Here is a 111,586-nt window from a genome sequence, read left to right on the forward strand (position 1 = left end):
GGGGGGGGGGGGGGGTGGCGGAGTTGGGAGACACAGGGGCACCGATCTCAAGCGATCCCTACGCAAGCAAATCAGAGAAGGCATCAGCCACAGAATCGGCTTTGTCTCGGCGGACGTCCTTCTTGTGTTGTGCAAGCAGCTTCGCGGACATTGCCCGACACCACTTCTGACTCTTCAAGTCATTTTTGTAGTCAAAGTACTCATCCTCCTCCGGCGCGATCTCCGCGTTTAGGTCGATCGCCGCGTTTACCGCCAAGCTCGAAAAGCCTCTCGCCAGTTCATCGAGCCTACCATCTTTTGCGATTTCATCTAGGGACGCTAGAATTGACGCGCCATCTTTGCTATCCTTCACAATCTCTATGACTGCAAAGAACAAAAAGTACCGAGTAAGAGCATAGTTCGCAAATGACTTATTCTCCAGCTCCTCTAGCGGCTCTGACATTGTTTGAAAACACTTCCAGAGTGCAATAACTCTTGCACCTGTCACGCTAGGTCGCCCGAAGATCTCTGAATGCAAGTCATCCATGATCTTGTATTTCTGATGGCAGCTCCAAGGTTGCTCAAGGTCAGCCGCTAGCAGCACTAAGCCCGCGGCCTCGTTTGAGATTACCTCCTTGCCTCTGTTATTCTCGCCCTGCTTTATTTCGTAAGCAATTTTTCCACCACTCACCGTATCGACCTCCGCTTTGAGGCGCTGCTGCAAGTTGTGGTTCGACTTCATGTCCCTAGCTTTTATCGCATTCTGGTTATTGCTGTTTCTCGTGATTTTCTGTGAGAGGGTAATGTCACCCTTGACCTCGATAAGCTTCACTAGAATCTTCAGATCGTCGGTTATTTTCGCCCTTTCCGAAAGCAGCGATGTAAGGCTCTGCGCACCATTAACCACTACATAGTCCTGAACGGAGATGGCTTGATCATCTTCGTTGATTATTTCGCGGCATAGAACATTGATTCCATTATGGTAAAGTGGAAAGTTCACATGCTCCGCTTTTTCACGAATGCTAGACTTGATACTTTTGTTTACCTTGGTATTTCCGAGGGAAAGGCGAACATTCTGCTCGAAGAGAGCTCCATCTGATATCCCCTCCATTTTTGTAAGATTCAATGCCGGAGCGAGGAAGATTCGGGCAGAAGCCCCTCCCGCGTCATATTCAATTACGTCGCTGTCAGAGACGTCAAACACAAAACTATCACTGATGCCGCCGTCGACGTTAAGGTCCACATAATTGGCCGCAATCTCTTCGGAGTCATACAGATCGATAATCTCGGCCTTTTCAATATACTGATCCGCATCTTTGTTCGCTGGAACATTAGTGATAAAAACGCCCTGAACATCGTACCCAGCCGCTACTTTCTCTGAAATCTCGTTTCTCAATATTGCCTGCTTGAGGCGCTCGTTCTTGGTCTCGCCGGCGAGCTTTTCAATCTTCTCTTGGCTGCCAAATTGAACCAAAGTTCCGTAGAAATCCTTCAGCTCTGTATCCCCAAGCGTCGCTTTGTCAGTGGTTTTTGTTTTGGATTGGACAATATACACGACCTCAGAGACATCATCTACGTACACTGCATCGACGCCTTTGTCGTGCTTTGCGTCCACACAAGCGTCATCTGCCGCGAATTCGTCTAGCCTAAAGATATTCTCCAAGAACCATTTGAGGAACCTCTTAGAGAAGTCCGGCGCGCGATTGGAGTAATGCTTTTCCAACTCGTCCGAAAATTTTCCGTGTCGGAGATCAGCTGCTTTCATTTCCAGTGCCCACTCAGTCAGGGGTATCTTTGTTGAACCTCCACACGATCGCCATCGATTGTCGCCTTGTCAAAAGTTATCGCTCGGTTTCGGCCGACAATTTAAACGCTGTCATCTTATTATGGCTTCTGGCGCTTGCTCCTTTGGGCACCCTGAGGGGAACCCGATGCCTGGGCGGCTTCTCCTCACCCCCTCTTCCCCTCCCCTGACCCGCTCAACCGCTCCATCGCCCAGCCCACGCTGAACCCGTGCAGCAGCGTCGAGAACAGGATGGCCAGCGCCACGAGCGCCCAGAGGCTCCCCTCGTCGATGAACTCCATGTGCCCGCCCGCGTAGCAGAGGTAGTAGATCGAGCCGATGCCCCGCACCCCGTAGACGGACATCACCGCCCGGTCCGCGCGCGGCACGCCGCTGCCCGCGAAGCTGATCCAGCCCGCCAGCGGGCGGATGACGAGGAGGAGGAGCACGGCGATGACGACATGCGTCCACACCAGATCCTCCAAGAGCGACGGCAGCATCAGTCCCAGCCCGACCAGCAGCACCGCGGTCAGCGCGTGCTCGATCGATTCGCTGAAGTCGTGCAGCCGGCGGTGGAAGGCGTGATCCTTCTCCACCCTCCGCAGCGTCAGCCCCATGACGGCCACGGCGATGAAGCCGTAGCCCTCCACCAGCTCCGTCGAGCCGTAGCAGAGCAGCACGCCGGCGAAGGCGACGACGCCGGAGGCCGTCTGCGCCAGCACCGCCTTGCGGGGGATGACGAAGAGCACGTAGCCCAGCGCCCGCCCGCCCAGCCAGCCGGCGGCGGCGCCCACGGCGATGCGGTAGAGCACGTCGCGCATCAGCCACTCCATCGCCCAGGCGGAGGGGTTGAGCCCTTCCGCCGCGAGGATCAGGCCGAGGTAGACGAAGGGGAAGGCGAGCCCGTCGTTCAGCGCCGCCTCCGTCGTCAGGGCGAAGCGCACCGGGTGCTCGGTGCCTTCCTGCGGTGGCTCGACCTGCACATCGGCGGCCAGCACCGGGTCGGTCGGCGCCAGCACGGCGCCGAGGAGGACGGCGCCCGCCACCGTCATCCCGGCGATCCACACGCCGAGCAGGGCGACGGCGAAGATGGTCAGCGGCATGGTGATGGCGAGGAGCCGCGCGGTCATCCGCCACCGGCGCCACGGGCGCAGCCGGTCGAGCCGCATGCCGGCGCCGAAGAGCGCGATGATCACCGCCATCTCGCTGAGCAGCGTCCACGGCATCGGCATCACCCGCGGGTCCGGCACCGACGGCAGCCCGGGGAGGAACAGCGCGGCGCCCGCCCCGAGGAGGATCATCAGCGGCGGCGCCGTTGGCTCCCGGTTTGAGAGGAAGCGCGGCAGCCAGAAGGCGATGATGACGATGGCGCCGATCACCGCCAGCGCCACGTGATACCCGCTGAGTTCGTACATCCTCACCTCTCACTGCACTGCGATCCCGGGCGCCGCGGCCCGCCGCTCCGCCCCCGGCAAGCCTAGCGCATGTGGCTCCCCGCTGCGCCAGCGCAAACTGGCGCGGATGCCCGACGTCGGGTCGCCCGTGCAACGCGGCGTCACTGCGGGGGCCACGCCCGGGGGCCTCTCCACCTTGCGCCTCAGGGTTGCGTTTTCACCCCCCCATCGCATACTCGGGCATGTCTTTTCATGGGTCCCTGTTGGTGGGCCAGGTCGGGAGCGCCACAGGTGAGTGACCCCTTGAATTCAGTCTCCGAAGCCGTCCGGCAGGCACCCGTTTCCATCGTGATCACCGACCCTCGTGTCGAGGACAACCCGATCACCTTCGTCAACGAGGCCTTCCAGCAGTTGACCCTCTACAGCCGCGACTTCGCCATCGGCCGCAACTGCCGCTTCCTGCAGGGCGAGAAGACGGAGCCGGAGGCATTGGAGGCGCTGCGCGTCGGGATCAGCTCGGGGGAGGAATTCCAGGTCATCCTCACCAACCACCGGGCCGACGGCACCACCTTCCGCAACCAGCTCGTCATTGCGCCGGTGCGGGACGAATCCGGGGCCATCTCCGCCTTCTTCGGCGTCCAGCGGGAGATTCAGGAGGAAGAGCCGGTCACCTCCCAGGTCGACCTGCTGCGCGAGTTGCAGCACCGGGTGAAGAACCACCTGGCGATGGTCGTCAGCATGATCCGCATGCAGGCCTCGCGGCAGGTCACCCCCGATTCGCTGCGCGCCGTGGGGCGCCGGGTCGAGGCGCTGGCGCTGCTCTACGAGGAGCTCTTCGCCGTCAGCAGCAGCGCCCGGGTGGGGGAGACGCTGTGCACCGGCGCCTATCTCAGCCGGATCGCCTCGGCCATTGCCGGGCTGGAGGGGCGCACCGCCATCCGCGTCAACATCGACTGTGACGAGGTGGAGCTGTCCGTCGACAAGGCGGCCCGGCTCGGCCTGCTCCTGTCGGAGCTGATGACCAACGCGCTGGAACATGCCTTCGAGGGGCGCGAGAGCGGCTGCGTGCGCGTGCGCTTCGAGAAGGTCAGCGGCGGTGGCGTGCGCCTGTCGGTGGAGGATGACGGTGTCGGCCTGCCGGAGGACAGCAACTGGCCGTGGGAGGCGCCCTCACTCGAGAAGCAGCGTGACCGGGCGGAGCACGAGAGCGGCGAGCTCGACACGACGGGCCATGACGGCCGGTCGGGCGTCGGCGGCACGATCATCGTCTCGCTGACGAAGACGCTGGGCGCGACGCTCGACGTGCGGCGCCTGGAGCAGGGCACCATCGTCTGCGTCGATTTCGACGTCGACCAGTAGCGCCGGCGCCGCCCTCCGCGCCCCTTCAGCCCACCGGCAGGATGAGCGTGAAGGTCGTCCCCACGCCCTCCTCGCTCTGCACCCTCAGCCGGCCGCGGTGGCGGTTGACGATGTGCTTGACGATGGCAAGGCCCAGCCCCGTCCCCCCCACCTCGCGCGAGCGGTGGGAATCGACGCGGTAGAAGCGCTCCGTCAGCCGCGGGATGTGATGGGCGGCGATACCCTCTCCCTCGTCCCTCACGAAGAGGCGCAGCCCCTCGCTGCGCAGGCTCGGCTCGGGCGCGGGGCCGGTGAGGCCGATCTCCACCACGCCGCGGGCGCCGCCGTATTTCAGCGCGTTCTCGACGAGGTTGTTGAGCACCTGCCTCAGCTGGTCGGCATCGCCGGGCACACTCGGCGCGCCCTCGGCCAGCGACAGGCGCAGCGGCACGCCGGCGGCGGACGCCTGCGGCTCGAAGGCGGCGGCCACCGATTCGGCCAGCGCTTTGAGGTCCACCGGCTGCATCGGCCGCACCCGCTCCTCCTCCTCGACGCGGGAGAGCGAGAGCAGGTCGGCCACCAGCTGCGCCATCCGCCCCGCCTCCCTTGCCATGATGGAGAGGAAGCGCTCCCGCGCCGCCGGGTCATCCTTCGCCGGGCCGCGCAGCGTCTCGACGAAACCGAGCAGCGCGGTCAGCGGCGTGCGCAGCTCGTGGCTGACATTGGCGACGAAATCGCGCCGGATCTGCCCGGCCTCCTCGACGGCGGTGATGTCCTCGAAGGAGAGCAGCACCCCCCGCCCCTCCTGCGTCTCCACGGCGGCGACCTGCACCCGCCAGGTGGCGTCGCGGCTGCCGTGCTGGGCGAGGTAGCGGCTCTGCCGGGCCTCGCCGTCGCGGAAGACCTGCTCGACGGCATCGAGCAGCACCGGCTGGCGCAGGGCGGTGATGTAATGCCGCCCCGCCCCGTCCCAGCCAAAGAGCCTGCCGGCGGCGCCATTGGCGGCCAGCACCCGTTCCGCCGGCCCGATCAGCAGGGCGGGCATCGGCAGGGCATCGAGAAGGGCAGCGGCAAAGGCACGATCCATGCCGCCACATAACGGCCCCCACGCGCCAACCGCAATCGCCCGCGCGCCCTGCAGTCCGCTGAAGGCAACAGCACAGACCCGTCCGCCCTCTCCGCCCACCACAACCGGGGCCACCGAGGCCCGCCTCGGCGTCTCGCTTTTCTCGAAATATTCCTCGGGGGGGCTGGCGCAGCCAGCGGGGGGCAGACAGCCCCCCTCCTCCACCAGCCACCATTCCCAAGCGCCCGCCACAGCGCCCACCGGGGATCTCCCGGGCGGGCGGGCGCACGCCGCAGGCGAGGCCGCCCCGTCCGGGGCTAGCCCTTCGGCCGCCCCTTGAGGTGCTTGGTCAGCGAGGTGGTGTTCGGCTTCTTGCGCCCCTTGTAGGGGTTGCGGTCGCCCTGCCCGCGCAGGTGCAGGCGGATCGGCGTGCCCGGCATGTCGAAGTCCTCGCGGAGCCCGTTGACGAGGTAGCGCTCGTAGCTCTCCGGCAGCGCGTCGGGGTGCGAGCACATGATGACGAAGCCCGGCGGCCGCGTCTTCACCTGCGTCATGTAGCGCAGCTTGATCCGCCGCCCGCCCGGTGCCGGCGGCGGGTGGGCGGAGAGCATGCCCTCCAGCCAGCGGTTCAGCCGCGCGGTGGAGATGCGGCGATTCCACGTCGCATGCGCCGTCAGCACCGCCTCGCGCAGCCGCTCCAGCCCTCGCCCCGTCTTGGCGGAAAGCGTGATCAGCGGCGCGCCCCGAAGCTTCGGCAGCAGGCGTTCGAAATCGAGCTTCAGTTCCTTCAGCCGCGCCTGCTTGTCGTCCTCCAGATCCCACTTGTTGAGGCCGACGACGACGGCCCGCCCCTCGCGCTCGGCGAGATCTGCGAGCCGCAGGTCCTGCTGCTCGAAGGGGATCTGCGCATCCAGCAGCACCACGATCACCTCGGCGAACTTCACCGCGCGCAGGCCGTCGGAGACGCTCATCTTCTCCAGCTTGTCGTCGATCTTGGCTTTCTTGCGCATGCCCGCAGTATCGAAGAGCCGCACCGGCACGCCGCCCCAGCCGAGGTTGAGCGCGATGGAATCGCGGGTGATTCCCGCCTCCGGCCCGGTCAGCAGGCGGTCCTCGCCGAGGATGGCGTTGATCAGCGTCGACTTGCCGGCGTTCGGGCGGCCGACGACGGCGACCTTCAGCGGCCGCGCCTCCGACGGTGCCCAGGCGGCCTCCTCGGCCTCCTCCTCGCCCTCGGCGATATCGACGTCGCCGATCTCCACGTCGGCTTCGGCTGCCTCGGCTTCGGCCCGCTCGGCGAAGCGCTCGGCCAAGGGCTCCAGCACCGAGCGCAGCTCGTCCATGCCCTGCCCGTGCTCGGCCGAGAGCGCCACGGGCTCGCCGAGGCCGAGGGCATAGGCCTCCAGCAGGCCGCCCTCGGCGGCGCGCCCCTCGGCCTTGTTGGCGCCGAGGATGACGTGGCCGCCCTTGCGGCGCAGGATGTCGGCGAAGATCTCGTCGGCCGGCAGCACGCCGGCGCGGGCATCGATGAGGAAGAGGCAGATATCGGCCTGCTCCACCGCCCGCTCGGTCAGCCGGCGCATCCGGCCCGGCAGGCTCTCATCCGTCGCCTCTTCCAGCCCGGCAGTGTCGATCACCGTGAAGCGCAGGTGGCCGAGCCGCGCCTCGCCTTCGCGCAGATCGCGCGTAACACCGGGTTGATCGTCGACCAGCGCGAGCCGGCGGCCGACGAGGCGGTTGAACAGCGTCGACTTGCCCACGTTGGGGCGGCCGACGATGGCGAGGGAGAAGGTCATGGGGCCACTCTAGCGGATGAAGAGGCCCCGATATAGCAGCCGTCAGCGGAAAGCCAGAAGCTCCCCGTCGGCGTTGACGACATAAAGCGTCCCGCCCGCCACCGCGGGGTGGCTCGCCGCGCCGCCCGGCAGCGCCACCTCGCCGAGGAGCGCGCCCGACACCGGGTCGAACTGGCGCAGCACCCCGCCGGAGGAGGCGACGATCAGCCGCCCTCCCGCCAGCACCGGACCGTAATGCACGAAGCGGCGGTTGCGGTTCTTGCCGTCGGAGGTGAACTGCGGCAGCCCAACGCGCCAGATGACGGAGCCGTCGGAGGCATCGAGCCGCACCAGCTCTCCCAGATCATTGACGAGGAAGACCGAGCCGCCGGCGACTTCCACCGGGCTCGTCGCCCCTTCCGTCGCCGTCCAGAGCCGCTCGCCCGTCTGCAGCCCCAGCGCCGCGAGCCGGCCGGTTACGTTGCCGACATAGACGACATCGCCCACGATCACCGGGTCGGCGCCGATATCCACCGTCGCCACCGCCAGCGCCTCCCCGGCGCGGCCGCCGCCGACGACGCTCGACCAGCGGTTGAGCCCGCCCTGCGGGAAGAGCCCCATCACCTCGCCGGAGGGGAAGGGCATCACCAGCACGTCGCCTGAGATGGCCGGCCCGGCGCCGCCGGCGAAGTTGGCGGCCGATTGCGTGCCCGTCCGCTGCCAGACGATGCGCCCCGACACCCGGTCGAGCGCCATGGCGAGGGAGCCGCGGGCGGAGACATAGACGAGATCGCCCGAGACCAGCGGCGCCGAGCCGCCGGGCACGCCGAGGTCCTGCCGCCATTGCACGGTGCCGGTCGCGGCATCCATGGCGACGAGCTGGCCGAAGCCGGTCGCGGCGAAGAGCTGCCCGCCATCGGCGGCGAGCCCGCCGCCCGAGGCGTCGGAGCTGTTCTCGCCGACCGGCGTCAGGTCCCGCTGCCAGAGCGCCGCGCCGGAGGGCGCCACCGCGGTGACATGGCTGGAGACATCCATGGCGAAGACCCGCCCGCCGGAGACCACCGGATCGGCGGTGATCCGGCGCCGGCGCGTATTGCCCTCGCCGATGTCGGTGCGGAAGGCCAGCGACAGCACACCGGGCAGCGCCGGATGCGTCAGGTCATGAGTGGCGGAGCCGCCCCGATGCGTCCACTCGGAGTTCTGCTGCACCGGCGGCAGCGCGATCGGCGCGGCGCGGCTCATCTCCACCGGCTGCGGGCGGATGTCGCTCCGCTCTCCGGGCAGGATCGTGTCCGGCGCGTCGCAGGCGGCGAGGGCGAGGAGCAGGGCGGCAGTGGCAGTCAGGCGCGACATGAGGTCAGTCCGCCTCGTCCACGGCCACATCCGCGCCGTCGGCCCCGCCGTCGGGCTCGGTCAGCAGCTCGGGCTCGCTCTCGGGGGTGATGACGATGACGTCGGTGTCAGTTTCGGCGTCCGCCTCGTCTTCAACGGGCGCCACCTCGACGGCGGACGCCTCGGCGGGCACGTCCGTTGCGGGCGCTTCGGTCACGGGCTCCTCCGTCACGGGCGCATCCTCAACCGGCGTCTCCGTCACGGTCACGTCCTCGGCCGGGGCGTCCTCAACCGGAGCTTCCTCGACAACGGTCGCGTCCGGCGCCGCATCCTCGGCGAGCGGCACGTCCGCATCGGCGGCGGGCGCCTCCTCGAGCGTGGCCTCGGTCACCGGTTCTTCCACCGGCGGCAGCTCCACGATGTCGGAGTCGTCCACGGCCGGGGCGGCCTCGTCCTCGACGATCAGCTCACCGGCCGGGGCGTCGGCGGCGAGCTCCTCGGACAGGGCCTCCCCCGCCGTCTCGGCTTCGGGGGCGCTGCCGGCGCCGAGCGCCACCAGAAGCGCGTCGATGCGGTTCTGCTGCGCCGAGGTCGCCTCGGCATCCTCGCCGATGCGGCTCAGGCGGGCGACGGCATCGTCGCGCTGGTCGTCGCGCAGCTCGGAGAGGGCGATCTGCTCCTCCGCCAGCAGGCGGAAGGGCGAGCCCGGCGTCGCCAGCCCCTCGAAGCGCTGGCGCAGCTCATGCTCCGGCAATTCGCCGACGCGCAGCATCGCCGCCTTGAAGGCGGCCAGGTCGCCGTAGGGGGCGGGCATGTCGGGGGAGGCGGCAATTGCCTCCAGCCGCGCGGCGGCCTCGTCCGGGGCATCGGCGGCCAGCTCTTCCGCCGCCGCCAGCATCTCCACCACCGCCGCGGCCGGCCCGGAGGGGGTGAGCCCTTCCAGCGCCGAGACGCGGGCGGCCGGATCCGGCTCGTCCATCGCCGTCAGCATCGCGGCGCCGAGCGCCTCCGCCTCGGCGCGGTCACGGCTAGCACGCCATTCGTAGATCGCGGCGCCGCCGACGATCACGACCACGACAAGCGCCCCGACCCACCACCAGCGGCGGAGGGCGCGGGTCATCTGGTCGCGACGCAGCGCCTCGCTCACCTCGTCGATGAAGCTGTCCGGATTGCTCAATGCCCACTCCCATGGCGCCGGGCGCCTTTTGTTGCGCCTCCTTAGCCCGAAGGCCGGCGGGGCGGCAAGTCCGCGACTTCCGCACCGGCGGATCGGCGGCGCTCTGCTTCCGCCTCCGGCGGCGAGAGGCCGCCGACGCCGCCCGCTTGACATGCCTGACCTAATTACTCAGGAATAGCCGAGCCCGCCCAGAGGAGCCCGCCCATGCCCCATCCCGCCCCCACGCCCCGCGGCGCCGCGCCCGTCGGCCAGCTTGCCGAGCTCGGCGCTCTGGAATCCGGCGCCGTCCTCGCCCTGCGCCTGTGGTGCGAGGGCGCGCGGGAGGAGATCGGCCTCGCCGGGCCGGGGCTGGAGGCGCTGACCGGCGCCATGCGCCTGCTGCTCGATCACGGCCGCCGGCGGCTGATGCGCCACGGCACGACCTGCTCCTGCCTCGGCGGCGACGAGGCCTGCTTCGCGCAGCTCGTCGCCCTCGCCGCCACCGGCGAGGAGGAGGAGGCGCTGATGCTGGCGATGCTCATGGTGCGCGGTGACATGGCGCCGGCGCTCATCCACCACGCGGGCGACCTCGGCCGGGCGCTCGCCCTCTCCTGCGCCCAGCTGGAGCGGCTCGAGCAGATGGACCGCCCGCCGGCCAGCCACGCCATCCATTAAGGGCCCGCGCGATGGGCCTGCGTCATCGGGGCCTCACGGGCGGGATTGCTGCTGCCGCGAAAGCGCCTATCTTAACGCTTCCACGACATGTCCGTGCGAAGACAAGCCCGCCCATGATCCGCTACGCCCTCTCCTGCGCCGACGGCCATACGTTCGACAGCTGGTTCGCCAGCGCCGACGCCTATGACAGCCTCGCCGCCGCCGGCCACCTCTCCTGCGCCATCTGCGGCAGCCCGGACGTGTCGAAGCGCCTGATGGCCCCCGCCGTCGGGACCGAGGCCCCGAGAGAGAGCGCGGCGGACGCACCCCCGCGCCTCGGCACCCCCCGCAGCGAGATGGAAGCGGCCCTCGCCGAGCTCCGCCGCAAGGTAGAGACGCAGAGCGACTACGTCGGCCTCTCCTTCGCCGCCGAGGCCCGCGCCATGCATGACGGCATCAAGCCCCGGCGCCCCATCTACGGCGAGGCGAAGCTTGAGGACGCGCGCAGCCTCCTCGAAGACGGCATCCCCGTCGCCCCCCTGCCCTTCCGCCCGAAGGCGAAGAGCAACTAGGGCAAGGCGATCAGGGATGCCGGAGGGATCACTGCTCCCCGGTTACGAAGACCAGATCCATCTCGACCGTCTCGCCGGTATATAGCGACGTCCCGGTCATCTCCGAGATAGAGGAGAGGATGGAGCCTTCGTCATCTTCGGTAAAATAGGCCTCCACGGCCTCATCGATTGCGAGTTCATGGCCCAATGGGCTTGCCAGCGTGCCGTTCAGATCAGTCACGACATGGGTATCTAGGAAATACGGATCCGAGATGAAGCCCTGCCCGGCTATCATAACGGTTCCCGCGATCTGGCGATCCTCGTCATCGATGAAGTTGCCGGCCTCCCCGGTCAGCGACTGATCGGCGAAATCGACATCGAGTCCAACGTCGCCGCCGACGTAGCGATTCCCATCCGTCTCGTAGTGGCGGATGAAGAAATACCCCTCGTAGTCTGCCGTGCCGGATGTCGGCAGGTCCTCAATGAAAACAGAGTCACTTTCGCCAACGCGGTCGCCGAGATCGTCATTGAATGCGCTCCACTCGTCGTACGTTTCGAACCGCGGCTCAGAAGCTCCGGACGAGCCCGAGGAACAAGCGCTCAGAGTGCCGAAAAGGCCAACAGACAAAACAACAATTATATGCTTTTGCATTTCATTCCCCAGTTCCTTGAATCAGTCCGGGAAGGCTAGGACCGAACCGGCAATTTGAAAATCCTCTATTCCGGCATTCGCGTCCAAAGACCGCTGCCGGGAGGACTGGCGGGGAGGCTGCCCCCGCGGCCCCCACGGCCATTGCACCCTGCGTCACCGCGCATTAAGAGCCGCACCGGACGTTCCCGGGGACCCTACATGCCCATTCTGGTGATGAAATTCGGCGGCACCTCCGTCGCCACGATCGACCGCATCCAGCGGGCCGCCAAGCGCGTGGCGCTGGAGGTGGCGAAGGGCTACGACGTCATCGTCATCGTCTCCGCCATGGCCGGCAAGACCAACGAGCTTGTCGGCTGGGTGAACGAGACCTCCCCCCTCTACGACGCGCGCGAATACGACGCCGTCGTCTCCTCGGGGGAGAATGTCACCGCCGGGCTCATGGCGCTCCGCCTGCAGGAGATGGAGGTGCCCGCCCGCTCCTGGCAGGGATGGCAGGTGCCGGTGCAGACGACCTCCGCGCATGGCTCGGCGCGGATCGAGGCAATCCCGCCGGAGAATATCCTCAAGAAGTTCGCCGAGGGCATGAAGGTCGCCGTCGTAGCCGGCTTCCAGGGCGTCAGCCCGGAGGGGCGGATCACCACGCTGGGCCGCGGCGGCTCCGACACCACCGCCGTCGCCTTCGCCGCCGCCTTCGACGCCGAGCGCTGCGACATCTTCACCGATGTCGACGGCGTCTACACGACCGACCCGCGCATCTGCGACAAGGCGCGCAAGCTTGACCGGATCGCCTTCGAGGAGATGCTGGAGTTGGCCTCGCTCGGCGCCAAGGTGCTGCAGACCCGCTCCGTCGAGCTTGCGATGCGCTACAAGGTGAAGCTGCGGGTTCTCTCCAGCTTCGAGGAACCCAGCGACGACGCCGGCACGCTCGTCTGCGACGAGGAGGATATCGTGGAAAGCAACGTGATCTCGGGCATCGCCCATTCCCGCGACGAGGCGAAGATGACGCTCATCTCCGTCGCCGACCGCCCCGGCATCGCCGCCGCCATCTTCGGCCCACTGGCCGAGGCCGGCGTGAACGTCGACATGATCGTGCAGAACATCTCCGAGGATGGCCGGACGGACATGACCTTCTCATGCCCCACCGATCAGGTGCTGCGGGCGCAGACGGCGCTGAACGCGGCGCGCGAGGTCGGCTCGATCAACTTCCACGATCTCGATTGCGACAACGGCGTCGCCAAGGTCTCCGCCGTCGGCATCGGCATGCGCAGCCACACGGGCGTCGCCGCCAAGATGTTCAAGGTGCTGGCCGACGAGGGGATCAACATCAAGGTCATCACCACGTCGGAGATCAAGATCTCCGTCCTCATCGACCGCAAGTACATGGAGCTGGCCGTGCAGGCGCTCCATGACGCCTTCGGGCTCGACAAGGCGGCCTGAGCGCCGGCGAGAGCCTGCGCGGGGCGCTGCCCCGGACCCGAGGTATCTGCGCCGGATGAAACGCCGAGCTTGCCCGGCGGCGCCGTCGGCGCGAGGCTGGGGCATGATCCGGCGCCCCGCCCCTCTCGCCTGCCTCCTCGCGAGCCTTCTCGTCCGGCCGGCGCTGGCCTGCGACACGGCGCTCGTCCTCGCCATAGACGTCTCGAACTCCGTCGACGCGGCCGAGTACCGGTTGCAGGTCGACGGCATGGCCGACGCGCTGGCCGATCCGGAGATCCTGCAGGCGGCGGTCGACGGGCAGGTGGCCATCGCCGTGCTGCAATGGTCGGGCGTGGGGCGACAGGAGGTCTCCATCCCCTGGCGGCGGATCGGGGTGGCGGCGGATGCGCTGGCGCTCTCGGCCGAGGCGCGCGCCCTGCCCCGCGCCTTCACCCTCTCCGACACCGCGCCGGCGGAGGCGGTGATGGCGGGCCTCGCGCTCTTCGGCGAGGTGCCCGATTGCCGGCGCCGGATCATCGACGTATCCGGCGACGGCACGCCCAATGCCGGCGGCAGCGTGCCGGCTGCACGGACGGCGGCCGAGCAGGCGGGGGTGACGATCAACGGCCTCGCCATAGAGAGCCTCGGCCGCGGCCAGCCGATCACCTCCTTCTTCGCCCGCCGCCTCGTCACCGGCGACGGCTTCGTCATCACGGCGCGCGGCCACCGCGATTACCCCGAGGCCATCCGCCGCAAGATCCTGCGCGAGATCTCGCGGGTGTTCGGGTAGCTCCATCCGGCGCGAGATTCCGCACGCGATGGCCAACGCTCGTAGGGTGGGTTTTCAACCCACCGCCCGGCCCACCACTCGCGCACCACCTGCAGGCGCAGGGCGCGCGCCGGCCCGTGGGGTGGCGCTCCGACATTCCCGCTGCGCGATTTATGCCTGCCAAGGCCCTCCCCCGCTCCGAACTCCGCGCCAAGCCTCACCGGAGCGCCAGCCCGCGGGACGGGCCGGCGCTCGCCCTGCGCCTTCGGCGCGGACCGGGCGGGGGAAGAGCTCCGGGCCGGGGGACAAGGTGGGTTGGAAACCCACCCTACGGGGACGCCTTGCCCGCCTCAGTCCCATGAAGCTTTCATGACACCCCGCCTCCGCCCTTGCCTCGCCGCCGCCTCCCTGTCTCATGCCGCCCATGACCCTTCGCGCCCTCACGCTTGTCTTCCTGCGCATCGGCTGCCTCTCCTTCGGCGGGCCGGCGGCGCAGATCGCGCTGATGCAGCGGGAGCTGGTGGAGCGGCGGCCGTGGCTGACGGAGGCGGAGTTCCTGCGGGCCCTCTCCTTCTGCATGCTCCTGCCGGGGCCGGAGGCGATGCAGCTGGCGACCTATGCCGGATGGCGGCTGCGGGGCACGCTCGGCGGCCTCGTCGCCGGCAGCCTCTTCGTGCTCCCCGGCGCCGCCGTCATCGCCGCCCTCGCCCTCGCCTATGCCGCGCATGGCGACCTGCCGGCGGTGCGCGCGGCCTTCACCGGCATCCAGGCGGCGGTCATTGCCATCGTCGTCCTCGCCATCCTGCGCCTGGGGTCCAAGGCGCTGAAGACATGGCCGCATCGGGCCATCGCCCTCCTCGCCTTCCTCGCGCTCTACGCGGCGCACCTGCCCTTCCCGCTCGTCATCCTCGCCGCCGGCGCATTCGGCTTCCTCACCACGCCCGCCGGCCCCGCCGCCCCGCGCCAATCCGCCGCGACGCCCTGGGCGCTCTGCGCGGCGCTCCTCGCGCTCTGGGCGGCGCCGCTCATCGCCGCCTGGGGGACCGGCGCCGACCTCCTCCTCGCGCTGGGGCTCTTCTTCTCCAAGCTGGCGCTCGTCACCTTCGGCGGCGCCTATGCCGTCCTCGCCTGGATGACGGACGAGGTGGTGCGCCAGCAGGGCTGGCTCACGGCGGCGCAGATGCTCGACGCGCTGGGGCTGGCGGAGACGACGCCGGGGCCGCTGATCCTCGTCACCGAATTCGTCGGCATCCTCGCGGGCCAGGCGGAGGGGATCGGCCTCCTCGCCGGGGGCATGGTGCTCTGGGTGACCTTCGTGCCCTGCTTCCTGTGGATCTTCGCCTTCGCGCCGCACATCGAGGCGCTGACCCACGCCCCGCGCCTCTCGGCGGCGCTGGCGGCGATCTCCGCCGCCGTCGTCGGCGTCATCGCCAACCTGTCGCTCTGGTTCGCCCTGCAGGTGCTCTTCGGAGGGACGGTCTCTCCCGCCCTCGGCCCGCTCTCGCCGCTCCTGCCCGTCCCGGGCACGCTGCAACCCGGCCCCCTGGTGCTCGCCATCGCCGCCGGGCTGGCGCTGCGGGCGGGGCTGGCGCTGCCACTGGTGCTGGCGCTCTCGGCCCTCGGCGGGCTGGGGCTGGCGGCGCTCACGGGAGCCTGACGCATCCGCCCTTTCCTCCGCGCGCGAATCCCCTATGCTTTCAGAGGTATTCCCGAAGCAAGAATGAGCGCACCCCCCGTGTCCCAATCGATCGACTACGGCAAGCTGATGCACAAGGCCATGCGCGGCCTGATCCTCGAGGTGCTGACCCGCGTCTCGGACGAGGGGCTGCCGGGCGCGCACCATTTCTTCATCACCTTCGACACGCGCCACCCCGGTGTCGCCATCGCCGACTGGCTGATGCAGCGCTACCCCGAGGAGATGACCGTCGTGCTGCAGCACTGGTTCGACGATCTGGAGGTGGGTGAGGACGGCTTCGGCGTCACGCTCAACTTCGGCGACAAGCCCGAGCCGCTCTACATTCCCTTCGATGCCATCCGCACCTTCGTTGACCCCTCAGTGGAGTTCGGCCTGCGCTTCGAGACGCAGGAAGAGGACGACGAGGAGGAAGAGGCGCGGGCCGACATCGCCCACGAGAACGACGAGGACGAGGACGAGCGCCCGCAGAAGGACGCCGAGATCGTCAGCCTCGACAGCTTCCGCAAGGGCTGAGCGCCGCACCCCGTTCGCGACGTCCGCCCCCGGGGCCCACGGAAATCGCGCGATGTCCGGGCCGATTTCCGCGCAGAAATCGGCCCGGTTGCAGCGGAGCGCCTAGGGCCCGAGGCCGGGCAGGAGCAGGCGGCTCTTGACCAGCCAGGCCACACCGAAGCTCGCCAGCGCCGCGGCCTCGCCGAGATACATCGGCCTCTCGAACCAGCCCGCCTCGCGCAGCCAGTCCTGCCCGCCCACCAGCGCGAAGCCCGCGAGGATGCCGAGGCTGCACAGGACGTAGATGCCGTTGCGCACCTTCTTCGCCGTCCCCACCGGTGCGCCGGGGGCGCCGTCCTTCCGGTCGACAGTGCGGACCCGCGTGAAGGACCAGGCGGAGAAGTAGAGCAGGATGGCGAAGAGCACGATCGCGGCGATACTGTGGATGACGGCGGAGGTGTTGCTCGCCAGCATGTCCGCCAGATCGACGTAGCCGAGGTAGGTCCCGCCGTCGAACTCCGCCGGCACCAGCTCCCCCGCCTCCAGCGTCAGCACCATGGCGGGGCGGAAGTCGATCTCGCTGCTGGCGAGGCAGCCGATGTTGGTTGTCGGGAAGAGCGCCACGAGGATCGCCGCCACCCCCGCCACGCTTGCCAGCGCCCCGTCGAGCCGCGTCTCGCCCCGGTAGCGCAGCAGGAAGGCCCCGGTGAAGGCCAGCGCGGCGACGAAGAAGCCGCCGGCCAGGGGCTCGTAGTAGTAATGGCTGATGGAGATGCGCCGGCAGGTGTAGTCGTTGAGCCCGTCGATCAGCGCCACCCCGAAGGCGAGGAAGAGCGCGATGGCGCCGATGATCAGGGCCGTCGCCCTCTCCTTGTGCAGCGCCTCGCGGGCATCCATCGCCATGTAGGCGGCGTCGGGCGCCATCATCCGGTCGCGTGTGCGCAGAAGCTCCATGCCATCTCCCCCCGGTCCGCTCCGCCGCCATCATGCCTGCCCCGGCGGCAGCCGCCATAGTCGGGAAATCCCGCCCCGCGCCCGGCGCGGCCCGCGGCCTCCCGCCGCCATCCCTGCCGATTGTCTTGATCATTCCGGGGGGATAGACATCCGCGCAAGCATGCGAGGGAGAGAGAGATGACCGACACCCGCAAGGACGCCACGCGCCGCGAAACCGACAGCTTCGGCCCGCTCGAGGTGCAGGCCGACCGCTACTGGGGCGCACAGACGCAGCGCAGCCTGCAGAACTTCCCCATCGGCTGGGAGCGGCAGCCCGTCGCCATCGTCCGCGCGCTCGGCGTCATCAAGCAGGCCTGCGCCGAGGCAAACCGCGACCGCGGCAAGATCGAGGGCGAGATGGCCGAGGCGATGATCGCCGCCGCCGCCGAGGTCGTGGCGGGCAAGCTCGACGATCACTTCCCGCTGGTCGTCTGGCAGACGGGCTCCGGCACGCAGAGCAACATGAACGCCAACGAGGTCATCTCCAACCGCGCCATCGAGATGCTGGGCGGGGTCATGGGCTCCAAGGACCCGGTGCACCCGAACGATCACGTCAACATGGGGCAGAGCTCCAACGACACCTTCCCCACCGCCATGCACATCGCCGTCGCCATGACGGCGCGGGACGTGACCATCCCGGGCCTGCGCAAGCTGCTGGATGCGCTGGAGGCGAAGGTCAAGGAATTCGACGGCATCATCAAGATCGGCCGCACCCACACGATGGATGCCACGCCCCTGACGCTGGCGCAGGAATTCTCCGGCTACGCGCACCAGGTCCGCATGGGGATCGAGCGGGTGGAGAGCGCCCTGCCCCGCATCTACGAGCTGGCGCAGGGCGGCACCGCCGTCGGCACCGGGCTCAACACGCCGAAGGGCTGGGGCGAGACGGTCGCCGCCAACATGTCGAAGATCACCGGCCTGCCCTTCGTCACCGCGCCCAACAAGTTCGAGGCGCTGGCCGCCCATGACGCCATGGTCGAGATGTCGGGCCAGCTGAAGGTCGTCGCCACCTCGCTCTTCAAGATCGCCAACGACATCCGCCTGCTCGGCTCCGGCCCGCGCTGCGGCCTCGGCGAACTGATGCTGCCGGAGAACGAGCCCGGCTCCTCCATCATGCCCGGCAAGGTGAACCCGACGCAGTGCGAGGCGCTCACCCAGGTCTGCGCCCATGTCCTCGGCAACGACGCCGCCGTCGGCTTCGCCGGCACGCAGGGGCATTTCGAGCTCAACGTCTACAAGCCGATGATGGCCTATAACGTGCTGCAATCCATGCAGCTTCTGGGCGACGCCGCCTCGGCCTTCACCGACAATTGCGTCGTCGGCATCAGGGCCAACACCGACCGCATCGAGAAGCTCATGCGCGAGAGCCTGATGCTGGTGACGGCGCTGGCGCCCACCATCGGCTACGACAACGCCACGACCGTCGCCAAGACGGCGCACAAGAACGGCACGACGCTCAAGGAAGAGGCCGTCAACCTCGGCTTCGTCGACGAGGAGACCTTCGAGAAGGTCGTGCGCCCCGAAGAGATGATCGGCCCGAAGTGAGCGAGCCGGTCAACCTCGGCAAGGTGCGCAAGGCGCGGGCGAAGGCGGAGAAGCGCGCCCGCGCCGATGCCAACGCCCTCAAGTTCGGCCGCCCCAAGGCCGAACGCCGCGCCGAGGAGGCCCGCGCCGCGAAGGAGGCGGAGCGGCTGGAGGGGCACCGGCTGACGGGGGACCGGCGGACGGGGGACCGAGAGCCCTCGGAGGGCTCGTGAGCGCCCGCCCCGTCAAACGCTCGCTGACGCTGCGGGGCCACCGCACCTCCGTCTCGCTGGAGGACGAGTTCTGGGCCGAGTTCCGCCGCCTCGCCACCGCGCGGGGTGCCGGCATCAGCACCCTCGCCGCCGAGATCGACGAGACCCGCGGCGAGGTCGGCCTCGCCAGCGCGCTGCGCGTCTGGGTGCTGCGGGAGGTGAAGGCGGGCCGCTAGCTCAGGCGCACCAGCCGGCGCGGCGCCCGCCGTCATAGGCGCGCGCCAGCCCGGCCGAGATCATGGTGCGCGAGACGGGGGTGCCGTCCACCGCCATGTCGATCAGCAGCCGGTCGTAGCGATCCCGCCCCTCCGTCCGCCAGCTCACCTGCCCCTGCCCGAGGAGCCGCGCCAGCGCCACCTTGGCCTCCTCCGCCCGCGCCCGCTCGCTTTCGCACTTCGGGGAGAAGAGCTCCGGCGTGTCGAAGCCGACGAGCCGCGCCCGCTCCTCCCGGCCCGCGCAGGTGAGGGCGATGGTGTCGCCGTCGACGATGCGGGTGATCCGGCAGCCGGCCGCCGTGCCGGTCTGGCCGATCTGCGGCAGGCGGATGGCCGCGCCCGCCCCGTCCGGCGGAACCAGCGCGTAGAGGAGGAGGACGGACAGGCCCGCGAGCCCGGCCACCTTCAGGCGCGCCAAGAGGGTCACCTTGTAGCCGCGCCGGCGGCGTCGGCGGCCGGTAAAGGGGATGACGGAGGAGCTGCGGGGCGACATGAGCGGCACCCTGCGCCGCCAGCCGCGCCGCATCGGGCCGGCCGCATGTCACGATTGGGGCGCTTGCCTCAAATGCCGCGGGTGCGCCTCAGGCGGCGCCCTGCTGGTAGAGCGCCCCCACCTCGGCGCGGATGATCCGGGCGATGGTGGCGACATCCTCGCGGCTGAAAGTCAGCGGCAGGCGCAGGTCGACGAGGCCGGAGAGCGCCGCGTCCGTCTTCGGCAACTGGGGCGGCGCCGCGTAGCCCCAGTGGACATAGCGGGAGGTGAAGCCCACCGCCTCCTCGGCGCCGAACCACTTCAGCTCCACGCCCCGCGCGGCGCAGCGGGCGACGAGATCGGCACAGGCCTCCCCCCGCCAGCCGTCGAGCTGGAACTGGAAGGAGGAGCCGACGTAGCCCTCCGCCTCCGCCCGGGGGATCAGGCGCAGGCCGGGGGTGGAGGCCAGCCCCGCCTCCATCTCACCGTAGAGCCGGTTCCAGCGGGCCACCTGCGCGGGCAGCGCCGCCAGCTGCGGGCGCAGGATCGCGGCGCGCAGGTTATCCATCCGGCCGGAGATGTTGGGCACCTCGGCGCGCAGGCGGCGGAACGCCTCCGCCGGGGGCCGCGCCCGGTGCCGCTCGTAGAGCATGTAGGAGCCGGAGAGCAAAATGGCGCGGGCCATGGCCTCGTCATCGTCGGAGGTGAGGAGGCCCCCTTCGCCGGAATTCATGTGCTTGTAGGTCTGCGTCGAGTAGCAGGCCATCGCCCCGTGCCGGCCGGAGGGCACGCCCCCCCAGCTGCCGCCCATCGTGTGCGCGCAATCCTCGATCACCGTCAGCCCGGCGGCCTCCGCCACCTCCATCAGCCGGTCCATGTCGACCATGTGGCCGCGCATGTGGGAGAGGAGGAGCACCTTCGCCTGGGCCCCCTTCTCCGCGAGGTCCTCCAGGTCGATCACCAGATCCCCCGTGACCTCCACGAAGACCGGCCGCGCGCCGACGGCCGCGATGGCGCCGGGCACGGGGGCGAGGGTGAAGGCGTTGGTGAGAACGGGATCGCCGGGGCGCACGCCGACGGCCCGCAGCCCCGTGGTAATGGCGACACCGCCCGAGGCGAGCGCGAGGCAGTAATGCGCGCCGGTGAAGGCGGCGAATTCCTCCTCGAGGAGTGCCACTTCGCCGGCCTCTCCGGGGGCCGTGTTGTAACGGTGCAGACGGCCGTGCCGCATCACCGCCAGCGCTGCCTCGATGGCCGCCTCGGGGATGGGCTCCTGCTGTGTGAAACTGCCCGTGAACCGCTCAACCATGGCGCCAGCCTCGCCCTCCGCCGGGGCACCGTCAAGCGTGCTCAAAGTCGCAGGCCGTTCACGATCCCGGGCAGCTCCGCGTAGGAGGGGACGAGCGCCGCCGGCTCCAGCGCCGCCATCTCGCCCCCCGCCGGCCCGAAGCTGACCAGCAGCGAGGGCGCCCCGGCGGCGCGGGCCGTCTCCCTGTCCGTCACGGTGTCGCCGACGAGGCAGGCGCGCCCTGCCGTGCCGCCGGCGCGGGCCACCGCCTCATGGAAGGGCGCCGGGTCGGGCTTGCGAACGGCGAGCGTGTCGGCGCCGATGATGGGGCCGAAGGTCTCCAGCTCGCCCAGCGCCGTCATCAGCTTCACGGCCAGCCCCTCGGGCTTGTTGGTGCAGATGGCGAGCGCGTAGCCCTCGCGCCGCAGCGCCTCCGCCGCCTCGAGGGTGCCGGGATAGAGCCGCGTATGGACGGCGATGGCTTCGCCATACGCCTCCAGCAGCAGCGGGTATTCCCGCTCCACCGCCTCGTCGCCGTAGCCCTCGACGCGGGAGAAGCCGAGCCGCAGCATGGCCTTGCCGCCGCGCAGCGCCGTCTTCGCGTCCCCCACCGGGTCGAGCAGTTCGCCGAGCCCCAGCCCGACGAAGCAGTGATTTGCGGCGGCGACGAGGTCTGCCGCGGTGTCGGCGAGCGTGCCGTCGAGATCGAAGATGACTGAGCGCATGGGAGCGACGTGTAACGATTGGTAAGGGGATGTGAAGCCCGCCCGTCTTGTGCGAGGATCACGGGGCGGTAAAAGCGCCGGAAAGAGGCAGGAGGCGCCGGCAAACGGCGCGAGAGCAGCAAATGGGCAACCACGTCATCATCCTGGCCGCCGGCCAGGGCAGCCGCATGGCCTCGGACACGGCCAAGGTCCTCCACGAGGTCGCCGGCTTCCCCCTCATCGCCCACGCCCTGCGCGCGGCGGAGGCGCTGGCGCCCGAGCGCGTCATCGTGGTCACCGGCCACGAGGCGGCGGCCGTCGAGGCCGCGGTGGCCGAGCATGCGCCGGAGGCGACCTGCGTGCGCCAGACCGAGCAGCTCGGCACCGGCCACGCCGTCCTTCAGGCGGAGGGCGCGCTCGCCGGCGCCGAGGGGCAGGCTTTCGTCCTCTACGGCGACACGCCCTTCATCCGGGCGGAGACGCTGGAGGCGATGGCGGAGGCACCGGCGGACTTCGCCGTCCTCGGCTTCGAGGGCGACCCCGCCGCCCGCTACGGCCGCCTCGTCACGAGCGGCGACGTGCTGGAGCGGATCGTCGAGTGGAAAGATGCCGACGAGACCACCCGCGCCGGAACTCTCATGAATTCCGGTGTATTGCGCGGCGATGTTCAGGCGATGCTTCAACTCCTCCGGGAGGTCGGCAACGACAATGCCGCCGGGGAATACTACCTCACCGACCTCCCCGCCCTCGCCGCCTCGCGCGGCCTCACCACCCACGTCGTGCGCTGCGACGAGGCGGAGACGCTGGGCATCAACACCCGCGCCGAGCTCGCCCGCGCCGAGGCCGCCTTCCAGGCCCGCGCCCGCGCCGAGGCGCTGGAGACCGGCGTCACCCTCGTCGCCCCGGACACGGTGCACTTCGCGCTCGACACCCACATCGGCCGCGACGCGCTGATCGAGCAGCACGTCGTCTTCGGCCCCGGTGTCACCGTGGAATCCGGCGCCCGCATCCGTGCCTTCTCCCACCTCGAGGGCGCCCATGTCTCCCGCGGCGCGACCGTCGGCCCCTATGCGCGGCTGCGGCCCGGGGCCGAGCTCTCCGAGGATGTCCATGTCGGCAACTTCGTGGAGGTGAAGAACGCGCTGATCGCCGAGGGGGCCAAGGTGAACCACCTCTCCTACATCGGCGATGCGGATATCGGCGAGCGGACGAACATCGGCGCCGGGACGATCACCTGCAATTACGACGGCGTCTTCAAGCACCGCACCGTGGTCGGCGCCCGGGCCTTCATCGGCTCCAACACCATGCTGGTGGCGCCGGTGAATGTGGGCGACGAGGCGGTGACGGGCTCCGGCTCCGTGATCACAGCCGACGTGGCGGCGGGGGACCTCGCCCTCGGGCGGGCGCGGCAGGTGGCCAAGCCCGGCCTCGGGCGGAAGATGATGGAGCGCCTGCGCGCGCTGAAAGCCAAGGGCTAGCGCGCGGACACGCGCTGAAAGCGAAAGGATACCCCCATGTGCGGGATCGTCGGCGTTCTGGGCAGCCACGAGGTGGCGCCGCTCATCCTCGAAAGCCTCAAGCGGCTGGAATATCGCGGCTATGACAGCGCCGGCATCGCCACCGTCTCCTCCGGCCAGCTCGGCCGGCGCCGGGCGGTGGGCAAGCTGGTCAACCTCTCCGACCTTCTCGTCCATGACCCGCTCGCCGGCCACAGCGGCATCGGCCACACCCGCTGGGCGACCCATGGCGCCGCGACGGAAGGCAACGCCCACCCGCACCGCGCCGGCCGCGTCGCCGTCGTCCACAACGGCATCATCGAGAACTTCCGCGAGCTGCGCGAGGAGCTCAGCCACAAGGGCCTGACCCCGCAGACGGAGACGGACACCGAGACCGTCGCCATGTTCGCCGAGAGCCTGCTGGCCGAGGGGATGAGCCCCGAGGAGGCGGTGCGCGCCACGCTCTCCCGCCTGACCGGCGCCTATGCCCTGCTCTTCCTCTTCGACGGCGAGGAGGATCTGATGATCGCCGCCCGCAAGGGCTCCCCCCTCGCCATCGGCCACGGGGACGGCGAGATGTTCGTCGGCTCCGACGCCATCGCCCTGGCCCCGATGACGGAGCGGATCACCTATCTCGAGGAGGGCGACTGGGCCGTCATCCGCCGCGGCGGGGCGGAGATCTTCGATGCGGCGGGCCGCCGGGCGAACCGGCCGGAGAAGCGCATCCATGCCGAGATGGCCGAGGTCTCCAAAGCCGGCCACAAGCACTTCATGATGAAGGAGATCGCCGAGCAGCCGCAGGTGCTGGCCGAGGCGCTGGATCACCATGCGCCGGGCGGCGAGATCACCTTCGGCGGGCAGCAGATCGACTTCTCCGGCATCGAGCGGGTGACGATGGTCGCCTGCGGCACCGCCTCCTACGCCACGCATGTCGCCCGCTACTGGATCGAGCAGCTCGCCGGCATCCCCTGCGAGGTCGACGTTGCCTCCGAGTACCGCTACCGCGAGCCGCCGGTGCCGAAGGGCACGCTGGCGATCTTCGTCAGCCAGTCGGGGGAGACGGCGGACACGCTGGCCGCCCTGCGCTACGCCTCCGGCAAGGCGGAGACGATCCTCTCCATCGTCAACGTCGCCGAGAGCACCATCGCGCGGGAGAGCGACATCGCCCTGCCGATCCTCGCGGGCCGCGAGATCGGCGTCGCCTCCACCAAGGCCTTCTCCTGCCAACTCATCGTCCTCGCCCTCCTCGCTCTCCGGGCGGCGGAGGCGAAGGGCCGGCTGAGCGCAGAGCAGGTGGCCGAGCGGCTGGCGGAGCTGCGGCAGATGCCGGGGCTCTTCAATCACGCGATGGCCAAGGCCGGGGCGGCAGCGCGCATCGCCGGGGAGCTGGCGGAGGCGCGCGACATCCTCTTCCTCGGGCGCGGCCGGATGTATCCGCTGGCGATGGAAGGGGCGCTGAAACTCAAGGAGATCAGCTACATCCACGCCGAGGCCTATGCCTCCGGAGAGCTCAAGCACGGCCCCATCGCGCTGGTCGACCCGGCGGTGCCGGTGATCGTCATGGCGCCGCATGACGAGCTCTTCGACAAGACCGTCTCCAACATGCAGGAGGTGATGGCGCGCGGCGGGCGGGTGCTGCTGATCACCGACGCCGCGGGCGCCAGGGCGGCGGCTGAGGGCTGCTGGCGGGTGCTGGAGATGCCGGATGTCGCGGCGCTCTGGGCGCCGATCCTCTACGCCCTGCCCGCGCAGCTGCTGGCCTATCACACGGCGGCGGCGAAGGGCACGGATGTGGACCAGCCGCGCAACCTCGCAAAGTCCGTCACTGTCGAATAGCGCGGGGGCAGCAGGCCCCGGGGAGAGGAGCGCCCGGGCGGGGGACCGCCCGGGGCTGCTGTCCTACTCGGCCGGCTCCTCGGCCGCCTCGGTGGCCGGCTCTTCGGCCGTGTCCGCCTCGGCGTCGGCCCCGGTGGAGGCGGCGGCGCCACCTTCCATCCCGAGCTCCGCACGGATGTCCCGCAGCGCCAGCGCGAGGCGGGCGAGGCTCTGCTCTTCGGCGGCGGCGGAGATCGCCTCCTCCAGCTGGGCCTTCTGCTCCTCGCTGAGGTCGGCCTCGAGGACCATCAGGCGCGCGCCCTCCGGATCGAAGCCCTGCAGAGTCAGGACAGTGGTGTCGGCGCCGGCGCTGGACTGAGCCTCCTCTGCCTCGGCGGCGTCGGCTTCGGGCGCCTCGTCCGCCTCGGAGGCCTCGTCTGCCTCGGGGGCCTCGACTGCCTCCGAAGCATCCGACTCGGGCGCATCCGCCTCGGCAGGCGCGGCGTCCTCTTCGGGCGCCTCGTCGGCCTCGGGGCTCACGACCTCCTCAGGCGGCGTCACGGCCTCGTCCGGGGTCATGACCTCCTCGTCGGTCATGCCCTCGGCCTCGGGCTGCGCCTCGGCATCCGCGGGCTCCTCGCCCTCGGCCGGAGCCTCCGCGTCGGCGCTGTCCGCCGACGGGGCCGTCTCATCACCGGCCGCGGGCTCGGTGCCCTCTTCGCTGGTGGCGGTCTCGCCGGTCGCGTCCGCTTCCGTCTCGACGACGACGATGGCGCTGGTGCCCGTATCCGTCTCCTCGGCACCGGCATCCGCGTCCGGCGCGTCCGCGTCGACTTCCTCGGACGCCGTCTCCTCGGAGTCAGCACCCTCGGTCGGCTCTTCGGCAGCGGGCGCTTCGGCGTCAGCCTCGTCGCCGGTCACCTCGTCAGCCACCGGCTCTTCGGTCGGCGTCTCTTCGGTCGCCGCTTCGTCAGCCACCGGCTCTTCAGTCGTGGCCTCTTCAGTGGCCGTCTCTTCCGTCACGGCCTCGTCGCCCGTCTCCTCGGCCATCGCCTCGTCGGCCGTCTCTTCAACGGCCGGGGCCTCGGTGCCCTCCGGCGCGTCCTCGGACCCTTCCGCCGCAGCGTCAGCCTCAGCCATATCGGCCTCGCCTTCCGCCGGGGCCTCGCCCTCGGCGGCGGCAGCGTCGCCCTCCGTCTCGGAGCCCGTCAGGCTCTCCAGCGTCGGCGCCTCAGGGGCCTCGCCCATCTCCTCTTCAGCGAGGGCCTCCATCTCCTCGGTGGCACTCTGCGCCTCCTCGGAGAGCTCGGCGGCGGCCTCGGCCCTCTCCTCGGCGGCGGCGGCGGCCTCTTCGGCCTCCTGCGCCATCTCCTGCGCGGCCTGGGAGGTCTCGGCGGCCAGTTCGCCCTCGCCCTCGGCGGCGGCTTCGGCCGCCTCGTCGGCGAGCGACGCGGCCTCGCCCGCCATCTGCTCGGCCTCGTCGGCCATCTCCTCGGCCATCTCGGCCGTCTCTTCCGCGGCGGCGGCGGCGGCCTGCGGGGCCTCCTCGACCAGCTCGGCGGCCTCGTCCGCGACATCCTCGACGACGTCGGCCGCGGCGTCGGCCACGTCCTCGACCGTGTCGGTGAACTCGTCGACCGCATCCTCGACGGCCTCGGCCGCCGATTCCACGACGCCCTCCTCGGCCGCGCCGGCGATATCGCCGGCCTCGGCAGCGGCCTCCTCGGCGGCCTCGGCCGCGGCGGTGGCCTCGGTGGCCGCCTGCTGCGCCGCCTCCTCGGCGATCGCTGCCTGCTCCTCCGCGGCCTGCTGGGCGTTCTGCTCGGTGACGTACCAGTAGCCGGCCCCGGCCAGCGCAACGATCACGACGATGATGGCGATCGATCTCATGTGTTCTCGTCCTCTCGAAAGTGCGTTCGGCCCGGGGGCCCTTGAAACGAAGATGGCAGAGGCGGAAAAGTTTTCATAGCCGCGCCGGCCTTGCCGGGCGTTATTCCTCCCCGCACGCAGAACGGGGCGCCATTCCCGGCCGTGCAGCCCCCCGCCTGCCCCTTTCTCCACCGCCCGCGGGACGGCGCGCCCCATTTGCGGTTGAATGGTGGCTCGCCCGGGCTTACTTTGCGCTACCTAGGATGTGAACGACCGAAAGGACACCGCCATAGCCCGCAGACCCCACAACGCGCCGCCCGTCCGCGACACCGGCCCCCGAGTGAACGACCGTATCCGCGCGCCGGAGATCCGTCTCATCGGCCCGGAAGGCGAGAACGTCGGCGTCGTCTCGCCGCACCGCGCCCTCGCCATGGCCGAGGAAGCCGGGCTCGACCTCGTGGAAATCTCGCCCAACGCCACGCCTCCCGTCTGCAAGATCATGGACTTCGGCAAGTTCAAGTACGAGACGCAGAAGAAAGAGGCCGAGGCGAAGAAGAAGCAGAAGATCATCGAGATCAAGGAAGTCAAATTCCGCCCGAACACGGATGTGCATGACTACGAGGTCAAGATGCGCAACGTGGTCAAGTTTCTCGAGAACGGCGACAAGGTGAAGGTCACGCTGCGCTTCCGCGGCCGCGAGATGGCTCACCAGGAGCTCGGCCGTGATCTGCTGCAGCGCGTGGCGGAGGACACCAAGGAGCTGGGCAAGGTCGAGAACATGCCCAAGATGGAAGGCCGCCAGATGGTCATGATGATCGGGCCGCTGAAGTAGGCGCTGCTCATCACACCGAAACGACGAAGGCCGCCCCGGAGGGCGGCCTTTTTGTTGTGCCGTGGTGCTGGCGGCGTCAGATGTTGCCGCGCAGCAGCTCGGTGATGTTGCGCACCGCCGCGCGGCGGTTGAGGCGCTCGGCCTCCTGCGTCTCCACCTTCAGGTCCGCCTCGCCGTAGCCTTGCGTGACGAGGTTCTCCGGCGGGATGTCGAAGTACTCGGCAAGCGCCAGCGCCACCGTCTCGGCCCGGCGGTCGGAGAGGGCGAGGTTGTAGGCGGCGTCGCCCACCGCATCCGTGTGGCCCTCGATCAGGAAGACCTGGCCGGGATCCTCGTCGAGGATGCCCGCGATGGCGAGGCCGAGGTCGGTCAACTCCTCCGCCTGGCTCGCGTCGATGGCGGCGGAGCCGGTGGTGAAGGTCACCGCGTCGAGCTCGACCTGCGGCGCCAGCGCGCGGACGGCGCGGATGTCACGCACCTGGCGAAGCGAGAAGCTGCGGCCGAGGTCGGAGGCGACACGGGCCGTCAGAGCCGCACGGAGCGCCTCCTGGTCGGCACCGGTGGAGACGATGCTCCGCTCCTGCTCGGGCGCGGGCAGCGAGGCCTCGTCGACCGCCACGACCTCTTCGGTATCGTCGAAGAGCACCGTGCGGGTGCCATCGGGGCGGATCAGCGTGCGGCGCAGCGCCATGCCGTCGGCGGCACGGATGGTGACCACCTGGCTTCCATCCTCGCGAACGACGGTGGTCCGGGTGGAGCCGTCATCGAACGTCTCGGTCCGCACCTCGGAGCCGGCCGTGCGCAGCAGCGCGTCGTCGTTCTTGAGAACGCGCAGGTTGCCGTCCGACGTGCTGACGACCACGCGGTCGCCGGAGTTGGAGACGACCTCGTCGCCACTGCTGAGGATCGAGCCGACCGTGGCGGCGCCGAGCCCGAGCAGGATGGCGCGCTGGAAGTTGGTGAGGCCTTCGTCCTCCTCCTCTTCCTCGGCGACCATCTCCTCGCCTTCGGGGGCCGGAGCGTCCGTGGCGTCGCCATCGATCTCTTCGGCCGTGTCGGGGGCGAGGGAGCTTTCCTCCGTCGGGGCCGTGTCGAATTCCTCGTCGGCGTTGCGGACGTCTTCGTCCTCCACCGTTTCGGTCGTCACCTCGGCCTCGCTGGAGCCCTCGTCGTCGCTGGCCGCGGCGGCGGCAGCGGCGGGCGGGGCGGCAGGCTCAGCGGGTTCGGCGGCTTCGGGCGGCTCGGCAGCTTCGGCGGGCTCGGCAGCTTCGGCCGGTTCCGCGGCTTCGGCGGCGACGTCGTCGTCCTCGCCGGCCGCGGTGGCGTCGGCGGCAGCTTCGGCGGCGTCGTCATCGGCGATGGCGGCGCCGGCCGTCATCTCGTCGGGCATCTCCGCCTCGCTCTCGGGCGTGGCGTCCTCCAGCGGGTCGGTGCCCTCCTCTGCCGTCGCGTCGGCGTCATCCTCCTGCGCGGCGGCGTCGGAGGTGACGGTGTCGTCGCCCTCGACCTCGGCGCCGACCTCGGAATTGTCGCCCGGCTCGGCGTCGAGCATCAGGTCTTCGGCGACCTCCTCGGCGGTCATGTCGTCGCCCGGCGCGTTCTCGTCGCCCTCGGCGGCGGTCGCGGCGGCGGCGTCTTCGGCGGCCTCGTCATCGGCCACGGCGGCGCCGGCGGTCACCTCGTCGGGCATCTCCGCCTCGCTCTCGGGCGTGGCATCCTCCAGCGGATCGGTGCCGGCCTCGGCCGTCGCGGCAGCGTCATCCTGCTGCGCGGCGGCTTCGGAGGTGACGGTGTCGTCGCCTTCGACCTCGGCGCCAACGTCGGAATTATCGCCCGGCTCCTCGTCGAGCATCAGGTCGTCGGCGACCTCCTCGGCCTCGCCTTCGGTCTCCGGCGCCATGTCGGCGGCGGTCTGCGCCGCGGCGTCTTCGGCGGCCTCGTCATCGGCGACAGCGACACCGGCGGTCACGTCGGGCTGCATGCCCATCGCGTCGTCGGCGTTGCCTTCCTCGAGACCGAGGTCCTCGGCCACATCGGCGGCGGCACCGGCGCCCTCGCCCGGCATCCCTTCGGCCGGCTCGCCCGGCATGTCCTCACCGGTGGAGACCTCCGGATCCTCGAAGCGGGACATGATGGCGTCGATGTCGTTGATGCCCAGCTGCTCGAGCCCGGCGCGGAATTCCTCCTGCGTCGCCACGACGGCGCCGTCGGGGCCGATGCAGGGCAGCTCCGGCGCCTCCACGGTGCAGTCTTCCGGCGCCTGGGCCGTCTCCTGCGCAAGGAGGGGGACCGGCGCGCCGGTCAGCGTGAGGGCCAGCGCGGTGCTGGTCTTGAGGAGTACATGTCGCATGACGTCCATCCTGTTGTCTTGGCGTCTTGTTATATGTCGCCGCCATCTCGGGGCGCGGCGAGAGTGGCCCATGATGGGCGCGTGCTGACGGCAAACGGGTGGGCGAGGCGGAGCGTTCCCGCCCGCCTGTCACGAAAGCAAAAGGCCGCCGGTGAGGGCGGCCTTTCGGAAAGTGTCTGCGAGGCGACGGGCCCCGTTCAGGCGAGGGCGGCGACTGCCCGGCGGAGCATGACGCCGGCCATGCGGGCGCGGTAATCGGCGCCGCCATGCACGTCGGCGATCAGCCCCTGCTCCGGCAGCGAGAGGCCTTCCAGCGCCGCGACGGAGAAGTCCTCTGTCAGCGCCGCCTCCGCCTCCTTCCAGCGGAAGGCGCCATCCTCGGAGGCGCCGGTGACGGCCACGCCGACCCGGGTATCGAAGCGGGCGACGAAGACGGCGGCGAGGGCGAAGTGCGAGGCCGGCTGGATGAACTTCTCGTAGGCCGAGGCCTGCGGGATCGGGAAGGTCACGCCGGTAACGATCTCCCCCTCCTCCAGCGCCGTCTCGAAGAGTCCGAGGAAGAAGTCATCGGCCGCCACCTCCCGCTGCGAGGTGTGGATGGTGGCGCCGGTGGCCAGCGCCGCGGCCGGGTAGCAGGCCGCCGGGTCGTTGTTGGCGACGGAGCCGCCGATGGTGCCGCGGGTGCGTACGGCCGGGTCGCCGATGCGCCCGGCGAGCGAGGCGAGGCCGGGGAAGATGTCATACGCCCCGTGCACGAGCTGTGCATGGGTTGTGCCCCCCTTCACGTGCAGCGCATCGCCCCGCTGCTCGATGCCCTTCAGCTCGTCGATATGCATCAGGGAGACCAGCCGCTCGGGCATCGCGAGGCGGGCGCGCAGCGAGGGGATCAGCGTCTGCCCGCCGGAGAGCGGGTCACTCCCCTCCTCGGCCAGCATCTCCAGCGCCTCGGCGAGGGTCGTCGGGCGGGCAAGCTCGAAATCGTACATCAGTTGGCCTCTACCGCCTTCGTCCCCGCCGGCTCCTGGCCGGAGGCGGCCTGCACGGCGCGGACGATGTTGTGATAACCGGTGCAGCGGCAGAAGTTGCCCTCCAGCCAGTGCCTTATCTCGGCCTCGCTGGGCTTGGGGTTCTCCGAAAGGAGGGCGGTCGTGGAGACGACCATGCCCGGCGTGCAGAAGCCGCATTGCAGCCCGTGGTAATCCTGGAACGCCTGCTGGACAGTCGAGAGCGTGCCATCGGGGGCGGCAATGCCCTCGATCGTGGTCACCTCGGTCCCCTCCGCCTCGAGCGCGAGGATGGAGCAGGCTTTGACGGGCGCGCCGTCGACCAGCACCATGCAGGCGCCGCACTGGCTGGTGTCGCAGCCGACATGGGTGCCGGTGAGGCCGAGCCCGCGGCGCAGCATGTCCACCAGCAGCGTGCGCCCCTCCACCTGCTGCGTCACGTCCTGACCGTTCACGCTGAGCGTCACGTCCGGCATATGGGCATCCCCCTTTCATCTGCGATCCGGGGCGGACCTGAGCATGGAAGCGGGCGAATGGGAAGGGGGTGGGAGGCGGAGGTGGCGCGAGGGCCTGCGACCTGTGGGGGCGGTGGGTTGGAAACCCACCCTGCGGGGGGGCGCCGGAATGGCGGGCCGGGGGAGCAAGGTGGAGAGGCCGGGGGGCCAGCCCCCCGGGCCCCCCGAGGTATTTTCGGCCAGATGAAGGGGATCCGGGGACGGCGGGGGCCGTCCTTCAGCTCAGGCCGCCGCGGGCGATCTGGCGGGCGAGCTCGGCCACCGCGGCGCCGCGGGCGGCGGCGATGGCGGCCGCGCCCGCGTCCGCCGCGAGGGGCGAGGTGATGGAGAAGAGCTCCGCCGAGTCGCCGCCGGAGCCGTCGAGCGCGGCGATGAAGTACTGGCCCGAGAGGCGGAATTCGCCGCTGCGCGACGCGATCATCTCCTCCACGCGAACCTCGACGCGCGCCGCCGGGTAGGGATCGAAGGGCCAGGGCTCGCCGGCGACGATGACCCCCGTCAGTGCCGAGAGGGCCCGCACCAGCTCCAGCGAGACGGAGCGGGCCGGGTCATCGGCCCAGAGCAGGCCGTCCTCGGCAGCGAGGGTGCCGTCCACCGCCTCGACGTAGATTTCCTCGTAATTGGCATAGGAGGGCAGCGAGACGTCGCGCACCTCGACGGAGGAGAAGGCGATCGGGATCTGCTCGGAGGGCGTCACCTGCGGCACGGCATAAAGCTGATCAGGCCCGCCGAGGAAGGAGCAGCCGGAGAGGGCCACTAGGAGGGGAGTCATGAGCCAGGCGGCCCGGGGATACGCGTGTGGCATGATCTATCGTCCGAGAATGAGGGAATTGGGCTGGCGCTCGATGGCGCGGGCGAGTTCGGAGACGGCCTGCGCGGCGCGCGTGATCTCCCGCAGGGCAGAGCGCGCCTCCCGCAGGGCGGGCGCCTCGGTATCGAAGCCGGTGAGCACCGAGGAGGCGGTGGCGGCGAGCTGATCGGCCCGCGCCACGAGGGCCGGCAGGTCCGCCGAGGCGGCGGCGATGGCATCGGCGGCGGCGCGGGCGCTGTCGAGCGTGGCGTTGGTGTTGGCGATGGCGCCGCCCTCGCGCAGGTCCGCCAGCGCCGATGACAGCTCCGCCAGCGCGCCGTTTAGCTGCCCCGGCAGGGCCTGCGCATCGGCGGAGGCGACGAGATCGGCGGCAGAGGCGGCGAAGCGCTCGGCCTCGGCGCCGAAGGTCTCCAGCGGCAGGGAATTGGCGCGGGCGACGAGGGCGCGCGCCTCGTCCACCAGCTCCGGCAGGCCGGCGGCGGAGGTCTCGACGCTGTCCAGAGCCGCCGCCGCGTTCTCGATGGCGGCGGTCAGCTGGGTGGCGACCTCGGCATCGGAGAGCTCGGCGATGATGCGGTTGGCGCTGGTCGTCGCCGCCGTCAACTCCGCCAGCGCGGCGGAGGCCTGCGCGGGCAGGCCCTGTGCGGCCTCGCCGCCGATCAGCGCCTGGGCATTGGCGACAAGCTGGCTCGCCTCCTGCCCGAGCGCCGGCAGGCCCATGCTGCGGGCCTCCCCGGCGAGGAGCGTCAGCTCGTCCACGAGGGCCGGCACGCCCTCAAGCCCCGGGCGCGCCGCTTCCAGCGCGCCGGCGGCGGCATCGGCGGCGGCGGCGAGACGCTCCGCCGTGCCGCCCTCGTTCACGCCGGCGACGAAGGCCTGCAGCTCGGTGGCGACGGCGGAAACATCGCCAAGCGCCGCGTCGATCTCCGCCGGCAGGGCCTGTGTCGCCTCGCTGCCGAGGAGGTTCTGCGCGGAGGCGACGAGGGCGCTGGCCTGCTGGCCGAGCGCCGGCAGGCCGAGGCCGCGGGCCTCCTGCGCGACGGCGGTGAGCTCGTCGACGAGCGCCGGGACGCCCTCCAGTCCCGGGCGCGCCGCTTCCAGAGCCGCGGCGGCGGCATCGGCGGCGGCGGCGAGGCGTTCGGCTGTCTGGGCGTCATTGAGCGTGCCGATCAGCTCCTCGACGGAGCCGGCGGCGTCCGTCACCTCGGCGAGGGCGGCATTCACCTGCGCCGGCAGCGCCTGCGCCGCCTCGCCCCCCACGAGGGCCTGGGCGGAGGCGACAAGCTCTCCGGCCCGCTGCCCGAGCGCGGGCAGACCCATGGCGCGGGCCTCCTGCGCGACGGCCGTCAGCTCGTCGACGAGCCTCGGCACGCCTTCGAGCCCCGGGCGCGCCGCCTGCAGCGCGGCGGCGGCGGCATCGGCGGCGGCGGCGATGCGCTCGGCCGTCTGCGCCTCGTTGAGGGTGCCGATCAGCTCGTCCACCGCGTCGGCGGCGCTGGTCACTTCCGCCAGCGCGGCGCCCACCTGCGCGGGCAGCGCCTGCGCCGCCTCGCCGCCGACCAGCGTCTGGGCGCTGGCCAGCACCGCCTCGGCCCGCTGGCCGAGCGCGGGCAGGCCGAGGCCCCTCGCCTCTTCCGCCAGCGCCGTGATCTCCGCCACCAGCTCCGGCAGCCCTTCGGCGGAGGTCTCCACCCCCGCGGCGGCGGCGGAGACGCTGTCGATCGCCGCCAGCACCCGCTCAGCGGCCTGCGCCTCGTCCAGCTCGGCGACGAGGGTGGAGATCTGGTCGAGCGACCTCTCCAGATCCGTCATCACCGCGCCGATCTGCGCCGGCAGGGCCTGCACCTCGCTGGCGCCGGTGACACCGCGCAGGTTGCCGAGGAGGCCCGCGAGCTCGCCCGGGACCTGCTGCACCTCGTCGCTGCCGACGAGCGAACCGGCCTCGTCGAGGAAGACGATGACGCTCTGCAGCAGCTCCTCGATGGGCAGCGCGTCGATGCGGGCCAGCGTGCCTTCAGCCGTGGCGCCGACGTCGATCAGGTCGCTCGGCGCCGTCGGCAGGATGGGATACTCGCCCGGCGGCTCGATGAGGGCGCCGGCGGCCAGATCATCCGGGCGCACCAGCTCGACCTTCAGACCGCCGGTGAGCAGGTTCGCCGTCGCCAGCCGGGCGCGCAGGCCAAGCGCCGCCTGCTGCGCGAAGAACTCCAGCGCCTCCGTCTCGCTGCCCTCGCCGTCGAAGCCCAGCCGCGCCGGCTGGATGGCGAAGACCACCTGCAGCCGCACGGCGGAGTCGCCGGGGCTGCCGGCGTCGGCGATGCCGTTGAGGCCCGTGACCTCGCCGATGCGCAGGCCTTCCAGCTCCACCGGGGCGCCGGCGGCGAGGCCCGTGACGTCCTCGTCGAAGATGGCCGACAGCGTCAGCTCCACCCCGTCGCGGCGGTTGAAGACGGAGGCGCGGGCCAGCCCGCGCTCGGGATAGACCTCGAAGACATCCCCCGGCTCGGCGATCGTGCCGCCGGCCACGAAGGTGTCGAAGCTCACGCCGCCGGCGATCAGCGAGGCGATGGAATCGAAGTTCAGCGCCGCGCCGGCCGAGCCGAGCGTGAAGGAGAAGCCCGAGGAATCCCAGAAGCGCGTCGATTCGGTGATGAGGTTGTCATAAGGCGCCTCGATGAAGGCCTCCGCCTCCACCGTCACCCCATCCTCGGAGACGCGGGCGGGGCCGACGCGGCCGACCTCGACGCCCTTATAGAGGAGCGGCGTGTTCCCCGTCAGCGAGGTGCCGGAGGTGCGCAGGTAGAAGCTCAGGCCAGGCTGCACGCCCTCGTTCAGGGGCGGATGGGCGAGGCCCGTGAAGTCGCGCACCTCGGAGCCGGGCTCATTGTCCCACTGGCCGGCGATGTAGACGCCGGAGAGCACCGTCTCTAGCCCGGTGACGCCCTGCGTCGTCACCTCGGGGCGCACGACCCAGAAGCTCGCCTCCTCGTCGATATAGGGGGCGACGGTCTGGGTGACGCGCACGGTGACGAGCACCTCGTCCAGCCCGTTGGCGAAGTCGACCTCCTCCACCGTGCCGACGACCACGTCGCGGTAGCGCAGCTGCGTCTCGCCTTGCGTGATGCCGGCGGCGTTGCGGAAGTGGATGTCGATGGTCGGCCCCCGCTCCGCCCATGTCTGCCAGGCGATGCCGAGCGCGACGACGAGCGCGAGGATCGGGATCAGCCAGACGACCGACACCCGCTCGAAGAAGGAGCGGCGCGCGGGCACCACCGGCACGTCCTCGATACGGTCCTCGTCGCTCATGTGGCTCTCTCTTCCAGGCGGGGGCGGGGGCGCGGGCCGCCGAGGTGATCCCAGATCATCCGGCTGTCGAAGCTCTGCGCCGAGAGCATCGTGAAGACGACGGAGGCCGCGAAGGCGGCGGCGGCGGGCCCCGGGTGGATGGAGGCCAGCGCGTTGAGCTGCACGAGCGCGGTGAGGATGGCAACGACGAAGACGTCGATCATCGACCAGCGGCCGATATATTCCACGATCTCATAGAGCTTGTGGCGGGCATGGGCACCCGTGTCGGCCTGCCGGTGCACCGAGAGGGCGAGGAAGGCGATGGCCATGAACTTGCCGACGGGGATCAGCACCGAGGCGACGAGCACGATGATGGCGACGCCGAGCGCGTCATGCTGCGCCAGCTCCACCGCGCCGCCGACGATGGTGGCCTGCGTCTCCTCCACCAGCGTGCTGGTAACGAGCATCGGGTAGAGGTTCGCCGGCACGTAGGCGATCAGCCCCGCTGCCCACCACGCCCAGACGCGGCTGAGGCTGCGCGGGTCACGCGATTGCAGGTGCGCGCCGCAGCGGCCGCATTCCTCCGTCTCGATCGGCCAGACGCGGCCGCAGCGCCGGCAGCCGACGAGCCCGGCCTCGCGCGCGGTGAGGGGGGTGGCCTCGCTCACGCTTCCGCCTCCTTGTCGAGCGCGTCCCAGATCGTCCAGCGGCAGATCAGCGAATCCTGCGCGACGACCAGCAGGGTGAGCAGCGCGAACATCCAGAAGGCGGGGCCGAAGGCGATCTCGGCGAGGTCGGCGACCTTCACCAGCGCCACGGCGCAGCCGATAGCGAAGATCTCCGCCATCGACCACGGGCGCATCCGCTCGGCCAGCGTGAAGGCCTGCTTGGTCAGCGGCCCGACGCCCCGCCCCCGCGCCAGCGGCACGAAGACGTAGAGCAGCAGCAACACCCGCCCCACCGGCACCAGCACGATCAGGCAGAGCACCGCGAAGGAGAGCAGGAAGAACGGCCCGCCGGAGAAGGCCGCCGCCGCCGAGAAGATCGAGGCGGAATGGCTGACGCCCGCCGCCCGGATGGTCAAGAAGGGAAAGCTCAGCGCCCCGATGGTGAGGATCAGCACGGCCAGTGCCAGCGCGATGATGCGCCCCTCGGCCCCGAGCCGCGGAGTGATCAGCACCTCGTGACAGCGCCCGCACCGCGCCCGCTCGCCGCGCGCCGGAGCCTTGATCCGGTAGAGCACGTCGCAATTGGGGCAGGCAATCAGGTCGTCTGTCTGTGTGGCCGAGATGTCCATCTTCCCCCACGGGATCCGAGGACGCTTGTAGCGGTGGCGGAAGGGGTTGGCCATAAGCCATCCGGCGCCGCAGGCGCCGCGCCGCCGCTCGTGAACAGGGCGATGAAACGGCCGCCGCGGCGCCCGGGAAACCGGCGTTGGCGGGCCGCCTCAGGCGGCAGCGGAGCTTGTCGGCCGCCTTACGCGGCGGCGGAGCTGTTGGCCGCCTGCCGCGCCTGACGCTCGCGCCGCATCTGGGCGAAGTCCTTCTGCCGGTCGAGATGCGCCTGCCGCTCCAGCTCCGCCTGCCGGACGGCGGCCTCCTCCGCCGCGCGGGCGGCACGCCGCTTGCGGATGGCCCTGACCACCATGACAGCGACCAGCAGCAGGACGACGGCGATGACGCTCGGCGCCGGAGGCCAGAGGAAGGCGACGACCTGGTCGACGATGGCCATGGAGTCGCCCTGCCCCATCCCCTCCTGCAGCGTGTCGGTGATCCCCTGCAGGCGCTCGCTCTGCTCGGCGGCAGCGGCGGGATCGGCCGCCCCCGCCCCGCCCTGCACCGCCGCGCCCTGCGCCGCCTCGGCCCCGGCAGCGGCCTGCGCGCCAGTCGCGCCCGCCTCCACGGCGGCGCCATCCGCCGCGGCGCCGGCGCCACCGCCGGCGGCCTCCGCGCCCTCGCCCGGGGTGGCAGGCTCCTCGTATGCCGGCATCCGCTCGCGCAGATCGGCGCCCGGCGCGTAGCTGTGGCCCGCGAAATCGTCGAAGTTCTTCATGGGCCCCCTCGCCTTGTCCCGCGCTATCCCGGCCCGCTCAGCATGGCGGGAAATGAGGCAGCTTCTGGCCCCGCTTCGGGCAAAGCGTGGGAAATCGGCCCTCCGGCCCGCCAGCGTTGACCTTTTGCCGCCCGGGGCGTAAGAGCGCTCTCGCAGATGACGCCCGGCAATCCGGCCGGGACGGGCCGCGCCAGTGGAAGCGGCCAGATCAGCCGCACCTCACGCGTGAAGGACCCTATGACTGCATTCTCAGATCTCAAGCTGGACCCGAAGGTCCTCAAGGCCGTCGAAGAAGCCGGCTACACCACGCCGACGCCCATCCAGTCGGGGGCCATCCCCCATGCGCTGGAAGGCAAGGATGTGCTCGGCATCGCCCAGACGGGCACCGGCAAGACGGCCAGCTTCACGCTGCCGATGATCACCATGCTGCAGAAGGGCCGCGCCCGCGCGCGCATGCCCCGCAGCCTCGTGCTGGCGCCGACGCGCGAGCTCGCCGCGCAGGTCGCCGAGAACTTCGACACCTACGCCAAGTACACCAAGCTCACGAAGGCCCTGCTGATCGGCGGCGTCTCCTTCAAGGAGCAGGACCAGCTCATCGACAAGGGTGTCGACGTGCTGATCGCGACCCCCGGCCGCCTGCTCGATCATTTCGAGCGCGGCAAGCTGCTGCTCACCGGCGTGCAGATCATGGTCGTCGACGAGGCGGACCGGATGCTCGACATGGGCTTCATCCCCGACATCGAGCGCATCTTCTCGCTGACGCCCTTCACCCGGCAGACGATGTTCTACTCCGCCACCATGGCGCCGGAGATTGAGCGGATCACCAACATGTTCCTCTCCTCCCCCGCCCGTATCGAGGTGGCGCGCCAGGCGACGGCGTCGGAGACGATCGCGCAGGGCGTCGTCATGTTCCGCTCCAAGCGGAAGGATCGCGAAGGCACCGAGAAGCGGGCGCTGCTGCGCGCGCTGATCGACGCCGAGGGCGAGGCCTGCACCAACGCCATCATCTTCTGCAACCGCAAGGTCGAGGTGGATGTTCTGGCCAAGAGCCTGAAGAAATACGGCTACAATGCCGAGCCGATCCACGGCGATCTCGACCAGTCGCAGCGCACCCGCACGCTCGACGGCTTCCGCGCCGGCACCGTGCGCTTCCTCGTCGCCTCCGATGTCGCGGCCCGGGGGCTCGACATCCCGGCCGTCTCCCACGTCTTCAACTACGACGTGCCGAGCCATGCCGAGGATTACGTCCACCGCATCGGCCGCACCGGCCGCGCCGGCCGCTCCGGCAAGGCGCTGATGATCTGCGTGCCGAAGGACGAGAAGAACCTCGGCGACATCGAGCGCCTGGTGGAGAAGGAAATTCCGCGCGTCGAGCCCCCGCAGGGCCACGAGAGCGCCCCCACGCCGGCCACCTCCGAGGCGGCGGGCGAGGAGAAGAAACCCCGCCGCACCCGCAGCCGCACCCGGGCGGAGCGCGACGAGGGCGTCAGCGAGGCCAAGACGCCCGCGAAGGTCACCACGACCGAAGCTCCGGTCGCCGAAACTCCCGCCGCCGCCGAGGCCGCCCCGGCCCCCGAGGCGCCCGCCCCTGCCCCGCAGGAGCAGAAGCCGGCCCGTGGCCGACGCTCCGACAATCGCTCTGGCGGCCGCTCCGACGAGAAGAGCGGACGGCATTCCGAGGGCCGTGGCCGCCGCAGCCGCGACGAAGAGATCGTCGGCATGGGCGAGGACACCCCCGCCTTCATCGCCAAGAGCTTCGCGGAACGTCGCACCGGCTGATCGCCCCGCAACCCCCACGTAACGAGAAAGGCCCCGGCAGTCACCTGCCGGGGCCTTTCTCGTTCTGGGCCCTAGACCCTGGCAGCGCCCGGCCTCCGCCCTTGCGCCCCTGTCTTTAGTCCCAAAAATCCTCGGGGGGGCCCGGGGGGCAGACAGCCCCCCGGTCCTGCCCTCTCGACGGCCGCGTCAGCCGAGCCGGCTCACCACCACCGTCACCTCGGGCTTCTTGCCGATCTCGTCATTCGCCGAGCGGCGGACGACGCCCTTCAGCTCCTTCTCGAGCTTGTCCTCGCTGCGCATGGTCTTCGCATTCGCCCGGCCGACGAACTGGGCGAGATCCGCCTCCAGCACCTCGGTCAGCCCGGCCTTGGAGCGGCCCGTCTCCGGCAGGCCCATGAGGTCCACCCAGGGGTCGCCGATCGGCTCGTCCTTCTCGTCCAGCACCAGCGTCACCAGCACGTGGCCGTTGAGCGCCATGCGGATGCGGTCGCGGACGATGCCATCCATCGCGCCGATCATCACAGACCCGTCGAGGTAGGTGCGGCCGGCATCGACGAACTCCACCACCGAGGGGCGGGTGCCGCCGATGTCGAGCATCATGCCGTTGGTGGCGATGATCGAGGGGAAGCCCCCCGCCTCGGCCACCTTTCGGTGCTCGCGCAGGTGCCGGTGCTCGCCGTGCATGGGCACGATCATCTCCGGCTTCACGAGGCGGTGCATCTCCTCCAGGTCCGGCCGGTTGGCGTGGCCGGAGACGTGGTGCGTCCCCGTTTCGCCGTAGATCACGTCCACCCCCTTCTCGGAGAGCTGGTTCATGATCTTGATCACGCCCTTTTCGTTGCCCGGGATGATCTTGGAGGAGAAGAGGAACGTATCCCCCTCCTGCAGCTTCAGCCCGAGGTAGCTGCCCTGCGCCAGCTGGGCGGAGGCGGCGCGCCGCTCGCCCTGGCTGCCCGTCACGAGCAGCAGCAGGTTCTGGCGCGGCAGGTCCGCCGCCTCTTCGGGCGAGATGACGGGCGGGAAATCCCCGAGGATGCCGGTGTCCTGCGCCGCCTTGACCATGGTGCGCATCGCCCGGCCCAGCAGCACGACGGAGCGGCCGGCCGCCTGCCCCGCTTCCGCCAGCGTCTTCAGACGCGCGACGTTGGAGCCGAAGGTCGTCGCCGCGACGAGGCCGGGAGCCTCGCGGATCAGCTCGGTGATCGGGCCCTTCAGCGTCGCCTCGGAGCGGCCGGGGTTGGGGGAGAAGACGTTCGTCGAGTCGCAGAGCAGCGCCTTGACGCCAAGCGCGCCGATCTCGCTCCACAGCACCTTGTCGAAGGGCTCGCCGACGATGGGCGTCTCGTCGATCTTGAAGTCTCCGGTATGGGCGATCCGGCCCGCAGCCGTCTCGATCACCAGCCCCGAGCTTTCGGGGATGGAGTGCGAGATGGGCACGAAGCCGACGCGGAACGGCCCGGCCTCGATGGTGGCCGGCCAGCTTTCGGCGATGTGCAGGGCGCTGTCGGGCGCGCCCGCTTCGTCCAGCGCCTCGCGGGCGATCTGGGCGGTGAACTTGCGCGCGTAGATCGGCGCCCGCAGCTTGTCCCAGAGCAGGCCGACGGCGCCGATATGGTCCATGTGGGCATGGGTGATGAAGATGGCTTCGATCCGGTCACGCCGCTCCAGGAGCCACGTCAGGTCGGGCAGGATCAGCTCGACGCCGGGGGTGCCGTCCATGTCGGGGAAGGTCACGCCGAGGTCAACGACGATCAGCCGCTCCTTGCCCGGTTTGCCGTAGCCATAGACATAGGTGTTCATGCCGATCTCGCCGGCGCCCCCGAGGGGGAGGTAGATAAGGCGTTCGCCGCTCATGTGTTATCCTTGTTGTAGCGGTGAATGATGGTCAGGCCGTGCATCGTCAGGTCATCCTCGACCTTGTCGAACAGCACGTCGCCCTGAGCGAAGAGGGAGGCGAGGCCCCCCGTGCCGATGATTCTCATCGGCCTGTCACGTTCCGCGCGGATGCGTTCGCAGATCCCGCGCACGAGGCCGACATAGCCCCAGAAGATTCCCGATTGCATGCAGGCGACGGTATTGGTGCCGATCACCTGCTGCGGCTTCGTCACGTCGACATGCGGCAGCGCCGCCGCCGCCTGGTGGAGCGCCTCGAGCGAGAGGTTCACCCCCGGCGCGATCACCCCGCCGACATAAGCGCCGTCGTCATCCACCACGTCGAAGGTGGTGGCGGTGCCGAAATCAACAACGACGAGGTTGCCGCCATGTCGGTCATAGGCGCCGGCGGAGTTCACCAGCCGGTCGGGGCCGATGGCGGTGCCGGCATCGACCCGCGGCGCCACCGGCAGCAGGCAATCGGGCCGGCCGACGACGAAGGGGCGGGTGCCGTAGTAACGGTCGCAGAGCACCCGCAGGTTGAAGACCACCCGCGGCACGGTGGAGGAGATGATGACCTCGTCGATCATCACGTCGAGGTTGTTGTGGCGCATCAGGGTGGAGAGCCAGACGTAATACTGGTCCGCCGTGCGCTGCCACTCCGTCGAGGTGCGCCAGGTGCCGAGAAACTGCGAGCCGTCCCACACCGAGAAGACGGTGTTGGTGTTGCCGCAGTCGATGCAGAGCAGCATGGGCATCGCCCCTTCAGAAATAGACATCCGCCGCCGGCAGCGTGACCGGCCCGGCGGGCGTGGTGAGCATCAGGCTGCCCCTTGCGTCGATACCGTCGAAGCGGCCCCGCGTCTCCCCCTTCGGCGTCCGCGCCCGGATTTCCTGCCCGAGCCGCGCCGCAGCCGCGAGCCAGGCGTCGCGGATAGACGGGAAGCCCTCGGCCACCAGCCGCGCATCCCAGCGGGCATAGGCGGGGGCGAGCCGGTCGAGGAAGGCCTCGGGCGAGACCGCGACCCCCGTCTCCTGCAGGAGGGAGACGGGGCGAACGGCGCCCTCCGGGAGATCTCCCTGCCCCGGCGCAGCGGCGAGGTTGACGCCGATGCCGATGGCCAGCGCCGGGCCAAAATTCTCCAGAAGGATGCCGGCGACCTTGCCCTCGCTGAGGAGCACGTCGTTCGGCCACTTGAGGGAGAGATGGGCCTGCGGGGCGACTTCCGCAAGGGCATCGCGCAGGGCGAGGGAGGCGACGAAGCTGCGCTGCGCCTTCTCCATCGGGCCGCCCTCGGGCGCGTCGATCAGCGTGGCGGCGAAGTTGCCGGGCGGCATCGCCCAGGGCCGCCCCTGCCGGCCGCGTGCAGACGTCTGCTCCAGCGCCAGAAGCCAGAGGGGCCCCCGCTCGCCCTCGCGGACGAGGCGGGCCGCCTCGTCCATTGTCGATGTCAGCGACCGGTAGACGCGCCTCTCGGCCGCCCGGGCCGGGGCCTCAGTTGACAAGGGCCGCGGCCGCCTGGGCGGCGAGAGCATCGACGCCGAAGAGGTTTATGACACCGAAGACCATTGCCAGCGCACAGACCATCAGCACGCTCCACAGCACCGGCGAGGACGGCGGGTCGAGCGAGTCACGCTCGGTGCCGAAGTACATGTAGTAGACGATGCGCAGGTAGTAGAAGGCGGAGATGACCGAGGCGATGACGCCGAGGATCGCCAGCCAGCTCAGCCCCCCCTGCACCGCCGCCTGCAGCACGTAGAGCTTGCCGAAGAAGCCCACCAGCGGCGGCACCCCGGCGAGGGAGAAGAGCAGCACCAGCATCGCCAGCGCACGCAGCGGCTCCCGCTTGGAATACATGTGCAGCGACTCGATGTCGGTGACCGGGCGGCCGTCCTTCTCCATCGAGAGGATGAAGGCGAAGGCGCCGACGTTCATCGTCAGGTAGATGGCCATGTAGATCAGCATCGCCTGCACGCCGAAGAGCGTGCCGGAGGCGAGGCCCATGAGCGCGAAGCCCATGTGGCTGATCGAGGAATAGGCCATCAGTCGCTTGATGTTGCGCTGCCCGATGGCGGCGATGGCGCCGAGGAACATCGAGAAGACGGCGAGGAAGGCGATGATCTGCTGCCAGTCACCGACGATGGTGCCGAAGGCGTCGTGCATCACCCGAGCCAGCAGGGCCATGGCCGCGAGCTTGGGCGCGGTGGCGAAGAAGGCCGTCACCGGCGTCGGCGCGCCCTCGTAGACGTCCGGCGTCCACATGTGGAAGGGCGCGGCGGAGATCTTGAAGGCGAAGCCGGCGAGCAGGAAGGCGAGGCCGAAGAGCAGCCCGATGGAGACATCGCCCGCCGCCGCCTCGAAGATGCCGGCGAAGAGCGTGGTGCCCGAGAAGCCGTAGGTCAGCGAGGCGCCGTAGAGCAGCAGCCCCGAGGAGAGGGCGCCGAGCACGAAGTACTTCAGCCCCGCCTCGGTGGAGCGCACGGAATCGCGGCGGATCGAGGCGATCACGTAGGCGGCGAGCGACTGCAGCTCGAGCCCCATGTAGAGCACCATCAGGTCCCCGGCGGAAACCATGACCATCATGCCGACGACAGAGAGCGAGATGAGCACCGGGTACTCGAAGCGCAGGAGGCCGCGGCGGCTCATGTATTCCATGCTGATCAGCAGCACGGCGGCGGCGGAGAGCAGGATGCCCACCTTGGCGAAGCGCGAGAACGGGTCGCTGATGAAGCTGCCGTAGAAGGCCAGCTCGCTGCCGGAGCCGGCGTAGCCGATCCAGAAGGCGAGGCCGGCGAAGACGATGGCGGTCAGCACCGTGAGCGGGCGGGCGCTGTCGTCCTTGCCGGTGTAGACGACCACGATGAGGGAGACCATCGCGTAGAACGCGAGCATGACTTCCGGCAGCAGGATCGAGAGATCGGTGGACATCATGGGGCGGTCCTAGTGGCTTGCGGCCGCGGTCTGCGCGGTCTGGATGGCGCCGGCGGCCGCCTCCTGGGCGATGCCGACGTCATGGATCAGGTTGGCGGTGGAGACTTCGATGATGTCGATCACGAGGCTCGGGTAGACGCCGAGCAGGATCGTCATCACCACCAGCGGGGCGAAGATCGCCTTCTCGCGGCCGGTCATGTCGGTGATCGAGCGCAGGGCTTCCTTGATGAGGTCACCCAGCACGACGCGGCGGTAGAGCCAGAGCGCGTAGGCGGCCGAGAGGATGACGCCGGAGGTGGCGACGAGCGCGACCCAGGTGTTGGCCTGGAAGATGCCCATCAGCGTCAGGAACTCGCCCACGAAGCCGGAGGTGCCCGGCAGGCCGACGTTGGCCATGGTGAAGAGCAGGAAGACGAAGGCATAGGCCGGCATCCGGTTCACGAGGCCGCCATAGGCGTCGATCTCCCGCGTGTGCATCCGGTCGTAGACGACGCCGACGCAGAGGAAGAGCGCGCCGGAGACGAAGCCGTGGGAGAGCATCTGGAAGATGGCGCCGTCGATGCCCTGCTGGTTCGCCGCGAAGATGCCAGCCGTCACGTAGCCCATGTGGGCGACGGAGGAATAGGCGATCAGCTTCTTCATGTCCTCCTGCACCAGCGCCACGAGCGAGGCGTAGACGATGGCGATGGCCGACAGCCACAGCACCAGCGGGCCGAGGATGTCGGACGCCACCGGGAACATCGGCAGGCTGAAGCGCAGGAAGCCGTAGCCCCCCATCTTCAGCAGGATCGCCGCCAGCACGACGGAGCCGGCGGTCGGCGCCTGCACGTGCGCGTCGGGCAGCCAGGTGTGGACGGGCCACATCGGCATCTTCACCGCGAAGGAGGCGAAGAAGGCCAGCCAGAGCAGCGTCTGCAATCCGCCGGTGATCTGCCAGCCGAGGATCGGCATCGTCTCGGAGGAGAAGTTGAAGGTCAGCAGCGACACCTCGCCTTCGCCGCAGGCGGCGATGCAGGTGGTGCCGGCGACGTTCGCCATCGTCACCATGGCGACGAGCATCAGCACCGAGCCGAGGAACGTGTAGAGGAAGAACTTGAAGGCCGCGTAGATACGGTCCTTCCCGCCCCAGATGCCGATGATGAGGAACATCGGGATCAGGCCGCCCTCGAAGAACAGGTAGAAGAGCACCAGGTCCAGCGCCATGAAGACGCCGAGCATCAGCGTCTCCAGCACGAGGAAGGCGATCATGTACTCCTTCACCCGGTGCGTGACGTTCCAGCAGGCCGCGATCGTCAGCGGCATGAGGAAGGTCGTCAGCATCACGAAGAGGACGGAGATGCCATCCACGCCCATGCGGTAATGCAGGCCGAGGAGCCACTCGTGATCCTCGACGAACTGGAAGGCCGCGACATCCCGGTCAAAGCCGGCGAGGATGAACAGGGAGGCGACGAAGGTGAAGGCCGTGGCGCCGAGCGCCACCCACTTGGCATTGGCCTGCGCCGCTTCGTCGTCGCCGCGCAGGAACAGCGCCAGGATCGCCGCCCCGATGAGCGGCATGAAGGTGGTGAGCGAGAGGATGTTGCCCATCAGTTCGCCCCCCCGGCGATCGTGAGCCAGGTGATGAGCAGCGCGATGCCGATCACCATGGCGAAGGCGTAGGTGAAGATGTAGCCGGATTGCCAGCGCCCGGCGAGGCGGGTCAGCATGGGTACGAAGCCCATGGAGATGCCGTTGATCGTCCCGTCGATCACGGAGCCGTCACCCCGCTTCCACAGCAGCCGGCCGAGGCCGGCGGCCGGACGCACGAAGAGGAACCCGTAGATCTCGTCGAAGTACCACTTGTTCAGCAGGAAGTTGTAGAGCGGCCGCTGGTTCTCGGCCAGCTTCGCGGGGAAGTCGGGCTTGCGGATATACATGAGCCAGGCGAGCGCGAAGCCGATCAGCATCGCCGCGAAGGGCGAGACCTTCACCCAGACAGGGCTGTGGTGCGCCGCGTCGAGCACCTCTTCGCTCTCTTCGCTCATGTAGATGGCGCCGATATCGCCGGTGCCGACGAGGTGCGCCTCTTCCTCGGCATGGCTTTCATCCGCCGCGGCCTGCTCGGTGGCATCCATCTCGGGCGCCGCGCCTTCGGCCGCGGTTTCGCCCACGTCCGCCAGACCTTCGCCGGATTCGTCCTGCGCCTCTTCGGGGGACTCGCCGGCCTCGGCGATGGGCTCGGCCTCGCCGTCGCCGGCGCGCGCCTCGGAGCCCTCCTCCTCGTGGTGGGGCATGTCGAAGAAGGTCGCCATGCGGTCATGGTCGCCGAAGAAGCTGTTGTGCCAGATCATTCCGGCGAAGATGGCACCGAGCGCCAGCACGCCTAGCGGGATGGTCATCACCGCCGGGCTCTCATGGGCATGCTCGTGCGTGTGGTGGTTGCCCCTCGGCTTGCCGAAGAAGGTGAGGAAGATCAGCCGCCAGGAGTAGAAGGAGGTGAAGAGCGCCGCGATGACGAGCGCCCAGAAGGCGAAGCCGTTGCCGGAGGCCCAGGCGCTCTCGATGATGGCGTCCTTCGAGAGGAAGCCGGCGAAGCCGATATAGGTCAGCGGGATGCCGACACCGGTGATGGCCAGCGTGCCGATCAGCATCGCCCAGAAGGTGTAGGGGATCTTCTTCCGCAGGCCGCCGTAATTCCGCATGTCCTGCTCGTGGTGCATCGCGTGGATGACGGAGCCGGCGCCGAGGAAGAGCATGGCCTTGAAGAAGGCGTGCGTGAAGAGGTGGAACATCGCCGCGCCGTAGATGCCGGCACCGGCGGCCACGAACATGTAGCCGAGCTGCGAGCAGGTCGAATAGGCGATGACTCGCTTGATGTCGGTCTGCACGAGGCCGATCGTGGCGGCGAAGAAGGCCGTCGAGGCGCCGATGTAGATGATGAAGGTCTTCACCTCCGGCGCGTATTCGAAGAGCGGCGACATCCGGCAGACGAGGAACACGCCGGCCGTGACCATGGTCGCGGCGTGGATCAGCGCGGAGACGGGCGTCGGCCCCTCCATCGCGTCCGGCAGCCAGGTGTGCAGGAAGAGCTGCGCCGATTTTCCCATGGCGCCGACGAAGAGCAGGAAGGCGGCGAGGTTCGCGGCATTCCAGTCGCGCCAGAGGAAGTGGAGCGTCGTGTCCGCCAGCGCCGGCGCCTCGGCGAAGATCACGTCGAGCTCGATGGAATCCACCAGGAAGAACAGCGCGAAGATGCCGAGCGCGAAGCCGAAATCCCCGACGCGGTTGACCACGAAGGCCTTGATGGAGGCGGCGTTGGCGGAGGGCTTGCGGAAGTAGAAGCCGATCAGGAGGTAGGAGGCGACGCCCACGCCCTCCCAGCCGAAGAACAGCTGCAGGAGGTTGTCGGAGGTCACCAGCATCAGCATGGCGAAGGTGAAGAACGACAGGTAGGCGAAGAAGCGGGGACGGTAGCTCTCCCCCTCCCGGAAGTTCTCGTCATGGGCCATGTAGCCCATGGAATAAAGGTGCACGAGCGCCGAGACGGTGGTGATGACGATCAGCATGATCGCCGTCAGCCGGTCGAGCCGGATGGCCCAGTCGGTGCTCAGCGTGCCCGATTCCACCCAGCGCATCAGCGTGATGTGCTGCGTGCCGTCAGGCAGCGTGAAGAAGACGATCCAGCTCAGGAAGGCGGCGAGGAACAGCAGGACGGTGGCCGTCCACTGCGCGGCGCTCTCGCCGATCTGCCGCCAGAGGAAGCCGGCGATGAGCGCGCCGACCAGAGGGGCGAAGAGGATGATGGTCGTCATGATCGCTCCTCAGAAGATCAGCGCCGGACGGGCGGGCATCGCGGGTGTGGCCGTGGCGGCGGAGGGCGCCGGTTGGCCGGGGGTTCCGTAATCGTTCAGCACCGCCTCACCCCTTCATCACGTTGACATCTTCCACGTCGATCGTGCCGCGGTTGCGGAAGAAGCAGACGAGGATGGCGAGGCCGATGGCCGCCTCGGCGGCGGCGACGGTGAGCACGAAGAGCGTGAAGACCTGCCCGACGAGATCGCCGAGATAGGCCGAGAAGGCGACGAAGTTGATGTTGACGGAGAGCAGGATCAGCTCGATCGACATCAGGATGATGATGATGTTCTTCCGGTTGAGGAAGAGCCCGAAGATACCGATGACGAAGAGGGCCGCCGCGACGGCGAGGTAATGTTCCAGCCCGATCATGTGGTGCCCTCCTGAGCGGTTGCCGCGCTGTCCGGGTAGAAGACCTGGCAGCCGCAGCTCTCCAGCGTCCCGCGCCCGGCGCGGTATTCGATGTTGTTCGAGACCGCGCGCTCGGCGAGGTACACCGGCACGTCGGCAGCCGCCAGCGCCGATGCCGCATCGATCAGCGTCGTGACGGCGAAGCGACGGTCTGACAGCACCTCGCCGCCGGAGGCGAAGGCCATGGAGGTCATCCTCACCCACTCGCCGCTGCCGCAGGCGGTGACCTCATAGCGCTCGGCGCCCCAGTAGTCGTCTGCCGCACCGCCCGAGTGAGTGAGGCGGGTGACGACGGTGCCGTTGCCGAGATCCTGCGGAACGTCGCTGGCGGCGAAGCCGGAGGCGATGGCGCAATCGGCCGCCTCGAGCCCGTCCATGGCGCAGCCGGCGAGGCCGGCGGCGAATGCCGCGCCGGCGATCCCCGCCCTGCCCGTGCCGCTCATGTTCCGTCCCTCGCTCATGGAGGCCCTTCTGACATGTCCGCCGCCGCCGTCAACCGGGGCGGCTGTGCCGTTAACCATTTACGCCCTGGCCCGGAGGGGCCGGGGCGGCCACGCTCAGCCCCCGAGGCCGAGCGCGAGGCAATCGCAATTGCCGATCTCGTCGCTGCCGATCGTCGTGTCGACATCGGCGCCGATGCCGGCGGCGATGTCCTCTAGGCTCATGTCCCCGGCGCCTTCCATCAGCGCCTCGAACTCCCAGATCAGCCCGCTGCGGCCGGAGCTGCCGGCATTGATCGTCAGGTGCGCGCCCGAGGCACAGTCATGCACGAGGATCGTCGTGCCGTCCTCGCCCCTCCAGAAGAAGGAGCTGTAGTCCCCCGCCTCGGCGACCGGGCTGATCGCCTGCCCGAGGGGCGCGGCGTCGCCCTCCGCCTTGATGACACCGGCCTCCGGCTCGAAGTAGCAGGCGTCCTGCGCCGTGGTGGCGCCGGCCGCGAGGGCGAGGGCGGCGGTCAGGCTGGCGGTGATCTTCATCGGATGCCTCCTGCTGTCCATGCGCGGCCCGCGCCGCACGGGGCGGCGCGGCAGGCTCACAGGCCCTGCCCCGGCTTGACGTCCTTCAGCTCCATCGCCTTGGCGGGATCGCGCGACATCTGCAGCAGCACGTTCTGGCGCTTGACGTCCTGCCGGTGGCGCAGCGTCAGCACGATGGCCCCGATCATTGCTGTCAGCAGGATCAGGCCGGCGAGCTGGAAGAGCAGGAAGTAGCGGTCGTAGAGCACGAGGCCGAGGAGGCGCGTGTTCATCCCCTCGCCGATGGGCACCACGAGGCGCTCGGCGGCGCCCTCGCCGTATTCCCAGATGCCGAAGGCGAGGCCGAGCTGCATCAGGATGACGATGCCGATCAGCAGCGCCAGCGGCATGTAGCGGGCCATCTCCGCCTTCAGCTCGGCGAAGTCGACATCGAGCATCATGACGACGAAGAGGAAGAGCACCGCGACGGCGCCGACGTAGACGATGATGAGCAGCATCGCCACGAACTCCGCCCCCACCAGCACGAAGAGCCCGGCGGCGGAGAGGAAGGCGAGGATGAGCCAGAGCACCGAGTGCACCGGATTGCGGGCCAGCACCGTCATCAGGCCCCCGAAGAGGGTGCTGACGGCGAAGAGATAGAAGGCGAAAGCGGCGACGGTCATGTGTCTTTCTCCTCGTCCATGGCCTCTTTGGCCAGGTCCAGCGCCCGGTTCATGGCGGGCAGGCCGCCGAAGAGGCCGGCCATCTGAAGGGTTTCCGCCACTTCCTGGCGGGTGGCGCCGGCCTTGATGGCGTGGCGCACGGTCATGCGGATCTGCGATTCCCCCTGCGCGCCCAGCACCGTGAGGCCCTGAAGCGTCAGGAGCAGGCGCGTCTTGGCGTCCAGCCCCTCGGGGTTGAAGGTGCGGCCCCAGAAGGTTTCCAGCACCTCTTTGGGCATCGTCGGCCAGAGCGCCTCGAACCCCTTGGGAGAGAAGCTCTCCAGCGCCGGGTTGACGGCCTTGGCCCAGTCCTGCCCGGCCTTCATCATCGCCTCGAAAGGGTTCTGCGTGCTCATGTGGCCACCTTGCGCAGCCGCGTCTCGAGATCGGAGATGGTGCGCGCGAAGCCCTCGAGCTGCTCGCCCTCCTGCCAGAGCGCGGCGAGCTCCGAGACCTTGGGGTTGGCGAGAAGCCCGTTCACCGCGGCGCGGGCGCCCTCCAGCAGGCGGGGCTCGGCCTTCACCGCCTCGGCATGGGCCTTCATCTGCGCCTGCAGGCGGGCGGGGTCGCCGCCCATGGCGTAGTCCGACGGGCCGGCCGTGAACGGGCGGCCGTGACAGGCAGCGACGATCTCTCCCAGCGCAATGAGCTGGCCGCCGAGCGGCGCGTCGATGAAGCCGTCGCCCTCGGCATCGTTGGGCTCCTGCAGGACATCCAGCAGCACGCCGACGCCCTGCCCCTCGTAATCGAGGAGCAGGTCCATCGCGTCATCATTGTCGAACGGTCCGGGGCCCCAGGCTCCCATGCGTCAGCTCCTCAGCGGTAGGGCGCGTCGATTTCGAGGTTGCGGGCGATCTCGGCTTCCCAGCGGTCGCCGTTCGCGAGGAGCTTTTCCTTGTCGTAGTAGAGCTCTTCGCGCGTCTCGGTGGAGAATTCGAAGTTCGGCCCCTCGACGATGGCGTCGACCGGGCAGGCCTCCTGGCAGAAGCCGCAGTAGATGCACTTCGTCATGTCGATGTCGTAGCGCGTGGTGCGGCGGGAGCCGTCCTCGCGCGGTTCGGCATCGATGGTGATCGCCTGCGCCGGGCAGATCGCCTCGCAGAGCTTGCAGGCGATGCAGCGCTCTTCGCCATTGGGATAGCGGCGCAGGGCGTGCTCGCCGCGGAAGCGGGGAGACAGGGGGTTCTTCTCGAACGGGTAGTTCACCGTGGGCTTGGGGGCGAAGAAGTACTTCATCCCCACCCGGAAGCCCTTGAAGAAATCGGCGAGCAAAAAGTACTTCGCCGCGCGGGTGTAATCGATCTGGCTCATCCGTGTGTGCCCTCCATGGGAGGCAGGTTCGGGTCATTGCCCGGGTGCAGTTCGCTCGTCTCGTCGAAGCCCTCTTGCGGGCCTTTTGCAGCAGCGGCGGCGGCGCCGGGGCCTGTCAGCCCCTCCTCCTCCGCCCAGTCGAGCAGGACTTCGGCCACGTCTCCGGTGGAGAGGCGGAAGAGCCCCTGCCCGTCGTCCCGCGCGATCTGCAGGCTGCCCGTCATGTGGCGGGCGAGGTCGAAGAGCTCTCGCGCGCTCGCCTCCCCCACTGCCTTGGCGATATCGCCCATATCAGAGCCCCACGGCCCAGCGGGCCCAGAAGCCGTCGGCCACCTCGAAGCGGGCGAGGAAGGAGATCAGCACCACCCAGGCCAGCGACAGGGGCAGGAAGACCTTCCAGCCGAGCCGCATGAGCTGGTCGTAGCGGTAGCGGGGGGTCACGGCCTTCACGAGGGCGAAGATGAAGAAACAGAAGAGGACCTTCAGGAACATCCAGAGGAAGCCGTCGGGCAGGAACGGGACGGGCGACAGCCAGCCGCCGAGGAACAGCAGCGAGACCAGCGCGCACATCAGCACCATGGCGACGTATTCGCCGATCATGAACAGCAAGAACGGCGTCGAGGAATATTCCACCTGGTAGCCGGCCACGAGCTCCGATTCCGCTTCCGGCAGGTCGAAGGGCGGGCGGTTCGTCTCCGCCAGCGCGGAGATGAAGAAGAGGAACAGCATCGGGAAGTGCGGCAGCCAGTACCAGCCGAGGATGCCCCAGCCCGTCTCCTGCGCGTAGACGATGGCGGAGAGGTTCATCGAGCCGGTCGAGATGATGACGCCGATGATGATCAGGCCGATGGAGACTTCGTAGGAGATCATCTGCGCGGCGGAGCGCAGGCTCCCCAGGAACGGGTACTTCGAGTTCGACGCCCAACCCCCCATGATCACGCCATAAACCTCCAGCGAGGAGATGGCGAAGACGTAGAGGATGGCGACGTTGATGTTGCTCATCACCCAGCCATCGTTGAACGGGATGACCGCCCAGGCGACGACGGGAAGCGCGAAGGAGAGGAGCGGCGCGAGGAAGAAGACCGTCCGGTCCGCACCGGCGGGGACGATCACCTCCTTCACGAGGTACTTCAGGAAGTCGGCAAAGCTCTGCAGCAGGCCGAAGGGGCCGACGACGTTCGGGCCGCGGCGGATCTGCACGGCCGCCCAGACCTTGCGGTCGGCATAGAGCAGGAAGGCCAGCAACACGAGCAGCGGCACGAGGATCAGGAGGCATTGCCCGATGATGACGAGCAGGATGCCAACGGCTGTTTCGGTGAAGAAGGACATGGGGCTCCTCGTCAAACCGTCGGGATACCGGCCTGGGCGCACTGGGCGACCGTTACCTCGGCATCAATGGTGCGCAGGCCCTCGGGCAGCGCCGCCGAAATGGTGTAAACAGCATCCGCCCGCCAGATGCCACCCTCTTCCTCGGTCAGCGTGCGCACGTGGCGCGCAAAGCCGTAGCCGCGGATCAGGGTGTACTGAGCGGCGGCGCATTCGGCGTAGCGGCTGACCGCCTCCGCCCCGCCCGCGCCGCGCATGGCCACCTCGAAATCGACGAGATCGCCGTCGAGCAGCCGGGTCGCGACGCCGAGGTATTCCGCGGGTGGAGCGGCATGCGCGGCGGGCGCCGGCGCGTCGCAGCCGGCAGCGGCAGGCAGGGCCATGAGGGGAAGAAGTCGCGCCAACCCTCTCACTCCGCGGCGATCTTTTCGGCGTCGCGGGCAGCCGCCCGGGACGACAGCTCGGCCATCAGGGCCGAGGCGCGGGCGATGGGGTTGGTCAGGTAGAAGTCGGTGACGGGGGAGACGAAGGCGCCCTGCCCCATCTCGCCGCCGGCCTCGGGGATGTCGCCGTCGTTCTCCATCACCTCGTCGATCTCGCCGAGATGCGGCACCGCCTCGATCAGTTTGGCACGCAGCTGCGGCAGGCTGTCGAAGGGCAGCACCTGCCCCAGCTCACCCGAGAGGGCGCGCAGGATGGCCCAGTTCTCCTTCGCCTCGCCGGGCGGGAAGGCGGCGCGGCCGGTCAGCTGCGGGCGGCCTTCGGTGTTCACGAAGAGCCCCGCTTCCTCGACGTAGCAGGCCGCGGGCAGGATGACGTTGGCGCGGTGGGCACCGCGGTCGCCGTGGGAGCCCTGGTAGATGACAAAGGCACCCTCGGGCATGTCGAGTTCGTCGGCGCCGAGGTTGTAGATCACGTCGCCGCCCATCGCCTGCTCCAGCCCGCCGGGGGCCACGGCGCCGACATCCAGCGCGCCGACGCGGGAGGCGGCGGTGTGCAGGATCATGACGCGGGAGCCGGCGGCCTTGGCCGTCTTCAGCGCGGTGGCGAGGACGGCGGCGCCGTCGTCGCCCGTCAGCGCGCCCTGCCCGATGATCATGACGCCGGCGCTGTCCTGCTTGTCGGAATGATCCTGCTCGGCGAGCCAGGCCAGCTTGTCGCGGCCGGTGCCGATATGGGCGACATCGTAGGTCAGATCGGCGTCGGGCCCGATGCGGGCGACCTTGGTGCCGCGCAGCCACGCCCGGCGGATGCGGGAGTTCAGCACCGGCGCCTCTTCGCGCGGGTTGGTGCCGATCAGGATGATGTTGTCGGCTGTGTCGATATCTTCGATCCGGGCGTTGCCGACATAGGCCAGCCGGTTGCCGGCGGGCAGCTTGGCGCCATCGGTGCGGCATTCGACGACACCGCCCTGCCCCTCGATCAGGGTCTTGAGGGCGAAGGCGGCCTCCGCCGGGGCGAGATCGCCGATCAGGCCGGTGAGGCTCTTCGCTCCCTTGACCGCCTCGGCGGTCTTCTGGAGCGCCTCGCCCCAGCTGGCGGCGCGCAGCTTGCCGTTCTCGCGGATATAGGGCTTGTCGAGCCGCTGGCGGCGCAGGCCGTCCCAGACGAAGCGCGTCTTGTCGGAGATCCACTCCTCGTTCACGCCGTCATGGTTGCGGGGCAGGATGCGCATGACCTCGCGCCCCTTCGCGTCGACGCGGATGCTGGAGCCGAGGGCGTCCATCACGTCGATGGATTCGGTCTTGCTCAGCTCCCACGGGCGGGCCGTAAATGCATAGGGTTTGGAGACGAGGGCGCCGACGGGGCAGAGATCGATGATGTTGCCCTGCATGTTGGAATGCAGCGTCTCGCCGAGGTAGCTGGTGATCTCGGCATCCTCGCCGCGGCCCGTCTGGCCCATCGTGTAGATGCCGGCGACCTCGGTCGTGAAGCGCACGCAGCGGGTGCAGGAGATGCAGCGCGTCATATGCGTCTCGACCAGCGGGCCGAGATCGAGATCCTCCGTCGCCCGCTTCGGCTCGCGGTAGCGGGAGAAGTCGACGCCATAGGCCATCGCCTGGTCCTGCAGGTCGCATTCGCCGCCCTGGTCACAGATCGGGCAGTCGAGCGGGTGGTTGATGAGCAGGAACTCCATCACCCCCTCGCGGGCCTTCTTCACCATGGGGGAGTTGGTCTTCACGACCGGCGGCTCGCCGTTCTTGCCGGGGCGCAGGTCCTTGACCTGCATGGCGCAGGAGGCGGCGGGCTTGGGCGGGCCGCCGACGATTTCGACGAGGCACATCCGGCAGTTGCCGGCGATGGAGAGGCGCTCGTGATAGCAGAAGCGCGGGATCTCGATGCCCGCTTCCTCGCAGGCCTGGATCAGCGTCATCGCGCCGGGGACCTCGATCTCCTGGCCGTCGATGATGACTTTCTTGAGGTCTGTCATGGCACTGGCCCCTTTCGCCCGCGGGCGGCGCCTCTCCGGCGGCGCCGGTTTTCCGGCCTTCTATCGCGGCTCGGCGGGGGTGAAAAGGGAGGAGCGCCCACATTCACGCCGCGGCGCGGGGGTGAGGCCGATGACAGATGCCTCGATGGGCAGAGGTCGGGGTGCGGGGGCGTCTGGCGCATCGTCTGCGGGCGCCGGGCGGTGGGGCGCGCTTTATAGCAGCCGAGGCCGTCGCCGATCCGGGCGGAGGATCAAGACCGGAAACAGCCCTGCGCCTTTGGCGCGCACCGGGGACATAGCGGAGATGTTGCGAAAGGTGGGTTGGAAACCCACCCGACGCGTGAAGCGCTACGCCAATAGCCCCACGCTCGCAGGCGCAGGGCGAGCGCCGGCACGTGGGGTGGCGCTCCACCGTCACCGCGGCGCGCTTTATGGTGCCACCACCTCCCCGCTCAGACCTCTGCGCAAACGGCACCGGAGCGCCATCCCGCGGGCGGGCCGGCGCTTGCCCTGCGCCTTTGGCGCGCACCGGCCAGGGGGAGAAGCGGGACCGGCGCGCCGCTGGCGCACTTTTGCATGACCCCGCCTCGCGAGGATCCGGGAGAACTCGCCGGCACAACTCGACCCGTAGGCCGGGCTTCAGCCCGGCAGGCCCGCTCCTACCGCAGGAGCTGCCCCACCGGCGTGCCCGCCGCGATCTGGGCGCGGCCGACGGCGCAGTGGCTGGCCTCGTCGCCCGGCTGGGCACCCAGCTCGACGAGGCGGGCGCGGGCGATTCCCTCCAGGCGATCCTTCTCGGCCCGGTTGCTGGTGAAGGCGTCGATCTCGTCCTCGGTGTAGCCGAGCTCGCGGGCATGGTTCTGCAGGCCGTTGAGCACCGCCACGCCGCGCAGCCAGCGGGCGCCGATGGAGTCGCAGCGCTCCGAGATCTCATAGGCGATGGCGGTGTTGATGAGCCCCTCGGTGATCTGCGTCACCTGGCCGAGCGCCGGCTTGGCGGCGCTGGCGCCGGCAAGGATGGAAAAGCCCAGCATCACGCCGGCGGCGGTGGTGATGTGGGCGGCTGCTTTCCTCGAGGGGCGGCGGCGGGACTTTCGGGGCTTCGGCATCGTATCGCTCTCCGGCGTTTGGGTCTTCTGCTCTGCCGTCGAGATTGGACCGAAGCCGCTGCTATTCAATATCGCGTTTGCGAGAGCCGCCCGTGGCAGGCGACAACCCGCCAAGGGCGATCACGCGGCGCCGATCACGCGGCGGTCGCCGCCGCGCCGTCCTCGCCGCGCGAATCGTAGGCGGCGCGGGCCGCCTCGATCCGGTCGGCATTGCTGGCCGTCCAGTCGGCGAGCGCCTGCACCGGGCAGAGGAGTTCCCGCCCCAGATCCGTCAGCGCGTATTCCACCATCGGCGGCGTCACCGGCGTCACCGTGCGGCGGACGAAGCCGTCCCGCTCGAGGTTGCGCAGCGTGGCGGAGAGCATCTTCTGGCTGATGTCGCCGATCTCTCGCTTGAGCGCGTTGAAGCGCTTCGCCTCCGGCTGCAGGGCGCGGATGACGAGGATGACCCACTTGTCGCCGACCCGGCTGAGCAACTGGCTGATCCGCAAGCAGGTTTCCTGCGGGTGACCTTCTTCCATCGAGGTGCCTTCCTATCGAACGGGTGCCTTCTTGCGGGATAGCTCTCGCTCCCCGATATGCAGCTAGTAACGATTCGTAACTACCCCAAGGAGCGACCTATGTCCAAACTTCGTATTGCTCTCATCCTCTCCACCACCCGCGAGACGCGCTTTGCCGACAAGCCCGCCGCCTGGCTGATGGATGTCGCCGCCGAGCGCGACGACCTGGAGCTTGAGATCCTCGACCTGCGCGACTTCGACCTGCCCTTCTTCGAGGCCCCGGCCTCCGACCTGTGGATGCCGGCGAGCGACCCCAAGGTCATCGCCTGGCAGGAGAAGCTGGCCGAGTATGACGGCTATGTCTTCCTCACCGCCGAGTACAACCACTCGATCCCCGGCGAGCTGAAGAACGCCCTCGACCAGGCCTACATGCCCTTCGTGCGCAAGCCGATGGCCGCTTTCGGCTACGGCTCCATCGGTGGCGCCCGCGCCGTCGAGCACCTCCGCGGCATCGTCGTGGAGCTGCAGATGGTCCCCGTCCGCAGCGGCGTGAACCTCGGCGCGTCGGACTTCTTCAAGGTCCACCCGCTCGGCGCCAACGGCCCGATGAGCGACGTCGACGGCGTGCTGCGCCCCTCGGCCACCGCGATGCTCGACGATCTCGCCTGGTGGGCCACGGCCCTCAAGCCGGCGCGCGAGGCGACGGCCGCCGCGAGCTGAGCCATCACGAGATGCGGCAGGGCGCTGGCCGAGCGCCGCGCCCTGCTCTATCTTGGCTGTCATGTTCACGAACCTCATCCGCCGGCTGACCGAGCCGGAGCCCGGCCGCCTCCCGGAGCCCGACGAGCGGCTCGCCGTGGCCGGCCTTCTGGTGCGCATCGCGCGGACCGATCATGATTACGCCGAGGCCGAGATCCGCCAGATCGACGCGCTTCTCGCACGGCGCTACGGCATGTCCCCCTTCGAGGCGGCGAAGCTGCGCGGCGAGGCCGAGGCGCTGGAGGCCGAGGCCCCCGACACCGTCCGCTTCACTCGCGCCATCAAGGATGCCGTGCCGCTCGAGGAGCGCGAAGCGGTCATCGAGGCCGCCTGGGCCGTCGCCCTCGCCGACGGGCAGCGCGACACCGACGAGACCTCCCTGATGCGGCTCGTCGCCCGGATGCTAGGCATCGATGACACCGCCTCAAACCGGATCCGCAAGGGGCTGGAAGACTGAAGGTCTCGGTCTGGCAGAAGGTTGCGCGGGGGCCCGAGCCTGCGTGGGGGCCAGCCCCCACACCCCCGCGGTATTTGTGGCCAGATGAAATGGATCGTGAGCGGTCCGTCGGGGCGGCGCCATGATCGCGGCTCTGCCCATGTACCAGCGCGCCGAGAATGCCGCGGCCCATGCCGTGCTCTGGGCGCTGATCCGGGACGGGCTGCGGGTCCGGGGCATCGAGGCGCCCGAGGCGTTGGATGTAGAGACCGATCACATGGAGGTCTGGGGGCGGCCCGATCTGGTGCTCAGCCAGATCTGCAACCTGCCCTACCGCGCCGTCTACCGGGAGCGGGTGACGCTGATCGGCGCCTCCGACTATGGGCTGAAAGACTGTGCGCCCGGCTATTATTACTCCTACTTCGTCGTGCCGAAGGACGACCCGGCGTCGCGGCCCGAGGAGGCGGCGGGATATCCCCTCGACCACAATGACGGGCTCAGCCAGTCCGGCTGGGGGGCGGCGCAGCTCTGGGCGGCGGAGCGGGGATTCGCCTTCCCCGCGGGGAAGGCGACGGGGGCGCATAGCGCTTCGCTCGCCCGCCTCGCCGAGGGGCGCGGGCGGCTGGCGGCGATCGACGCCGTCACCTGGCGCAACCTGGAGCGCTGGGCGCCCGAGCAGGTGGCGGCGGTGAAGATCATCGGGCGGACGGGGGCGAGCCCGGGGCAGAGCTTCATCACCCGCGCCGGCGAGGATCCGGCCCCCTACAGCGCCGCCATCGCCGAGGCGATCGGGGCGCTGCCGGCCGAAGAGGCGGCGACGCTGGGGCTGAAAGGCATCGTCCCCCTGCCCGCCTCCGCCTATGACCTGCCGCTTCCGCCCAAGCCGGAGGCATCTGCCGCCTGATCGGGCAATTGCTCGAAACGGACGTGGCGACTTTATGGACAAGGCCGGAAAAATGGGCTCGACTGCCCTGCAGTCAGGGAAGAGATGCGTGCCGAACGACACCAACAGGCCCCCGGTTATCGAGATCAAGGATCTCCACAAGTCCTACGGGCAGCTCGAGGTGCTCAAGGGCGTGGATGTCTCCGCGCCCGCCGGCCACGTGCTGGCGATGATCGGCTCGTCGGGCTCGGGCAAATCCACCCTCCTGCGGTGCTGCAACCTCTTGGAGGACAGCCAGCAGGGCGAGATCCGCATCAATGGCGAGGACGTGCGCTGGAAGGGCCAGGGGCCAAACCGGCGGCCGGCCGACCATGCGCAGCTCGTCCGCATCCGCACGAATCTCTCGATGGTGTTCCAGCAGTTCAACCTCTGGGCGCACATGACCGTTCTGCAGAACGTCATGGAGGCGCCGCTCACCGTGCTTCGCCGGCCCCGGGCCGAGGTGGAGGAGACGGCGCGCCGCTACCTCGACAAGGTCGGCATCGGCGACAAGGCCGAGGCCTGGCCCGCCCAGCTCTCCGGCGGGCAGCAACAGAGGGCAGCCATCGCGCGGGCGCTGGCGATGGAGCCCAAGGCGCTGCTCTTCGACGAGCCGACCTCCGCCCTCGACCCCGAGTTGGAGCAGGAGGTGGTGCGGGTCATCAAGTCCCTCGCCGAAGAGGGGCGCACGATGATCCTCGTCACGCATGACATGAAGATGGCGCAGGACGTCGCCGACCATGTCGTCTTCCTCCACCAGGGGAAGATCGAGGAGGAGGGCCCGCCCGCCCAGCTATTCGGCCGCCCCGAGACGGCGCGGCTCCGCCAGTTTCTCTCCGCCACCCAGGCCGCCTGAGGCCCGGGGCGCGGAGACGGAAAAGAAGGGCCCACAAGGGCCACCAACAGGATCAACAGGGAGACAATCATGCAAAAGCTGATCCTCACCACCGCCGCGCTGGCCCTTTCGGCCGGGGCCGCCTTCGCGCAGGACACCGTGCGCCTCGGCACTGAGGGCGCCTACCCGCCCTACAACTACATCGACGACACCGGCGAGGTCGCCGGCTTCGAGCGAGAGCTGGGCGATGAGCTCTGCGTGCGCGCCGGGCTGACCTGCGAATGGGTGACGAACGACTGGGATTCGATCATTCCCAACCTCGTCGCCGGCAACTACGACACGATCATCGCCGGGATGAGCATCACCGACGAGCGCGAGGAAGTCATCGACTTCACGCAGGATTACTACCCGCCCACCGCCTCCGCCTATGTCGCCGCCTCCGAGAATGTCGACGTGCTGAGCGGCGTCGTCTCCGCCCAGACGGCGACGATCCAGGCCGGCCACGTGGCCGAGAGCGGCGCCACGCTGCTGGAATACGCGACGCCCGACGAGACCATCGCCGCCGTCCGCTCCGGCGAGGCCGATGCCGTCTTCGCCGATTACGACTACCTGCTGCCGGCCGTCGAAGCCTCGAACGGCGAACTGATGTTCGTGGGTGAGCGCGTGCCGCTCGGCGGCGGCGTCGGCATGGGCATCCGCGAGAGCGACACCGAACTGCTGGAGGCGATGGACGCCGGCATCACCTCGATGAAGGAAGATGGCTCGCTCAACGAACTGCTGATCAAGTGGTTCGGCGAAGACGTTCAGACCTATTGATGAGCCTGCGGCGGAGCGGGCCCTCCCGCTCCGCCGCCCCCTGCTTCATGCGCCCCTCACCCCATGACATGACGGCCGCCCCTGCCCGCCGCCGGCGGCCGGAGAGCTGATGTTCGACTTCTGCGCCGACCCTTCCGTGCTCGACCGGCTGACGTGGCTCTCCTGCTACCTGACCACGGGCAAGCACATGGCCATCTACTGGTCGGTGGGCACCGTGCTGCTGCTCCTCGCCGTCACCGCGCCCACCGCCCTCGCCTTCGGCTTCGGCGGCGCCGTTCTGGCGCGCAGCCGCGTCGCGCCGTTGCGCTGGCTGGGCAAGGGGTACATCGCCATTGTGCGCGGCGTGCCGGACATCGCCTTCTTCCTCTTCTTCGTCATCGCGCTCGACCAGCTCTTCGAGTGGGTGCGCCACGAGGTGAAATGCCCGGAGTGGGAGAATTCCGTCTGGCAGGGCAACGACTTCATCGTCTGCCAGGCGGCGAAGCTGCCGCTCTCCTCGGCGCCGCAATGGGTCCACGAGGGCTACGGCTTCGTGCTGGCGGTGATCACCTTCTCCATCGTCTTCGGCGCCTTCGCGGGCAACGTGCTCTTCGGCGCCATGCGCGCCGTGCCCCGCGCGCAGCTGGAGACGGCGGAGGCCTACGGGATGAGCCGGGGACAGACCTTCCGCCGCGTGCTGGTGCCGCAGATGTGGGTCTACGCGCTGCCGGGGCTCTCCAACCTCTGGATGGTGCTGATCAAGGCGACGCCGCTCCTCTTCCTGCTGGGGGTGGAGGACATCGTCTACTGGGCGCGCGAGCTCGGCGGGACGAAGACACCGCAATTCACCGCCTATCCGCATGGCGACTGGCGGGTCTGGTATTTCCTGGCGCTGCTGGTTTTCTACCTCGGCATGACGAAGCTCTCCGAGTGGGCGCTGACGCGGCTGCAGGACAGACTGAGCCACGGGCAGGCCACCGCCTCGGGCGAGCGGCTGCGGCGCGACGAGGTGACCGCATGACGGCGCTGCCGGGCCCCCGAATTTCGCGTGACATTCGTGCACGGACATCGCGCGATGTCCGTCCCCCGGTGGCCAGGGGAGTGCACCGATGACCTGTCTCGAGACGATCCAGGCCTATGCCCTGCGCTCCATCGGCCTCGGCGAGCGGCTGCTGCCGCGCGAGGATTTCACGCTCTGCCAGCAGTTCACGCTGATCGGCTCGGGCATGTTGTGGAACATCTACTTCGGCCTGATCGCCCTGCTTACCGGCTTCCTGCTCGCCAATGCCCTCGCCGTCGGCAAGAACTCCGAGCGGCGCTGGCTGCGCAAGCCCTCCGAGTGGTTCATCTTCATCTTCCGCGGCTCGCCGCTCTTCATCCAGTTCTTCTTCGCCTACTTCGCCTTTCTGTCGCTCAAGAGCGTCCATCCGGCGTTCGACCCCTTCACCTCCGCCTGGCTGGGGGCGGCACTGGTGCTCTTCCTCAACACCGCGGCCTATTCGGCGGAGATCTTTTACGGCGCCCTGCGCTCTGTCCCGAAGGGAGACCTCGAGGCGGCGGATGCCTATGGCCTCACCGGCTTCGCGCGCTGGCGGCGGGTCGTCTGGCCGACGACCATGCGCCTCGCCTGGCCGGCTTATACGAACGAGGCGATCTTCCTCTTCCATGCCACGACACTGGTCTTCTTCTCCGGCTTCCCGGCCGTCCGCCAGCGGGGGGATGCGCTCTATTACGCGACCTATTTCGCGGACAAGACGTTCAACCCCTTCGTGCCCTACCCGATCCTCGCCTTCTACTTCATCCTGCTGACTCTGGTGATCATTTCACTCTTCGGGCTGGTGAACCGGCGGCTGAACCGCCATCTTCCGCAGGAGCGACGAGCCAGGATGCGGCTGCGCGCCCCCCAGATCATCCGGTGAACATGAACGGCCCTCCTCCCTCGATCCGCAACATCCGCGCCGGCGCGGCTGACCTCAACGGCGTCGCCCGCGGCAAGCGCGTGCCATGGCGCTTTGCGGCCAAGCTGGAAGAGGAAGGGATGCGCTTCCCCCTCTCGGTGCTCAACCTCGACATCTGGGGCGAGGATGTGGAGGACAGCCCCCTCGTCTTCGAGATCGGCGACCCCGACGGCGTGCTCAAGCCCACCGAGCGCGGCTATGTCCCCATGCCCTGGCTCAACACCGACACGGCGCTGCTGCCGATGTGGATGTACACGGAAGAAGGCGAGGCCTTCCCCGGCGATCCCCGCCACGCACTTGCCGACGTGGTGGCCCGCTTCAAGAAGCTCGGCCTGACGCCGGTGGTGGCGACGGAGATGGAGTTCTACCTCGTCGATGACAGCGGGCAGGAACTGCGCCAGCCGCCCTCCCCCCGCTCAGGCAAGCGGCGGCCGGGGGCGGAGATCCTGTCCCTCCGGGCGCTCGACGCCTTCGACATCTTCTTCACCGAGCTCTACGACGCCTGCGACGTCATGGGCATCCCCGCCGAGGCGGCGATATCCGAGAACGGCGCGGGGCAGTTCGAGGTCAACATGGTCCACGAGCCGGATGCCGTGAAGGCGGCGGACGACGCGTGGCTCTTCAAGATGCTGGTGCGGGGCCTCGCGCGGAACCACAACATGGCCGCCAGCTTCATGGCGAAGCCTTACGAGGAATATGCCGGCTCGGGCCTGCACATGCATTTCTCGATGCAGGACGAGGCCGGCAACAACGCCTTCGCCAACGACACCTTCGAGGGCTCCGACCTTCTCCGACAGGGCATCGCGGGGTGCCTCAAGGGCATCCCCGAGCTGGCGCTGATCTTCGCGCCGCACGGCAATTCCTACGACCGGCTGGTCCCGGAGAGCCATGCGCCGACGGGCATCTGCTGGGCCTACGAGAACCGCACGGCGAGCGTGCGTGTCCCCGGTGGCAGCTGGAAGGCGCGGCGGATCGAGCACCGCGTGGCGGGGGGCGACGTGAACCCCTACCTCTTCATGGCCGCCGTTCTCGGCTCCGCCCTCACCGGCATCGAGGACGGGCTGCAGCCGCCGCCGCCGATCTTTGGCAATGCCTACGAGCAGGAGATGGCGCAGATCCCCGACACTTGGGAGCGGGCCATCGACGCGCTGGAGGAGAGCGCCTTCGCGCGCCGCATCTTCCCCGACCTGCTGCTCCAGAACCTCGTGCGCACCAAGCGGCAGGAGGCACGCTACTTCGCCGAGCTGACGAAGCGGCAGCAGCTGGAGCTCTACCTCGATACCGTGTGAGCGGGGTGGAAAGGGCGGAGGGGGGCTGTGTGCCCCCCGCTGCCTCCGGCAGCCCCCCCCGAGGATTTTTGGGACCAAAGACAGGGGGGGCCGCGCGCTGATGGAGGCGGAGGAGCCGGGGGCGGGGCGGGTGACGCTGAGGCGGCTGGTGCCGGAGGATGCGGGGGCGCTGTTTGCGGCCATCGGGAATGCCGAGACCTATGCGGCGCTCGATATCGATCCGCCGGGCAGTGCCGACCAGATCCGCGCGCAGATCACCCGGCAGAATGCCGGGCCGCCGGGGGGCGGGGCGCTGTGGCTGAACTGGGCGGTGCGGGTGGAGGGCGTCGTCGCCGGTTTCGTGCAGGCGACGGTGACGGGGGAGGAGGCGGATTTCGCCTACGTGCTCGGCGCCGGCTTCTGGCGGCGGGGCATCGGGCGAAGGGCGGCGCGGCTGGCCATGGCGGAGCTGGCAGCGCGCCACGGGGTGACTCGGCTGATCGCCGATACCGATCGCGACAATGCCGCCTCGCAGGCGCTTCTGAAGAGGCTCGGCTTCCGCCGGACGCACCGGGAGGGGCGGGACGTGCACTTCCGCCACGATGGCCCCCTGCCCTGACGCGCGCCCCGCTTGCCCCGCCGGGCGGCGCCCATTACCCTTGTCACATCTCTTCCAAAACGGTGCTTCATGCTCATCGGCATTCTTCAGACCGGCCACGCGCCCGACGCGCTGCGCCCGGCTCACGGCGATTATTCCGATCTCTTCCAGCAGCTCCTCGCGGGGCACGGCTTTGACTTCGTCACCTTCAGCGTCGTCGACGGGGAGTTCCCCCCCGGCCCCGAGGCCGCCGATGCGTGGCTGATCACCGGCTCGCGCCACGGCGCCTACGAGGACCATCCGTGGATCCCGCCGCTGGAGGCGCTGATCCACGACATCCAGGGCTCCGGCCGGCCGCTCGTCGGCATCTGCTTCGGACACCAGATCATCGCGCAGGCGCTGGGCGGGCGGGTCGAGAAGTTCGAGGGCGGCTGGGCCGTCGGCCGGCAGCTCTACGAATTCGGCGGCGAGCCCCGCGCGCTCAACGCCTGGCACCAGGACCAGGTGACAGTGAAGCCCGAGGGCGCCCGCGTCGTCGGCACCAACCCCTTCTGCGCCAATGCCGCCCTCGCCTACGGCGAGAGCATCTACACCGTGCAGGCGCACCCGGAATTCGGCTCCGCCTTCATCGAGGGGCTGATCGACAAGCGCGGCGCCGGGGTCGTCCCCGACCACCTGCTCTCGCAGGCGCGCGCGTCGCTGCCGCTGGAGAACGACAACCAGATGCTGGCCGACGAGATCGCCGGCTTCTTCAAGGCGCGGGTGCCGGCATGAACTGGCTCGACAGGATCCCGCAAGCGGCCCGCACCTATCTCGAGGGCAAGCGCCTCGACGAGGTGGAGTGCATCATCGCGGACCTGCCTGGCATCGCCCGCGGCAAGGCCGTGCCCGCCGGCAAGTGGGAGCGGCAGCAGTATTTCCACCTGCCCAACTCGATCTTCTTCCAGACGATCACCGGCGACTGGGGCGAGGCGGCCGGGCCCGACGGCTTCACCGAGCCCGACATGATCCTGAAGCCCGACCTCACAACCGCCACCGCCGCCCCCTGGGCCGATGACGGCACGCTGCAGGTCATCCACGACGCGTTCGACCAGAAGGGCAACCGCGTTCCCTATTCCCCCCGCAACGTGCTGATGCGGGTGGTCGAGCTCTACGAGGCGCAGGGCTGGAAGCCGATCGTCGCGCCGGAGATGGAATTCTACCTCGTCGGCCGCAACACCGACCCGCGCCTGCCCATCGAGCCGATGATGGGCCGCACCGGCCGCCCCGCCGCCGCGCGGCAGGCCTATTCGATGACCGCGGTCGATGAATACGGCCCCGTGATCGACGACATCTATGAGTTCGCCGAGATCCAGGGCTTCGAGATCGACGGCATCACGCAGGAGGGCGGCGCCGGCCAGCTGGAGATCAACCTGCGCCACGGCCACCCGGTGCGGCTGGCCGACGAGGTCTTCTACTTCAAGCGGCTGATCCGCGAGGCGGCGCTGAAGCACGATTGCTTCGCCACCTTCATGGCCAAGCCCATCGAGGGCGAGCCCGGCTCGGCCATGCACGTGCACCACTCGGTGACCGATGTGCGCACGGGGCGGAACCTCTTCTCCGGCCCGGCGGGCGGCGAAACGGATGCGTTCTTCCACTTCATCGGCGGTCTGCAGGAGCATCTGCCGAGCGCCATCGCCGTGATCGCGCCCTACGTGAACTCCTATCGCCGCTACGTGCGCGACCATGCGGCGCCGATCAACCTCGAATGGGGGCGCGACAACCGGACGACGGGCATCCGCATCCCGGTCACGCCGTGGGAATCGCGGCGGGTGGAGAACCGGCTGGCTGGGATGGATTGTAACCCCTACCTCTGCATCGCCGCCTCGCTGGCCTGTGGCTACCTCGGGCTGATGAACGAGCTGCGCCCGGACAAGCGCTTCCGCGGCGACGCCTACGAGGCGGAGGATGCCATCCCTCGCGGCGTGCACGCGGCGCTCGATCTCTTCGACGGGGCGCGCGAGCTGCACGAGGTGCTGGGGCCCGATTTCGCCCGCGTCTATTCCATCGTGAAGCGGACGGAATATGACGAGTTCCTGCAGGTCATCAGCCCCTGGGAGCGGGAGCACCTGCTCCTGAATGTCTGATGGCGCTGGAGCTGCGGCCGAATTGCGAGTTCTGCGACAAGGACCTGCCGCCGGACGCGCCGGATGCGATGATCTGCACCTATGAATGCACCTTCTGCCGCGACTGCCTGGAGAGGGAGCTGCAGAACGTCTGTCCCAATTGCGGCGGCGGCTTCGCGCCTCGCCCGATCCGGCCCGCCCGTGAATGGCGCCCCGGCCTGTCACTGGCGCAGCGCCCTGCCGGCACCGAACGACACGACCTGAGCTACCCGCTGGAAGACATCCGCGCCCTCTCGGCGAAGCTGAAGAACATCCCGCCCGGGGAACGGTGAGGGGGCGCCCCTCCCGCTCTGTCATGCGGCAGGACGGCCGACACCAGCCGAAGCGCCCCTTGTAGGGTGGGTTTATAACCCACCTCCCCGGTGCCACCGACAGCGCCCTGCGCCTTCGGCGCGCACCGGGCGGGGATGGAGCGGAGAGCGCGCGCAAGACTCGCCGGAACCGTAGGCTGGGCTCAAGCCCCCCTCATCGCCCAACCGACGAGCACCCGGGCGGCGAGCGCCGGGCACCGCGGGCCGCGCGCCCCCGCGCCCCCTTCCCTTTCCCCGCCCACCGGCGGATGATCCGCGCCATGAACCCGCTGCACCGCAACGACCGCCCCGCCACCTATCCCGCCTCCTGGTATGCCGCCACCGCCACGCTCTCTGCCGAGCGGCCCGCGCTCGCCGGCGACGAGATGGCCGATGTCGCCATCCTCGGCGCCGGCTTCACCGGCCTCTGGGCCGCCAAGGTCCTGGCGGAGAAGGGTTTCAAGGTCGTCCTGCTGGAGGCGCACCGCGTCGGCTGGGGCGCCTCGGGGCGCAATGGCGGGCAGGTCGGCTCGGGCTATAACAAGCCGATGCGCTGGATCGCCGGGCGCATGGGCGCCGACAAGGCGCGGATGGTCTGGCAGGTGGCGGAGGACGCCAAGTCGCAGCTGCGCGCCTTCTGCGAGAGCCACGCGGTGGAGGCCGACTGGAAGGCCGGCGTCGCCCATGGCGCCTATTCCGATGCCGAGGCGGAGGAGGACAAGGCCGAGGTCGACTTCCTCGCCCGTGAATACGGCTACGAGCAATCCGAGGCGATGGGCGCCGACCGCTTCCGGGAGCTGGTGAAGTCCCCGCTCTACCACGGCGGCGTGCTCGACCGGGGCGCCGCCCATATCCACCCGCTCAACTACGCCCTCGCCCTGGCGCGGGCGGCGGAGGCGGCGGGCGCGACGATCCACGAACGCTCCGAGGTCACCGCCATCGAAAGCGGCGCCTCGCCCTCGCTGACGACGGCGGCGGGCACTTTGCGAGCCAAGCACCTGATCCTCGCCGGCAACGGCTACCTGCCGGCGATCGAGCCACACATGTCCGCCCGGGTCATGCCGATCAATTCCTTCATCGCCGCAACCCGCCCGCTGGAAGACCCGCGCTCGGTGCTGGCCGAGGAGATCGCCGTCGCCGATTCGAAATTCGTGGTGAACTACTATCGCTTCACCTCCGACGGCCGCTTCCTCTTCGGCGGGCGGGAGAGCTACGGGCTCGGCTTCCCCACCGACATCCGCGGCCCCTTGGTGGCGCGGATGACCAACCTCTTCCCGCAGCTGAAGGGCGTGGAGGTGGAACATGTCTGGGGCGGCACGCTCGGCATCACCATGACCCGCCTGCCCCACCTCGCCCGGCTGGGGCCGACGACGCTCTCCGCCGCCGGCTTCTCGGGCCACGGCGTCGCCCTCTCCGGCATGGCCGGGCGGCTGATGGGAGAGGCAGTCGCCGGCCAGGCGGAGCGGTTCGACGTGATGAGCGAGCTGCCGGTGCAGCGCTTCCCCGGCGGCGCCACCTTCCGCACGCCGCTGATGACGCTGGCGATGAGCTGGTACGCCCTGCGCGACCGCCTCGGCGTCTGAGGCGCGGTTCAGCGGTTCTTAAACCTGTTCGGGCTATCGCAGCACCGGTCGTCATATTCCGGCGGCCGCGATCTGCCAGGCCCGCCCCATGCCCGCCATCGATCCCGCGCCCCTCGCCCTTCGTGAGCCGCCCCCGGCCGCCGAAACCTCCGGCTCCCCGCGCCTGCCCCCCGGCTGGTGGCTGCTGCCCGCCATGGGCCTCGGCGCCGCGTTCTGGGCCGGGCTGGCGGTCGCGCTCTTCTAGCCGGCGCCCGGCGCCCGCCGTTTCGCCCGCCGCCGGAGGGGGTCACTCCGCCGCACTGGCACTCCGCCGCCTGCGCTGCCATGTAGGGCGCGAGCAGACGGAGGCGTGAGATGTTCCAGACATTCGAGGTGACGAGCAATCCCGAGCAGGGGCCGCCGCGGCTCTCCGCGCTGCGCGACGAGATGCTGCATGCCGGCCTCGGCGCCTTCATCGTCCCCCGGGCCGATGCCCATCGCGGCGAATACGTCGCCCCCGCCGATGCCCGCCTCGCCTGGCTGACGGGCTTCACCGGCTCCGCCGGCTTCGCGGTGGCGCTGGCCGAGGAGGCCGCCATCTTCGTCGACGGCCGCTACCGCGTGCAGGTGAGGCAGGAGGTCGATCCCGTCTTCACCCCCGTCGACTGGCCCGAGACGCAGCTGGCCGACTGGCTCATCGAGCACGCCCCCGAGGGTGCCACCATCGGCTTCGATCCGTGGCTGCACACGGCGGGCGAGATCAAGGGGCTGAAGGCGGCGCTGGAGCCGCACGGGCTGCGCCTCACCGCCACCGAGAACCTCGTCGATGCCATCTGGGAGGATCGTCCGGCGCCCCCCGCTGCCCCCTTCTTCCTGCAGCCGGAGGAGTTCGCCGGCGAAAGCTCGTCGGACAAGCGCGCCCGCCTCGCCGAAGAGCTGCGCAAGGAAGGCCAGCGCGCCGCCCTGCTCACCCTGCCCGATTCCATCGCCTGGCTCCTCAACATCCGCGGCAGCGACATCCCCCGCAACCCGGTGCCCCACGCCTTCGCGCTGCTTCATGACAGCGGCCGGGTGGAGCTCTTCTGCGGCCCCGGCAAGGCCGACGAGGTGGCGGGCGCGCTCGGCGCAGACGTCGCCATCCTCCCCGCGGACAGCCTCCTCGCCGCCCTGACGGATCTCGACGGCCCCGTCCGCGTCGACCCCGCCTCGGCGCCGGAGCGGCTGGCCGTCGCGCTCGGGAGCCGCATGGCGGAGGGGGTGGACCCCTGCCTGCTGCCCAAGGCCATCAAGAACCCCACCGAGATCGCCGGCATGCGCGAGGCGCACCTGCGCGACGGCGCCGCCATGGTGCGCTTCCTCGCTTGGCTGGACGCGGAGGCTCCGAAGGGCGGCCTAACCGAGACCTCCGTGGTGACGGAGCTGGAGAGCTTCCGCCGCGCCACCAACGCGCTGGAGGATATCTCCTTCGAGACGATCGCCGGCGCCGGCGAGCACGGCGCCATCGTCCACTACCGCGTCAACGAGAAGACCGACCGCCCCGTGCGCCCCGGCGAGCTGCTGCTCGTCGATTCCGGCGCCCAGTACCGCGACGGGACGACCGACATCACCCGCACCATCGCCGTCGGCGCGCCGCCCGAGGGCGCGGCGGAGGCCTATACGCGCGTGCTGCAGGGCATGGTCGCCCTCTCCCGCGCCCGCTTCCCCCGCGGCGTCACCGGTGCCCATCTCGACGCGCTCGCTCGCTTCCCGCTCTGGACGGCGGGGATGGATTTCGACCACGGCACCGGCCACGGCGTCGGCGCCTACCTCTGCGTCCACGAGGGGCCGGCGCGCTTCTCCCGCGCCAGCACCGACATCGCGCTGCAGCCCGGCATGGTGCTCTCCAACGAGCCGGGGCATTACCGCGAGGGGGCCTGGGGCATCCGCATCGAGAACCTCGTCGTGGTGGAGGAGGCGGCGCCCCTGCCGACGTCGGATCCGAACCGCCCGCTCCTCGGCTTCGAGACGCTGACCTTCGTGCCCTTCGACCGGCGGCTGATCGTGGCGGAGATGCTCAGCCCCGCCGAGCGGGACTGGATCGACGCCTATCATCGCGATACGCTGGAGCGGATCGGCCCCCGCCTCGACGGCGCCGCGCTCGCCTGGGCGGAGGAGGCCTGCGCCCCGCTCTGATCGCCCGCCGCCCGTCGAGGCCCCCCTCGGCCACCCCGTTGAAGTGCCGGGCCCGTTGAATTGCCGGTCATCGTGCCCATGTCATGACCCGGCCACATCCATGAAGGACATCGAGATGGCAGACCACATCACCATCAGGCCGGCCGGCGGCCATTGGGTCGTCCGCGCCGGCGGCGCCGTTCTCGGCGAGAGCGACAAGGCGCTGGAGCTGACGGAGGGCGACTACCCGCCCGTCATCTACTTCCCGCGCGAGGACATCGCGATGGCCTTTCTCGAGCCGTCGGAGACAGTCTCCACCTGCCCGTGGAAGGGCGAGGCGCGCTATTTCAGCATCGTCGCCAAGTCCGGCACCATCCCCGATTCCGCCTGGTCCTACGAGGAGCCCAAGGCCGGGGTGGAGGCCATCGCCGGCCACCTCGCCTTCTACACCTCCAAGGTCGCCGTCGAGCAAGTCTGACGGCGCGCCGCCTTCTCTCCCCGGATCCCCTTCATCTGGCCAAAAATACCCTCGGGGGTGCGGGGGCTGGCCCCCGCTCCCGCCCCCTCCACCTTCCCCTCCGCCCGCATCGGCGCTACCCGTGCGCCTCCGCCGACCGCCGCGCCAGCGCGCGGTTGAGGGCCCGCAGCGCATCGACGTGGAAGAGCGCCCCGCGCAGCTCCGGCCCCGCATCGCCGCCGGCGAAGTGGACGACCGGCAGCACGCTGGCGCCCGCCGTCTCGAACATCGGCATCGCCTCCTCCAGCGTCTGTCCTTCCTTGAGGAAGGTGCCGCCGGCGATCAGCTCCCGCATCGCCGCTTCGTCGGCCCCGCGCGGGTGGCCTTGCGCGCGCATGACGCTCTCCACCCGGAAGGTCCCGAGCAGCCAGGCCTGCGGGCCTGCGGCGAGGTGCACGCCCCGCCGCTCCAGCTGGGTGAGGAAGAACGAGCGGTCTACCAGCGCCGAGGCGACGGCGGAGGAGAGCGCGACGGAGACCATGACCGCCAGCCCCGCCTGCCAGTCCCCCGTCAGCTCGAAGACGATGAGGATGGTGGAGATCGGCGCCCCCAGCACCGCCGCCGCGACGGCGCCCATGCCCGCCAGCGCATAGAGGCTGGAGCCGCCGGAGAGCTCCGGCGCCAGGTGCGTCGCGACGAGGCCGAAGGCGAGGCCGGTCAGCGAGCCGACCATGAGCGAGGGGGAGAAGATGCCGCCCCCCATCCGCCCGCCCATGGTGACGGAGACGGCGGCGACTTTGACGATGGCGAAGATCACCGCCTCGCGAAACAGCAGCTCCCCCGTCAGCGCCCGGCTCGTCGTCTCGTAGCCGACGCCGATGATGTGCGGGAAGGGGATGGCGATGGCGCCGAGGATGGCGCCGGCCAGCATCGGCCAGGCCCAGCCCGGCAGGCGCACCCGCTCGCGCAGGCTCCCGGCGAGGCTGTCGGCCCAGAAGATCGCCCGCATCTGCACCACGGCGACGCCCCCGCAGACGATGCCGAGCAACAGGAAGGCCGGCAGCTCGACGTAGAACTCCACGGCGTTCTGGAAGGGCAGCTGGAACTCGGTGATGTCGCCGAAGACCAGCCGCCCCGCCACCGTGCCCGCGGCGGAGGCGATAACGATGGGCGCGAAGGCCTGCACGGCGAAGTGGCGCAGCACCACCTCCATCGCAAAGAGCGCCCCAGCGATCGGCGCGTTGAAGCTGGCGGAGACGGCGGCGGCGACGGCGCAGCCCAAAAGCTCGCGCCCCTCTATGCCGCCGAGCTTCGCCCAGGAATTGACGTAGGAGGCGAGGACGGCGGCAAGGTGCACCACCGGCCCTTCCCGCCCCGTCGAGCCGCCGGTCGAGAGGGTGATGAGCGAGGCGAGGGCGGAGACGAGGCCCCGCCGCCGCTGCACCCGCCCGTCCCGGAGTGCCGCCGCCTCGATCACGTCGGCCACCGAGCGCACGCGCCCGTCCTCCGTCAGCCGGTCGAGCAGCAGGCCGACGGCGAGGCCGCCGAGGATGGGGATGACGAGCAGCCAGTACCAGTCGAGCCCGGCGGCGAAGGAGTGGATGTGGGCGACATCGTCGGTGCCGTAGAAGAGCGCCTGCAGCCCGGCGATGCCGAGGCGGAAGGCCAGCGCGGCGACGGACGCGGCGAGCCCGATGGCCAGTGCCAGCGCCCAGAGGCGCAGCCGCACGCCGCCCCGGCGCGCCTGCGCCCGCATCCAAGCCGTCCGTCCGCCCTGTCCCTGTTCCATCCGCTCTTCCTGCGGCTTTGCCGGCGGCGGAGCAAGATCGGCGGCGGCGGGCGGAGCCGGGCGCATGGCCCCGGCGCCACGGGCGGGGCGCCGTTCGCGTCACGCATTGGTCATACTAAAGGTGCACATTATTCGCGCAGCGAATTCTGGCCTTTTCTCCCGACGTCACAGACAGTAACGTGCGCCTCACGCTGACGCGAAGAGCCATGATCCACCAGATCGCCCTTGCCGCGCCGTCCGTGCGCCCGCCGCCGTGCTGCCTCAGCCGGCGCCGGGCCCCTTGGCCGAGGCGCGGCCCCCCGGAGATGTGCGTCTCCTCCCCCACACAGGTCGGGCCGCCCGTGTTGCGCGGCGGTGCTTTGCGCGCGCCGACGAGGGGCCGGGGGCAACGATGAGCGACGGGGCAGACGGCGACGACAGGCACCTCGAGGAAGAGGTGATCGACGGGATCTACGAAACCGCCATGGACCCCAGCCGCTACGAGGAGCTGCTCGACCGCTGGCAGAACCTGCTGCTGCGCCGCCAGATGCGCGGGGACGGGGAGGATCTTCCCGGCGTCGCCCCCCACGTCATGCGCGCCGGCCAGACGCTGGACCGGGTGATGGAGGCGGAGGCGAAGAGCGCCGGCGCGCTGCTCACCACGATCCATCACAACGCCGCCTTCGTCATCGACGAGACGCTGGTCGTCACCGCCGCCAACCGCGCCTCGGCGGCCAGCCTCGGCCTCGCCGTCGGCGCCCGGCTGAGCGATCTCGGCCGCCTCGTGGCGGAGCCGGAGCCGCTGATCGCCGCCGCGCGGCAGGCGCTGCGGCGCAACGATGCCACCCCGCACATCCTGCGCCTGCACGGCAGCCGCACCGGCAAGACGGTGCTCGTCTCCTTCCGCCGCTACGCCGGCCCCTCCGGCACGCCGGAGCTGCTGGCCGTCACGTCCGAGCTGGCGTGGCCCCCCGCCTTCGGCGAGGTGGTGCGCGCTACCTTCGACCTGACGGTGGCGGAGACGGAGGTGATGCGCGCCCTCTCCGAGGGCTCCAGCCTCGCCGACATCGCCTCGGCGCGCGGCCGCTCCGTCGCCACGGTGCGCGCGCAGCTCAAGTCGGTGATGTCGAAGACGGAGACCAGCAGCCAGGCGGACCTCATCCGCCTCACCCTCTCGATGCTGGAGATCGCCCGCTTCTCCGACCCCGGCTCGGTCGCGCTCCAGGGCGATGCGCCGGCCCATTCGGCCGACGGCGGGCTGGTGCCCCGCCCCATCCAGCGGATGAGCCTGCCCGACGGGCGGCTGATGGAGTACCTGATCCTCGGCGATCCGAAGGGGCGGCCCTGCCTCTACATGCCGATCGACTTCGGCCTGACCCGCTGGCCGGCGAGCGCCGAGGCGGAGGCCTCGCGCGCCGGCATCCGCATCATCGTGCCGATCCGCGCCGGCTACGGCCAGTCCTCCGCCCTGCCCGAGGGCGTCGACGTGCTGCGCCAGCTGGCCGACGATCACGTCGCCCTGCTCGACCGGCTCGGCGCGCCGCGGCTGCCGATCATCGCCATGGGCGACGACAGCCTCTTGGCCTTCGCCATCCACACCGCCGCGCCCGAGCGAGTGAGCGCCATCATCTGCTGCGCGGGCGTGCTGCCCCTCACCGGCCCCGAGCAGTTCGACCGCATGGGCCGCTGGCACCGCTTCGTCATCGCCGGTGCCCGCACCACGCCGCACCTTCTGCCCTTCATGGTGCAGGCCGGCGCCGCCCTCGCCCGGCGCATCGGCAAGAGCGGCTTTCTGGAGAGCGTCTACCGCCAGTCCGCTGCCGACCGCGCCACCTTCCAGGTGCCGGAGGTGCTGGAGGCGATCACCGTCGGCTCCGAGGTCGCCCTCTCCAAGACCCACGTGGCGGACAAGGCCTTCACGCGCGAACTGATCGCCAAGGTCAATTTCGATTGGCAGGAGGATGTCGCCTTCACGCGCGGCCGGCTGCCCGTGCACTTCCTCAGCGGCTTGCAGGACCCTCAGGTACCTTCCGAGACGCTGGAAGAGCACCAGCAGAGCTACCCGTGGATCGACTTCCGCATCTTCCCCGATGCCGGTCAGCTGCTCTTCTTCCTGAAGTGGCGAGAGGTGCTTCCGCTGATTCTGCGGCACCTCCACGAAGCTTCCTGAGGGTGACGCCGGGGGATTTGGTAATAATCCGTTAATCTACCCCATATGGGGTATGAGGAATCTGACCCGGCCCTCTAGGACATCCACATTGATAAGTCATTGCGGCGCTTGCAGCGAGCGCGGCTCGATTTCTTCGGTAGGGCGGTGAGTGGCCCTGCCGATATTTGAGAAGTCTCGGGGCGGTCCTAACGGGCCGCCCTTATTTCTTGCCCCTGAAGAAATTCCGTCGCCGCCCCGCCGTCAGGCCGGGGGCGTGCCAATCAGCGCTTCCGCCGCCGCCTTCGCCTCGGCGGTGACATCGGCGCCGGCGAGCATCCGGGCGATCTCCTCCACCCGCTCCGCCGCCGCCAGCGGCGCCACCTGGCTGAGCGTGCCGGCGCCGCCATCCGTCTCTTCCTTGCGCACGCGGAAATGGTGGGCACCACGCGCCGCGACCTGGGGGGAGTGCGTCACCACCAGCACCTGCCCCGACTCGGCGAGTCGCGACAGGCGGCGGCCGATGGCATCGGCGGTGGCGCCGCCGACGCCGCGGTCGATCTCGTCGAAGATCAGGATCTGCCCCTCCGCCCCGGCATGAAGGCAGACCTTCAGCGCCAGCAGGAAGCGGGAGAGCTCGCCGCCCGAGGCCACCTTCTCCAGCGGCCCCGCCGGGGCGCCGGGGTTGGTGGCGGCGGCGAAGCGCACCATGTCGAGCCCCGTCGGCCCGCCCGGCGCCTCGTCGATCTGAACCGTGAAGCGCGCCCGCTCCAGCTTCAGGGGCGGCAGTTCCGTCGCCATCGCCGCCTCCAGCCGGGTCGCGGCGGCGCGGCGGAGGCCGGAGAGATGCGTCGCGGCGCTCTCGAACCCCTCCTCGGCGGCGGAGACCTCGCGGCGCAGCGTGTCGATATCGCCCTCGGAGGCGTCGAGCGCCTCCAGCTTGGCGGAAAGGTCCTGCCCCAGCGCCGGCAGCTCCTCGATGCTGAGGCCGTGCTTGCGGGCAAGGGCGCGGAGGGCGAAGAGCCGCTCCTCCGTGCGCTCCAGCTCGGAGGGGTCGTAGTTCAGCGCGTCCAGCGCCTCCGCCACGCCCTGCTCCGCCTCGCCGAGCGCATCGACGGCGCGCGAGAGCGCCTCCAGCGGCGCATCGAGCCGGCCCTCAGCGGCCTCGGCGGCGCCTTCCAGCCAGCGGATGGCATCCATCGTCAGCCCTTCGGCCGCGTCGCCGGCAAGCGCGGCATGGGCGCGGGCGATATCCTCGCGGATGCGCACCCCGGCCTGCATGGAGCGGCGGGCGGTATCCAGCGCCTCCTCCTCGCCCGGCTGGGGGGAGAGCTCCTCGATCTCGGCGGCGGCGTGGCGCAGGTACTCCTCCTCCTCGCGCAGCGCCTCGGCCCGCGCCTCCGCCTCGGCCAGCGCCTTGCGGGTGGCGCGGAGGGAGGACCACGCCATGCGCACCGCCACCAGCGGCTCCTGCGCATCGGCGAAGGCATCGAGGAGGGCAAGGTGCGACCTGGGGTCCAGCAGCGCCCGGTCATCCCCCTGCCCGTGCAGCTCCACCAGGTGCTCGGAGAGCCGGCGTAGCAGCTCGCCGGAGGCGGGGCGGTCGTTGACCCAGGCGCTCTTGCGACCCGACGGCGTGTTGACGCGGCGCAGGATCAGCTCGTCCTCGAAGTCGATCCCCGCCTCCTCCAGCACGGCGCAGGCCGGGTGGCCGGGGCCGAGCTCGAAGATGGCCACGACCTCGCCCTTCTCGGCCCCCTGACGCACCAGCTCCGCCCGGCCGCGCCAGCCGAGGGCGAAGCCCAGCGAGTCGAGGAGGATCGACTTGCCCGCCCCCGTCTCACCGGTCAGCACGTTGAGGCCAGGGCCGAAGCTCAGCTCGGCCCGGCGGATCAGCAGCATGTCGGTGATGTCGAGCTGTCTCAGCATCGGGGGCGCATGGCGGCCGTCAGAGCCACTCCCCCAGCACCATCTGCCGGTAGATCTGCGCCAGCCAGCTGTCGCCGGACGCCTCCATCGACAGCCCCTGCCCCGTCAGCAGGGCGTAGCTGTCCTGGTACCACTCGGTGGACTGGAAGTTGTAGCCGAGGATCGCGCCGGCCGTCTGCGCCTCTTCCGGCAGGCCGAGCGCGAGGTAGGCCTCCACCAGCCGGTGCAGCGCCTCGGGCGTGTGGCTCGTCGTCTGGAAATCCTCCACCACCACGCGGAAGCGGTTGATGGCGGCGGCGTAGTGATCGCGGCGCAGGTAGTAGCGGCCGATCTCCATCTCCTTGCCGGCGAGATGGTCGAAGGCGAGGTCGAACTTCAGGATCGCCGACCGCGCGTATTCGCTCTCGGGATACACCTCGATCACCGTGCGCAGGGCCTGCAGCGCCTGGAAGGTCAGCCCCTGGTCACGGCCGATCTCGTCGATCTGGTCGTAGTAGGAGAGCGCCAGCAGGTACTGCGCATAGGCCGCATCGCCATCCGTCGGGTAGAAGTCGAGGAAGCGCTGCGCCGCGGCACGGGCATTGGGGTAATCCTCGTCGCGGTGATAGGCCATGGCCTGCATGATCAGGCCCCGCTTCGCCCATTCCGAATAGGGATAGAGCCGCTCGATCTCACCGAAGTAATAGGCGGCGTCTTCCGCGTCGCCATCCGCCAGCTCGACCTCGCCGCGCTGGTAGATCTCCTCCGGGGTGAACGCCTCCAGCGCCGGCCGGGATTCGACGAGGTCGCTCCCGCAGGCGCCCAGCGCAGAAAGCGCCAGCCCCAAGGCCGCGCCTTTTGCCAAGGACCAGCTCGTCTGCCTCACGTCTCTCGCCCCCCGGGGTCTTGCTTCTGGCCGGGGCTGGCCCGGCGCGAAGGGCTTAACATGATTGGCGGGAGGGCAAAATGCCTTTTGCGTGGGCTGCGGCGGGGCGCCGCTGCCGCCCCGCGGGCGGCGGAAACCACATGGTTTCCGCACGCGATTTCCATATGGAAATCGCCGGACGCTCAGGCGACGCGGGAGAGATCGGAGGGACGCAGGTTCCAGCCGGGCAGGCGGCGGGCGGTCGCCTCGCTCACCTCGACACGCCGCCAGGCCGAGGGCTCGGCGAAGATGGCGCGCAGAAGCTGGTTGGTCATCGCGTGGCCGGCGCGCACGCCGGTGTAGCGGCCGAGGATCGGCGCGCCGGCGAGGGCGAGATCGCCGAGCGCGTCCAGCATCTTGTGGCGCACCGGCTCGTCGGGGTGGCGCAGGCCGCCGGGGGTGAGCACCTTGTCGCCCTCCACCACCACGGCGTTGAAGAGCGTCCCGCCCAGCGCCTTGCCCTGCGCGCGCATCGCGTCGACATCCGCCTTTCGGCAGAAGGTGCGCGCATCGCAGAGCTCGCGCAGGAAGGCGCCGTTGGCCATGTCGAGTGTCTTCACCTGCCGGCCGATGGCCTTGTCGGGGAAGTCGATCGCGAAGGAGACGACGAGCCCCGCCCCCGGGTCGAGCCGGGCGGAGGCCTGGCCGGAGCGGGCCTCGACCGGGCGCAGGATCTCGATGGCCGTCAGCGACGCATCCTGCACCTCCAGCCCGGCCGAGAGGATGGCGCGCGCGAAAGGCGCCGAGGAGCCGTCGAGTACCGGCACTTCCGGCCCGTCGATCTCCACCCGGGCGTTGCCGAGCCCGGTCCCCGCGCAGGCGGCCATCAGGTGCTCGACGGTGGAGAGCGTGGTGCCCGCCTCGTTGCGAAGCTGGGAGTTGAGGGGCGAGGGCGTGACGAGATCCCAGCGCGCGGGGATGCGCGCCGCCTCGCCGGAGATATCCGTGCGATAGAAGACGATGCCGCTGCCGGCGGGGGCCGGCTTCAGCGTCAGCCGCGCCGGGCGCCCGGTGTGAAGGCCGGTGCCGGTGAGGCGGACAGTTTCTTTCAGCGTCGTCTGCACGAAGACCCTCTTGGATGGGGCGGGGCGAGAGAATTGGCCCTCGCCCGACGGGCATCAGTTAAGAAAGGGTGAAGGCTTCCTCAACTCACCTTTTACGACAGGGTGAAACAGAGCGGCGCTTCTCCGCCGGGACTCGGGCGATTTGCAAGGCTGTTCCCCTGAAGCGGTCAACGCGGGGCGATCACGCCTCCGGCGGCGCATGACGGCAACGTGACGGGCGGGGGCCTGTCAGACGCGCGCCATGATTGCGGCGATGCGCGCCGCCTCCTCCTCGAAGCCCCAGGGCGCGTTGATGAGGATGAGGCCCGATCCGAGCATCCGGTGCCCGGGCCGTGCCGGGCGAAGCGGCGTCTCGATGCGCTGCGCCCCCTCCAGCACGTCCAGCGCCTCAGCCATCGGGGCGTGCAGCCCGGCCTCCAGCATCGGGTACCAGAGCATCTTGATGCCCACCGGCCAGCGCTTGTGGAGGGCCTTCACCAGCGCCGCCATCGCCGCGTAATCGGCCTTCACCTCGTAGGAGGGGTCGATCAGCACCAGCCCCCGCGCCGGCTCCGGCGGCAGGAGGCGGCGGGCGAACGCCGCGCCGTCTTCGCGCACAACCTCCGCCCTCTCGCCCATGGCGGCGACGAGGGCCGCATGTTCCTGCGGGTGAAGCTCGGCCATGTGCAGCCGGTCCTGCTCCCTCGCGAAATGCGCGGCGACGAGCGGCGAGCCGGGGTAGCTATCGGGCCCGTGGGTGGCGCGGGTCGCGTCGAGCACCTGCCGGTAGGGGTGGTCCGGCTCGAAGAGCGCCTCCGCCCGGACGATGCCCGCCTCGGCCTCGCCCGTCTTGCGTGCCTCCACCCCAGCGAGGTCATAGAGGCCCCGGCCCGCGTGAGTTTCCACGTAGGTCAGGGGCTTCGGCTTCTGGGTGAGGTAGTCGAGAATCCAGGAGAGGGCGGCGTGTTTCATCACGTCCGCCCCGTTCCCGGCATGGTAGCCGTGCTGGTAGCTCAGCATCAGCTTGCCCGTTTCATCCCCATGACCCGCGCCCGCGCGCGTGGGTCATTGTCGAAGAGGCTGGCGAGCTGCTCCGTCATCGCGCCGGCGAGCTGCTCGACATCGGTGATCGTCACCGCCCGCTCGTAATAGCGCGTCACGTCATGGCCGATGCCGATGGCGATGAGCTCCACCGCCTTCTTCTTCTCGACCATGGCGATCACGTCGCGCAGGTGCTTCTCGAGGTAGTTGGCCGGGTTCACGGAGAGGGTGCTGTCGTCCACCGGCGCGCCGTCGGAGATGACCATGAGGATCTTGCGCTGCTCGGGCCGGTTCACCAGCCGCTTGTGCGCCCATTCCAGCGCCTCGCCGTCGATGTTCTCCTTCAGGAGGCCCTCTTTCATCATGATGCCGAGGTTCTCGCGCACCCGGCGCCACGGCGCATCGGCGCGCTTGTAGACGATGTGGCGGAGGTCGTTCAGCCGCCCCGGCAGCGGCGGCCGGCCGGCATTGCGCCAGCCCTCGCCCGCCTGCCCGCCCTTCCAGGCGCGCGTGGTGAAGCCGAGGATCTCGACCTTCACCTGGCAGCGCTCCAGCGTGCGGGCGAGCACGTCGGCGCAGATGGCGGCGATGGAGATGGGGCGCCCCCGCATCGAGCCGGAATTGTCGAGGAGCAGCGTCACCACGGTGTCGCGGAACTCGGTGTCCTTCTCGCGCTTGAAACTGAGCGGCGTCGTCGGGTTGGCGACGACGCGGGCGAGGCGGCCGGCATCGAGCGTGCCCTCCTCCAGGTCGAACTCCCACGACCGGTTCTGCTGCGCCTGCAGGCGGCGCATCAGCTTGTTGGCGAGGCGGGAGACGGCGCCCTTCAGGGGGTCCAGCTGCTGGTCGAGATAGGCGCGCAGACGCTCGCGCTCGGCGGGCTCGGCGAGATCTTCGGCCGCGATCTCCTCGTCATGGCTATTATCGTAGACCTTGTAGTCCGGGTCCGCCTCGGAATGGGGGGCGGGGGGCGGAGGCTCGGTCGGCGCCTCGCCCTCGGGCACCAGTTCCTCCTCCATCTCCTCGGCGTCGCCGCCTTCCTGCTCCATCGAGGCCTGCGCCTCGCCCTCCTCCTCCTGCTCCTGCTGGGACTGCTCGGGCGTGGCATCCTCGACGTCGCCGCCGGAGTTCTGATCGTCCTCGCCCTCTTCGGTCTCGGGCTCGTCCTCGGCCAGATCGTCGGCGAGGTCATCCTCGGCATCGGGGTCGTCGCCCAGCTGGTCGGCGTAACCGAGGGCGGAGATCATGTCGCGGGCGTAGCGGGCGAAGGCCTTCTGGTCGTGCAGGAGGTCGCTCACCTCCTCCAGCCGGTCGCCGAAGCTCTCCTCCAGGTGGCCGCGCCAGAGATCGAGGACGTTGTCGGCCCCCTTGGGCAGGTCGCGCCCCGTGGCGAGCTGGCGGACGAGGTAGCCGGCGGCTGCGGCAAGCGGCGCCTCGGAGGCCTCTCGCACCTGGTCATAGCCCTTGCGGCGGGCGTCGGCTCCGATCCTCGCGTCGATGTTCTTGGCGGTGCCGGGCATGTAGCGCGCGCCCAGCGCCTCCACCCGCGCCGATTCCATCGCCTCGTAGAGATCGCGGGCCATGGGGCCCTGCGGCTGGTAGCGGTTGGCGACGGCGGCGTCGTGCAGCTTGTGGCGCAGCGCCAGCCCGTCGGCCGTACCTCGGGCCAGCAGCACCTCCTCGGCCGTCATGCGGCGGGATATCTGCGGCAGGCGGATGGAGTCGTTGGTGCCGCCGGCCGGATCGACCGAGAAGGAGACGGCCAGCTCGCGGTCGTCCGCCATCACCTTGGTCGCCTCGGCGAGCGCCTTCTTGAACGGATCGGCCGGGTTGTCGTTGGGCTTTTTCATGGGGCTTCATAAAGCACCGGGGCGGCGCTTCGGCAAGGCGCGATGGCGTCACGGCCGCGCGCTCGCCGCTCCCTTGCGGGCGCCTCTCGCCCAAATTTCGCCGGAATGCCCCGACAGCCTGCGGGCCATGACCGCCCCCCGCGCCGCGCTCTTCATCGACGCCGAGAACATCTCCCCCGCCCACGCGGACAGCATCCTCCGCCTCGCCCGGGGGACGGGCCAGCTCGTCTCCGCCCAGGCCTACGGCGATGCCACGCGCCAGCCAGCCTGGCGGCAGGTTCCAGGCCTCACCTTCGTGCATGTGGAAGGCAGCCGCCCCTGCGCCACCGATATCCGCCTGATCGTCGACGCCATGCATCAGGCGGCCGAGGGGCGCTGGGACAGGCTCTGTCTCGCCAGCTCCGACCAGGACTACATCCCGCTCCTCACCGCGCTCCGCGCCATGGGCCGGACTGTGACCCTTCTTGGAGAGGCAAAGGCGCCGCCGGCCCTGCGCGCCGCCTCCGACGTGTTCCTCGAACTGGGAGCGGAGGAGCCCCCGGCCGCCGCGCCGTCACGTCTGGATCTGAAGGTGCGCGCGCTGATCGCAGAGCATAGCGCAAACGGCCGCGGCATGCCGCTGACATCACTCGGATGCCAGATGTCACAGAAGCACGGAGTCGCCGCCAAGTCCCTGGTCGAAGGCACCTGGCGCTCCTACGCCAAGGCCCGCCCGGCTCTCTTCGAGGTGGACCCACCGGGCGAGGACGCCCGTATCCGCTTCCGCCCTTCCGGCTTCGCGGGCCCGGCACGCCTCACCAGCGTCGCCTGACCCGGCCCGCACTGCACTCGCTTTTCTCGAAATATCCTCGGGGGGGCGCCGGAGGCGCGGGGGGCAGACAGCCCCCCTCCCCGGCCGGCCTCAGGCGTCGACGTTGGCGAACTGCCCGCCCGTCGGCTTCGACGGCTTGTCCCAGTCGCGCTTCACGCCCAGCATCAGCACGATGTTCTTGGCGACGTAGATGGAGGAGTAGGTCCCCACCACGATGCCCCATGTGATCGCGAAGACGAAGCCGCGGATCACGTCGCCCCCCAGCACCAGCAGCGCGATCAGGGCCACCAGCGTGGTGCCGGAGGTCATCACCGTGCGGCTCAGCGTCTCGTTGGCGGAGATGTTGAGCACGTCGATCAGCGGCTTGGTCTTGTACTTGCGCAGGTTCTCCCGCGCCCGGTCGAAGACGACGACCGTGTCGTTGATCGAATAGCCGACGATGGTGAGCAGCGCCGCGATGATCGCCAGGTCGAACTTGATCTGGAAGAGCGCGAAGATGCCGATCGTCAGCGTCACGTCATGGACCAGCGCCGCCACGGCGCCGACCGAGAACTGCCATTCGAACCGCAGCCAGATGTAGACGAGGATCGCCCCCATCGCGCCGAGGACGGAGAGGATGGCCGTCCGGATCAGCTCGCCCGAGACCTTACCGCTGACGCTCTCGGCGGCGGTGAATTCCAGCGTCGGGTCCACCTGCTGCAGCGCGGTGGCGACGGCGGTCATCGTCTCGGAGGAGACGGAGCCCTCGCCCTCCTGCGACTGGATGCGCACCTGCGCGACGTGCTGGCCCTCCTCGAAGGTCGGGTCGAACACCTCGGAGATGACGACGTCGCCGAGATCCAGCCCCGCCAGCGCGTCGCGGTAGGCGCCCACGTCCACCGGCTGCTCCGCCTCGGTGCGGATGGAGGTGCCGCCGGTGAAGTCGATCCCGTAGTTCAGGCCCATGGTGAAGAAGAGGATGATCGAGACGATCATCCCCACCACCGAGGCGCCGAAGGTGACGCGCGCGGCCCTGAAGAAGTTGATATTGGTGTCGTCCGGGACGATGCGGAACGCCATGTCAGATCCTGAGCGTCTTGGGCCGTTTCCGCTCGAACCACATGACGACGAGCACGCGCGTCACGAAGAGGGCGGTGAAGACCGAGGTGAGGATGCCGATGCCGAGGGTGATGGCGAAGCCACGCACCGGGCCGGAGCCGAGGGTGAAGAGGATGGCCGCGATGATCAGCGTGGTGATGTTCGCATCGATGATCGCCGAGAGCGCCCGCTCGTAGCCGAGCTGGATCGCCCGGGCCGGGCCCTTGGCCGTCCTCATCTCCTCGCGGATCCGCTCGTAGACCAGCACGTTGGCATCCACCGCCATGCCCATCGTCAGCACGATGCCGGCAATGCCGGGCAGCGTCAGCGTCGCGCCGAGCATGGAGAGGGCGCCGAAGAGCAGGATCATGTTGATGACCAGCGCGAGGTTCGCGAACCAGCCGAAGAGCCCGTAGGAGACGGCCATCACGACGATGACGGCGACGCCGCCGGCAATGGCGGCTAGCTTGCCGGCATCGATGGAATCCTGCCCCAGCTCCGGCCCTATGGTGCGCTCCTCGAGGAAGGTCAGCTCGGCCGGCAGGGCGCCGGCGCGCAGCAGGACGGCGAGGTTGGTGGATTCCTCCACCGTGAAGCTGCCGGTGATGATGCCCGAGCCGCCCGGAATGGCGGACTGGATCTGCGGGGCGGAGACCACCTCCTCATCGAGCACGATGGCGAAGAGCGCACCGACATTCTCGCCGGTGTACTCGCCAAAGGCGCGGGCGCCGGTCGGGTTGAAGCGGAAGGAGACGGCCGGCCGCCCGTTCTGGTCGAAGCTCGGCTGCGCGTCCACCAGCTCCTCGCCGGTGACGACGGGGGCGCTCTCCAGCACGTAGAAGATGCCGTCCTCGTCCAGCGAGGGGAGGACCTCGGCGCCCGCGGGGGCGGAGGCGGAGGCATCGGAGGTGCGGCTGATCACCGGCTGGAAGGTCAGCTGCGCGGTGGTGCCGATGATGTCCTTGACCTCCTGCGCGGAGCCGACGCCCGGCACCTGCACGAGGATGCGGTCGTCGCCCTGGCGGATGATCGTCGGCTCGCGGGTGCCGACCTCGTCGATCCGGCGGCGCACGATCTCCAGCGCCTGGCGGACGGTGCGGTCATCGCTGGCGGCCTTCTCGGCCTCCGAGAGCTGCACCGTCAGCAGCGTGCCGTTCATGGAAATGGAGAGATCCGAGGCGCCCGCGCCGGTCAGCGTGGTCACCGGCGTCGCGAGCCCGCGCGCCAGCTCCAGCGCCCGTTCGGCGCCCGCGGCCTCGGAGATGCGCACGCGCAGCTCCCCCTCGGGGCCGTCCTCGCGGGTGACGAAGCCCACCGTCTCGCGCTCGGCGGCCAGCGTGTCCCGCAGCTCGGGCCAGAGCGCCTCCATCCGGGTGGCGTAGACATCCTGCACCTGCACCTCGGCAAGGAGGTGGGCGCCGCCGCGCAGGTCGAGCCCGAGGTTGACGAGCCCGTCGGGCAGCCAGCTCGGCCAGAGGCCGGCCTCGAACTCGAGCTCCTGCGTCGTCAGCCCCCGCTCGATGGCGGCTTCGGCGTCGTTGGACCGTTCGACCCGCTGGTAGAAGGCATTGGGCAGCGCCAGGAGGAGCCCGGCCAGGCAGACGGCCCAGACGAAGAGCCGGCGCCAGAGGGGGATGTGCAGCATTATGTCAGCTCTTGGCCGGCTCGGTCTTGGAGACGACCTGGGCGATGGTCGCCTTGACGACGCGGACGGTGACGCCGGAGGCGATCTCGACCTCGATCTCGTCGCCTTCCTTCACGCGGGAGACCTTGCCGACAATGCCCCCTTGCGTGACGACCTGATCGCCGCGCCGCAGGGCCTGCACCATCGCCTGGTGCTCTTTGACCTTCTTCTGCTGGGGACGGATCAGGAAGAAATACATGATCGCGAAGATGGCGATCAGCGGGACGATAGAAGCAACGCCTTCCATGGGACCTCTCTACTGGCGGGGGCCGTCGGGCCCTCTCGGACGGGTGCGGCACCCTAGGGTTGGCGGAACGGCTTGTCCACCGGGGGGTTCGCGTGGCGATATAGGGGAGAGCGGGATGGAGGGCTAGGGGGATGGGGGAACGAGGCGTCACGCTGACGCTACCGCTGACGGAGCGGGAGCTGGCTGTGTTGGGGCTGGTGGCGTTGGTGACAGTGGTATCTGCGCTGGTATATGCTCTCTACCCGTCGATCGCAGGCGAGAGTGTTCGCAAGCGACCAGTCTGGCTCAGCGCCATCATCGCTGTCGCGGCTCCCCTCTTTGTTCTTGCGACCATCGCGGCAGCAGTTGTTCTGTGGACTGTGGCGGGAGGTCAGGGTGAGGCCGATACGCCCGCAACCGGTCTCGGCGCGGGCGCCCTAATCGCCGCTCTACTCGGCGCGCCGCTGGTCATCTGGCGAAGCTGGGTTGCGCATCGGACGGCAGACGTGGCCGAGGAGAACCACAAGACCGAGCTATTCAACAAGGCCATCGAGAATCTGGGCGCTGTGCGTTCCGTCATCGTCTTGTCGGAAGGGGAAGACGGAACCCAAACTTTTCGAGAAGCTACAGAAAAGAACAAGGAAGTCAGAATTGGCGCAATTCTCGCACTAACCCGCCTCTCAAGAGCAAATGACGACATCCATGTACAAGTCATGAAGATCCTTTCTTCATATATTTCGGAGAATGCCAGAATAGGTCAGCGTAGGGACGACCAAGACCAAATCGACAGTGATGTTCAAGAAGCTCTGACGGCAATTGGTGGACGTACGCTCCGAGCACATGCCATAGAAGGAATGGAGAGTCACCGTATAACTCTGACAGACTGCGACCTGAGCGGAGCAAACTTTAGCAAATTGAATTTGTCGGGTCTGAATTTCCTACGCTGCAATTTCACGCGCGCTAGGTTTGGGTTCACCAAAGCTAAACTAGCTCAGTTCGAGGACTGCAAATTTAACGAAGCTTCGTTCTTCGCCGGCGAGTTTACAAACTGTTATTTTGGATCCTGCAGATTTAAGGATTCAATGCTGAGATCAACAAGAATTGAGGAAAGCTCGTTTCAACACACTTCATTCTTGAAGGTAAGGTTAGATTCCATCCTTTTGGACGGCTCGCGGTTCTTCATGTGTTCCATTTTCGAATCTCACCTTGACTGGAATATGGTCGGAAAGGAGGTCTCTTTTTACAATTGTGCGTTCTATATTTCGGACATCCGGTCCAAGACAATATCTGCAAGCATTCTCTCTAACTCGTTTGGCGACGCTTCTGTCCGAGCCCGAGATGGAGCAGGAGAGATCGTTGAGTTGCCGACCCACTGGCCCCGGTTCATTCTGCCGAAATATCGCTTTGAAGGTGAATGGCAGAAGTGGGTCGATTCACCCGAAACCTACGACCCCACCCAGGCCCCCGGCGCCTCTAACTCATCCTGAACCCTTCCCCTTCGCCCCCACATCCGGCATATCCGCCTCACCTCACGCCCACCGGGGCAAGCCAAGGAGAGAGGACATGCACGACATCCGCGCCATCCGCGAGAACCCGACCGCCTTCGACGCGGCCTTGGGCCGCCGGGGGATGTCTGGCGTCTCCTCCGAGATCCTGAGCCTCGACGAGGGCCGCCGCGCCAGGATCCAGGCCGCCGAGGAGGCGCAGGCCGAGCAGAACCGCGCCTCCAAGGAGGTCGGCGCCGCCAAGGCCAAGGGCGACGAGGCGGAGTTCGAGCGCCTGCGCGCCCTCGTCGCCGAGAAGAAGGCCGAGGTCGCCCGCCTCAACGAAGAGGCGAAGGCGGAGGACGCCAAGCTCCGCGACCTCCTCCTCGGCATCCCCAACCTGCCCGACGAGGCCATCCCCGATGGCGCCGACGAGGCGGATAACGTCGAGCTGAAGCGCTGGGGCTCCCCCCGCAACTTCTCCTTCACCCCGAAGGAGCATTACGAGATCGCCGGCGTGGCCGCGGGGCTCGATTTCGAGGCCGGCGCCAAGCTCTCCGGCAGCCGTTTCGTCGTGCTCAAGGGCGCCGCTGCCCGGCTGCATCGGGCGCTGGCGCAGTTCATGCTGGATACGCATGTCGAAGAGCATGGGCTGATGGAGACGATCACCCCCGTGCTCGTGCGCGAGGAGATGATGGTCGGCACCGGGCAGCTGCCGAAGTTCGGCGAGGACAGCTACCAGACCACCAACGGCTGGTGGCTGATCCCCACCGCCGAGGTGACGCTGACCAACCTCGTGAACGGTGAGCTGCTCGACGAGGCCGCCCTGCCCCAGCGCTACGTGGCCCACACGCAATGCTTCCGCTCAGAGGCCGGCTCGGCGGGGCGCGACACCTCCGGCATGCTGCGCCAGCACCAGTTCGAGAAGGTCGAGATGGTCTCCATCACGACGCCCGAGACCTCTGCCGACGAGCATGAGCGCATGACCGAGCGGGCCGAGGCGATCCTCGAGAAGCTCGAGCTGCCCTATCGGCGCGTCGTGCTCTGCGCCGGCGATCTCGGCGCGGGGATGCGCAAGACGCATGACCTCGAGGTCTGGCTGCCGGGGCAGAACACCTACCGCGAGATCAGCTCCGTCTCTGTTGCCGGCGATTACCAGGCGCGCCGCATGAACGCCCGCTACCGGCCCGAGGGCGGCGGCAAGCCCGAGTTCGTGCATACGCTCAACGGCTCCGGCCTCGCCGTCGGACGGACGCTGATCGCGGTGGTGGAGAACGGCCAGCAGGAGGACGGCTCCGTCTCCCTGCCCCGGGCGCTGCACCCCTACCTGCGGGGCGCGACGCGGATCACGGCGGACGGGGCGCTGGCCTGAGGGGGGCGGCCGGCTGGGCCGGCCGCGTGGGGGCTCTGCCCCCACACCCCCGAGGTATTTTCGGCCAGATGAAAGGGGATCCCTTGCGGGGCGAGCGGCCCGTCAGGGGCGGAGAGCGTCGGCGTAGGCGCGCATCTCGCGCGGCAGCCATTTCGAGAACCGTGGCGCCAGACGCTCGTATCGGGCGATGAAATCGGGGTGGCTCTCGTAGAGGCCCGCCAGGCCGGCATAAGCGTCCGGCGGGCAGGCTTCTCCCCACATCCTCGCCATCAGGGCGCGATGCCGGTCGAATGCCTCCGCCGCGCCACGGGCCGTCTGCCCCGCCTCGAAGGCGGCGACAAGACCGGCCTCGACCTCCTTCAGCTCCGCCATCAGGCCCTCCATCCCCTCGGGCATCGCAGCAACCGCGGCGCGGGAGGTCTCGATGGCCTGCGCCATCTCCACCCCGTAGGTCGCCACCAGCGAGGCCTCGTACTCCGCCTGCTTCTCTGCCGAATGCGGCGCATAGAGCTGATCTGTCATTCCAAAGTCTCCCGTTTCGATGCTCTCGATCGCGCGATCCAGTTCCGCCAGGAGGCCCGCCAGCCGCTCCGCCTCCGCCGCCAGGCGGTGGCGCTGGCGCCTCAGCCGCCCCGCCGCGCCACCCGGCTCCTCCAGCACCGAGGCGATCTCGGCGAGGGAGAGCCCGAAGGCGCGGTAGAACAGGATCTCCTGCAGGCGCAGGCGCTCCGCCTGACCGTAGAGGCGGTAGCCGCCCCGGCTCTGGTGCGCGGGCAGGAGGAGGCCGATCTCGTGGTAGTGGTGCAGCGTTCGCACGCTCACCCCGGCCAGCCCCGCCAGCTCCGACACCGTATATTCCCGAACCGAATCACGCATGGGAGGTCTTATGGGGCCTCACGCAGCGTGAGGGTCAAGCGCCCGAGGCTGAGGCTCCACACGGGCGCCTGCGGCCCCGACTTGGCAGGCGGCGCAGGGGGTGGATCAACCCGCACCTCGGCCAGCAGCCGAGCCGCGATGCCGCCGCGCAGGCCCGGGAGCAGGGATGTCGTCCCCGGTGCCTCGCCGGGCGGGGCGGCGAGAGCGGCGAATTCCTGATGTGTCATGTCACTCTCCCCGGCGGGCGGTCAGCCGTAGCTGACCACCTCGATCTCGACGCCGTTCTCTTCGCGGAAGTAGAACCTCCGCCCCGGCTCGTAATCGGCGTGGGAATGGGGAGCGTAGCCCGCCGCCGTCACCCGGGCCTCGGCGGCGGAGAGGTCATCCACCACCACGCCGATGTGGTTCAGCCCTGCCCGCCGCGTGTAGCTGTCGGTCGCCTCCTCCGGCGCGTGGCCGGGCGGGCCGCTGTAGAGGGCGAGGTAGTCGCCCTCCCCGCCCACGTGCACCGTCCGGCCGCCGTGGATCGCCTCCCCCTGCCAGCGGATGCGCCAGCCGAAGAGGGTGCAGAGCATCTCCGCCGTCGCCGCCGGGTCCGCCACCGTGATGTTCACATGTTCCAGTCGTCCCATCTCTTGATCCTTTCCTGTGAGGGCGAATCAGGTGTACTTTCTCAAGTGCGCTTTAGGTCAAGCGCGGCTTGGCGAGTTGATGGAGGGCGGTATGAGTGGACTGGCGATCGGCGACGTGGCGGAGCGGACGGGGCTGGCCGTCTCGGCGATCCGCTTCTACGAGGAGCATGGCATCGTGCGCCCCTTGCGCAACGCCGGCGGGCACCGGCGCTATGACCGGGCCGACATCCGCCGCCTCTCCTTCGTGATGATTGCCCAGCGCCTCGGCTTCCCGCTCGCCCGCATCGCCGCCCTGCTCGAGGAACTGCCGGACGAGCGGCGGGTGACGAAGGCGGACTGGACGCGCCTGTCCACCCAGTTCCGCGGCGAGATCGACGCGCGCATCGCGGCGCTGGAGCGGCTGCGCGACCGGCTCGACGGCTGCATCGGCTGCGGCTGCCTGAGCCTGGAGAGCTGCGCGCTGCACAACCCGGACGACGCGCAGGCGAAGGAGGGGCCCGGCCCCCGCAAGCTGCTGGACGAGGACGGTCAGCTTCCGGGTTGACCGGCGGGGGCGGCGGGGCGCCAATGCGGGGCAGATCCCATGCCTCAGGAGAGCCTCGCCATGCCCGACCCCGGTGCCACCTTCCGCGCCCTCCACCGGCCCGGCGCGCCCTTCATCCTCGCCAATGTCTGGGATGCCGGCTCCGCCCGGATGATGGCGGCGATGGGGGCCGCGGCGCTCGCCACCTCCTCCGCCGCCCATGCCTTCACGCTCGGCCGGCCCGACGGGCAGGTCACCCGCGACGAAGCGCTGGCCCATGCCGAGACGCTGGTGGCGGCGACGCCCCTTCCCGTGCAGGGCGACTTCGAGAACGGCTACGGCGACGCGCCGGAGGTCTGCGCCGAGACGGTGCGCCTCGCCGCCGAGATCGGCCTCGCCGGCATCTGCATCGAGGACGTCACGCCCGATGGCACCCCCTACCCCGCCGATCTCGCCGCCGAGCGCATCCGCGCCGCCGCCGCCGCGGCGCGCGCCCTGCCGGGGGACTTCGTGCTCACCGCCCGCGCCGATGGCGTGATGCACAGCACCTACGACATGGAGGAGGCGATTGCCCGCGTGCAGGCCTTCGAGGCGGCGGGGGCGGATGTTCTCTACGCCCCCGTCCTGCCCTCGATGGAGGAGACGGCGCGGCTCATCGCCTCCGTCTCCAAGCCCGTCAACGTGCTGATGATCCGCTACGCGGACCGCAGCCTCGCCGAGTTCGCGGCCATCGGCGCGGCGCGCGTTTCCCTCGGCTCGGCGCTGGCGCGGGCGGTGCATGGCACGATCCTTGAGGCCGGTACCGAGATGTTCGGCGAGGGGCGCTTCACCCGCCTCGGCGCCGGCGCCTCGGGCGCGCAGGTGGACGAGATGCTCGGCCGCTACGCCTGAGGACGGGAGAGGATGCCGCCCCCCACCGCTGCCGCAACCCCGGTCGTGCCGGGGCAGGAGGTCGGCAGCCCCCGCGCCACGCGGGCGGCGAGGTAGGCGAAGGCCTGCGCCTCCAGCAGGTCGCCGTCGAGCCCCGCCGCCTCCACCGGCTCCACCGGGCAATCGAGCCCGGCGGCGATCATCGCCATCAGCGTCTCGTTCTTCCGCCCGCCGCCGGTGACGAGCAGCCGCTCCGGCGGCTCCGGGCAGAAGTCCATCCCCTGCATGACGGCAGCGGCGGCGCAGGCGGTGAGCGTCGCGGCGGCATCGGCATCGCCGAGGTGCCTCACATCGAGGTCGAAGGCATTGCGATCCAGCGACTTGGGCGGCATGCGGGCGAAGTAGCGGTGCGCGAGCAAGGCCTCCAGCACCGCCTCGTCCACCTCCCCCCGGGCCGCCAGCGCCCCGCCCTCGTCGAAGCCCTGCCCCAGTCGCTCGGCGACGAGATCGTCCACCGGAGCGTTGGCCGGGCCGGTATCGAAGGCGAGGAGCGCGCCCGCCTCCTCCGGCCGGGCGCGGCGCGGATCGATCCACGTCAGGTTCCCGACGCCGCCGAGGTTGAGGAACGCCAGCGGCGCCTCCGCCCCGAGGTGCTTTGCCAGCGCGAAATGGTAGAACGGCGCCAGCGGCGCGCCCTCGCCGCCCATCTGCACGTCGGCACTGCGGAAATCCCACGCGACGGGGAGGCCCGTCGCCTCCGCCAGCGCGGCGCCGTCGCCGGCCTGAAGGGTGCCGCGGCCCTTCGGCTCATGCGCCAGCGTCTGGCCGTGAAAGCCGATGAGATCAGCCCGCACCCCCTCCAGCGCCTCGGCGTGGACGCGTGTCACCAGCTCCGCCGCCGCCTCGACCTCCGGCCCCTGCCACTGGCCCAGCGCGGCGCGCAGCACCGCCCGCTCCTCCGTCCGGTAGGGGCGCACGCCCCCCTCGCCGAAGGCGAGGATGCGCTCGCCGTCCGTCTGCAAGAGCGCCACGTCCACCCCGTCCAGCGACGTGCCCGACATCGTTCCGGCGACCCACCACGGCCCGTTCTTCAACATGCGCTTCCCCTCGCCTGCCCTCGCCCCTATAGACGGCGCCGGCCAAGCAGGCGAGGACGCAAGATGACCTACCATCCGAAGTCGGACTTCATGGCCGTGCTGATGGAGCGCGGCTTTCTGCAGGATTGCACGGATTACCAGGGCCTCGACGAGGCGCTGAGTGCCGGCCCCGTCCCCGCCTATATCGGCTACGACGCCACGGCGGCGTCGCTGCATGTCGGCCACCAGATGAACATCATGGTGCTGCGCTGGCTGCAGAAGACCGGCCACAAGCCGATCACGCTCCTCGGCGGCGGCACGACGAAGGTGGGCGACCCCTCCTTCCGCTCCGACGAGCGGCCGCTCCTGGACGATGCCGCGATCCAGGCGAACATGGATGGCCAGAAGGCCGTCTTCTCGGCCTTCCTGAGCTACGACGACAGCCCCACCGGGGCGCTCATGCTCAACAATGCCGAGTGGCTGGACGGGCTGAACTACCTCGAGTTCCTGCGCGATATCGGGCGGCACTTCTCCGTCAACCGCATGCTCTCCTTCGAGAGCGTGAAGTCGCGGCTGGACCGGGAGCAATCGCTGAGCTTCCTCGAGTTCAACTACATGATCCTGCAGGCCTACGACTTTCTGGAGCTCAACCGCCGCTACGGCTGCCTCCTGCAGATGGGCGGGTCCGACCAGTGGGGCAACATCGTCAATGGCATCGACCTGACGCGCCGCGTGGCCGATCAGGAGATCTTCGGCCTGACGACGCCGCTGCTCACCACCTCCGACGGGCGGAAGATGGGCAAGAGCCAGGGCGGCGCCGTCTGGCTGAACGGCGACATGCTCTCGCCCTATGAGTATTGGCAGTTCTGGCGCAACACGACCGACGCCGACACGGGCAAGTTCCTGAAGCTCTTCACCGAATTGCCGGTGGAGGAGTGCGAGCGCCTCGGCGCCCTCGGCGGCTCGGAGATCAACGAGGCGAAGATCGTGCTGGCCAACGAGGTGACGACGCTCCTCCACGGCGCGGAGGCGGCGCGCGCCGCCGAGGCGACGGCCCGCGAGGTCTTCGAGCGGGGCGGCATGGGAGAGGACCTGCCGACGCTGGTGCTGAGTGCCGGGGAGGTGGCGGATGGCATCTCCATCGTGCAGCTCTTCGTGCGCTCCGGCCTCGCCGGCTCCGGCAAGGAGGCCAAGCGCCTGATTGCCGACGGTGGGGCGCGCATGGGCGACCAGCCGGTGACGGATGCCGGGCAGGTGCTGGGGGCGGGCGACCTTGCGGCGCCCGTGAAGCTCTCTGCCGGCAAGAAGCGGCACGCGCTGGTGCAGCTGGGCTGAGGGACGGCCCGGCTGACGGGACGGGACCGGGGGGCTGTCTGCCCCCCGGAGCCCCCCGAGAGGTATTTGAAAAAGGGCGAGAGGGGGTGGCGGCCGCGCGCGGCGGGGGCCCGGGAAGGCGCTTGCGGCAGGCCGGGCGCGGCGCCAAGCTGGCGGCGCATATGGAGGAGCCCGGAGGAGCCATGACCATCCCGACCATCACGCAAGCGCAGCGCGTCGCCGCCCCGCGGCTGGAGACCCGCGTGTTGACCAGCGGGCCGCCGGACGGCGTGCCGGTTATCTTCATCCACGGCAACCTCTCCGCCGCCACGTGGTGGGAGGAGACGATGCTGCGCCTGCCCGAGGGCTTCCGCGCCATCGCGCCGGACCTGCGCGCCTACGGAGAGGCGGACGCGGCGGTGAAGGTGGATGCGACGCGGGGGCTGCGGGATTTCTCCGACGATCTGGATGCGCTGATGGAGGCGATGGGCATCGAGGCGGCGCACATGGTGGGCCATTCGCTGGGCGGCGGCGTGCTGTGGCAGATGCTGACGGACCATCCGGAGCGGGTGCTCTCGCTAACGCAGGTGGCGCCCGCCTCGCCCTATGGCTTCGGCTGTTCCAAGCCGGACGGCACGCCCGCCTATCCCGACGGCGCCGGCGCCGGGGCGGCGGGGGTGAACCCCGATTTCGCCCGCCTGCTGGCGGAGGGCGACCGGGGTGACGAGACGCCGGTGCACCCGCGCAACGTGCTGAATGCCGTGGTCTGGAAGCCGCCTTTCGTGCCGGAGCGCATGGAGGACATCCTCACCGCCGCGCTCGCCCAGCACAGCGGCGAGCAGGATTATCCGGGGGACGCCAAACCCTCCGAGCACTGGCCGGGGGCGGCGCCGGGGGACTTCGGGCCGATCAACGCGCTGGCGCCGCACCGGATGCCGGACCCGCTGGGCTTCACCCGGGGGCCGACGCCGCCGATCTGCTGGATCCGCGGCGCCGACGACGCCGTCGTCTCCGACGCCTCGGGCTTCGACCTCGGGGCGCTGGGCGCCGCGGGCGCCATCCCCGGCTGGCCGGGGGAGGAGGCCTATCCTCCGCAGCCGATGATCGGCCAGACGGAAGCCGCCCTCGCCGCCTACGAGGCGGCCGGCGGCCGGGTGGAGCGCCACGTCTTCCCCGACTGCGGCCACTCGCCCTACCTGGAGCTGCCGGAGGCCTTCGACAACGCCTTCCACGCCTTCCTCAAAGGGCTCTGACCGAGGCGGGGGCGGCGGCGCGCCGCCCCTTCAGATCAGGGCATTGATCGCCATCAGAAGCAGCCCACCGGGGATGGAGAGCGCCAGCGCCAGCAGGGCGGCGCCGAGCGGGGTGAGGCGCGGCGCCTCCGGCACCGCGGTCTGGACGGAGGCGTGAGGGCGGGGCATGGGCAGGCTCCTTCGGCAGCGTCGATCGTGGGGCCATTAAATAGACATTAGGTAAAGGGCCGCCTAATGGGGCCATGCCCCGCGATCACGCCGCCACCGATCTCGCCCTGCCTCTGCAACAGAGCCCGATGTTCGCTGCCGCGCTGGCCCGCGCCGGCGCCAAGGCGCAGCATCTGACGCTGGAGAACGGCGGGGTGATCCTCTGCCAGTGCCTGATGGTGCGCCGCTGGGGCCTCAGCCTCGCGCCGCGCGGCCCCGTCTTCCGCCCCGGCCTGCCGGACGTCATGCGTCTCGGCCTGCTCGCCAAGCTGGCGCGCGAGGGGCTGCGACTGGCGGAGCCGGACGAGGCGGAGGGGCTGCGCGCCGCCGGCTTCTCGCAGGTGCTGACGCCGGGCTGGGTGGCGGAATGGGACATCCGGCCGGGCGAGGCGGAGCTGCGGGCGCGCATGGCGCAGAAATGGCGGAACGGGCTGCACCGGGCGGAGGCGGCGGGGCTGCAGGCGCGCTGGCATGCCATCGGCTCCGCCGCCCGGCCGGGGCGCGCGGCGGGCGAGCTCTTCGCCCGCGAGGCGGCACAGCGCAAGGTTCGCCGCTACCGGGCGCTGCCGGCGGGGCTCTGGCGCGGCTGGCCGGGGGCGGAGGTGCTGGAGCTGAAGGCGGAGGGCGAGGTGGCGGCGCAGATGCTCTTTCTGCCGCACGGGCGGGTGGTGACATACCAGATGGCCTGGGCGTCGGAGGCGGGGCGGCGGACGAATGCGCACCGGCTGGGGCTGCTCCTCGCCGCCCGCCGCTTCGCCGCCGGCGGGGCGGAGCGGATGGACCTCGGCGCCATCGACGCCGCCGCGCCGGGGTTGATGCGCTTCAAGCTTGGCACCGGGGCCCGGGCGCGGCAGCTCGGCGGCTCGTGGCTGCGGCTGCCGGGGCTGGGGCGGCGGTAGCTCGACCGCTCCTGCCGGAGCGGCTCGCGCGCCCCGGTGCGGACGAGCGAGGCCCATCTGGCGCCCGCCGCGCCGGCCCTGTAACTGCCGCGTCATGAGCAGACAAAGCGCCCCCGAGCAGCCGACATCCGACGGCGCCGCGAACATTCGCGGCGCGCTGATCATGGTGCTTTCCATGGCGCTCTTCGCGGTGGAGGACCTGTTCATCAAGGTCCTCGCCGCCACCGTCCCGCCCGGCGAGATGCTGATGTTCATCGGCGGCCTCGGCGCGCCGATCCTCGCCGGGCTCTCCCTCGCCCGCCGCGAGCCCTGGCCCTGGCGCGCCCTCGCCCACCGCACCGTCGCCCTGCGCACGGCGGGGGAGGCCGTGGGCACCTTCGGCTACATCCTCGCCCTCTCGCTCGCCCCGCTCGCCCTCGTCTCCGCCATGCTGCAGGCGGTGCCGCTGGCGGTGACGCTGGGCGCCGCGCTCGTCTTCGGCGAGGCCGTGGGCTGGCGGCGGTGGAGCGCGGTGGCCGTGGGCTTCGCCGGCGTCGTCATCGTCGTCGACCCCTGGGGCGCCGGCTTTGACCCCGCCGCGCTCTTCGCCATCCTCGCCATCTTCGGCCTCGGCGCGCGGGACCTCGCCACCCGCGTCGTGCCGCGGGCGATCACCGGCCTCCAGCTCTCCGTCACCGCCTTCGTCGCGCTGGTGCCGACGGGGGCGCTGCTCATGTGGCTATCCGGCACGCCCTTCGTGCCGCTGACCGGGCAGGCGCTGGCCTTCCTGCCGATGATCCTGATCTTCGGCATCGGCGGCTACCTCACCGTCGTCGCCGCGACACGGGCGGGGGACGTCGGCTTCGTCGCGCCCTTCCGCTACTTCCGCATCCTCTTCGCGATGGTCCTCGCCAGCACGCTTCTGGGAGAGGCGATCACCGTGCCGATGCTGATCGGCTCGGCGCTGATCGTCGGATCGGGGCTCTACACCTTCTTCCGCGAGCGGCGGCTGCGGCGCGCGGCTTCCCTCGTGGCGCCCCGCGGGATATAGGGGCGGCAACCCTGATCCAGCCGGAGAGCGCCACATGAGCACCATCATCGACATCCATGCCCGCGAGATCCTCGACAGCCGCGGCAACCCGACCGTCGAGGTGGACGTGACGCTCGAGGATGGCTCGATGGGCCGCGCCGCCGTTCCCTCCGGTGCCTCGACCGGCGCCTACGAGGCGGTGGAGAAGCGTGACGGCGACAAGGCGCGCTACCTCGGCAAAGGCGTTCGCGAGGCGGTGGCGGCCGTGAACGGCGAGATCGCGGAAGAGATCCTCGGCATGGATGCCACCGACCAGGTGGCGATCGACGAGACGATGATCGAGCTCGACGGCACCGCCAACAAGGGCCGGCTCGGCGCCAATGCCATCCTCGGCGTCTCGCTCGCCACGGCCAAGGCGGCGGCGGAGTTCTGTGGCCAGCCGCTCTTCCGCTATGTCGGCGGCACGGGCGCGCGGGTGCTGCCGGTGCCGATGATGAACATCATCAATGGCGGCGAGCATGCCGACAACCCGATCGACATCCAGGAATTCATGATCATGCCGGTCGCCGCGCACACGATGCAGGACGCCGTGCGCATGGGCTCGGAGATCTTCCACACCCTGAAGAAGGAGCTCTCCGCCGCCGGCTACCAGACGGGCATCGGCGACGAGGGCGGCTTCGCGCCCAACCTCTCCTCCACCCGCGAGGCGCTGGATTTCATCCTCCGCGCCATCGAGAAGGCCAGCTACACGCCGGGTGAGCAGGTCTATCTCGCGCTCGATTGCGCGGCGACGGAGTACTTTAAGGACGGCGTTTACGACATGAAGGGCGAGGGGAATGCCTTCTCCTCCGCCGAGAACGTCGATTACCTCGAGAAGCTGGTGAACGACTACCCGATCATCTCCATCGAAGATGGCTGCTCGGAGGATGACTGGGAGGGCTGGCAGATGCTCACCGAGCGTCTCGGCAGCAAGGTCCAGCTGGTCGGGGACGACCTCTTCGTGACCAACCCCGAGCGGCTGGCTATGGGGATCGAGCGCAAGGCGGCGAACTCGATGCTGGTGAAGGTCAACCAGATCGGCACGCTGACGGAGACGCTGACGGCCGTTGACATGGCCCACCGCGCCGGCATGACCAACGTCATGTCCCACCGCTCGGGCGAGACGGAGGATGCGACCATCGCCGACCTCGCGGTGGCGACGAACTGCGGGCAGATCAAGACCGGCTCGCTCAGCCGTTCGGACCGGATCGCCAAGTACAACCAGCTGATCCGCATCGAGGAGATGCTGGGCGAGACGGCGAAATTCGCCGGCACGTCGATCCTCAAAGCGTAAGGCAGGCCATGCATCGGGCGAAGGTTCCCCTTCGCTCGCGCAGGCCCCGCAGGCCGCCTAGGCCGGGCTTTCAGCCCGGCACCCGGCCTCACCACCCTGCCCGGCCGCCCGCAGGCGCAGGGCGAGCGCCTGCCCGAGAGGTGGCGCTGCAACGGCCCCGCTGAAGCGCTTTATGCCAGCAAGACTCCTCCCCGCCCCCCGCTGAGCACCAAGCTCCGCCAGAGCCCCAGCCCGCCGGGACGGGCAGGCGCTCGCCCTGCGCCTTTGGCGCGTACCGGGCGGGAGTCAAAGCGGCGTCGTTGCGCGACCAAGGGTGCAGGCGTTCGCCCCTCCCGTAGGGTGGGTTTTCAACCCACCGTGGCGCTCCCCTCAACCGGCCCGTAGGGTGCGTGCTCGCACGCACCGCACCCGCCGGCCCGGCCCTACGCCTTCGCCTCTTCCTTCAGCTTCGCCGCGAGGTCCCGCGCGATGGCGAAGGCGCCCTTGATCTTGTCGCTGTCGCGCTGCCAGTCGCGCTTCACGACGATCTTGTTGTCCTTGATCTTCGCCAGCCCGCGCTGGTCCTCGATGAAGGCAACCAGCCCCTGCGGCGAGGCGAACTTGTCGTTGTGGAACTGGATCGTCGCGCCCTTCGGCCCCGCGTCCAGCCGCCCGATTCCGGCGCGCTTGCACATCGCCTTGATGCGCACGACCGTCAGGAGGGTGTTCACCTCCTTGGGCAGCTCGCCGAAACGGTCGATCAACTCGGCCGCGAAACCCTCCAGCTCCACCCGCGTCTCCAGATCGGAGAGGCGCCGGTAGAGGCCCAGCCGCACGTCGAGGTCGGGCACGTACTCCTCGGGGATCAGCACCGGCACGCCGAGGTTGAGCTGCGGCGCCCACTGGCCCGTCTCCTCCGGCACGCCCTCGCTCTCGCCGGAGCGGATGCGGGCGATCTCCTCCTCCAGCATCTGCTGGTAGAGCTCGTAGCCGACCTCGCGGATCTGGCCCGACTGCTCCTCGCCGAGGAGGTTTCCGGCGCCGCGGATATCGAGATCCTGGCTCGCCAGCGCAAAGCCGGCGCCGAGGCTGTCGATGGAGCCGAGAACGCGCAGCCGCTTCTCGGCGGTGTCCGTCAGCTTCATGCGCGGCTTGGTCGTCAGGTACGCGTAGGCGCGGGTCTTCGACCGCCCCACCCGGCCGCGGATCTGGTAGAGCTGCGAGAGCCCGAACATGTCAGCCCGGTGGACCACCATCGTGTTGGCCGTCGGGATGTCGAGGCCCGATTCCACGATCGTCGTGGCCAGCAGCACGTCGAACTTGCCGTCGTAGAAGGCGTTCATCCGGTCATCCAGCTCGCCGGCGGCCAGCTGGCCATGGGCGGCGACGAAGGTGACTTCCGGCACCTCGCGGGTCAGCCACTCCTCCATCTCCGGCAGGTCGGTGATGCGGGGGACGACGAGGAAGCTCTGCCCGCCGCGGTAATGCTCGCGCAGCAGCGCCTCGCGGATCGTCACCGTGTCGAACTCGGACACGTAAGTGCGGATCGCCAGCCGGTCGACCGGCGGAGTGCCGATGATGGAGAGGTCCCGCACGCCGGAGAGGGACATCTGCAGCGTCCGCGGGATCGGCGTGGCGGAGAGCGTGAGCACGTGCACGTCGGAGCGCAGCTGCTTCAGCCGCTCCTTGTGCTGCACCCCGAAGCGCTGCTCCTCGTCGATGATGAGGAGGCCGAGGTTCTGGAACCGCACGCCCTTCGCCAGCACCGCGTGGGTGCCGACAACGATGTCCACCGTGCCCTTCGCCAGCCCGTCGCGCGTCTTCGCCGCGTCGTTGGCGGAGACGAAGCGCGAGAGCGGCGCGACGTTGATGGGGAAGCCGCGGAAGCGTTCCGCGAAGGTCTTGTAGTGCTGGCGGGCAAGCAGCGTCGTCGGCGCGATGACCGCCACCTGCACGCCCGACATGGCCGCGACGAAGGCGGCGCGGACGGCGACCTCCGTCTTGCCGAAGCCGACATCGCCGCAGATCAGCCGGTCCATCGGGCGGCCGGATTCCAGATCCTCCAGCACGTCCTCGATGGCCTGCAGCTGGTCCTCCGTCTCCTCGTAGGGGAAACGGGCGAGGAAGGCGTTCCACATGCCCTCCGGCGGCTCCAGCACCTCGCCCTTGCGCAGCTCGCGCTCGGCGGCGATGCGGATGAGCCGGGCGGCCATCTCGCGGATGCGCTCCTTCAGGCGCGCCTTCTTGGCCTGCCAAGCGCCGCCGCCGAGCTTGTCGAGCAGCCCCTGCTCGTGGCCGAAGCGGGAGAGCAGCTCGATGTTCTCGACCGGCAGGTAGAGCTTGGTGTTCTCGGCATATTCCAGCGCGATGCACTCGTGCTCGGCCCCGGCGGCGGTGATCACCTCCAGCCCGAGGTAGCGGCCGACACCGTGATCGACGTGGACGACGAGATCCCCTGGCGAGAGGCTCTGCGCCTCGGTCAGGAAGTTCTCGGCCCGGCGCTTCTTGCGCGACTGGCGGATGAGCCGCTCGCCCAGCACGTCCTGCTCGGAGATCACCGTCAGCCCCGGCGCCTCGAAGCCCTGCTCCAGCGACCAGACGGAGAGGTAGAGCCCCGGCCCCTTCACCTCGCCGAAGTGGGAGATGGGATGCGCCTTGCCGGCGCCCTCGTCGGCGATCAGCCCGGCGAGACGTTCTCGCGCGCCCTCGGAATAGGAGGCGACGATCACCGGCCCCTCCTTCTGGCGCGACTTGATATGCGTCGCGAGCGCCGCGAAGAGGTTGACGTTCTCCAGCTTGCGCTCGGGGGAGAATTCGCGCCCGGGCTTGGCGCCGGCGTCGATCACTCCCGGCCCCGGCGGGCGGCGCAGGGCGACGAAGTTCAGCGCCCGGTGGCCGGCGAGCGCGGCGTCCCATGCCGGCTCGTCGAGGTAGAGCAGCTGGGGCGGGGCCGGCTTGTAGGGGCTGTCGATCCGGCTGCGCCCGCCCATCGCCTGCCGGCGCGTCTCGTACTGGTCGGCGATGCTCTCCCACCGGCTCTCGCGGGCGGGGGCCATCTGCTCGTCCAGCGTGACGGTGCCCCTGGGCAGGTAGTCGAACAGCGTCTCCAGCTTGTCATGGAAGAAGCCGAGCCAGTGCTCCATCCCCTGATGCTTGCGCCCCGCGCTCACCGCCTCGTAGAGCGGGTCGTCGAGGCCGGCGGCGCCGAATTCCACCCGGTAGTTCTGGCGGAAGCGGGTAATCGCCGCATCGTCGAGGATCACCTCGGAGACGGGCGCCAGTTCCACCCGCTCCAGCTTCTCGGTCGTGCGCTGGGTGGCGGCGTCGAAGCGGCGCGCGCCCTCCAGCACGTCGCCGAAGAGGTCGAGCCGCACGGGGCCGCTCTCCCCCGGCGGGTAGATGTCGATGATGCCGCCCCGGAAGGCGCAGTCGCCCGGCTCCGTCACCGTCGGCGCCTGGGAGAAGCCCATGCGGGCGAGGAAGTCGCGCAAACTCTTCTCGTCGATCCGCCGGCCGACCTCCGCCGTGAAGGCGGCGCCGCGCAGCACCTCGCGCGCCGGCACCCGCTGCATGGCGGCGTTCAGCGTGGTGAGCAGGACGAAGCGCTCCGGCAGGTCGTGCACCAGCGCCGCCAGCGTCGCCATGCGGGCGGCCGAGATGTCGGGGTTCGGCGAGACGCGGTCGTAGGGCAGGCAATCCCACGCGGGGAAGGTGAAGACCGGCACCGAGGGGTCGAAGAAGCCCAGCGCCGCCTGCACCCCGGCCATGCGCTTGTCGTCGCGCGCGACATGGACGACGCAGCCGCTCTTCTCCACCTCCTTGAGGATCAGGCGGGCGTCGAACCCCTCCGGGGCGCCGGAGACGGTGATATGATCGGCCATCGGGCTGCTCTTCGCTGGGTTCGAGAAGGCGAGCCCGCTCAGAAGAAGGGGCCCACGGCGAGCGTCTTGTACATGCCGTACATGGCGGTGACCACCAGCGAGACCATGCCGATCAACTGAACCTGAAGTCTCTGCCGCCGCAGCCGCCGGTAGATCAGGTCGGCCTCCAGCTCATCGGCGGCGTCGAAGTCGGCGGCGGTGGCGACGCCGAGGAAGCCCACCAGTGTCATCGGCAGGGCGATCAGCTCCACCGCCTGCGCCCATTCGACGCCGTACCAGAGGGACAGGACGAGCAGCGTGCTGTGCAGAAAGCAGACCAGCCCGAAGAGCCAGAGCCCGGAATTGCGGCTGAAAAAGAGCATCCGCCGCGACTGGATTCCGACAAGCTGGATGAGATCGGCCTCCGCCTGACCGCCCTCGCGGCGGGCACGCATGACGAGATCCCACGGCACGCCCATGACGAAATGAGAGGCGGAGGACCAGACGACAGCGAGCACGATCCAGTACCACAGATTGGAAAACGAATGGAAATCTATGGTCTGAAAGAGAAGATCAGTGAAGGTCACGCGCGGCCGCCTGCAGCTTTTTCGCAGAGCCTACGCGCTGGTGCGGCGAATGGCGAGGCTTGAGGTGGGCGCGGCTTCGTGCCACCGGAGTCGGTGTCCTTTGCCGCCGCAGGCGGTGCCCTTTGCCGAGAAAGGCCCGCGATGCTGACGCCCCCGCCCTTCCCCGCCGCCCGCCCGCGCCGCTTGCGCCGCACGCCCGCGCTCCGCGCCCTCGTCTCCGAGAACGTGCTGACCCCGGCGGATTTCATCTGGCCGGTCTTCCTGACCGAGGGCGAGGATCTGCAGACCCCGGTCGCCTCCATGCCCGGCGTCTCGCGCCTGTCGGTGGACCGGGTCGCGGCGGCGGCGCAGGAGGCGTGGAGCCTCGGGATCCCCGCCATCTGCCTCTTCCCCTACACCTCGGCGGAGGCGCGCACGAACGACTGCGCCATGGCGTGGGATCCGGAGAACCTCACCAACCGCGCCATCCGCGAGATCAAGGACAAGGTGCCGGACATCGCCGTGATGACCGACATCGCGCTCGATCCCTACAACGCCGAGGGCCATGACGGCTTCGTGCGCGAGGGAGAGATCGTCAACGACGAGACGGTCGAGGCGCTGGTGAAGATGGCGCTGGCGCAGGCCGCGGCGGGGGCGGATATCCTCGGCCCCTCCGACATGATGGACGGGCGGATCGGCGCCATGCGCGCGGCGCTGGAATCCGAAGGATACCAGCACGTGACCATCCTCTCCTACGCCGCCAAGTATGCCTCGGCCTTCTACGGGCCGTTCCGCGACGCCGTCGGCGCCTCCGCCGCGCTGAAGGGCGACAAGAAGACCTACCAGATGGACCCGGCCAATGCCGACGAGGCGCTGCGCCTCGTCGCCCGCGACCTCTCCGAAGGGGCCGACATGGTGATGGTGAAGCCGGGGATGCCGTATCTCGACATCTGCCGCGCCGTGAAGACGGAGTTCGGCGTGCCGACCTTCGCCTACCAGGTCTCCGGCGAGTACGCGATGCTGCAGGCGGCGAGCCAGAACGGCTGGCTCGACGGGCCGCGGGTGATGATGGAGAGCCTGATGGCCTTCAAGCGCGCCGGCTGCGACGGCATCCTCACCTACTTCGCCCCCGCCGCCGCGCGGCTCCTCAATGGCTGAGACGCAGGAGCGCCCGCTGCTCGGCGTGGCGCTGGTGGCGGCGGCGGTCTTCAACTTCGCGCTCTTCGACACCGCCACCAAGGTGCTCTCCACCGGCTACGAGGCCGGCTTCCTGATGGCGATCCGCTACGCGGTGAACTTCGCCATCATGTGCGCGATCATGCTGCCCCGCTACGGGCGCGGCGCTTTCGTCACCCACCGCTCGGCGCTGGTGCTGCTGCGCGCGCTCAGCCTCGTCGCCGCCTCGTGGTGCATGACGAACGCCGTGCGCACCCTGCCCGTCGGCGAGACGGCGGCGATCACTTATCTCGCGCCCTTGGCCGTGCTCATCCTCGCCGTGCCGGTGCTGGGCGAGCGGGTGGGCCTCGCCGGCTGGCTGGCGGCCGGTGTCGGCTTCGCCGGCACGCTGCTCATCGTCCGCCCCGGCGGCGGGCTCGACCCGCAGGGCGTGCTCTTCGCGCTTGGCGTCGCCGCCGCCACCTCCGTCTACCACCTCCTCTCCCGCCTTCTCGCGCGGACGGAGACGACGGAGGCGCTGGTGCTGCACACGGCGCTGGCGGGGATGATCGTCTTCGGCGCCACCCTGCCGTGGACGCTGCCGTCCGAGATGCCGCCCCTCCGCGACGGGTTGCTGATCGTCACGCTCGGCCTCTTCGGCGCGCTGGGGCACTTCCTGCTGACGGTCGCCTACCGCTTTGCGCCGGCGCCCTTCCTCGCGCCGGTCAACTACCTCCACCTCGCCTTCGCGACCTTCCTCGGCTGGCTGGTCTTCGGGCATGTGCCCGATGCCGTCTCCGCCGCCGGGATCGTGCTGGTGCTGCTGGCGGGCCTCTCCACCGCGCTGCGCCCGCGCCGCCCGGCGCTGCGCACCGGGCCACCGGCGAGTGTCGACGGGGACGCACCCGTGACGACCGATCCGCCGCGCCCCGCCGTGAGGCGATGACAATTGCGACGATGCTGCCTATAGTGCCCCGCAATCGGCCAGCCACAAGGCCGAACCTATGAGGCGAGAGAGCGAGATGATCACCACCACACGGCGCAATCTGCTTGCGGCCGGCGGCGCGTCGATGGCGCTGGCCGCCTGCGGCAACGGCATCGGGTCCCCCGGGTCCAACCAGATCGACGCGCGCGTCGATTCCACCCTTCAGTACATGTACGGCACCTATCCCGGCACGAGCGAGCTGCAGCAGCAGGCCGCCGGGATGCTGGTCATGCCGCTGGTCACCGAGGCCGGCCTCGGGCTCGGCGGCTCCTACGGGCGCGGCGCGCTGCGCGTCGGCGGCGCGACGGTGGATTACTACCTCGCCACCGCCGCCTCGGCGGGCCTGCAGATCGGCGCCCAGCAATACTCGCACGTCCTGTTCTTCATGACGCAGGACAGCCTGATGACCTTCCGCCGCTCCAGCGGCTGGTCGGCGGGCGGCGACATCGAATACGCGCTCAACAACCGCGGAGAGATGCTGCGGGCCGACGTGCTCACCTCCGTCTCGCCCGTGATCGCGGTCGTCTTCGCTCAGGCGGGCCTGCGGGTCGGCGCCACGATCGAGGGCACGAAGTACACGCGCATCATTCCCTGACGTCGGCCTCGGCGGTGGCGTCTTTCACGGCGTCATCGCCCGTCTCCTCCGCGCCCCGCAGCACCTCGGCATTGGCAACGGCGCGCAGGCGGGCGCGGTCGGGCTCGAAGGTCATCGACTGCATGGCGCGGCAATATTCGCGGATCGCCACGCGCCGCGCCGCCACCGCCATCGCCTCGTCGCTATGGGCCATCAGGCCGGTCAGCAGGTCCTGCACCCGCAGCTGCACCTCCAGCTTGTCGGCCCCGTCGCGGGCGATGCCGTCGAAGCCGTCGTTCACCAGATCCTCGGGGTCGAGCGGCGGGATATGCAGGCGCGGGTAGAGCGGGCCATCCTCCGCCTCCTCGCGCCGGTAATCCGACAGGATGCGCCCGATCCTCGTGATCACGTCGATGGCCGTGCCGCTGTCGTTGATGCCCGGCGAGAGCGCCTTCGAGCCGATCTCGGCCAGCACCGTCAGCCCCAGCCGAGGGTCCTGCACGTAGCCGCGCGCGTCCCCGGTGACGATCTGCTCGCGGACCTTGCCCTCCAGCTCCTCGTCCAGCGGGCGCCCGAGATAGGCGATGGGCTCGCCGAGATGGGCGAAGGTGCCGGGCGGCAGCGGCATGTAGATGTGGCAATCATGCGCCTCGGCGATGTCGTTCAGCCCGTCCTGGTAGATCTGCAGCACGTAGCCCGCCCCCCGCGCCCGGATCGGCGTCGCGCCCTCCGGCACCTCGCCCTCCCAGCGGGCGCCGCCGAGGCAGGGCGTCTCCAGCCGCTTGGCCAGCTCGCGGGCGGTGATCTCCTCCACCTGCCGGACCGTCTGGTCGAGCTGCCCGAAGCCCTGCAGGTGCAGCACCCAGCGGATCAGCGCCAGCACCACCAGCACCAGCACCATCGTCGTCAGGATGAAGAGCACCAGCGCATGCTCGTCGCTGTAGACCCGCATCTCGCGCAGGATGATGGCGACGAGCGAATAGACGAAGGCGCCGATGAAGGTGGCGATCGTGTTCTGCATCCGCGGGTCCTGCACGATCAGCCGGTGCACGCGCGGGGTCCATTGCGAGGCGGAGAAGGAGTAGACGCTGACCATCACCGTCAGCGAGAAGATCGTCGCCGCCAGCATGGCGTTGGCGATGATGTCGAGCAGCCGGTCGGCGGCCCCCCCGCCCACGTAGGCGCGCCATTCGTCGGGCAGCAGCGGCGAGATGACCTGCGTCAGCCCGATGGAGACGAGCGCCAGCGCGCCGAAGAGGATGACGCGCACCACCAGCGTCCGCCAGAGCGCCACCGCCCGGCGGACGAGGCTTTCCGATATGCCGATGATGGATGCCATCGCGTCTCCTGCCCGTTTGCGACACGTCATGTCGCCTGTTGCCTTCCGCCCGGCGGCTCCCCTCCATAGGGTGGCCGCGACGGCGCTGCGCCCGCCATCATCAGGAGGCCGAGAGATGAAGACAAGCACCCGCGTTGCCGTGATCGGAGGGGGCGTCGTCGGCGCCTCGGTTCTCTATCACCTCACCAAGCTCGGCTGGTCCGACGTGATGCTGATCGAGCGCTCGGAGCTGACCTCGGGTTCCACCTGGCACGCGGCGGGCGGCTTTCATACCCTCAACGGCGACACCAACATGGCGGCGCTGCAGGGCTACACGATCCGCCTCTACCGCGAGCTGGAAGAGATCACCGGCATGTCCTGCGGCCTCCACCACGTCGGCGGCATCACGCTGGCCGACAACCGTGACCGCTTCGACATGCTCAAGGCCGAGCGCGCAAAGCACCGCTACATGGGGCTGGAGACGAACATCCTCGGCCCCGAGGAGGTGCGCGAGATGACCGGCGGGCTGGTCAATACCGACGGCATCATCGGCGCCCTTTATGACCCGCTCGATGGGCATCTCGACCCCTCCGGCACCACCCACGCCTATGCCAAGGCGGCCCGCATGGGCGGGGCGGAGATCGTGCTCCACAACCGGGTGATGGAGCTGAACCCCCGCGCCGACGGCACCTGGGACGTGGTGACGGAGCAGGGCACGATCCACGCCGAGCATATCGTCAACGCCGGCGGCCTCTGGGCGCGGGAAGTGGCGGCGATGGCCGGCCTCTACGCCCCGCTCCTGCCGATGGCGCACCAGTACCTCGTGACGGACGACATCCCCGAGATCTACGAGCGCGGCGCCGAATTCCCTCATGTGATGGACCCGGGCGGCGAGAGCTACCTGCGGCAGGAGGGCCGTGGCCTCTGCATCGGCTTCTACGAGAAGCCCTGCGAGCCATGGAGCGTCGATGGCACGCCCTGGGGCTTCGGCCACGAGCTGCTGCCCGACAATATCGACAAGATCGAGGACAGCGTCGCCTTCGCCTACCGCCGCTTCCCGGTGCTGGAGCGGGCCGGCGTGAAGAGCATCATCCACGGCCCCTTCACCTTCGCCCCCGACGGCAACCCCCTCGTCGGGCCGGTACCGGGTGTCCCTGGCTACTGGAGCGCCTGCGGTGTGATGGCCGGTTTCTCCCAGGGCGGAGGTGTGGGCCTCACGCTGGCGCAATGGATGATCGAGGGCGAGGCCGAGCGCGACGTGACGGGCCTCGATGTGGCGCGCTTCGGCAGCTGGATCACCCCGGGCTATACCGTGCCCAAGGTCATCGAGAACTACCAGACCCGCTTCTCCGTCGCCTATCCCAACGAGGAAAAGCCCGCCGCCCGGCCCCACCGCACGACCCCGATGTACGACATCTTCGATGGCATGGGCGCCGTCTGGGGCCAGCAATACGGGCTGGAGGTGGTCAACTACTTCGCCAAGGGCGACGAGCCCCGCTACGAGACCCCGAGCTTCCGCCGCACCAACGCTTTCGAGGCGACGGGCCGCGAGGTCCGCGCCGTCCGCGAGGGCGTGGGCATCAATGAGGTGCAGAACTTCGGCAAGTTCCTCGTCACCGGCCCGAAGGCCCGCGACTGGCTCGACCGCATCATGGCCGGCCGCGTGCCGAAACCGGGGCGGGTGTCGCTCACCCCGATGCTGGCCGAGTCGGGCCGGATCATCGGTGACTTCACCATCTCCTGCCTCAGCGAGGAGGAGTTCCAGCTCACCGCCTCATACGGCGCGCAGAACATTCACCTGCGCTGGTTCCTCCGCCACAAGGCGCCGGGGGTGGAGATCGAGAACATCTCCGACCGCCGCAACGGCTTCCAGCTCGCCGGCCCGAAGGCGCGCGAGGTCCTCGCCGCCTGCACCCGCGAGCCGGTGGACCTCAAGTTCATGGACGTCCGCCCCATGGTCGTCGGCCAGGTCGCCTGCCTCGTCCAGCGCCTCAGCTACACCGGAGATCTCGGCTACGAGATCTACTGCGACCCGATGGACCAGCGCACGCTCTTCCACACGCTCATGCGCGCCGGCGTCCCCCTCGGGATCACCCCCTTCGGGATGCGCGCCATGATGTCCCTCCGGCTGGACCGCTTCTTCGGCGGCTGGATGCGGGAGTTCTCGCCGGACTATACGCCGGCGGAGACCGGCATCGACCGCTTCATCCAGTGGTCCAAGAACGGCGATTTCATCGGCCGCGATGCGGCAGAGGCCGAGCGCACCACGCCCCCGCCCCGCCGCCTCGCCCATTTCGAGGTCGAGGCCGGGGATGCGGACGTCACCGCCTACGAGCCCATCTGGATCGACGGCGAGGTCAAGGGCTTCTGCACCTCCGGCGGCTACTCGCACTGGCAGGGCAAGTCCCTCGCCTACGGCCTGATCCCGCGCGAGAGCTGGGGCCCGGGGCTGGAGGTGGAGATCGAGATCCTCGGCGAGATGCGCCGCGCCCGGCAGGTGCCCGAGGACCAGTGGGACGGCGACGACGCCCGGATGCGGGCATGAGGGAGGACCCCATCCTCCTCCTCGCCGCCGGCCTCTCCTCCCGGATGGGCGGGGCCGACAAGCAGGCCGAGCCGGTGGAGGGCATCCCCCTCCTCACCCGCCTCGCCCACGCCGCCTGCGACGTCTCCTCGCGCGTCTTCGTCGCCCTGCCCTCGCCGGATCACCCCCGCGCCGCGCTGCTGGGGGACCTGCCCGTGACGCCGCTCGCGCTGCCCGGCAGCGCCGAGGGCATGGGCGGCACCCTCCGCGACGGCGTCGCCGCCCTGCCGGACTGCGCCCGCTTCATGGTGCTCCTGACGGACCTGCCCCTGATCGGCGCTGCGGAGATGGAGGCGGTCTTCGCCGCCGCCGACGCGGCGCCGGACCACCTCATCTGGCGCGGCGCCACGCCCGACGGCCGCCCCGGCCACCCGATCCTCTTCGACGCCACCCTCCGACCCGGCTTCGCCCGGCTCGGCGGCGACGAGGGCGGCGAGAGCCTCGTGCGCCCGCTCCACGCCCGCACCTTCCTCCTCCCCTTCGCGGATGACCGCGCCCGCCTCGATCTCGACACGCCGGAGGACTGGGCCGCCTTCCGCGCCCGCTGACAGGCCGGCCGCCGCTGCCCCGCCGCTTGCCCTCCCCTCCCCCCGCCGCTATCCGCCTGATCGCGACGGAGGTGCCCCGATGCCGATCAGATTGAACAGCCGCGATCCCGGGTTCGAGGAGGCCTTCGCCCGCCTTCTGACCATGAAGCGCGAGGATGCGCCGGACGTGGCGGAGACGGTGGCGGGGATCATCGCCGATGTCCGCGCCCGGGGCGACGCCGCGCTCCTCGAGCTGACCGCCCGCTTCGACCGGCTGGAGCTGACGGCGGACCGGCTGCGCATCTCGGCAGACGAGATCGACGCCGCCGTCGGCTCCGTCCCCCCGGGTCAGCGCGAGGCGCTGGAGCTGGCCGCGGCCCGCATCCGCGCCTACCACGAGCGGCAGCTGCCCGAGGATGCCTCCTTCACCGATGATGTCGGCGCCACGCTTGGCTGGCGCTTCACGCCCATCGCGGCGGCGGGGCTATACGTGCCGGGGGGGACGGCGTCCTACCCCTCCTCCGTCCTGATGAACGCCATCCCCGCCAAGGTCGCCGGCGTGCCCCGCCTCGCGGTGACGGTGCCGTGCCCCGACGGGGTGCTGAACCCGCTCGTCCTCCTCGCCGCCCGCCTCTCCGGCGTCGACGAGGTCTACCGCTTGGGCGGCGCGCAGGCCGTCGCGGCGCTGGCCTACGGGACGGAGAGCATCGCCCCGGTGGACAAGATCACCGGCCCCGGCAACGCCTTCGTCGCCGCCGCCAAGCGCGCCGTCTTCGGCAAGGTCGGCATCGACATGATCGCCGGCCCCTCCGAGATCCTCGTCATCGCCGACGACACGGTGGAGCCGGAGTTCATCGCCCTTGACCTCCTCTCCCAGGCCGAGCACGACGAGAGCGCGCAGGCGATCCTGCTGACGGACTCCCCCGCCCTCGCCGACGCCGTCGAGGCGGAGGTGGCGCGCCTCCTCGCCACCCTCCCCCGCGCCGCCATCGCCGGCGCCAGCTGGCGGGATTTCGGCGCGGTGGTGGTGACGCGGAACCTCTCCGAGGCGGCCGAGCTTTCCAACCGCGTGGCGCCCGAGCACCTGGAGATCTGCACGGAGGACCCGGAGGCGCTCCTCCCCGAGATCGCCCATGCCGGCGCCATCTTCCTCGGCCAGTGGACGCCGGAGGCCATCGGCGACTACGTGGGCGGCCCGAACCACGTCCTCCCCACGGCGCGCTCGGCGCGCTTCTCCTCTGGGCTGAACGTGATGGACTTCCTCAAGCGCACGACACTGGCGAAGATGACCCCCGAGGCGCTGAAGGCCATCGGCCCGGCGGCGGAGGTGCTGGCGCAGGCCGAGGGCCTGACGGCCCACGGCGCCAGCGTCACGGCGAGACTGGAGCGGCTGAACCGGGAGGAGTGAGCGGGGGACGGCGCGGCGGTGGGTTGAAGACACTCCCAACGCCGTAGGGTGGGTTTCCAACCCACCTCCCCGTCTCCACCGAGCGCTCCCCTCTCCGGCGCAGGGCGAGCGCCGGACCGTGGGTTGGCGCTCCTACGGCATATCGGCGCACTTTATGTTGCCGCCACCTCCCAGCTCAGAACGCCGCGCCAACGTCACCGGAGCGCCAGCCCGCCGGACGGGCCGGCGCTCGCCCTGCGCCTTTGGCGCGCACCGGGCGGGGGAAGACGCGGCACCGTCGCGCATCGGTGGGACAAAGCCGGCGTCACGCCCAACGCCTCCCGCCGCCCCCCCAAGCTCACACCGCCCCGACCTCGAAGAACCGCGACCGTCCCCGC

The 111,586-nt window shown here is 69.8% G+C and carries 103 protein-coding genes (1 of these 103 cut by a window edge); 47 read left to right on the forward strand and 56 right to left on the reverse strand.

Features of this window, described 5'->3' with window-relative positions; all coding sequences use genetic code 11:
* Positions 1 to 58: 58 nt before the first annotated feature.
* Entirely contained in the window at positions 59 to 1,744 is a 1,686-nt protein-coding gene (locus tag GY170_RS11760) for an AIPR family protein (protein ID WP_163893880.1), read from the reverse strand.
* A 185-nt stretch (positions 1,745 to 1,929) separates the two neighbouring features.
* Entirely contained in the window at positions 1,930 to 3,177 is a 1,248-nt protein-coding gene (locus GY170_RS11765) for a cation:proton antiporter (RefSeq protein WP_163893882.1), read from the reverse strand.
* A gap of 270 nt (positions 3,178 to 3,447) precedes the next feature.
* Here GY170_RS11765 and GY170_RS11770 point away from each other — a divergent pair, with 270 nt between their 5' ends.
* On the forward strand, positions 3,448 to 4,515 hold the full coding sequence (locus GY170_RS11770) for a PAS domain-containing protein (protein ID WP_163893883.1): 1,068 nt from the start codon (positions 3,448 to 3,450) through the stop codon (positions 4,513 to 4,515).
* A gap of 25 nt (positions 4,516 to 4,540) precedes the next feature.
* Here the strand turns inward: GY170_RS11770 and GY170_RS11775 are convergent, their stop codons facing one another.
* The 4 genes from GY170_RS11775 to GY170_RS18370 all read right to left on the reverse strand — a co-directional run bounded on the left by GY170_RS11775 (position 4,541) and on the right by GY170_RS18370 (position 9,844).
* Entirely contained in the window at positions 4,541 to 5,581 is a 1,041-nt protein-coding gene (locus GY170_RS11775) for a sensor histidine kinase (RefSeq protein ID WP_163893885.1), read from the reverse strand.
* A gap of 296 nt (positions 5,582 to 5,877) precedes the next feature.
* Positions 5,878 to 7,356, reverse strand: coding sequence for a ribosome biogenesis GTPase Der (gene der / locus GY170_RS11780; RefSeq protein ID WP_163893888.1), 1,479 nt, complete (start codon positions 7,354 to 7,356; stop codon positions 5,878 to 5,880).
* 42 nt (positions 7,357 to 7,398) lie between these two features.
* The gene (locus tag GY170_RS11785) at positions 7,399 to 8,688 is read right to left on the reverse strand and encodes an outer membrane protein assembly factor BamB family protein (protein ID WP_163893890.1); all 1,290 of its coding nucleotides are present in this window, start codon (positions 8,686 to 8,688) and stop codon (positions 7,399 to 7,401) included.
* A gap of 4 nt (positions 8,689 to 8,692) precedes the next feature.
* Complete coding sequence (locus GY170_RS18370; RefSeq protein WP_203531311.1) at positions 8,693 to 9,844, reverse strand: hypothetical protein; 1,152 nt, start codon at positions 9,842 to 9,844, stop codon at positions 8,693 to 8,695.
* 204 nt (positions 9,845 to 10,048) lie between these two features.
* Here GY170_RS18370 and GY170_RS11795 point away from each other — a divergent pair, with 204 nt between their 5' ends.
* Entirely contained in the window at positions 10,049 to 10,498 is a 450-nt protein-coding gene (locus GY170_RS11795; RefSeq protein WP_163893892.1) for a hypothetical protein, read from the forward strand.
* Between the two features lie 113 nt (positions 10,499 to 10,611).
* Positions 10,612 to 11,049, forward strand: coding sequence for a DUF1178 family protein (locus tag GY170_RS11800; protein WP_163893894.1), 438 nt, complete (start codon positions 10,612 to 10,614; stop codon positions 11,047 to 11,049).
* 28 nt (positions 11,050 to 11,077) lie between these two features.
* Here the strand turns inward: GY170_RS11800 and GY170_RS11805 are convergent, their stop codons facing one another.
* Positions 11,078 to 11,680, reverse strand: coding sequence for a transferrin-binding protein-like solute binding protein (locus GY170_RS11805; protein WP_163893896.1), 603 nt, complete (start codon positions 11,678 to 11,680; stop codon positions 11,078 to 11,080).
* 198 nt (positions 11,681 to 11,878) lie between these two features.
* On the opposite strand from GY170_RS11805, the gene GY170_RS11810 reads away from it, so the two are divergent.
* The 4 genes from GY170_RS11810 to GY170_RS11825 all read left to right on the forward strand — a co-directional run bounded on the left by GY170_RS11810 (position 11,879) and on the right by GY170_RS11825 (position 16,074).
* Positions 11,879 to 13,117: an aspartate kinase gene (locus tag GY170_RS11810; RefSeq protein WP_163893898.1), complete on the forward strand. Its 1,239-nt coding sequence runs from the start codon at positions 11,879 to 11,881 to the stop codon at positions 13,115 to 13,117.
* A gap of 103 nt (positions 13,118 to 13,220) precedes the next feature.
* Positions 13,221 to 13,886: a DUF1194 domain-containing protein gene (locus GY170_RS11815; RefSeq protein ID WP_163893900.1), complete on the forward strand. Its 666-nt coding sequence runs from the start codon at positions 13,221 to 13,223 to the stop codon at positions 13,884 to 13,886.
* Between the two features lie 403 nt (positions 13,887 to 14,289).
* Positions 14,290 to 15,522, forward strand: a complete 1,233-nt coding sequence (chrA, locus tag GY170_RS11820; protein ID WP_163893902.1) for a chromate efflux transporter — start codon at positions 14,290 to 14,292, stop codon at positions 15,520 to 15,522.
* A gap of 78 nt (positions 15,523 to 15,600) precedes the next feature.
* Positions 15,601 to 16,074 (forward strand): SspB family protein, encoded by a 474-nt coding sequence (locus tag GY170_RS11825; protein WP_163893904.1) that lies wholly within the window; start codon positions 15,601 to 15,603, stop codon positions 16,072 to 16,074.
* Positions 16,075 to 16,176: 102 nt separating this feature from the next.
* Here GY170_RS11825 and GY170_RS11830 read toward each other — a convergent pair whose 3' ends face one another.
* On the reverse strand, positions 16,177 to 17,007 hold the full coding sequence (locus GY170_RS11830) for a hypothetical protein (protein WP_163893907.1): 831 nt from the start codon (positions 17,005 to 17,007) through the stop codon (positions 16,177 to 16,179).
* 177 nt (positions 17,008 to 17,184) lie between these two features.
* Between GY170_RS11830 and fumC the strand changes: the two genes are divergently transcribed.
* From fumC to GY170_RS11845, 3 genes are read left to right on the forward strand one after another with little or no spacing between them, the layout of a single operon-like run.
* Positions 17,185 to 18,591 (forward strand): class II fumarate hydratase, encoded by a 1,407-nt coding sequence (gene fumC / locus GY170_RS11835; protein ID WP_163893909.1) that lies wholly within the window; start codon positions 17,185 to 17,187, stop codon positions 18,589 to 18,591.
* A complete protein-coding gene (locus GY170_RS11840; RefSeq protein ID WP_163893911.1) occupies positions 18,588 to 18,803 on the forward strand; it encodes a DUF4169 family protein in 216 nt (71 codons plus the stop codon). Before fumC ends, GY170_RS11840 begins: the two co-directional genes overlap by 4 nt.
* Entirely contained in the window at positions 18,800 to 19,018 is a 219-nt protein-coding gene (locus GY170_RS11845; protein WP_163893913.1) for a ribbon-helix-helix domain-containing protein, read from the forward strand. The genes GY170_RS11840 and GY170_RS11845 overlap by 4 nt, the downstream gene beginning before the upstream one ends.
* 1 nt (position 19,019) lies before the next feature.
* Here GY170_RS11845 and GY170_RS11850 read toward each other — a convergent pair whose 3' ends face one another.
* The 3 genes from GY170_RS11850 to GY170_RS11860 all read right to left on the reverse strand — a co-directional run bounded on the left by GY170_RS11850 (position 19,020) and on the right by GY170_RS11860 (position 21,542).
* Positions 19,020 to 19,550, reverse strand: a complete 531-nt coding sequence (locus GY170_RS11850) for a thermonuclease family protein (RefSeq protein ID WP_163893915.1) — start codon at positions 19,548 to 19,550, stop codon at positions 19,020 to 19,022.
* A gap of 88 nt (positions 19,551 to 19,638) precedes the next feature.
* The gene (locus tag GY170_RS11855) at positions 19,639 to 20,838 is read right to left on the reverse strand and encodes a DegT/DnrJ/EryC1/StrS family aminotransferase (RefSeq protein WP_163893917.1); all 1,200 of its coding nucleotides are present in this window, start codon (positions 20,836 to 20,838) and stop codon (positions 19,639 to 19,641) included.
* 41 nt (positions 20,839 to 20,879) lie between these two features.
* Entirely contained in the window at positions 20,880 to 21,542 is a 663-nt protein-coding gene (locus GY170_RS11860) for an HAD-IA family hydrolase (protein WP_163893919.1), read from the reverse strand.
* A 122-nt stretch (positions 21,543 to 21,664) separates the two neighbouring features.
* On the opposite strand from GY170_RS11860, the gene glmU reads away from it, so the two are divergent.
* Both glmU and glmS read left to right on the forward strand, forming a co-directional pair.
* Positions 21,665 to 22,999, forward strand: a complete 1,335-nt coding sequence (gene glmU / locus GY170_RS11865) for a bifunctional UDP-N-acetylglucosamine diphosphorylase/glucosamine-1-phosphate N-acetyltransferase GlmU (RefSeq protein WP_163893921.1) — start codon at positions 21,665 to 21,667, stop codon at positions 22,997 to 22,999.
* Between the two features lie 36 nt (positions 23,000 to 23,035).
* A complete protein-coding gene (glmS, locus tag GY170_RS11870; RefSeq protein WP_163893923.1) occupies positions 23,036 to 24,853 on the forward strand; it encodes a glutamine--fructose-6-phosphate transaminase (isomerizing) in 1,818 nt (605 codons plus the stop codon).
* 63 nt (positions 24,854 to 24,916) lie between these two features.
* Here glmS and GY170_RS11875 read toward each other — a convergent pair whose 3' ends face one another.
* A complete protein-coding gene (locus GY170_RS11875) occupies positions 24,917 to 26,722 on the reverse strand; it encodes a hypothetical protein (RefSeq protein ID WP_163893925.1) in 1,806 nt (601 codons plus the stop codon).
* A gap of 319 nt (positions 26,723 to 27,041) precedes the next feature.
* Between GY170_RS11875 and infC the strand changes: the two genes are divergently transcribed.
* The gene (infC, locus tag GY170_RS11880) at positions 27,042 to 27,533 is read left to right on the forward strand and encodes a translation initiation factor IF-3 (RefSeq protein WP_235937840.1); all 492 of its coding nucleotides are present in this window, start codon (positions 27,042 to 27,044) and stop codon (positions 27,531 to 27,533) included.
* 76 nt (positions 27,534 to 27,609) lie between these two features.
* Here infC and GY170_RS18615 read toward each other — a convergent pair whose 3' ends face one another.
* From GY170_RS18615 to GY170_RS11920, 8 genes are all read right to left on the reverse strand, one after another.
* A complete protein-coding gene (locus tag GY170_RS18615) occupies positions 27,610 to 29,883 on the reverse strand; it encodes an OmpA family protein (RefSeq protein ID WP_163893927.1) in 2,274 nt (757 codons plus the stop codon).
* Between the two features lie 197 nt (positions 29,884 to 30,080).
* On the reverse strand, positions 30,081 to 30,869 hold the full coding sequence (locus GY170_RS11890; RefSeq protein WP_163893929.1) for an FAD binding domain-containing protein: 789 nt from the start codon (positions 30,867 to 30,869) through the stop codon (positions 30,081 to 30,083).
* Complete coding sequence (locus GY170_RS11895; protein WP_163893931.1) at positions 30,869 to 31,363, reverse strand: (2Fe-2S)-binding protein; 495 nt, start codon at positions 31,361 to 31,363, stop codon at positions 30,869 to 30,871. Before GY170_RS11895 ends, GY170_RS11890 begins: the two co-directional genes overlap by 1 nt.
* 256 nt (positions 31,364 to 31,619) lie before the next feature.
* On the reverse strand, positions 31,620 to 32,174 hold the full coding sequence (locus tag GY170_RS11900) for a PqiC family protein (protein ID WP_163893933.1): 555 nt from the start codon (positions 32,172 to 32,174) through the stop codon (positions 31,620 to 31,622).
* A 36-nt stretch (positions 32,175 to 32,210) separates the two neighbouring features.
* Positions 32,211 to 35,519 (reverse strand): MlaD family protein, encoded by a 3,309-nt coding sequence (locus tag GY170_RS18375; RefSeq protein WP_203531313.1) that lies wholly within the window; start codon positions 35,517 to 35,519, stop codon positions 32,211 to 32,213.
* Positions 35,516 to 36,166: a paraquat-inducible protein A gene (locus GY170_RS18540; RefSeq protein ID WP_163893935.1), complete on the reverse strand. Its 651-nt coding sequence runs from the start codon at positions 36,164 to 36,166 to the stop codon at positions 35,516 to 35,518. The genes GY170_RS18375 and GY170_RS18540 overlap by 4 nt, the downstream gene beginning before the upstream one ends.
* A complete protein-coding gene (locus GY170_RS18545; RefSeq protein WP_328800722.1) occupies positions 36,163 to 36,849 on the reverse strand; it encodes a paraquat-inducible protein A in 687 nt (228 codons plus the stop codon). Before GY170_RS18545 ends, GY170_RS18540 begins: the two co-directional genes overlap by 4 nt.
* A gap of 125 nt (positions 36,850 to 36,974) precedes the next feature.
* A complete protein-coding gene (locus GY170_RS11920; protein WP_163893937.1) occupies positions 36,975 to 37,550 on the reverse strand; it encodes a hypothetical protein in 576 nt (191 codons plus the stop codon).
* A 237-nt stretch (positions 37,551 to 37,787) separates the two neighbouring features.
* Between GY170_RS11920 and GY170_RS11925 the strand changes: the two genes are divergently transcribed.
* Positions 37,788 to 39,329: a DEAD/DEAH box helicase gene (locus tag GY170_RS11925; protein ID WP_163893939.1), complete on the forward strand. Its 1,542-nt coding sequence runs from the start codon at positions 37,788 to 37,790 to the stop codon at positions 39,327 to 39,329.
* A gap of 186 nt (positions 39,330 to 39,515) precedes the next feature.
* On the opposite strand, the gene GY170_RS11930 is transcribed toward GY170_RS11925, so the two are convergent.
* The 19 genes from GY170_RS11930 to GY170_RS12020 all read right to left on the reverse strand — a co-directional run bounded on the left by GY170_RS11930 (position 39,516) and on the right by GY170_RS12020 (position 56,751).
* On the reverse strand, positions 39,516 to 41,183 hold the full coding sequence (locus GY170_RS11930; protein WP_163893941.1) for a ribonuclease J: 1,668 nt from the start codon (positions 41,181 to 41,183) through the stop codon (positions 39,516 to 39,518).
* On the reverse strand, positions 41,180 to 41,953 hold the full coding sequence (locus tag GY170_RS11935; RefSeq protein ID WP_163893943.1) for a type III pantothenate kinase: 774 nt from the start codon (positions 41,951 to 41,953) through the stop codon (positions 41,180 to 41,182). The genes GY170_RS11930 and GY170_RS11935 overlap by 4 nt, the downstream gene beginning before the upstream one ends.
* A gap of 13 nt (positions 41,954 to 41,966) precedes the next feature.
* A complete protein-coding gene (locus GY170_RS11940; RefSeq protein WP_163893945.1) occupies positions 41,967 to 42,737 on the reverse strand; it encodes a biotin--[acetyl-CoA-carboxylase] ligase in 771 nt (256 codons plus the stop codon).
* The gene (gene nuoN, locus GY170_RS11945; RefSeq protein WP_163893947.1) at positions 42,697 to 44,133 is read right to left on the reverse strand and encodes an NADH-quinone oxidoreductase subunit NuoN; all 1,437 of its coding nucleotides are present in this window, start codon (positions 44,131 to 44,133) and stop codon (positions 42,697 to 42,699) included. Before nuoN ends, GY170_RS11940 begins: the two co-directional genes overlap by 41 nt.
* A gap of 9 nt (positions 44,134 to 44,142) precedes the next feature.
* On the reverse strand, positions 44,143 to 45,720 hold the full coding sequence (locus GY170_RS11950) for an NADH-quinone oxidoreductase subunit M (RefSeq protein ID WP_163893949.1): 1,578 nt from the start codon (positions 45,718 to 45,720) through the stop codon (positions 44,143 to 44,145).
* Positions 45,720 to 47,924 (reverse strand): NADH-quinone oxidoreductase subunit L, encoded by a 2,205-nt coding sequence (gene nuoL / locus GY170_RS11955; protein WP_163893951.1) that lies wholly within the window; start codon positions 47,922 to 47,924, stop codon positions 45,720 to 45,722. Before nuoL ends, GY170_RS11950 begins: the two co-directional genes overlap by 1 nt.
* 106 nt (positions 47,925 to 48,030) lie before the next feature.
* Positions 48,031 to 48,336 carry an NADH-quinone oxidoreductase subunit NuoK gene (gene nuoK, locus GY170_RS11960; protein WP_163893953.1) on the reverse strand — a complete coding sequence of 102 codons (306 nt, stop codon included), beginning with the start codon at positions 48,334 to 48,336 and terminating at the stop codon, positions 48,031 to 48,033.
* A complete protein-coding gene (locus GY170_RS11965) occupies positions 48,333 to 48,836 on the reverse strand; it encodes a hypothetical protein (RefSeq protein ID WP_163893954.1) in 504 nt (167 codons plus the stop codon). The genes nuoK and GY170_RS11965 overlap by 4 nt, the downstream gene beginning before the upstream one ends.
* 96 nt (positions 48,837 to 48,932) lie before the next feature.
* A complete protein-coding gene (locus GY170_RS11970; RefSeq protein WP_163893956.1) occupies positions 48,933 to 49,352 on the reverse strand; it encodes a hypothetical protein in 420 nt (139 codons plus the stop codon).
* A gap of 56 nt (positions 49,353 to 49,408) precedes the next feature.
* Positions 49,409 to 50,014, reverse strand: coding sequence for an NADH-quinone oxidoreductase subunit J (locus GY170_RS11975; RefSeq protein ID WP_163893958.1), 606 nt, complete (start codon positions 50,012 to 50,014; stop codon positions 49,409 to 49,411).
* Positions 50,011 to 50,409: a carboxymuconolactone decarboxylase family protein gene (locus GY170_RS11980; protein WP_163893960.1), complete on the reverse strand. Its 399-nt coding sequence runs from the start codon at positions 50,407 to 50,409 to the stop codon at positions 50,011 to 50,013. Before GY170_RS11980 ends, GY170_RS11975 begins: the two co-directional genes overlap by 4 nt.
* Complete coding sequence (locus tag GY170_RS11985; protein WP_163893962.1) at positions 50,406 to 50,858, reverse strand: DUF4259 domain-containing protein; 453 nt, start codon at positions 50,856 to 50,858, stop codon at positions 50,406 to 50,408. Before GY170_RS11985 ends, GY170_RS11980 begins: the two co-directional genes overlap by 4 nt.
* Before the next feature lie 11 nt (positions 50,859 to 50,869).
* Entirely contained in the window at positions 50,870 to 51,364 is a 495-nt protein-coding gene (gene nuoI / locus GY170_RS11990; RefSeq protein WP_163893964.1) for an NADH-quinone oxidoreductase subunit NuoI, read from the reverse strand.
* Positions 51,361 to 51,654, reverse strand: coding sequence for a hypothetical protein (locus tag GY170_RS11995; RefSeq protein ID WP_163893966.1), 294 nt, complete (start codon positions 51,652 to 51,654; stop codon positions 51,361 to 51,363). Before GY170_RS11995 ends, nuoI begins: the two co-directional genes overlap by 4 nt.
* A 1-nt stretch (position 51,655) precedes the next feature.
* Positions 51,656 to 52,693, reverse strand: a complete 1,038-nt coding sequence (nuoH, locus tag GY170_RS12000) for an NADH-quinone oxidoreductase subunit NuoH (RefSeq protein ID WP_163893967.1) — start codon at positions 52,691 to 52,693, stop codon at positions 51,656 to 51,658.
* Between the two features lie 11 nt (positions 52,694 to 52,704).
* Positions 52,705 to 53,073, reverse strand: coding sequence for a YNQ4 family lipoprotein (locus tag GY170_RS12005; RefSeq protein ID WP_163895339.1), 369 nt, complete (start codon positions 53,071 to 53,073; stop codon positions 52,705 to 52,707).
* 26 nt (positions 53,074 to 53,099) lie between these two features.
* On the reverse strand, positions 53,100 to 55,121 hold the full coding sequence (gene nuoG, locus GY170_RS12010) for an NADH-quinone oxidoreductase subunit NuoG (protein ID WP_163893969.1): 2,022 nt from the start codon (positions 55,119 to 55,121) through the stop codon (positions 53,100 to 53,102).
* A 659-nt stretch (positions 55,122 to 55,780) separates the two neighbouring features.
* Complete coding sequence (locus GY170_RS12015; protein ID WP_235924169.1) at positions 55,781 to 56,230, reverse strand: DUF5333 domain-containing protein; 450 nt, start codon at positions 56,228 to 56,230, stop codon at positions 55,781 to 55,783.
* 134 nt (positions 56,231 to 56,364) lie between these two features.
* Complete coding sequence (locus GY170_RS12020) at positions 56,365 to 56,751, reverse strand: winged helix-turn-helix transcriptional regulator (RefSeq protein ID WP_163893971.1); 387 nt, start codon at positions 56,749 to 56,751, stop codon at positions 56,365 to 56,367.
* 99 nt (positions 56,752 to 56,850) lie between these two features.
* On the opposite strand from GY170_RS12020, the gene GY170_RS12025 reads away from it, so the two are divergent.
* From GY170_RS12025 to GY170_RS12100, 16 genes are all read left to right on the forward strand, one after another.
* Positions 56,851 to 57,450 (forward strand): NADPH-dependent FMN reductase, encoded by a 600-nt coding sequence (locus tag GY170_RS12025; protein ID WP_163893973.1) that lies wholly within the window; start codon positions 56,851 to 56,853, stop codon positions 57,448 to 57,450.
* Positions 57,451 to 57,511: 61 nt separating this feature from the next.
* The gene (locus GY170_RS12030) at positions 57,512 to 57,946 is read left to right on the forward strand and encodes a tellurite resistance TerB family protein (RefSeq protein WP_163893975.1); all 435 of its coding nucleotides are present in this window, start codon (positions 57,512 to 57,514) and stop codon (positions 57,944 to 57,946) included.
* Between the two features lie 121 nt (positions 57,947 to 58,067).
* Entirely contained in the window at positions 58,068 to 58,829 is a 762-nt protein-coding gene (locus tag GY170_RS12035) for a phosphate/phosphite/phosphonate ABC transporter substrate-binding protein (protein ID WP_163893977.1), read from the forward strand.
* Between the two features lie 88 nt (positions 58,830 to 58,917).
* The gene (locus tag GY170_RS12040) at positions 58,918 to 59,703 is read left to right on the forward strand and encodes an ABC transporter ATP-binding protein (RefSeq protein ID WP_235937841.1); all 786 of its coding nucleotides are present in this window, start codon (positions 58,918 to 58,920) and stop codon (positions 59,701 to 59,703) included.
* Between the two features lie 69 nt (positions 59,704 to 59,772).
* Complete coding sequence (locus GY170_RS12045) at positions 59,773 to 60,498, forward strand: transporter substrate-binding domain-containing protein (protein WP_163893981.1); 726 nt, start codon at positions 59,773 to 59,775, stop codon at positions 60,496 to 60,498.
* A 109-nt stretch (positions 60,499 to 60,607) separates the two neighbouring features.
* On the forward strand, positions 60,608 to 61,498 hold the full coding sequence (locus GY170_RS12050) for an ABC transporter permease (protein WP_163893983.1): 891 nt from the start codon (positions 60,608 to 60,610) through the stop codon (positions 61,496 to 61,498).
* A gap of 88 nt (positions 61,499 to 61,586) precedes the next feature.
* The gene (locus GY170_RS12055; protein ID WP_163893985.1) at positions 61,587 to 62,396 is read left to right on the forward strand and encodes an ABC transporter permease; all 810 of its coding nucleotides are present in this window, start codon (positions 61,587 to 61,589) and stop codon (positions 62,394 to 62,396) included.
* A 2-nt stretch (positions 62,397 to 62,398) separates the two neighbouring features.
* Positions 62,399 to 63,724 (forward strand): glutamine synthetase family protein, encoded by a 1,326-nt coding sequence (locus GY170_RS12060; protein WP_163893987.1) that lies wholly within the window; start codon positions 62,399 to 62,401, stop codon positions 63,722 to 63,724.
* A gap of 100 nt (positions 63,725 to 63,824) precedes the next feature.
* Complete coding sequence (locus GY170_RS12065; RefSeq protein WP_163893989.1) at positions 63,825 to 64,322, forward strand: GNAT family N-acetyltransferase; 498 nt, start codon at positions 63,825 to 63,827, stop codon at positions 64,320 to 64,322.
* 69 nt (positions 64,323 to 64,391) lie between these two features.
* On the forward strand, positions 64,392 to 65,075 hold the full coding sequence (locus GY170_RS12070) for a type 1 glutamine amidotransferase (protein WP_163893991.1): 684 nt from the start codon (positions 64,392 to 64,394) through the stop codon (positions 65,073 to 65,075).
* Positions 65,072 to 66,427, forward strand: a complete 1,356-nt coding sequence (locus GY170_RS12075; RefSeq protein WP_163893993.1) for a glutamine synthetase family protein — start codon at positions 65,072 to 65,074, stop codon at positions 66,425 to 66,427. Before GY170_RS12070 ends, GY170_RS12075 begins: the two co-directional genes overlap by 4 nt.
* On the forward strand, positions 66,427 to 66,738 hold the full coding sequence (locus GY170_RS12080; protein ID WP_163893995.1) for a DUF1272 domain-containing protein: 312 nt from the start codon (positions 66,427 to 66,429) through the stop codon (positions 66,736 to 66,738). The genes GY170_RS12075 and GY170_RS12080 overlap by 1 nt, the downstream gene beginning before the upstream one ends.
* Positions 66,739 to 67,037: 299 nt before the next feature.
* Positions 67,038 to 68,339 (forward strand): NAD(P)/FAD-dependent oxidoreductase, encoded by a 1,302-nt coding sequence (locus tag GY170_RS12085; protein WP_163893997.1) that lies wholly within the window; start codon positions 67,038 to 67,040, stop codon positions 68,337 to 68,339.
* 88 nt (positions 68,340 to 68,427) lie between these two features.
* Complete coding sequence (locus tag GY170_RS12090; protein ID WP_163893999.1) at positions 68,428 to 68,583, forward strand: hypothetical protein; 156 nt, start codon at positions 68,428 to 68,430, stop codon at positions 68,581 to 68,583.
* A gap of 110 nt (positions 68,584 to 68,693) precedes the next feature.
* Positions 68,694 to 70,490, forward strand: a complete 1,797-nt coding sequence (locus GY170_RS12095) for an aminopeptidase P family protein (protein ID WP_163894001.1) — start codon at positions 68,694 to 68,696, stop codon at positions 70,488 to 70,490.
* 115 nt (positions 70,491 to 70,605) lie between these two features.
* Positions 70,606 to 70,947, forward strand: coding sequence for a DUF427 domain-containing protein (locus GY170_RS12100; protein ID WP_163894003.1), 342 nt, complete (start codon positions 70,606 to 70,608; stop codon positions 70,945 to 70,947).
* Positions 70,948 to 71,062: 115 nt separating this feature from the next.
* Here the strand turns inward: GY170_RS12100 and GY170_RS12105 are convergent, their stop codons facing one another.
* Positions 71,063 to 72,715, reverse strand: a complete 1,653-nt coding sequence (locus tag GY170_RS12105) for a chloride channel protein (RefSeq protein ID WP_163894005.1) — start codon at positions 72,713 to 72,715, stop codon at positions 71,063 to 71,065.
* Positions 72,716 to 73,106: 391 nt separating this feature from the next.
* On the opposite strand from GY170_RS12105, the gene GY170_RS12110 reads away from it, so the two are divergent.
* A complete protein-coding gene (locus tag GY170_RS12110) occupies positions 73,107 to 74,864 on the forward strand; it encodes a bifunctional helix-turn-helix transcriptional regulator/alpha/beta hydrolase (protein ID WP_163894007.1) in 1,758 nt (585 codons plus the stop codon).
* Between the two features lie 240 nt (positions 74,865 to 75,104).
* On the opposite strand, the gene recN is transcribed toward GY170_RS12110, so the two are convergent.
* The 5 genes from recN to cobT all read right to left on the reverse strand — a co-directional run bounded on the left by recN (position 75,105) and on the right by cobT (position 81,607).
* Positions 75,105 to 76,769: a DNA repair protein RecN gene (gene recN, locus GY170_RS12115; protein WP_163894009.1), complete on the reverse strand. Its 1,665-nt coding sequence runs from the start codon at positions 76,767 to 76,769 to the stop codon at positions 75,105 to 75,107.
* 19 nt (positions 76,770 to 76,788) lie between these two features.
* Positions 76,789 to 77,589 carry an outer membrane protein assembly factor BamD gene (locus GY170_RS12120; RefSeq protein ID WP_235924185.1) on the reverse strand — a complete coding sequence of 267 codons (801 nt, stop codon included), beginning with the start codon at positions 77,587 to 77,589 and terminating at the stop codon, positions 76,789 to 76,791.
* 227 nt (positions 77,590 to 77,816) lie between these two features.
* Positions 77,817 to 78,737 (reverse strand): UDP-3-O-acyl-N-acetylglucosamine deacetylase, encoded by a 921-nt coding sequence (lpxC, locus tag GY170_RS12125; protein WP_163894012.1) that lies wholly within the window; start codon positions 78,735 to 78,737, stop codon positions 77,817 to 77,819.
* Positions 78,738 to 78,965: 228 nt separating this feature from the next.
* On the reverse strand, positions 78,966 to 79,736 hold the full coding sequence (locus GY170_RS12130) for a 23S rRNA (adenine(2030)-N(6))-methyltransferase RlmJ (RefSeq protein ID WP_163894014.1): 771 nt from the start codon (positions 79,734 to 79,736) through the stop codon (positions 78,966 to 78,968).
* A complete protein-coding gene (gene cobT, locus GY170_RS12135; RefSeq protein ID WP_163894016.1) occupies positions 79,736 to 81,607 on the reverse strand; it encodes a cobaltochelatase subunit CobT in 1,872 nt (623 codons plus the stop codon). The genes GY170_RS12130 and cobT overlap by 1 nt, the downstream gene beginning before the upstream one ends.
* A 127-nt stretch (positions 81,608 to 81,734) precedes the next feature.
* Here cobT and GY170_RS12140 point away from each other — a divergent pair, with 127 nt between their 5' ends.
* Positions 81,735 to 82,418 (forward strand): NYN domain-containing protein, encoded by a 684-nt coding sequence (locus GY170_RS12140; protein ID WP_163894018.1) that lies wholly within the window; start codon positions 81,735 to 81,737, stop codon positions 82,416 to 82,418.
* Between the two features lie 90 nt (positions 82,419 to 82,508).
* Here the strand turns inward: GY170_RS12140 and secF are convergent, their stop codons facing one another.
* The 3 genes from secF to yajC are packed head-to-tail and all read right to left on the reverse strand — an operon-like array spanning position 82,509 to position 85,426.
* Positions 82,509 to 83,477 (reverse strand): protein translocase subunit SecF, encoded by a 969-nt coding sequence (secF, locus tag GY170_RS12145; RefSeq protein WP_163894019.1) that lies wholly within the window; start codon positions 83,475 to 83,477, stop codon positions 82,509 to 82,511.
* 1 nt (position 83,478) lies between these two features.
* Positions 83,479 to 85,140 (reverse strand): protein translocase subunit SecD, encoded by a 1,662-nt coding sequence (secD, locus tag GY170_RS12150; RefSeq protein ID WP_163894021.1) that lies wholly within the window; start codon positions 85,138 to 85,140, stop codon positions 83,479 to 83,481.
* A 4-nt stretch (positions 85,141 to 85,144) separates the two neighbouring features.
* Positions 85,145 to 85,426 (reverse strand): preprotein translocase subunit YajC, encoded by a 282-nt coding sequence (gene yajC, locus GY170_RS12155; protein ID WP_163894023.1) that lies wholly within the window; start codon positions 85,424 to 85,426, stop codon positions 85,145 to 85,147.
* A gap of 131 nt (positions 85,427 to 85,557) precedes the next feature.
* Between yajC and GY170_RS12160 the strand changes: the two genes are divergently transcribed.
* Together GY170_RS12160 and serS are read left to right on the forward strand one after the other, a co-directional pair.
* Complete coding sequence (locus GY170_RS12160) at positions 85,558 to 86,892, forward strand: pentapeptide repeat-containing protein (protein WP_163894025.1); 1,335 nt, start codon at positions 85,558 to 85,560, stop codon at positions 86,890 to 86,892.
* Between the two features lie 76 nt (positions 86,893 to 86,968).
* On the forward strand, positions 86,969 to 88,261 hold the full coding sequence (gene serS, locus GY170_RS12165) for a serine--tRNA ligase (RefSeq protein WP_163894028.1): 1,293 nt from the start codon (positions 86,969 to 86,971) through the stop codon (positions 88,259 to 88,261).
* A 102-nt stretch (positions 88,262 to 88,363) separates the two neighbouring features.
* Here the strand turns inward: serS and GY170_RS12170 are convergent, their stop codons facing one another.
* Positions 88,364 to 89,137, reverse strand: coding sequence for a MerR family transcriptional regulator (locus GY170_RS12170; protein ID WP_163894031.1), 774 nt, complete (start codon positions 89,135 to 89,137; stop codon positions 88,364 to 88,366).
* Positions 89,138 to 89,385: 248 nt separating this feature from the next.
* Complete coding sequence (locus GY170_RS12175; RefSeq protein WP_163894033.1) at positions 89,386 to 89,769, reverse strand: VOC family protein; 384 nt, start codon at positions 89,767 to 89,769, stop codon at positions 89,386 to 89,388.
* A 91-nt stretch (positions 89,770 to 89,860) separates the two neighbouring features.
* Here GY170_RS12175 and soxR point away from each other — a divergent pair, with 91 nt between their 5' ends.
* Together soxR and GY170_RS12185 are read left to right on the forward strand one after the other, a co-directional pair.
* Positions 89,861 to 90,313, forward strand: coding sequence for a redox-sensitive transcriptional activator SoxR (soxR, locus tag GY170_RS12180; protein ID WP_163894035.1), 453 nt, complete (start codon positions 89,861 to 89,863; stop codon positions 90,311 to 90,313).
* A gap of 60 nt (positions 90,314 to 90,373) precedes the next feature.
* Complete coding sequence (locus GY170_RS12185) at positions 90,374 to 91,183, forward strand: isocitrate lyase/PEP mutase family protein (RefSeq protein WP_163894037.1); 810 nt, start codon at positions 90,374 to 90,376, stop codon at positions 91,181 to 91,183.
* On the opposite strand, the gene GY170_RS12190 is transcribed toward GY170_RS12185, so the two are convergent.
* Entirely contained in the window at positions 91,174 to 92,259 is a 1,086-nt protein-coding gene (locus tag GY170_RS12190) for an anhydro-N-acetylmuramic acid kinase (protein ID WP_163894039.1), read from the reverse strand. The two genes, GY170_RS12185 and GY170_RS12190, sit on opposite strands and share 10 nt — an antisense overlap.
* Positions 92,260 to 92,322: 63 nt before the next feature.
* On the opposite strand from GY170_RS12190, the gene tyrS reads away from it, so the two are divergent.
* On the forward strand, positions 92,323 to 93,573 hold the full coding sequence (gene tyrS / locus GY170_RS12195) for a tyrosine--tRNA ligase (RefSeq protein ID WP_163894041.1): 1,251 nt from the start codon (positions 92,323 to 92,325) through the stop codon (positions 93,571 to 93,573).
* Positions 93,574 to 93,755: 182 nt separating this feature from the next.
* The gene (locus GY170_RS12200) at positions 93,756 to 94,805 is read left to right on the forward strand and encodes an alpha/beta fold hydrolase (RefSeq protein ID WP_163894043.1); all 1,050 of its coding nucleotides are present in this window, start codon (positions 93,756 to 93,758) and stop codon (positions 94,803 to 94,805) included.
* 30 nt (positions 94,806 to 94,835) lie between these two features.
* On the opposite strand, the gene GY170_RS12205 is transcribed toward GY170_RS12200, so the two are convergent.
* Positions 94,836 to 94,973 (reverse strand): hypothetical protein, encoded by a 138-nt coding sequence (locus GY170_RS12205; RefSeq protein ID WP_163894045.1) that lies wholly within the window; start codon positions 94,971 to 94,973, stop codon positions 94,836 to 94,838.
* Positions 94,974 to 95,047: 74 nt separating this feature from the next.
* Between GY170_RS12205 and GY170_RS12210 the strand changes: the two genes are divergently transcribed.
* From GY170_RS12210 to eno, 3 genes are all read left to right on the forward strand, one after another.
* Positions 95,048 to 95,911: a GNAT family N-acetyltransferase gene (locus tag GY170_RS12210; protein WP_163894047.1), complete on the forward strand. Its 864-nt coding sequence runs from the start codon at positions 95,048 to 95,050 to the stop codon at positions 95,909 to 95,911.
* 94 nt (positions 95,912 to 96,005) lie between these two features.
* Entirely contained in the window at positions 96,006 to 96,941 is a 936-nt protein-coding gene (locus GY170_RS12215) for a DMT family transporter (protein ID WP_163894049.1), read from the forward strand.
* 34 nt (positions 96,942 to 96,975) lie between these two features.
* Complete coding sequence (eno, locus tag GY170_RS12220; protein ID WP_163894051.1) at positions 96,976 to 98,253, forward strand: phosphopyruvate hydratase; 1,278 nt, start codon at positions 96,976 to 96,978, stop codon at positions 98,251 to 98,253.
* A gap of 422 nt (positions 98,254 to 98,675) precedes the next feature.
* Here the strand turns inward: eno and mfd are convergent, their stop codons facing one another.
* Positions 98,676 to 102,113, reverse strand: a complete 3,438-nt coding sequence (mfd, locus tag GY170_RS12225) for a transcription-repair coupling factor (RefSeq protein WP_163894052.1) — start codon at positions 102,111 to 102,113, stop codon at positions 98,676 to 98,678.
* Positions 102,114 to 102,151: 38 nt separating this feature from the next.
* Entirely contained in the window at positions 102,152 to 102,679 is a 528-nt protein-coding gene (locus GY170_RS12230) for a component of SufBCD complex (protein WP_163894054.1), read from the reverse strand.
* Positions 102,680 to 102,820: 141 nt separating this feature from the next.
* Between GY170_RS12230 and hemB the strand changes: the two genes are divergently transcribed.
* The 3 genes from hemB to GY170_RS12245 all read left to right on the forward strand — a co-directional run bounded on the left by hemB (position 102,821) and on the right by GY170_RS12245 (position 105,393).
* Entirely contained in the window at positions 102,821 to 103,816 is a 996-nt protein-coding gene (gene hemB, locus GY170_RS12235; protein WP_163894056.1) for a porphobilinogen synthase, read from the forward strand.
* Entirely contained in the window at positions 103,809 to 104,759 is a 951-nt protein-coding gene (locus tag GY170_RS12240; RefSeq protein ID WP_163894058.1) for a DMT family transporter, read from the forward strand. Before hemB ends, GY170_RS12240 begins: the two co-directional genes overlap by 8 nt.
* A gap of 76 nt (positions 104,760 to 104,835) precedes the next feature.
* Positions 104,836 to 105,393, forward strand: a complete 558-nt coding sequence (locus tag GY170_RS12245; RefSeq protein WP_163894060.1) for a lipid-binding SYLF domain-containing protein — start codon at positions 104,836 to 104,838, stop codon at positions 105,391 to 105,393.
* On the opposite strand, the gene GY170_RS12250 is transcribed toward GY170_RS12245, so the two are convergent.
* The gene (locus GY170_RS12250) at positions 105,383 to 106,711 is read right to left on the reverse strand and encodes a DUF2254 domain-containing protein (protein WP_163894062.1); all 1,329 of its coding nucleotides are present in this window, start codon (positions 106,709 to 106,711) and stop codon (positions 105,383 to 105,385) included. The two genes, GY170_RS12245 and GY170_RS12250, sit on opposite strands and share 11 nt — an antisense overlap.
* A 115-nt stretch (positions 106,712 to 106,826) precedes the next feature.
* On the opposite strand from GY170_RS12250, the gene GY170_RS12255 reads away from it, so the two are divergent.
* The 3 genes from GY170_RS12255 to hisD all read left to right on the forward strand — a co-directional run bounded on the left by GY170_RS12255 (position 106,827) and on the right by hisD (position 111,209).
* Entirely contained in the window at positions 106,827 to 109,235 is a 2,409-nt protein-coding gene (locus GY170_RS12255; protein ID WP_163894064.1) for a GcvT family protein, read from the forward strand.
* Entirely contained in the window at positions 109,232 to 109,822 is a 591-nt protein-coding gene (locus tag GY170_RS12260) for a nucleotidyltransferase family protein (protein ID WP_163894066.1), read from the forward strand. The genes GY170_RS12255 and GY170_RS12260 overlap by 4 nt, the downstream gene beginning before the upstream one ends.
* A 79-nt stretch (positions 109,823 to 109,901) precedes the next feature.
* Positions 109,902 to 111,209, forward strand: a complete 1,308-nt coding sequence (hisD, locus tag GY170_RS12265) for a histidinol dehydrogenase (protein ID WP_163894069.1) — start codon at positions 109,902 to 109,904, stop codon at positions 111,207 to 111,209.
* A gap of 337 nt (positions 111,210 to 111,546) precedes the next feature.
* On the opposite strand, the gene GY170_RS12270 is transcribed toward hisD, so the two are convergent.
* On the reverse strand, positions 111,547 to 111,586 hold the 3' end of the coding sequence (locus GY170_RS12270; protein WP_163894071.1) for a chloramphenicol phosphotransferase CPT family protein. The gene runs 506 nt beyond the window's last position; only the last 40 of its 546 coding nucleotides appear in the window; its start codon lies off the right edge, out of view — the gene reads right to left on this strand; it ends in the stop codon at positions 111,547 to 111,549.

The sequence above is a fragment of the Pseudoroseicyclus tamaricis genome (assembly GCF_012070395.1).
Taxonomy (GTDB): domain Bacteria; phylum Pseudomonadota; class Alphaproteobacteria; order Rhodobacterales; family Rhodobacteraceae; genus Pseudoroseicyclus_A; species Pseudoroseicyclus_A tamaricis.

Excerpts from the sequence above, each read along its gene's own strand:
- GY170_RS11875 (WP_163893925.1), bottom strand. The coding sequence starts at position 26,722 with ATGAGATCGATCGCCATCATCGTCGTGATCGTTGCGCTGGCCGGGGCC.
- GY170_RS12250 (WP_163894062.1), bottom strand. The coding sequence starts at position 106,711 with ATGGCATCCATCATCGGCATATCGGAAAGCCTCGTCCGCCGGGCGGTG.
- GY170_RS12170 (WP_163894031.1), bottom strand. The coding sequence starts at position 89,137 with ATGCGTGATTCGGTTCGGGAATATACGGTGTCGGAGCTGGCGGGGCTG.
- GY170_RS12020 (WP_163893971.1), bottom strand. The coding sequence starts at position 56,751 with ATGGAAGAAGGTCACCCGCAGGAAACCTGCTTGCGGATCAGCCAGTTG.
- cobT (WP_163894016.1), bottom strand. The coding sequence starts at position 81,607 with ATGAAAAAGCCCAACGACAACCCGGCCGATCCGTTCAAGAAGGCGCTC.
- GY170_RS11890 (WP_163893929.1), bottom strand. The coding sequence starts at position 30,869 with ATGTACGATTTCGAGCTTGCCCGCCCGACGACCCTCGCCGAGGCGCTG.
- GY170_RS11940 (WP_163893945.1), bottom strand. The coding sequence starts at position 42,737 with ATGCTCTCGCCGCCCAGGCGGCCGCGGCCCTTGTCAACTGAGGCCCCG.
- GY170_RS12085 (WP_163893997.1), top strand. The coding sequence starts at position 67,038 with ATGAACCCGCTGCACCGCAACGACCGCCCCGCCACCTATCCCGCCTCC.
- GY170_RS11985 (WP_163893962.1), bottom strand. The coding sequence starts at position 50,858 with ATGGGAGCCTGGGGCCCCGGACCGTTCGACAATGATGACGCGATGGAC.
- GY170_RS12080 (WP_163893995.1), top strand. The coding sequence starts at position 66,427 with ATGGCGCTGGAGCTGCGGCCGAATTGCGAGTTCTGCGACAAGGACCTG.
- GY170_RS11855 (WP_163893917.1), bottom strand. The coding sequence starts at position 20,838 with ATGGTTGAGCGGTTCACGGGCAGTTTCACACAGCAGGAGCCCATCCCC.
- chrA (WP_163893902.1), top strand. The coding sequence starts at position 14,290 with ATGACCCTTCGCGCCCTCACGCTTGTCTTCCTGCGCATCGGCTGCCTC.
- GY170_RS11895 (WP_163893931.1), bottom strand. The coding sequence starts at position 31,363 with ATGCCGGACGTGACGCTCAGCGTGAACGGTCAGGACGTGACGCAGCAG.
- GY170_RS12105 (WP_163894005.1), bottom strand. The coding sequence starts at position 72,715 with ATGGAACAGGGACAGGGCGGACGGACGGCTTGGATGCGGGCGCAGGCG.
- GY170_RS11775 (WP_163893885.1), bottom strand. The coding sequence starts at position 5,581 with ATGGATCGTGCCTTTGCCGCTGCCCTTCTCGATGCCCTGCCGATGCCC.
- recN (WP_163894009.1), bottom strand. The coding sequence starts at position 76,769 with ATGCTGAGACAGCTCGACATCACCGACATGCTGCTGATCCGCCGGGCC.
- GY170_RS11810 (WP_163893898.1), top strand. The coding sequence starts at position 11,879 with ATGCCCATTCTGGTGATGAAATTCGGCGGCACCTCCGTCGCCACGATC.
- GY170_RS11815 (WP_163893900.1), top strand. The coding sequence starts at position 13,221 with ATGATCCGGCGCCCCGCCCCTCTCGCCTGCCTCCTCGCGAGCCTTCTC.
- hisD (WP_163894069.1), top strand. The coding sequence starts at position 109,902 with ATGCCGATCAGATTGAACAGCCGCGATCCCGGGTTCGAGGAGGCCTTC.
- GY170_RS11900 (WP_163893933.1), bottom strand. The coding sequence starts at position 32,174 with ATGACTCCCCTCCTAGTGGCCCTCTCCGGCTGCTCCTTCCTCGGCGGG.
- GY170_RS11805 (WP_163893896.1), bottom strand. The coding sequence starts at position 11,680 with ATGCAAAAGCATATAATTGTTGTTTTGTCTGTTGGCCTTTTCGGCACT.
- GY170_RS11795 (WP_163893892.1), top strand. The coding sequence starts at position 10,049 with ATGCCCCATCCCGCCCCCACGCCCCGCGGCGCCGCGCCCGTCGGCCAG.
- GY170_RS11765 (WP_163893882.1), bottom strand. The coding sequence starts at position 3,177 with ATGTACGAACTCAGCGGGTATCACGTGGCGCTGGCGGTGATCGGCGCC.
- GY170_RS18375 (WP_203531313.1), bottom strand. The coding sequence starts at position 35,519 with ATGAGCGACGAGGACCGTATCGAGGACGTGCCGGTGGTGCCCGCGCGC.
- GY170_RS18545 (WP_328800722.1), bottom strand. The coding sequence starts at position 36,849 with ATGGCCAACCCCTTCCGCCACCGCTACAAGCGTCCTCGGATCCCGTGG.
- serS (WP_163894028.1), top strand. The coding sequence starts at position 86,969 with ATGCACGACATCCGCGCCATCCGCGAGAACCCGACCGCCTTCGACGCG.
- GY170_RS11760 (WP_163893880.1), bottom strand. The coding sequence starts at position 1,744 with ATGAAAGCAGCTGATCTCCGACACGGAAAATTTTCGGACGAGTTGGAA.
- nuoN (WP_163893947.1), bottom strand. The coding sequence starts at position 44,133 with ATGATGTCCACCGATCTCTCGATCCTGCTGCCGGAAGTCATGCTCGCG.
- GY170_RS11980 (WP_163893960.1), bottom strand. The coding sequence starts at position 50,409 with ATGAGCACGCAGAACCCTTTCGAGGCGATGATGAAGGCCGGGCAGGAC.
- GY170_RS12140 (WP_163894018.1), top strand. The coding sequence starts at position 81,735 with ATGACCGCCCCCCGCGCCGCGCTCTTCATCGACGCCGAGAACATCTCC.
- fumC (WP_163893909.1), top strand. The coding sequence starts at position 17,185 with ATGACCGACACCCGCAAGGACGCCACGCGCCGCGAAACCGACAGCTTC.
- GY170_RS12205 (WP_163894045.1), bottom strand. The coding sequence starts at position 94,973 with ATGCCCCGCCCTCACGCCTCCGTCCAGACCGCGGTGCCGGAGGCGCCG.
- GY170_RS12070 (WP_163893991.1), top strand. The coding sequence starts at position 64,392 with ATGCTCATCGGCATTCTTCAGACCGGCCACGCGCCCGACGCGCTGCGC.
- GY170_RS11970 (WP_163893956.1), bottom strand. The coding sequence starts at position 49,352 with ATGAAGATCACCGCCAGCCTGACCGCCGCCCTCGCCCTCGCGGCCGGC.
- GY170_RS12210 (WP_163894047.1), top strand. The coding sequence starts at position 95,048 with ATGCCCCGCGATCACGCCGCCACCGATCTCGCCCTGCCTCTGCAACAG.
- nuoH (WP_163893967.1), bottom strand. The coding sequence starts at position 52,693 with ATGTCCTTCTTCACCGAAACAGCCGTTGGCATCCTGCTCGTCATCATC.
- GY170_RS12215 (WP_163894049.1), top strand. The coding sequence starts at position 96,006 with ATGAGCAGACAAAGCGCCCCCGAGCAGCCGACATCCGACGGCGCCGCG.
- GY170_RS11965 (WP_163893954.1), bottom strand. The coding sequence starts at position 48,836 with ATGAGCGAGGGACGGAACATGAGCGGCACGGGCAGGGCGGGGATCGCC.
- GY170_RS18615 (WP_163893927.1), bottom strand. The coding sequence starts at position 29,883 with ATGCGACATGTACTCCTCAAGACCAGCACCGCGCTGGCCCTCACGCTG.
- GY170_RS12185 (WP_163894037.1), top strand. The coding sequence starts at position 90,374 with ATGCCCGACCCCGGTGCCACCTTCCGCGCCCTCCACCGGCCCGGCGCG.
- GY170_RS11800 (WP_163893894.1), top strand. The coding sequence starts at position 10,612 with ATGATCCGCTACGCCCTCTCCTGCGCCGACGGCCATACGTTCGACAGC.
- soxR (WP_163894035.1), top strand. The coding sequence starts at position 89,861 with ATGAGTGGACTGGCGATCGGCGACGTGGCGGAGCGGACGGGGCTGGCC.
- hemB (WP_163894056.1), top strand. The coding sequence starts at position 102,821 with ATGCTGACGCCCCCGCCCTTCCCCGCCGCCCGCCCGCGCCGCTTGCGC.
- GY170_RS12260 (WP_163894066.1), top strand. The coding sequence starts at position 109,232 with ATGAGGGAGGACCCCATCCTCCTCCTCGCCGCCGGCCTCTCCTCCCGG.
- nuoK (WP_163893953.1), bottom strand. The coding sequence starts at position 48,336 with ATGATCGGGCTGGAACATTACCTCGCCGTCGCGGCGGCCCTCTTCGTC.
- GY170_RS12245 (WP_163894060.1), top strand. The coding sequence starts at position 104,836 with ATGATCACCACCACACGGCGCAATCTGCTTGCGGCCGGCGGCGCGTCG.
- GY170_RS12190 (WP_163894039.1), bottom strand. The coding sequence starts at position 92,259 with ATGTTGAAGAACGGGCCGTGGTGGGTCGCCGGAACGATGTCGGGCACG.
- GY170_RS12255 (WP_163894064.1), top strand. The coding sequence starts at position 106,827 with ATGAAGACAAGCACCCGCGTTGCCGTGATCGGAGGGGGCGTCGTCGGC.
- GY170_RS12100 (WP_163894003.1), top strand. The coding sequence starts at position 70,606 with ATGGCAGACCACATCACCATCAGGCCGGCCGGCGGCCATTGGGTCGTC.
- eno (WP_163894051.1), top strand. The coding sequence starts at position 96,976 with ATGAGCACCATCATCGACATCCATGCCCGCGAGATCCTCGACAGCCGC.
- tyrS (WP_163894041.1), top strand. The coding sequence starts at position 92,323 with ATGACCTACCATCCGAAGTCGGACTTCATGGCCGTGCTGATGGAGCGC.
- yajC (WP_163894023.1), bottom strand. The coding sequence starts at position 85,426 with ATGGAAGGCGTTGCTTCTATCGTCCCGCTGATCGCCATCTTCGCGATC.
- GY170_RS12060 (WP_163893987.1), top strand. The coding sequence starts at position 62,399 with ATGAACGGCCCTCCTCCCTCGATCCGCAACATCCGCGCCGGCGCGGCT.
- GY170_RS11860 (WP_163893919.1), bottom strand. The coding sequence starts at position 21,542 with ATGCGCTCAGTCATCTTCGATCTCGACGGCACGCTCGCCGACACCGCG.
- GY170_RS12175 (WP_163894033.1), bottom strand. The coding sequence starts at position 89,769 with ATGGGACGACTGGAACATGTGAACATCACGGTGGCGGACCCGGCGGCG.
- GY170_RS11935 (WP_163893943.1), bottom strand. The coding sequence starts at position 41,953 with ATGCTGCTCTGCATCGACTGCGGCAACACCAACACCGTCTTCTCGGTG.
- GY170_RS12045 (WP_163893981.1), top strand. The coding sequence starts at position 59,773 with ATGCAAAAGCTGATCCTCACCACCGCCGCGCTGGCCCTTTCGGCCGGG.
- GY170_RS11920 (WP_163893937.1), bottom strand. The coding sequence starts at position 37,550 with ATGAAGAACTTCGACGATTTCGCGGGCCACAGCTACGCGCCGGGCGCC.
- GY170_RS12005 (WP_163895339.1), bottom strand. The coding sequence starts at position 53,073 with ATGGCCCTGCCTGCCGCTGCCGGCTGCGACGCGCCGGCGCCCGCCGCG.
- GY170_RS12160 (WP_163894025.1), top strand. The coding sequence starts at position 85,558 with ATGGGGGAACGAGGCGTCACGCTGACGCTACCGCTGACGGAGCGGGAG.
- glmS (WP_163893923.1), top strand. The coding sequence starts at position 23,036 with ATGTGCGGGATCGTCGGCGTTCTGGGCAGCCACGAGGTGGCGCCGCTC.
- GY170_RS12065 (WP_163893989.1), top strand. The coding sequence starts at position 63,825 with ATGGAGGCGGAGGAGCCGGGGGCGGGGCGGGTGACGCTGAGGCGGCTG.
- GY170_RS11930 (WP_163893941.1), bottom strand. The coding sequence starts at position 41,183 with ATGAGCGGCGAACGCCTTATCTACCTCCCCCTCGGGGGCGCCGGCGAG.
- nuoL (WP_163893951.1), bottom strand. The coding sequence starts at position 47,924 with ATGACGACCATCATCCTCTTCGCCCCTCTGGTCGGCGCGCTCATCGCC.
- GY170_RS12075 (WP_163893993.1), top strand. The coding sequence starts at position 65,072 with ATGAACTGGCTCGACAGGATCCCGCAAGCGGCCCGCACCTATCTCGAG.
- GY170_RS12050 (WP_163893983.1), top strand. The coding sequence starts at position 60,608 with ATGTTCGACTTCTGCGCCGACCCTTCCGTGCTCGACCGGCTGACGTGG.
- mfd (WP_163894052.1), bottom strand. The coding sequence starts at position 102,113 with ATGGCCGATCATATCACCGTCTCCGGCGCCCCGGAGGGGTTCGACGCC.
- GY170_RS12200 (WP_163894043.1), top strand. The coding sequence starts at position 93,756 with ATGACCATCCCGACCATCACGCAAGCGCAGCGCGTCGCCGCCCCGCGG.
- GY170_RS11850 (WP_163893915.1), bottom strand. The coding sequence starts at position 19,550 with ATGTCGCCCCGCAGCTCCTCCGTCATCCCCTTTACCGGCCGCCGACGC.
- GY170_RS12015 (WP_235924169.1), bottom strand. The coding sequence starts at position 56,230 with ATGCCGAAGCCCCGAAAGTCCCGCCGCCGCCCCTCGAGGAAAGCAGCC.
- GY170_RS11830 (WP_163893907.1), bottom strand. The coding sequence starts at position 17,007 with ATGGAGCTTCTGCGCACACGCGACCGGATGATGGCGCCCGACGCCGCC.
- glmU (WP_163893921.1), top strand. The coding sequence starts at position 21,665 with ATGGGCAACCACGTCATCATCCTGGCCGCCGGCCAGGGCAGCCGCATG.
- nuoG (WP_163893969.1), bottom strand. The coding sequence starts at position 55,121 with ATGACAGACCTCAAGAAAGTCATCATCGACGGCCAGGAGATCGAGGTC.
- GY170_RS12030 (WP_163893975.1), top strand. The coding sequence starts at position 57,512 with ATGTTCACGAACCTCATCCGCCGGCTGACCGAGCCGGAGCCCGGCCGC.
- GY170_RS12130 (WP_163894014.1), bottom strand. The coding sequence starts at position 79,736 with ATGCTGAGCTACCAGCACGGCTACCATGCCGGGAACGGGGCGGACGTG.
- GY170_RS11995 (WP_163893966.1), bottom strand. The coding sequence starts at position 51,654 with ATGGGCGATATCGCCAAGGCAGTGGGGGAGGCGAGCGCGCGAGAGCTC.
- GY170_RS11925 (WP_163893939.1), top strand. The coding sequence starts at position 37,788 with ATGACTGCATTCTCAGATCTCAAGCTGGACCCGAAGGTCCTCAAGGCC.
- GY170_RS12035 (WP_163893977.1), top strand. The coding sequence starts at position 58,068 with ATGATCGCGGCTCTGCCCATGTACCAGCGCGCCGAGAATGCCGCGGCC.
- secD (WP_163894021.1), bottom strand. The coding sequence starts at position 85,140 with ATGCTGCACATCCCCCTCTGGCGCCGGCTCTTCGTCTGGGCCGTCTGC.
- GY170_RS11785 (WP_163893890.1), bottom strand. The coding sequence starts at position 8,688 with ATGTCGCGCCTGACTGCCACTGCCGCCCTGCTCCTCGCCCTCGCCGCC.
- GY170_RS11950 (WP_163893949.1), bottom strand. The coding sequence starts at position 45,720 with ATGGGCAACATCCTCTCGCTCACCACCTTCATGCCGCTCATCGGGGCG.
- GY170_RS12055 (WP_163893985.1), top strand. The coding sequence starts at position 61,587 with ATGACCTGTCTCGAGACGATCCAGGCCTATGCCCTGCGCTCCATCGGC.
- GY170_RS11975 (WP_163893958.1), bottom strand. The coding sequence starts at position 50,014 with ATGACCGTCGCCGCTTTCGCCTTCTATCTCTTCGCCGTCAGCACCCTC.
- GY170_RS12240 (WP_163894058.1), top strand. The coding sequence starts at position 103,809 with ATGGCTGAGACGCAGGAGCGCCCGCTGCTCGGCGTGGCGCTGGTGGCG.
- GY170_RS12090 (WP_163893999.1), top strand. The coding sequence starts at position 68,428 with ATGCCCGCCATCGATCCCGCGCCCCTCGCCCTTCGTGAGCCGCCCCCG.
- der (WP_163893888.1), bottom strand. The coding sequence starts at position 7,356 with ATGACCTTCTCCCTCGCCATCGTCGGCCGCCCCAACGTGGGCAAGTCG.
- secF (WP_163894019.1), bottom strand. The coding sequence starts at position 83,477 with ATGGCGTTCCGCATCGTCCCGGACGACACCAATATCAACTTCTTCAGG.
- nuoI (WP_163893964.1), bottom strand. The coding sequence starts at position 51,364 with ATGAGCCAGATCGATTACACCCGCGCGGCGAAGTACTTTTTGCTCGCC.
- GY170_RS12025 (WP_163893973.1), top strand. The coding sequence starts at position 56,851 with ATGTCCAAACTTCGTATTGCTCTCATCCTCTCCACCACCCGCGAGACG.
- GY170_RS12110 (WP_163894007.1), top strand. The coding sequence starts at position 73,107 with ATGAGCGACGGGGCAGACGGCGACGACAGGCACCTCGAGGAAGAGGTG.
- GY170_RS12095 (WP_163894001.1), top strand. The coding sequence starts at position 68,694 with ATGTTCCAGACATTCGAGGTGACGAGCAATCCCGAGCAGGGGCCGCCG.